The sequence below is a fragment of the Streptomyces sp. NPDC029041 genome, from assembly GCF_040637515.1.
In the GTDB taxonomy this organism is placed as follows: domain Bacteria; phylum Actinomycetota; class Actinomycetes; order Streptomycetales; family Streptomycetaceae; genus Streptomyces.
The window spans coordinates 730,375-823,218 of the sequence record NZ_JBEZWO010000001.1 but is presented as its reverse complement, the minus strand read 5'-3'; the positions used below and the strand labels follow the sequence as shown (position 1 = coordinate 823,218).

77 protein-coding genes are annotated in these 92,844 nt (G+C 70.9%); 43 read left to right on the top strand and 34 right to left on the bottom strand.

Going from position 1 to position 92,844, the window contains the following annotated elements:
- The 16 genes from AB0F04_RS03565 to AB0F04_RS03490 form a co-directional block, all read left to right on the top strand.
- Window positions 1–290: hypothetical protein (locus AB0F04_RS03565; RefSeq protein WP_362037272.1), on the top strand; the 290-nt coding region annotated here is incomplete at its 5' end.
- Window positions 291–729: 439 nt separating this feature from the next.
- Window positions 730–1,884: an acyl-CoA dehydrogenase family protein gene (locus AB0F04_RS03560; protein WP_362037352.1), complete on the top strand. Its 1,155-nt coding sequence runs from the start codon at window positions 730–732 to the stop codon at window positions 1,882–1,884.
- A gap of 148 nt (window positions 1,885–2,032) precedes the next feature.
- Complete coding sequence (locus tag AB0F04_RS03555; protein ID WP_362037271.1) at window positions 2,033–4,654, top strand: bifunctional FO biosynthesis protein CofGH; 2,622 nt, start codon at window positions 2,033–2,035, stop codon at window positions 4,652–4,654.
- Window positions 4,655–4,659: 5 nt separating this feature from the next.
- A complete protein-coding gene (cofC, locus tag AB0F04_RS03550; RefSeq protein ID WP_362037270.1) occupies window positions 4,660–5,328 on the top strand; it encodes a 2-phospho-L-lactate guanylyltransferase in 669 nt (222 codons plus the stop codon).
- A gap of 17 nt (window positions 5,329–5,345) precedes the next feature.
- Window positions 5,346–6,029 (top strand): NADPH-dependent F420 reductase, encoded by a 684-nt coding sequence (gene npdG / locus AB0F04_RS03545; RefSeq protein ID WP_362037350.1) that lies wholly within the window; start codon window positions 5,346–5,348, stop codon window positions 6,027–6,029.
- A 224-nt stretch (window positions 6,030–6,253) separates the two neighbouring features.
- The gene (locus AB0F04_RS03540) at window positions 6,254–6,481 is read left to right on the top strand and encodes a hypothetical protein (protein ID WP_362037268.1); all 228 of its coding nucleotides are present in this window, start codon (window positions 6,254–6,256) and stop codon (window positions 6,479–6,481) included.
- Window positions 6,478–8,088 (top strand): cation acetate symporter, encoded by a 1,611-nt coding sequence (locus AB0F04_RS03535; protein WP_362037266.1) that lies wholly within the window; start codon window positions 6,478–6,480, stop codon window positions 8,086–8,088. The genes AB0F04_RS03540 and AB0F04_RS03535 overlap by 4 nt, the downstream gene beginning before the upstream one ends.
- A gap of 333 nt (window positions 8,089–8,421) precedes the next feature.
- Entirely contained in the window at window positions 8,422–8,598 is a 177-nt protein-coding gene (locus AB0F04_RS03530) for an isochorismatase family protein (RefSeq protein ID WP_362037264.1), read from the top strand.
- Window positions 8,599–9,415: 817 nt separating this feature from the next.
- On the top strand, window positions 9,416–10,615 hold the full coding sequence (locus tag AB0F04_RS03525; protein WP_362037348.1) for a glycosyltransferase: 1,200 nt from the start codon (window positions 9,416–9,418) through the stop codon (window positions 10,613–10,615).
- 38 nt (window positions 10,616–10,653) lie between these two features.
- Window positions 10,654–12,831 (top strand): glycosyltransferase family 39 protein, encoded by a 2,178-nt coding sequence (locus AB0F04_RS03520; protein ID WP_362037261.1) that lies wholly within the window; start codon window positions 10,654–10,656, stop codon window positions 12,829–12,831.
- 27 nt (window positions 12,832–12,858) lie between these two features.
- Window positions 12,859–13,608, top strand: a complete 750-nt coding sequence (locus AB0F04_RS03515) for a response regulator transcription factor (RefSeq protein WP_362037259.1) — start codon at window positions 12,859–12,861, stop codon at window positions 13,606–13,608.
- Window positions 13,605–15,149: a HAMP domain-containing sensor histidine kinase gene (locus AB0F04_RS03510; protein ID WP_362037257.1), complete on the top strand. Its 1,545-nt coding sequence runs from the start codon at window positions 13,605–13,607 to the stop codon at window positions 15,147–15,149. Before AB0F04_RS03515 ends, AB0F04_RS03510 begins: the two co-directional genes overlap by 4 nt.
- Before the next feature lie 215 nt (window positions 15,150–15,364).
- A complete protein-coding gene (locus tag AB0F04_RS03505; protein WP_362037254.1) occupies window positions 15,365–15,622 on the top strand; it encodes a transposase in 258 nt (85 codons plus the stop codon).
- A 20-nt stretch (window positions 15,623–15,642) separates the two neighbouring features.
- The gene (gene pcaC, locus AB0F04_RS03500) at window positions 15,643–16,950 is read left to right on the top strand and encodes a 4-carboxymuconolactone decarboxylase (protein ID WP_362037252.1); all 1,308 of its coding nucleotides are present in this window, start codon (window positions 15,643–15,645) and stop codon (window positions 16,948–16,950) included.
- Window positions 16,951–16,993: 43 nt separating this feature from the next.
- Window positions 16,994–17,629 carry an MBL fold metallo-hydrolase gene (locus AB0F04_RS03495; RefSeq protein ID WP_362037251.1) on the top strand — a complete coding sequence of 212 codons (636 nt, stop codon included), beginning with the start codon at window positions 16,994–16,996 and terminating at the stop codon, window positions 17,627–17,629.
- A 45-nt stretch (window positions 17,630–17,674) separates the two neighbouring features.
- Entirely contained in the window at window positions 17,675–18,454 is a 780-nt protein-coding gene (locus AB0F04_RS03490) for an exodeoxyribonuclease III (RefSeq protein ID WP_362037249.1), read from the top strand.
- Here AB0F04_RS03490 and AB0F04_RS03485 read toward each other — a convergent pair.
- Window positions 18,451–20,193, bottom strand: coding sequence for an SGNH/GDSL hydrolase family protein (locus AB0F04_RS03485; protein ID WP_362037347.1), 1,743 nt, complete (start codon window positions 20,191–20,193; stop codon window positions 18,451–18,453). The genes AB0F04_RS03490 and AB0F04_RS03485 overlap by 4 nt on opposite strands.
- 279 nt (window positions 20,194–20,472) lie before the next feature.
- Between AB0F04_RS03485 and AB0F04_RS03480 the strand changes: the two genes are divergently transcribed.
- Both AB0F04_RS03480 and AB0F04_RS03475 read left to right on the top strand, forming a co-directional pair.
- Window positions 20,473–20,880: a DUF6278 family protein gene (locus AB0F04_RS03480; protein WP_362037247.1), complete on the top strand. Its 408-nt coding sequence runs from the start codon at window positions 20,473–20,475 to the stop codon at window positions 20,878–20,880.
- A 140-nt stretch (window positions 20,881–21,020) separates the two neighbouring features.
- Complete coding sequence (locus AB0F04_RS03475; RefSeq protein WP_362037245.1) at window positions 21,021–21,764, top strand: amino acid ABC transporter ATP-binding protein; 744 nt, start codon at window positions 21,021–21,023, stop codon at window positions 21,762–21,764.
- 222 nt (window positions 21,765–21,986) lie between these two features.
- On the opposite strand, the gene AB0F04_RS03470 is transcribed toward AB0F04_RS03475, so the two are convergent.
- Together AB0F04_RS03470 and AB0F04_RS03465 are read right to left on the bottom strand one after the other, a co-directional pair.
- Window positions 21,987–23,555 (bottom strand): CocE/NonD family hydrolase, encoded by a 1,569-nt coding sequence (locus AB0F04_RS03470; RefSeq protein ID WP_362037243.1) that lies wholly within the window; start codon window positions 23,553–23,555, stop codon window positions 21,987–21,989.
- Between the two features lie 116 nt (window positions 23,556–23,671).
- On the bottom strand, window positions 23,672–24,430 hold the full coding sequence (locus AB0F04_RS03465) for a hypothetical protein (RefSeq protein WP_362037241.1): 759 nt from the start codon (window positions 24,428–24,430) through the stop codon (window positions 23,672–23,674).
- 104 nt (window positions 24,431–24,534) lie between these two features.
- Between AB0F04_RS03465 and ggt the strand changes: the two genes are divergently transcribed.
- A complete protein-coding gene (ggt, locus tag AB0F04_RS03460; RefSeq protein ID WP_362037239.1) occupies window positions 24,535–26,343 on the top strand; it encodes a gamma-glutamyltransferase in 1,809 nt (602 codons plus the stop codon).
- 225 nt (window positions 26,344–26,568) lie between these two features.
- On the opposite strand, the gene AB0F04_RS03455 is transcribed toward ggt, so the two are convergent.
- A complete protein-coding gene (locus AB0F04_RS03455) occupies window positions 26,569–29,106 on the bottom strand; it encodes an ATP-dependent Clp protease ATP-binding subunit (RefSeq protein ID WP_362037236.1) in 2,538 nt (845 codons plus the stop codon).
- A gap of 186 nt (window positions 29,107–29,292) precedes the next feature.
- On the bottom strand, window positions 29,293–30,060 hold the full coding sequence (map, locus tag AB0F04_RS03450; RefSeq protein WP_362037233.1) for a type I methionyl aminopeptidase: 768 nt from the start codon (window positions 30,058–30,060) through the stop codon (window positions 29,293–29,295).
- Window positions 30,061–30,093: 33 nt separating this feature from the next.
- On the opposite strand from map, the gene AB0F04_RS03445 reads away from it, so the two are divergent.
- The 9 genes from AB0F04_RS03445 (at window position 30,094) to AB0F04_RS03405 (ending at window position 41,082) form a co-directional block, all read left to right on the top strand.
- Complete coding sequence (locus tag AB0F04_RS03445) at window positions 30,094–30,345, top strand: helix-turn-helix transcriptional regulator (protein WP_362037230.1); 252 nt, start codon at window positions 30,094–30,096, stop codon at window positions 30,343–30,345.
- A gap of 98 nt (window positions 30,346–30,443) precedes the next feature.
- Window positions 30,444–32,009 carry a hypothetical protein gene (locus tag AB0F04_RS03440; protein WP_362037228.1) on the top strand — a complete coding sequence of 522 codons (1,566 nt, stop codon included), beginning with the start codon at window positions 30,444–30,446 and terminating at the stop codon, window positions 32,007–32,009.
- 170 nt (window positions 32,010–32,179) lie between these two features.
- The gene (locus AB0F04_RS03435) at window positions 32,180–33,022 is read left to right on the top strand and encodes a nitrilase-related carbon-nitrogen hydrolase (RefSeq protein WP_362037226.1); all 843 of its coding nucleotides are present in this window, start codon (window positions 32,180–32,182) and stop codon (window positions 33,020–33,022) included.
- Complete coding sequence (locus AB0F04_RS03430) at window positions 33,019–34,305, top strand: aspartate aminotransferase family protein (protein ID WP_362037224.1); 1,287 nt, start codon at window positions 33,019–33,021, stop codon at window positions 34,303–34,305. Before AB0F04_RS03435 ends, AB0F04_RS03430 begins: the two co-directional genes overlap by 4 nt.
- Before the next feature lie 25 nt (window positions 34,306–34,330).
- On the top strand, window positions 34,331–35,896 hold the full coding sequence (locus AB0F04_RS03425) for a PucR family transcriptional regulator (RefSeq protein WP_362037223.1): 1,566 nt from the start codon (window positions 34,331–34,333) through the stop codon (window positions 35,894–35,896).
- Window positions 35,897–36,051: 155 nt separating this feature from the next.
- The gene (locus AB0F04_RS03420) at window positions 36,052–36,894 is read left to right on the top strand and encodes a nitrilase-related carbon-nitrogen hydrolase (RefSeq protein ID WP_362037221.1); all 843 of its coding nucleotides are present in this window, start codon (window positions 36,052–36,054) and stop codon (window positions 36,892–36,894) included.
- A gap of 94 nt (window positions 36,895–36,988) precedes the next feature.
- The gene (gene hydA / locus AB0F04_RS03415; RefSeq protein ID WP_362037219.1) at window positions 36,989–38,392 is read left to right on the top strand and encodes a dihydropyrimidinase; all 1,404 of its coding nucleotides are present in this window, start codon (window positions 36,989–36,991) and stop codon (window positions 38,390–38,392) included.
- 11 nt (window positions 38,393–38,403) lie between these two features.
- Window positions 38,404–39,426, top strand: a complete 1,023-nt coding sequence (locus AB0F04_RS03410) for a TIGR03842 family LLM class F420-dependent oxidoreductase (RefSeq protein WP_362037217.1) — start codon at window positions 38,404–38,406, stop codon at window positions 39,424–39,426.
- A 135-nt stretch (window positions 39,427–39,561) separates the two neighbouring features.
- Window positions 39,562–41,082 carry an NCS1 family nucleobase:cation symporter-1 gene (locus AB0F04_RS03405; protein ID WP_362037215.1) on the top strand — a complete coding sequence of 507 codons (1,521 nt, stop codon included), beginning with the start codon at window positions 39,562–39,564 and terminating at the stop codon, window positions 41,080–41,082.
- A 25-nt stretch (window positions 41,083–41,107) separates the two neighbouring features.
- On the opposite strand, the gene AB0F04_RS03400 is transcribed toward AB0F04_RS03405, so the two are convergent.
- The 5 genes from AB0F04_RS03400 to AB0F04_RS03380 form a co-directional block, all read right to left on the bottom strand.
- Entirely contained in the window at window positions 41,108–41,776 is a 669-nt protein-coding gene (locus AB0F04_RS03400; protein WP_362037213.1) for a hypothetical protein, read from the bottom strand.
- 220 nt (window positions 41,777–41,996) lie between these two features.
- The gene (locus tag AB0F04_RS03395) at window positions 41,997–42,887 is read right to left on the bottom strand and encodes a LysR family transcriptional regulator (protein WP_362037211.1); all 891 of its coding nucleotides are present in this window, start codon (window positions 42,885–42,887) and stop codon (window positions 41,997–41,999) included.
- Window positions 42,888–43,038: 151 nt separating this feature from the next.
- Entirely contained in the window at window positions 43,039–44,775 is a 1,737-nt protein-coding gene (locus AB0F04_RS03390) for an FUSC family protein (protein ID WP_362037208.1), read from the bottom strand.
- 85 nt (window positions 44,776–44,860) lie between these two features.
- Complete coding sequence (locus AB0F04_RS03385) at window positions 44,861–45,919, bottom strand: AEC family transporter (RefSeq protein WP_362037206.1); 1,059 nt, start codon at window positions 45,917–45,919, stop codon at window positions 44,861–44,863.
- A 127-nt stretch (window positions 45,920–46,046) separates the two neighbouring features.
- Entirely contained in the window at window positions 46,047–47,750 is a 1,704-nt protein-coding gene (locus tag AB0F04_RS03380) for an NAD-dependent malic enzyme (protein WP_362037204.1), read from the bottom strand.
- Between the two features lie 260 nt (window positions 47,751–48,010).
- On the opposite strand from AB0F04_RS03380, the gene AB0F04_RS03375 reads away from it, so the two are divergent.
- The 4 genes from AB0F04_RS03375 (at window position 48,011) to AB0F04_RS03360 (ending at window position 52,912) form a co-directional block, all read left to right on the top strand.
- A complete protein-coding gene (locus tag AB0F04_RS03375; protein ID WP_362037202.1) occupies window positions 48,011–49,837 on the top strand; it encodes a gamma-glutamyltransferase in 1,827 nt (608 codons plus the stop codon).
- Window positions 49,838–49,969: 132 nt separating this feature from the next.
- The gene (locus tag AB0F04_RS03370) at window positions 49,970–50,815 is read left to right on the top strand and encodes an inositol monophosphatase family protein (protein WP_362037199.1); all 846 of its coding nucleotides are present in this window, start codon (window positions 49,970–49,972) and stop codon (window positions 50,813–50,815) included.
- Window positions 50,816–50,996: 181 nt separating this feature from the next.
- On the top strand, window positions 50,997–52,406 hold the full coding sequence (locus AB0F04_RS03365) for an NAD(P)/FAD-dependent oxidoreductase (RefSeq protein ID WP_362037196.1): 1,410 nt from the start codon (window positions 50,997–50,999) through the stop codon (window positions 52,404–52,406).
- Entirely contained in the window at window positions 52,403–52,912 is a 510-nt protein-coding gene (locus tag AB0F04_RS03360) for an O-acetyl-ADP-ribose deacetylase (protein ID WP_362037194.1), read from the top strand. The genes AB0F04_RS03365 and AB0F04_RS03360 overlap by 4 nt, the downstream gene beginning before the upstream one ends.
- 21 nt (window positions 52,913–52,933) lie before the next feature.
- On the opposite strand, the gene AB0F04_RS03355 is transcribed toward AB0F04_RS03360, so the two are convergent.
- The 3 genes from AB0F04_RS03355 to AB0F04_RS03345 all read right to left on the bottom strand — a co-directional run bounded on the left by AB0F04_RS03355 (window position 52,934) and on the right by AB0F04_RS03345 (window position 55,940).
- Window positions 52,934–53,767 (bottom strand): class II glutamine amidotransferase, encoded by an 834-nt coding sequence (locus AB0F04_RS03355; protein WP_053671149.1) that lies wholly within the window; start codon window positions 53,765–53,767, stop codon window positions 52,934–52,936.
- A 184-nt stretch (window positions 53,768–53,951) separates the two neighbouring features.
- Window positions 53,952–55,361, bottom strand: coding sequence for a DUF2252 domain-containing protein (locus tag AB0F04_RS03350; RefSeq protein WP_362037192.1), 1,410 nt, complete (start codon window positions 55,359–55,361; stop codon window positions 53,952–53,954).
- 3 nt (window positions 55,362–55,364) lie between these two features.
- The gene (locus AB0F04_RS03345; RefSeq protein ID WP_362037190.1) at window positions 55,365–55,940 is read right to left on the bottom strand and encodes a potassium channel family protein; all 576 of its coding nucleotides are present in this window, start codon (window positions 55,938–55,940) and stop codon (window positions 55,365–55,367) included.
- Between the two features lie 346 nt (window positions 55,941–56,286).
- On the opposite strand from AB0F04_RS03345, the gene AB0F04_RS03340 reads away from it, so the two are divergent.
- Window positions 56,287–56,703 carry a hypothetical protein gene (locus AB0F04_RS03340; RefSeq protein ID WP_362037188.1) on the top strand — a complete coding sequence of 139 codons (417 nt, stop codon included), beginning with the start codon at window positions 56,287–56,289 and terminating at the stop codon, window positions 56,701–56,703.
- Window positions 56,704–56,714: 11 nt separating this feature from the next.
- Here AB0F04_RS03340 and AB0F04_RS03335 read toward each other — a convergent pair whose 3' ends face one another.
- Entirely contained in the window at window positions 56,715–58,760 is a 2,046-nt protein-coding gene (locus tag AB0F04_RS03335; RefSeq protein ID WP_362037186.1) for a SpoIIE family protein phosphatase, read from the bottom strand.
- A 152-nt stretch (window positions 58,761–58,912) separates the two neighbouring features.
- On the opposite strand from AB0F04_RS03335, the gene AB0F04_RS03330 reads away from it, so the two are divergent.
- Entirely contained in the window at window positions 58,913–59,743 is an 831-nt protein-coding gene (locus AB0F04_RS03330; protein ID WP_362037183.1) for an alpha/beta hydrolase, read from the top strand.
- Window positions 59,744–59,951: 208 nt separating this feature from the next.
- The gene (locus AB0F04_RS03325) at window positions 59,952–63,845 is read left to right on the top strand and encodes a glycoside hydrolase family 2 TIM barrel-domain containing protein (RefSeq protein WP_362037181.1); all 3,894 of its coding nucleotides are present in this window, start codon (window positions 59,952–59,954) and stop codon (window positions 63,843–63,845) included.
- Window positions 63,846–63,917: 72 nt separating this feature from the next.
- On the opposite strand, the gene AB0F04_RS03320 is transcribed toward AB0F04_RS03325, so the two are convergent.
- Window positions 63,918–64,280: a metalloregulator ArsR/SmtB family transcription factor gene (locus AB0F04_RS03320; RefSeq protein ID WP_053671172.1), complete on the bottom strand. Its 363-nt coding sequence runs from the start codon at window positions 64,278–64,280 to the stop codon at window positions 63,918–63,920.
- 130 nt (window positions 64,281–64,410) lie between these two features.
- Between AB0F04_RS03320 and AB0F04_RS03315 the strand changes: the two genes are divergently transcribed.
- Window positions 64,411–65,892, top strand: coding sequence for an AlkA N-terminal domain-containing protein (locus tag AB0F04_RS03315; RefSeq protein WP_362037178.1), 1,482 nt, complete (start codon window positions 64,411–64,413; stop codon window positions 65,890–65,892).
- A 9-nt stretch (window positions 65,893–65,901) separates the two neighbouring features.
- The gene (locus AB0F04_RS03310; protein WP_362037176.1) at window positions 65,902–66,384 is read left to right on the top strand and encodes a methylated-DNA--[protein]-cysteine S-methyltransferase; all 483 of its coding nucleotides are present in this window, start codon (window positions 65,902–65,904) and stop codon (window positions 66,382–66,384) included.
- A gap of 47 nt (window positions 66,385–66,431) precedes the next feature.
- On the opposite strand, the gene AB0F04_RS03305 is transcribed toward AB0F04_RS03310, so the two are convergent.
- Window positions 66,432–67,121: a hypothetical protein gene (locus tag AB0F04_RS03305; RefSeq protein ID WP_362037173.1), complete on the bottom strand. Its 690-nt coding sequence runs from the start codon at window positions 67,119–67,121 to the stop codon at window positions 66,432–66,434.
- 294 nt (window positions 67,122–67,415) lie between these two features.
- On the opposite strand from AB0F04_RS03305, the gene AB0F04_RS03300 reads away from it, so the two are divergent.
- From AB0F04_RS03300 to AB0F04_RS03285, 4 genes are read left to right on the top strand one after another with little or no spacing between them, the layout of a single operon-like run.
- The gene (locus AB0F04_RS03300) at window positions 67,416–68,144 is read left to right on the top strand and encodes an SCO2525 family SAM-dependent methyltransferase (RefSeq protein WP_362037171.1); all 729 of its coding nucleotides are present in this window, start codon (window positions 67,416–67,418) and stop codon (window positions 68,142–68,144) included.
- Window positions 68,145–68,194: 50 nt separating this feature from the next.
- Entirely contained in the window at window positions 68,195–69,112 is a 918-nt protein-coding gene (locus AB0F04_RS03295; RefSeq protein WP_362037169.1) for an SCO2523 family variant P-loop protein, read from the top strand.
- Window positions 69,097–70,179, top strand: coding sequence for an SCO2522 family protein (locus AB0F04_RS03290; protein WP_362037167.1), 1,083 nt, complete (start codon window positions 69,097–69,099; stop codon window positions 70,177–70,179). Before AB0F04_RS03295 ends, AB0F04_RS03290 begins: the two co-directional genes overlap by 16 nt.
- Window positions 70,176–71,114 carry an SCO2521 family protein gene (locus AB0F04_RS03285; RefSeq protein WP_362037165.1) on the top strand — a complete coding sequence of 313 codons (939 nt, stop codon included), beginning with the start codon at window positions 70,176–70,178 and terminating at the stop codon, window positions 71,112–71,114. The genes AB0F04_RS03290 and AB0F04_RS03285 overlap by 4 nt, the downstream gene beginning before the upstream one ends.
- A gap of 49 nt (window positions 71,115–71,163) precedes the next feature.
- On the opposite strand, the gene AB0F04_RS03280 is transcribed toward AB0F04_RS03285, so the two are convergent.
- The 4 genes from AB0F04_RS03280 to AB0F04_RS03265 all read right to left on the bottom strand — a co-directional run bounded on the left by AB0F04_RS03280 (window position 71,164) and on the right by AB0F04_RS03265 (window position 74,318).
- Entirely contained in the window at window positions 71,164–71,901 is a 738-nt protein-coding gene (locus AB0F04_RS03280; RefSeq protein ID WP_362037163.1) for a Sir2 family NAD-dependent protein deacetylase, read from the bottom strand.
- A gap of 79 nt (window positions 71,902–71,980) precedes the next feature.
- Window positions 71,981–72,475 (bottom strand): NUDIX hydrolase, encoded by a 495-nt coding sequence (locus AB0F04_RS03275; protein ID WP_362037160.1) that lies wholly within the window; start codon window positions 72,473–72,475, stop codon window positions 71,981–71,983.
- Window positions 72,476–72,503: 28 nt separating this feature from the next.
- Window positions 72,504–72,920: a hypothetical protein gene (locus tag AB0F04_RS03270; protein ID WP_362037158.1), complete on the bottom strand. Its 417-nt coding sequence runs from the start codon at window positions 72,918–72,920 to the stop codon at window positions 72,504–72,506.
- Between the two features lie 324 nt (window positions 72,921–73,244).
- On the bottom strand, window positions 73,245–74,318 hold the full coding sequence (locus tag AB0F04_RS03265; RefSeq protein WP_362037156.1) for an ADP-ribosylglycohydrolase family protein: 1,074 nt from the start codon (window positions 74,316–74,318) through the stop codon (window positions 73,245–73,247).
- A gap of 249 nt (window positions 74,319–74,567) precedes the next feature.
- Here AB0F04_RS03265 and AB0F04_RS03260 point away from each other — a divergent pair, with 249 nt between their 5' ends.
- Window positions 74,568–75,686, top strand: coding sequence for a glycerate kinase (locus AB0F04_RS03260; protein WP_362037345.1), 1,119 nt, complete (start codon window positions 74,568–74,570; stop codon window positions 75,684–75,686).
- A 4-nt stretch (window positions 75,687–75,690) separates the two neighbouring features.
- Here the strand turns inward: AB0F04_RS03260 and AB0F04_RS03255 are convergent, their stop codons facing one another.
- From AB0F04_RS03255 to AB0F04_RS03210, 10 genes are all read right to left on the bottom strand, one after another.
- Window positions 75,691–76,911, bottom strand: coding sequence for an alpha/beta fold hydrolase (locus AB0F04_RS03255; RefSeq protein ID WP_362037154.1), 1,221 nt, complete (start codon window positions 76,909–76,911; stop codon window positions 75,691–75,693).
- Between the two features lie 200 nt (window positions 76,912–77,111).
- A complete protein-coding gene (pssA, locus tag AB0F04_RS03250) occupies window positions 77,112–77,894 on the bottom strand; it encodes a CDP-diacylglycerol--serine O-phosphatidyltransferase (protein WP_053671175.1) in 783 nt (260 codons plus the stop codon).
- Between the two features lie 58 nt (window positions 77,895–77,952).
- Window positions 77,953–78,609 carry a phosphatidylserine decarboxylase gene (locus tag AB0F04_RS03245; protein WP_053671161.1) on the bottom strand — a complete coding sequence of 219 codons (657 nt, stop codon included), beginning with the start codon at window positions 78,607–78,609 and terminating at the stop codon, window positions 77,953–77,955.
- A 170-nt stretch (window positions 78,610–78,779) separates the two neighbouring features.
- Complete coding sequence (locus tag AB0F04_RS03240) at window positions 78,780–79,985, bottom strand: acyl-CoA dehydrogenase family protein (protein WP_362037151.1); 1,206 nt, start codon at window positions 79,983–79,985, stop codon at window positions 78,780–78,782.
- Between the two features lie 2 nt (window positions 79,986–79,987).
- Window positions 79,988–80,500 (bottom strand): MaoC family dehydratase, encoded by a 513-nt coding sequence (locus tag AB0F04_RS03235; RefSeq protein ID WP_362037149.1) that lies wholly within the window; start codon window positions 80,498–80,500, stop codon window positions 79,988–79,990.
- A gap of 5 nt (window positions 80,501–80,505) precedes the next feature.
- A complete protein-coding gene (locus AB0F04_RS03230) occupies window positions 80,506–81,468 on the bottom strand; it encodes a CoA ester lyase (protein WP_362037147.1) in 963 nt (320 codons plus the stop codon).
- Window positions 81,465–83,513, bottom strand: a complete 2,049-nt coding sequence (locus AB0F04_RS03225) for a protein meaA (RefSeq protein ID WP_362037145.1) — start codon at window positions 83,511–83,513, stop codon at window positions 81,465–81,467. Before AB0F04_RS03225 ends, AB0F04_RS03230 begins: the two co-directional genes overlap by 4 nt.
- Before the next feature lie 17 nt (window positions 83,514–83,530).
- Window positions 83,531–84,874 (bottom strand): crotonyl-CoA carboxylase/reductase, encoded by a 1,344-nt coding sequence (gene ccrA / locus AB0F04_RS03220; protein ID WP_362037142.1) that lies wholly within the window; start codon window positions 84,872–84,874, stop codon window positions 83,531–83,533.
- 380 nt (window positions 84,875–85,254) lie between these two features.
- Complete coding sequence (locus tag AB0F04_RS03215) at window positions 85,255–86,082, bottom strand: TetR family transcriptional regulator (protein WP_362037140.1); 828 nt, start codon at window positions 86,080–86,082, stop codon at window positions 85,255–85,257.
- A gap of 142 nt (window positions 86,083–86,224) precedes the next feature.
- Window positions 86,225–88,030, bottom strand: a complete 1,806-nt coding sequence (locus AB0F04_RS03210) for a 3-hydroxyacyl-CoA dehydrogenase family protein (RefSeq protein ID WP_362037137.1) — start codon at window positions 88,028–88,030, stop codon at window positions 86,225–86,227.
- Between the two features lie 396 nt (window positions 88,031–88,426).
- On the opposite strand from AB0F04_RS03210, the gene AB0F04_RS03205 reads away from it, so the two are divergent.
- Window positions 88,427–89,002, top strand: coding sequence for an adenylosuccinate lyase (locus tag AB0F04_RS03205; protein WP_362037136.1), 576 nt, complete (start codon window positions 88,427–88,429; stop codon window positions 89,000–89,002).
- 2 nt (window positions 89,003–89,004) lie between these two features.
- On the opposite strand, the gene AB0F04_RS03200 is transcribed toward AB0F04_RS03205, so the two are convergent.
- The 4 genes from AB0F04_RS03200 to AB0F04_RS03185 form a co-directional block, all read right to left on the bottom strand.
- Window positions 89,005–89,532 (bottom strand): GNAT family N-acetyltransferase, encoded by a 528-nt coding sequence (locus tag AB0F04_RS03200; RefSeq protein ID WP_362037134.1) that lies wholly within the window; start codon window positions 89,530–89,532, stop codon window positions 89,005–89,007.
- Window positions 89,529–89,927 carry a RidA family protein gene (locus AB0F04_RS03195; RefSeq protein ID WP_362037132.1) on the bottom strand — a complete coding sequence of 133 codons (399 nt, stop codon included), beginning with the start codon at window positions 89,925–89,927 and terminating at the stop codon, window positions 89,529–89,531. The genes AB0F04_RS03200 and AB0F04_RS03195 overlap by 4 nt, the downstream gene beginning before the upstream one ends.
- A 57-nt stretch (window positions 89,928–89,984) precedes the next feature.
- On the bottom strand, window positions 89,985–91,574 hold the full coding sequence (locus AB0F04_RS03190; RefSeq protein WP_362037129.1) for an alpha/beta hydrolase: 1,590 nt from the start codon (window positions 91,572–91,574) through the stop codon (window positions 89,985–89,987).
- A gap of 136 nt (window positions 91,575–91,710) precedes the next feature.
- Window positions 91,711–92,763, bottom strand: a complete 1,053-nt coding sequence (locus AB0F04_RS03185) for an Rv2578c family radical SAM protein (protein WP_362037127.1) — start codon at window positions 92,761–92,763, stop codon at window positions 91,711–91,713.
- Between the last annotated feature and the right edge of the window lie 81 nt (window positions 92,764–92,844).

Sequence of the window (92,844 nt, the reverse complement as noted above, 5' to 3'; positions counted from 1 at the left end):
TGGCGCACACGTCTCCGATTCTGTCGGATGACCAGTTCGCGCGGCAGATCCGGGAGCTCAAGCAGCATGCGGCGGACCTGGGCCGTGATCCGGATACGATCGACATCGCCGCGCCGGGTACGGCGCGTCCGGAGGCGGATGCCTCGCTGGCGGAGCGGATCGATCACATTCACGCGCTCGCGGAGATCGGGGTGACCTGGACGTCGCTGGCCATCGATCCGACCTCGGCGGAGAAGGCACTCGACGACCTTGCCTACTACGGCGAGAACATCATCGCCGCGACCCGATGACACACCACCCACGCGTCAGTGGGTGACTGTGTGCGAAGCATCAACACACCACGGTCCAGGTGGCACAAGGCACCTGGACCTGACATCGGAGTCCACCCGGCGCCAGGCTTCAGCGCGCCCCCGTTCCTTCGGGGACGAGTTTCCTGATCGCTCACGGGGTGGACACCACAGGCGGCCCGAGTGCACCGGTCATCGTGTGTGCCGCCTCCCGCGCGAACGTGCATCCGCCGAAACGCAGCGACGGTCGTAGGGCCCCCAATCTTCAAAAGCCATGTCAGGGGGGACCACGCCGTCCTGGCGTGGGAAGCGCCTACCCATATGCACGATGCGAGGAGACACGATGCCTCATCGCTTGATCTGTCCGGCTGACAAGCCGCGGAAGGACCGGTGACCTCACGTGAACCGAGATCGCTCTCAGTCGAATTGCTCACCCGCTGGACTGAAGCGTGAGCTTTTCGACTCCTCTCACGATGAGTTCAGGGAAGTCGTCCGCCAGTTCGTGGCGGCCGAGGTGGTTCCCAACCTCGAACTGTGGGACGAGCAGGGCTTTGTCTCCCGCGAGTTCTATCTCAAAGCTGCAGAGGTCGGCCTGCTCGGTCTCGCGTTCGAGCCCGAGCACGGCGGTCTTGGCCTGGACGACTTCCGCTTCAGCGTTCTGATCAATGAGGAACTGGCGCGCGTCGGCGGTATCGGAGTGTCGATGGGGGTGTGCGGCCTCAACGATCTCGTCGGTCCGTACCTCACCTCGTTGGGCACCGCAGAGCAGAAACTGCGATGGTTGCCGGGTCTCGCGGACGGGTCGAGCACCATGGCGTTGGCGCTCTCGGAACCCGGCGCCGGCAGTGATCTCGGACAGGTGCAATGCCGAGCGGTGCCGGTCGATGGTGGCTACCTGCTCAGCGGCAGCAAGACGTTCATCAGCAATGGCATCACCGCGAACCGGTTCCTCGTCCTGACCCGCACGGACCCGGACGCAGGCCGTCGGGGCCTGAGCCTGCTGGTCGTCGACGCGAACAGTGCCGGGTTCGCTCGGGGCAACCCGATCAAGAAGATCGGCCTCTCCTCGCAGGACACAGCAGAACTGTTCTTCAATGACGTGTTCGTACCGGCCGACTGTGTGCTGGGCGAGCCGGGCACCGCTTGGACCGCGCTGATGGGCAATCTCGCGGTGGAACGGATGTCGGTCGCCGTGACGGCCCTGGCGGCTGCCGAGGGAGTGTTCACGGAGACCCTCGACTACGTTTCCGTGCGCCGCGCGTTCGGCCAGACCATCGGGTCCATGCAGTACAACATGTTCGGCCTGGCGTCTCTCGCCACGGAGCTGCGCACCAGCCGCGTTTTTCTCGACCACAGCATCATGCGAGTCGTGCAGGGCGAACTGTCCCCGGCGGAGGCGGCGATGGCCAAGTTCGCCGCCACCGAACTGCAGCAAAGGGTCGCGTACCGCTGCCAGCAGCTGTACGGCGGTTACGGCTACATGCGGGAGTACCCGGTCGCCCGCGCCTTCGTCGACGGCAGGGCATCGACGATCTACGCCGGCACAAGCGAGATCATGATGGAGATCGTCGGTCGTGACCTCGGACTCAAGTCATGACTCGCCCGGCGCCGTGCGGGACCACCGGACCTGCACGGCTGCAATCTTCGGCCGACCTCCTTGAAACGGCCATGGCCGACACCACGATCGGACCCCGATCACGCAGTTCGGTGCCAACTCCACCCGAGCCAGGACAGCTGTGAGCGACATGACCGGTTCCCATTCTGCAGACTCCGCCACCCGGCCGACCGAGAACTCGATGCGTCGCGCTCTGAAACGTGCCCGGGACGGTGTCGCTCTTGATGTGGGGGAGGCGGCGGTGTTGCTCCAGGCCCGTGGTGCGGCTCTGGAGGATCTGACCGGGTCCGCTGCCCGGGTGCGCGACGCGGGTCTTGTGCAGGCGGGCCGTCCCGGCGTCATCACGTACTCGAAGAGCGTCTTCATTCCGCTGACGCGGCTGTGCCGGGACAAGTGCCATTACTGCACCTTCGTGACGGTGCCCGGCAGGCTGCGCCGGGCCGGTCACGGCATGTTCATGTCTCTCGACGAGATCCTGGACATCGCCCGCAAGGGGGCCGCGCTGGGCTGCAAGGAAGCCCTGATCACCCTCGGCGACAAGCCCGAGCACCGCTGGCCGGAGGCGCGCGAGTGGCTCGACGCGCACGGCTACGACGACACCATCGCCTACGTCCGCGCCATCTCCATCCGCATCCTGGAGGAGACCGGCCTGCTGCCCCACCTGAACCCGGGCGTCCTGTCCTGGACCGACTTCCAGCGGCTCAAGCCGGTCGCGCCGAGCATGGGCATGATGCTGGAGACCACGGCGACCCGGCTCTGGTCGGAGCCCGGCGGCCCTCACTACGGCTCCCCGGACAAGGAGCCTGCCGTGCGGCTGCGGGTCCTGGAGGACGCCGGGCGCTGCTCCGTCCCCTTCACTTCGGGCATCCTCATCGGCATCGGCGAGACCTACGAGGAGCGTGCCGACTCCCTCTTCGCGCTCCGGCGCACGGAACGCTCGTACCACGCGATCCAGGAACTGATCATCCAGAACTTCCGCGCAAAGCCGGACACCGCGATGCGCGGCATGCCGGACGCCGAGCTGGACGAACTGGTGGCCGCCGTAGCAGTGGCCCGCCTGATCATGGGGCCGAGCGGCAGCATCCAGGCCCCGCCGAACCTCGTCGACAGTGAGTACGAGCGGCTCATAGCCGCCGGCATCGACGACTGGGGCGGCGTGAGCCCCCTCACCGTCGACCATGTCAACCCCGAGCGCCCCTGGCCGCAGATCGAGGAGCTGACCGAGCGCTCACGCAAGGCCGGGTTCGAGTTGCGTGAACGGCTGTGCGTGTACCCGGAGTTCGTAGGGCGCGGCGAGCCATGGCTGGACCCGCGGCTGCTGCCGCACGTGCGCGCGCTGGCCGATCCGGACACGGGCCTCGCCCGCCCGGACGCAGTGGTCGAGGGCCACCCGTGGCAGGAACCCGACGAGGGCTTCGTCGCGTCCGGCCGTACGGATCTGCACGCCACCATCGACACCGAGGGCCGTACGACCGACCGCCGCGACGACTTCGACGAGGTGTACGGCGACTGGGGCGCCCTGCGCGAGGCCGCCGCCCCCGGAATGGTGCCCGAGCGCATCGACACCGACGTACGGCAGGCGTTGCGGGTGGCGGCCGACGACCCCACGAAGCTGACCGACGCCGAGGCCCTGGCCCTGCTGCACACGGACGGCCCGGCGCTGGAGGCCCTGTGCAAGGTCGCCGACGACGTGCGGAAATCCGTGGTCGGTGACGAGGTGACCTACATCGTCACGCGGAACATCAACTTCACCAACGTGTGCTACACGGGCTGTCGTTTCTGCGCGTTCGCGCAGCGGCGGACGGATGCGGACGCCTACACGCTGTCCCTGGACCAGGTGGCCGACCGGGCCCAGCAGGCCTGGGAGGTGGGCGCGGTCGAGGTGTGCATGCAGGGTGGCATCCATCCGGACCTACCCGGCACCGCGTACTTCGACATCGCGAAAGCGGTCAAGGAGCGAGTGCCGGGGATGCATGTGCACGCATTCTCGCCGATGGAGGTCGTCAACGGGGCGACCCGCACCGGCCTGTCGATCCGGGAGTGGCTGACCGCGGCCAGGGAGGCCGGCCTGGACTCGATTCCCGGCACGGCCGCCGAAATCCTGGACGACGAGGTCCGCTGGGTGCTGACCAAGGGCAAACTGCCCACCGCGACCTGGATCGAGGTGATCGAGACCGCGCACGAGGTCGGCCTGCGCTCCTCGTCGACGATGATGTACGGCCATGTGGATCAGCCACGGCACTGGCTGGGCCACCTGCGCACACTGGCCGCCATCCAGCAACGCACCGGCGGCTTCACGGAGTTCGTGACGCTGCCGTTCATCCACGCCAACGCCCCCGTCTACCTGGCCGGTATCGCCCGCCCGGGGCCGTCGATGCGGGACAACCTGGCGGTCACCGCGATGGCCCGGCTGCTCCTGCACCCGTGGATACCCAACATCCAGACAAGCTGGGTCAAGCTCGGCACGCAGGGCGCGGCACGGATGCTGCGCTCGGGCGCCAACGACCTCGGCGGCACCCTGATGGAGGAGACGATCTCGCGGATGGCGGGCTCCTCCTACGGCTCGTACAAGTCGGTGAGGGACCTGACCGCGGTCGCACAGGCGGCGGGCCGTCCCGCCCGCCCGCGCACCACGCTCTACGGGCAGGTGCCCCGGGAACGGCAGCGGACGGCACAGGCATCCGACGGTCACCTGCCACAACTGCTGCCCGTACTGGACGTTGCGGTGGCGTCCGCGGCGCCGGGGGAGTGAGGGCCGTGGCGCCCGAGTGGACTGTCGTGCTGCCGGTGAAACCGTTGCACCGAGCCAAAAGCCGACTGGCCTTCTCGCGCCGGGAATTGGCTTGGGCTTTCTTCAAAGACACTCTTGTGGCAGTACTCGACACCGCCGCCGTCGCTCAGATTCTTGTCGTCACCTCTGACAGGAACGCAGCCGCCGAGGCGCGCTCCCGAGGCGCCACGCCCATCTCCGACCATCCTTCACGCGGACTCAACCGAGCTGTCCGCATCGCGGCCCTCTCCGCGGAGACCTTGGCACCGAAGCGTTCCATCGTCGTTCTGACAGCGGATCTGCCGGCACTTCGAAGCGCCGAACTGGATGAGGTCCTGGCGTCGGCCGCCGCCCACGATCGGACGTTCCTCGCGGACCACGGACGAGAGGGCACCACCCTGCTGGCGGCTGCTCACCCGCGACTGCTGAAACCAGCCTTCGAACACAACTCCCGCTTGCGTCACCTGCGCGGCGGCGCAGTCGAGATTACCGACGTGGAGGCGCCGAGCGTCCGTCTCGACGTGGACACCGTCGACGACCTCATGCTCGCCCTCCGACTCGGTGTCGGCGTCTACACCCGCGCCGCCATCGAGTCCACGATCCCCCTCACTCACGCTGTCCCACCAGCACATCCCAGAATGGATCACGAACCGTGAGCTTTCCTGACGCGCCCGTGCAGACGCCCGCGCCGGCACGAACAGCCTCCAGCGCCGTCGATGTCTCGCAGCTGACCGTCGGCATCCTGGGCGGAACCGGACCACAGGGCCGTGGCCTTGCCTACCGCCTTGCCCGAGCAGGACAAGCGGTCGTCATCGGCTCCCGAGCACCCGAGCGTGCTCAGGCCACGGCCGCCGAACTCGGCCTCACCGGATACTCCAACATCGAAGCGGCCCGGTACAGCGACATCGTGATCGTCACGGTGCCTTGGGAGGGACACGCGGCCACGCTCAAGGAAGTGCGCGAGGAACTGGCAGGCAAACTCGTCATCGACTCCGTCAACCCCCTGGGCTTCGACTCCATGGGGGCGTACGCCCTTCACCCCGAAGAAGGCAGTGCCGCCCAGCAGGCCGCCGCGCTTCTTCCGGAAGCCCGCGTCACGGCCGCCTTCCACCATCTGTCAGCAACTGTGCTGACGGACTCCGCCATCGACGCCATCGAGACCGATGTCCTGGTCCTCGGGGACAACCGCGCTGACACCGACACCGTCCAAGCCCTCGTCGACCGCATCCCCGGCATGCGCGGGATCTACGCCGGCCGCCTGCGCAACGCTCATCAGGTCGAGGCTTTGGTGGCCAACCTCATCTCGGTCAACCGCCGCTACAAGAGGCATGCCGGCCTCCGTATCACGGACGTGTGACTTCGTTCCGGTGCTTCCGTTGTGCCCTGCGATGACGGAAGTCCCTCAGATTCCGGAGCCCACGGCTCGGGTCCTTGTCTTTTCTCCCCGCTCAGGAGCAACACGTGTCATTCTTCGAAGCCCCGCCACACAGATCCGATGACTGTGGCTCCGGCCTGTCCGAGCACCCTTCACTGGCCCGGTTGCGCGTCGCGTCGGTGAGAGCACGTCGATGCTTGGTGGCGGTGAATGTCTCCGCTCTGCTCGCGCTCCTCCTGTTCGGCGACCAACTGGCCACTCATGTTGCCGGGCAGCTCCCGTGGGGCCTGGTGCTGGTCGCCTGCCAGGCGTTCACCGTGCTGGTATCCGTCGTCTGGTACGACCGGGCCTGTGCAGCCCTCGGCGATCGGTACGCAGATGAACTACGGGCCGTGGCCGGCACTTTCTCATCCGGTTCGGTGGTACGGCCGTGACCACGCACAGCGCTTCGATGCTCGCCTCCGGCGGCCTCGGGTCCCCTGTGAGCGCGTTCCTTCTCGTCACCTGCTGCGCCTTCTTCCTCTGCCTGGTGATCGGAGTCCGTGACGCCGACGACCGGACCGCCGACTTCTTCGCTGCCGACCGGTCATTGCCGATGGTGCAGAACGCCCTGGCCATGAGCGGTGACTACATCTTGGTGACATCATTGTCCGCACCGGTCGGCATGATCGCGTTGAATGGTTACGACGGTTTGGTCGCTGCGGCATGCGCCGTCACCGGCCTCGTGATGCTGGCACTGCTGGCCGAACCACTGCGCAACACCGGGCAGTTCACTTTGGGTGGCGTTCTGGAAAGGCGTACGCCGGGCTCCCGCGTGAGGATTGCGGGCGGAGTGGTCACGCTGGTGGTGTGCGTGCCTCTCACCGTCGTCCAACTCACGGTGGCCGGCCATGCCATCTCCTTTCTTCTCGGGCTCCACGGATCAGGATCCGCGCTGGCTTGCACGGTGATGATCGGTCTGCTGATGATCACTTTCGCGGCGTTCGGGGGGATGCGGGGGAGCAGCATGCTGGCGGCGGGCAAGGCCCTGCTTCTGTTCGCCGTGCTCGCAGCGGCGGCACTCGTTGTCGTCCGGCGCTTCGACTGGAGTCTCGGGGCTCTGCTGTCGGCGGCCGCTCAGGGCAGCGGCAGAGGCGATGCCTTCGGCACGTCCGGGTTGCTGTTCGGTGCGTCGTCGACCGGGAGACTGGAGTTCATCTCCGTGTGCCTCGCCGTCACGCTCGGCTCAAGTGTCCTTCCCATGATGCTGATGCGTGTGAGCGCCTCACGAAACGGGCGGTCCTCCCGTCGCTCGGTCCGGCACGCCACCCTCTATCAGGTGCTGTTCTGGGGGGTACTGGTGGTCCTCGGGCTGGGAGCCGCGGCTCTCGTGGGCGGCGCTGCCATCGGTGCGAGCGACGCCACAGGCAACACAGCGCTGCTGATGCTGTCCGCACAGATCTCCGGCGGCCGCGAAGGCCTCATGTTCACCTTTCTGTCCTGCGCGGTGTTCCTTGCCTCTCTGGGATCGGTGGCGGGGCTGACCCTGGCCGGCGCAGCCTCGCTGGTCCGTGACGTCATTGCGCGAGAGCGTCTGCGGGTCTGGGTGAGCGAGGGACGCGAAGTGGCCACAGCACGCTGGACGGTCGTCGGCCTCGGGGTGATGAGCGTGTTGCTCGCTGTCGTGCTGCACCAGTGGCGGCTGGTGTTCCTCGTCTCCTTCGCCGTCACGGTCGCGGCCTCGGTCATCCTTCCCACCTTGCTCAAGACCCTTTTCGGGAGAGGCGTCACCCGCACGGGGACGCTCTGGTCCCTGTACGGCGGACTGGCCTGTTGCATCGTGCTGCAGCTCGGAAGCCCGACAGTGTCGGGCACTCCGACGGCACTGTTTCCTGATCTCGATTTCCAGTGGTTCCCGCTGCAGAACATCGGGGTGGTCACCGTTCCCGTCGGGTTTCTGCTGGCGTGGGCGGGCAGCCGGTTCAGCCGTCGGGCGGCGACGGACGGAGCCGATCACGCTGCGAGCGAGGTGAGAACGCTCACCGGCATCGACATCACCTGATGGCGGGACTGGTGAAGGTACGGCCGGGCGCGGGGCCGGTCAGTCCCGCTCAAGCCAGGTGTTCGCAGGGCGTCACACGCGGATAGGTCGGCCGGGCCGCCGTGCCGGACACCGCGCTGCTCATCGTCGACCTGAAGGTGGCTCCTTGGGCAGAGGCCCACGACGCCGAGGCCTGCTTTGCACGCGTCGCCGAACTGACTGGACGCGCCCTCGCGGCCGGTGTACCGGTTGTCTATCTACGGCTGCGGGTCGACCTCCCCGATGCCGGCCGAACTGCTCGACATCCATCGGCGGTGGCTCCGGAACCGGACAACATCGTGGTCGACCAGGACAGTGCCGACTCCTTCCCAGGCCACACCGCTCGACGAGCTCCTGCGTGACCACGGAGTGCGGCGGGTGGTCGTGACCGGCTCCGCCACCGAGTACTGCGTCGACTCCACCAGCCGCAGCGCGCTCTCGTGCAGCTGCGACCTCGTCCTGGTCGCAGACGTCCGAGCGCGGGCCAGGTGATCGGCCACCGCAACGCGGTCTTCGCCACGATCGCCTACGCAGCCCGCATGATCCAGGTGCTTCCGGCCGTCAAGGTGGACCTCGCCGAGGAGTCGACGGCCGGACAGCACCGCCGGCTCGTGACCCTGTCCGTCAGGTCGTCGCTTCAGGGCTCTGGCTGGCGTCCGCGGAAGTCTCCGCCGAGTCGGGAGCGTAGAACACGGATGAGCCCTGCTGGTTGCGCTGGGCGTGGTTCTCGGCAACCAGTCCTTCAAGGGCCGTGCGTACGACGGTTGTCTTGAAGCCGCCTTCGGGGTGCTGCTGTGCCAGGGCCTCGGCGCTCTCGGCGGCGGAACGAGGTTCGCTCCGGACGGCCAGGACTGCGCGTGCCAGAAAGACCAGTGAGGGTTGCCGAGACGCGCGTCTGCTTCGCGCGCGTAAGGACGAGCCGGCCCGAGCGCGTCATCCCGCGGCGGCAGCGGTCGTGGACCGCGATCGCCGTACACGACCGTTTCCAGGGTGGTTGCACAGCGTTCTCTCGGCGGTTTCCCCGGGCGCTGACCTCGTCCTCCCAGCTTCCCTCGCAAGGATCGGCGCCGTACCCCGCCGTTGGGTGGCGGACGAACTGGCAGCCGACTCTCCGTCAGTTCACAGCTGTCTCCCCGGGTTTCCCCTGCCGTACCGGTCAGAGTCGACCGGCACGCCGCCAGAACGCGGGTGTGCACGGGAGCCGTACCCACCGACCCCCATCACTGAGGAACCCATGACGCAGACATTCCGTAGCTTGCGCACGCCTCGGAGTTTCCAGCCGCCAGCACCCGCCGACGGCGCGGATCCCATCGCGACGCGTACGCCGACCGTCGAAATCGTCATCCCGGTCCACAACGAGGAACGCGCGCTGCCCGGCTGCGTCCGGACCCTGCACGCGCGGCTGCGCGACGAGTTGCCCTACCCCTGGTTGATCACCGTGGCGGACAACGCCAGTGTCGACGGGACCCTCGCGGTGGCCCGGGAACTCTCCGGGGAACTGCCTGGTGTCGGGGTCGTGCACCTCGACCGCAAGGGACGCGGGCTCGCACTGCGCACTGTCTGGGGGTCCAGCGCCGCCGAGATCGTCGTCTACATGGACGTCGACCTGTCTACCGGCCTCGACGGGCTGCTGCCGCTGATCGCCCCGCTGGCCAGCGGCCATTCCGACCTCGCCATCGGCAGCCGGCTCGCCTCCGGTGCGCGCACCGTGCGTGGACCGCGCCGGGAGCTGATCTCCCGCTGCTACAACGCGCTGATCCGGCTCACCCACGGCGCAGGCTTCAGCGATGCCCAGTGCGGATTCAAGGCCGCCCGCACCGACGCGCTGCATCCCCTGTTGTCGAAGACCGAGGACGACGCCTGGTTCTTCGATACCGAACTGCTGCTGCTCGCCGAGCACAACGGACTGCGTATCCATGAGGTTCCCGTCGACTGGGTGGAGGACGTCGACACCCGGGTGGACGTCGTCAGCACCGCGACCGATGACCTCAAGGGCTTGTGGCGCATGGCCCGCCTCAAGGCGTCCGGTGCCGCCCGCGTCCCGGTCCCGGCCCGCCCGCGACCGGCCCCTGAGCACCCCGACGCGGTCCTGGCCGCCGACGCGGACCGTTCCGCGCTCGCCTGGCAGATCACCTGCTTCGTCGTCATCGGCATCGGCTCGACCGTCGGGCAGGCCCTGCTCTACTGGCTGTTGCGCGGCTGGTGGCAGCCGGCCGCGGCCAACTTCGTGTCGCTGCTGGTGCTCACGCTCCTCAACACCGAGGCGAACCGACGACTCACCTTCCGCTACTCCGCGGACGGTGTCGGCGCAGGTCGCGCTCATACGGGCGCGGGGGCCCTGTTCGTCGTCGGCTACCTGATCACCTCGGCGGCCTTGCTGGTCTTCCGGAACGCCGTGCCGGACGCGTCGGCCGCCGCCGAGACCCTCGTCCTGGCCGTCTCCTCGGTCCTGGTGACCGGCATCCGCTTTCTGGTGCTGAGGCTGGCCGTGTTCCACCGCCCGTCCTGACCCCTGCCCGAGACTCGAGACCTGAGAGCGATTTCCCCGTGACCCACACCACCGAGGCGACGACGGGTATCGTCACGCGCCTTCTCGTCATCGGCCGCGCTCTGCCGCGCCGGGCGGCCGCCCCCGTCGCGCTCGGCGCGATCCTGTTGCTGTCCGCGCTGCTGTACGGCTGGGCGCTCGGCTCCCTCGGCTGGGGCAACAGCTACTACTCGGCCGCCGTGAAGTCGATGGGCCGGAACTGGACGAACTTCCTGTTCGGCTCCTTCGACCCCGCCGGCGTCATCACCGTCGACAAACCCCCGGCCGCGCTCTGGCCACAGGTGATCAGCAGCAAGATCTTCGGCCTGCACGGCTGGGCACTGATCCTGCCCCAACTGCTGGAGGGGGTCGCCGCCGTCTTCGTCCTGCACCGCACAGTCCGCCGCTGGGCGGGGGAGGGCGCGGCGCTCCTCGCCGCCCTGGTGATGACCCTGACCCCGATCACCGTGGCGATCAACCGGGACAACAACCCCGACACGCTGCTGGTGCTCTTCCTGGTGACCGCTGCCTACGCGCTGACCCGCGCCCTCCAGTGCGAGTCGGTCCGGCACGGCACGTGGTGGCTGTGCGCGAGTGGATTCCTGATCGGTTGCGGCTTCCTCACGAAGATGATGGCGGCCTGGATGGTGCTGCCGGCGCTCGCCGCGGCCTGGATGGTCGGTGCGACCGGAACCTGGGTCGCACGGACCGGGCGTCTGCTGATCGCCGGTGCCGTGTGCGCCGTCTCCTCGCTCTGGTGGGTCGCGACGGTCGCCTGGTGGCCGGGGGAACGACCGTACATCGGCGGCAGCACCGACGGCGGCGCGTGGAACCTGGTGACCGGGTACAACGGGCTCGGCCGGATCTTCGGCGAGAGTGCGGGCAGCGGCGGCCTGGGCAACATCGGCGGGGCGTTCGGAGGTGAGGCGGGACTGCTGCGGTTGTTCGACGACCAGGTGGCAGGGCAGATCAGCTGGCTGTTGCCGGTGAGTGCCGTGGCGCTGATCGTCGCCGTGACCGGGGTGGTGCTGCGGCGACGGGGCAGCGGCTCGGCGGGCGAGGCGCTGGCGGGCTCCGGGTGGGTGCTGTGGGGGACCTGGCTACTGGTGTGTGGCCTGGTCTTCTCCACCCAGGAAGGCACGTTCCACCCGTACTACACGACCCAACTCACCCCTGCTGTCGCCGCGTTGACCGCCGGACTCGTCACCGCGCTGGCGCGGGCGCATCGGGCCGGGGCCCGCTGGGCGCTCCCGGTGGGTGCCGGGACCGTGCTGCTGACCGTGGGCTGGGCGGTGGTCGTCATCCGCCGGGTCCCGTCCTGGCACGGCTGGCTGGCGTGGCCGGTACTGGCACTGGGGCTGGTGGCGGCGACATTGCTCGCCGTCGCGACACTGAAGCCGAGGCTTACGGCGGCTGCCCTCGGCGGAGCGGTGCTGGCGATCCTGCTCGCCCCGGGCGCGTGGGCCGTGAGCGTGACGGCCGGATCCGGATTGGGCGGGGGCAACCCGACGGCCGGACCGGTGACGCTTTCCTTCGGCGGGGGTGGGACGTCCGGAGGTAGTCTGCCGGAAGGCTTCGAAGCACCTGGAGTCAAGGGCAGTGGCGATCTCCCGGAAGGCTTCCAGGCGCCGGAAGCCGGCGGGGGTTCCGGATCCGGCTCTCCGTCGTCCGGCACCGGCGGCACCCTCCCCTCCTTCCCGGGAATCGGCAGCGGCACAGGCGCAGGCGGCCTTCCGGGTGCGTTCGCCGGAATCGGCGCGACCTCTCTCACCTCCGGCCAGCGCAAGATCCTCGACTTCGCCGTCGAGCATTCGGAGGGCACGCGTATCACTCTCGCGGTCGAGGGCGGCGCCAACAGCGCGGCGACCTACATCCTGGACAGCGACGCCACCGTGATCGGCATGGGCGGTTTCGGCGGCAACGACAACGCCCCGTCCGTGCGGCAACTGGAGAAGTGGACCAGGAACGGCGAACTGCGCTACGTACTCGGCTCGTCCGGCGGTGGCACCGTCCTCGGGTTGGGCGGCGAGAACAACGCGGCCGGCGAGCGGTCCGCGTGGATCGGCCGGAACTGCACCAAGGTGCCCGCCAAGGAGTACGGCGGCACCGCCGATGGCAGCGGCTCCACGACGGGCGGCATCATAGGCGGAACGAGCACGACCTTGTACGACTGCTCCGCCAAGACCCGCGCCAAGTAGCGCCCGGAGAATGGATCACACAGGACCATGCCCGACCCGGCCGCCGCGCCCGCTCCGTGCCGTCTCCTGGTGGTCGAGGACGACCCCAGCATCCGGATGCTGCTGGAGTCGGCGCTGCGGCTGTCCGGCTACGAGGTCCTCGGCTCCGCCACAGCCCAGAACGCCCTGCGGGACGTGGAGGAATGGCGGCCCGACCTCGTGCTCCTCGACATCATGCTGCCCGACCTGAACGGCCTGGAAGTCACCCGTAGGCTGCGCGCGGGCGGAGTCCGGACGCCGGTGCTGTTCCTGACGGCCCGTGGTGAGCTCTCCGACCGCATCGCGGGGCTGAGTGCGGGCGGCGACGACTACGTGACCAAGCCGTTCAGCATCGAGGAGGTGCTGCTGCGCATCGGCGCCATTCTGCGCCGCACCCACCCGGACCGTGCGTTCGGGACCGAGGGTGCCGACCACGGAATCCTGCGCTTCGCCGACCTCGAACTGGACGAGTACGCCCACGAAGTGCACCGGGCCGGCGAGTACGTCCCGCTGTCCCCGACCGAGTTCAAGCTGCTCACCTACCTCATGGAGAACCCCCACCGGGTGCTGAGCAAGACCAAGATCCTCGATCAGGTCTGGGGATACGACTTCGCGGGCGACAGCCGTATCGTCGAGACGTACATCAAGTACCTGCGCCGCAAGATCGACCGCTTCGATCCGCCTCTGTTGCACACCGTGCGCGGAGTTGGCTACTGCCTGCGGCTTCCCCAGGGCCATCCAACAGGAGTTGACCGGTGAGCCGCCGCCGCTGGGCGCTGCGCCCCCGTTCGCTGCGCGGACGGCTCGTCTGGGGTGTGACCCTGCTGGCCGCGGCGGTGGTCCTGACCGCGCAGGCGATCGGGGTCACGGGAATGCACTCCTGGCTGCTGAACCGGGTCGATGAGCAGCTCAACGACTTCGTGCTCCCGGACCGCGCCTTCACCCAGCCCGTGGGGCCGGTCTTCGCGCCCCCACCGGACTCCGGCACCCTGCCTTCGGACTTCCGGGTCACCTCCTACACGGCCTCGGGCGATCAGCAGGGCACCCTCGGCGCCGGAAGCAAGCCGGGGCCGAAGCTCCCGCGGTCCAGCGACCAACTGCATCTGAAACGGGGACGGGCAACGACAGTCGCCGCCGAGTCCGGCGACGGCCAATGGAGGGTTCTGTGGAGGGAGGGGCCGGCGCGGGGTACCACCTACGTGGTCGCCCTGCCCCTCGACACAGTCCAGGGAGCCTTGTCCAAGCAGTTGGCCCTCAACGCGATCGCCCTGGGCGCAGCCGTGCTCGGTCTGATCGCAGTGGGCCGCACGGTGGTCCGCGTCGGCCTGCTGCCGCTGACCCGCATGGAGCAGACGGCCCAGGGCATCACCGCCGGGGTCCTCGACCTACGGCTGTCCGACACCGATCCGCGCACCGAGACCGGACGCCTGGGCGCCGTACTCAACGACATGCTCGACCGCCTCCAACACGCCCTGCGGCAGCGGGAGTTCTCGGAGGCCAGGCTGCGCCGCTTCGTCGCCGACGCCGGACACGAACTGCGCACGCCCCTCACCACGGTCCAGGGCTTCGCTCAACTGGCCCTTCGTCACCCGGACCGTCCCGCCGAGCAGCGTCGGGAGGCCGACGAACAAATCGCCCGCAACGCCGAGCGCATGAACCATTTGGTCGACGACCTGCTGCTTCTCGCCAAGCTCGACCAGCAGTCGGCCTCTCGCGCCGACCCCGTCGACCTGCTTTCGCTCGCGGCCGACGCGGTGAGCGCGGCGGCCGTCCGTGCCAACGGCGAACACCGGATCACGCTCAGCCCACTGGACACGAAGAACAAAGACAGCGACCTGGACCTGGTGGAGGCAGTCGGTGACCCCGACCGCCTGCTCCAGGTCGTCAACAACCTCCTGTCCAACGCCCTCGTTCACACACCCGCGGGCACCCCCGTCGACGTACGCGTGGGCACCGCCCGGGCGGGAGCAACCAGGGGCGGAACCGACCGGCCCGGCCGCACCAGCCCGAGCCCGCCCTTGGCCGAGTCCACGCCGACAGGCGTGATCGAGGTCGTCGACCGGGGGCCGGGACTCGCCCCGGAGGAGGCCGATCGGGTCTTCGAGCGCTTTTATCGGGTCGATCCCTCGCGTTCCCGCGACCGAGGCGGCAGCGGACTCGGCCTCGCCATCGCGTCGGCGATCGCCCAGGGCCACGGCGGACGAGTGGAACTGGACACGGCGCCCGGCGAGGGCTGCACCTTCCGGCTGGTCGTTCCGCTCGGCGACGGGAGCCGTGCGCCGGTACCGGAGAGTCTGTGAGTCTGTCGCAGGCGGCAGACTCTGATGTCGTGCAGCGGGGGCGCGCAGGCATCACCACGGGCACCGGCGGCGCGAGGACGGCCGACCGCCCTCGTGGTTCCGGCAGGGGCCGCCGTGGCCGCCACAGACGACGAGAGTCCTCGTGGCTGTTCGCACTCGTCGCGCAGTGAGGCGAGTGGTCCTGGTCTGGGACGGCCTGTCCGCCCACTGGAGCGATGCGGGCCTGGGTCGCCGAACAGGACCGGCTCACCCGGGAACGATCACCCGCCTACGCTCCCGAGCTGAACCCGGTGGAACTGCTGTGGTCCTCGCTCAAGAAGCGTGAACTCGCCAACCTCGCCGGCGACCACCTCGTCGATGTCGCCGACGCTACCGAGGCAGACTCGACCGACGAGGCCGTCGGCAGTGCCCGGCGAATCGAGCCACGGATGCGTCGAGCCGTGGGCTTCCCCCGGCTGTGTGAGATTTCGTGAGACGTGAGAGGGTCTGGGACGTGAGTGAGACACCACCGAGCACCCTGCAATACCGCTTTGACGGGCCAGAAGAGGCCCCGGTCCTGATCCTCGGTCCCTCACTGGGTACCACATGGCACATGTGGGACCGCCAGATCCCCGAGCTGACCAAGCAGTGGCGCGTCTTCCGGTTCGACCTGCCCGGCCACGGCGGAGCTCCCGCGTACCCGGCGGGATCCGTGGGGGACATCGCCACACGGCTGCTGGCCACCCTGGAGGTGCTCGGCGTGCAGCGCTTCGGCTACGCGGGCTGCGCGCTCGGCGGCGCCGTCGGCATCGAGCTGGCCCTGCGCCACCCGGAGCCGCTCGCCTCGCTCGCGCTGATCGCCGCCTCGCCCCGCTTCGGCACGGCCGACGAGTTCCGGCAGCGGGGCGTGATCGTCCGCACGAACGGCCTCGACCCGATCGCCCGCACCGCCCCGGAGCGCTGGTTCACCGGCGGGTTCGCCGCCGCGCAGCCCGCGATCACCGAGTGGGCCGTGCAGATGGTGCGCACCACCGACCCGGGCTGCTACATCGCCTCCTGCGAGGCGCTCGCCTCGTTCGACGTCCGCCCCGAACTCGGGCGGGTCGGTGTCCCGACCCTGGTCCTGGTCGGATCGGACGACCAGGTCACCGGCCCCGCCGAGGCCCGCACGCTGGTCGCCGGCATCCCGGACGCCCGTCTCGCCGTCGTCCCGGGCGCCTCCCACCTGGTCCCGGTGGAACAGCCCGCGGCCGTCACCGACCTGCTGGTACGGCACTTCTCCACCGCCTGGCAGCCCGCCTTCGAGATGTCCACCGGCCAGACCGCCCTGCCCCAGGCCGCCCTCAAGCCGGTCCTGTCCACCGCCCCGCCGCAGCCCCCGCAGTCGGGGCCCGTCGCCGAGATCGCCCCGGTCGCCGTACCGCCGCAGGCCCCGGGACGGCCCGACCCGTACGACGCCGGGATCAAGGTCCGCCGCGAGGTGCTGGGCGACGCGCACGTCGACCGGGCGCTCGCCCAGGCCGACGACTTCTCCGGCGACTTCCAGGAGCTCGTCACCCGGTACGCCTGGGGCGAGATCTGGGACCGCCCCGGCCTCGACCGGCGCACCCGCAGCTGCGTCACCCTCACCGCCCTGGTCGCGGGCGGCCACCTGGACGAGCTGGCCTTCCACACCAGAGCCGCCCTGCGCAACGGCCTCACCCCGGGTGAGATCAAGGAAGTGCTGCTCCAGGCGGCCGTGTACTGCGGCGTCCCGGCCGCCAACAGCGCGTTCAAGGTGGCCCAGCAGGTGATCCGCGAGGAGACCACACCGCAGGAGTGAGCCCGCGGGAAGTGCGGAGGCAGGACGGGGGCAGGATGGACGCATGAAGCTCACGAAGAAGTCGCACGCCTGCGTCCGGCTGGAGAAGGACGGCCGGACCCTCGTCCTCGATCCCGGCGGGTTCAGCGAGGAGGACGCCGCGCTCGGCGCGGACGCGATCCTCGTCACCCACGAGCATCCCGACCATTTCGACGAGTCGCGGCTGCGCGCCGCGCTGGAGCGCAACCCGGCGGCCGAGATCTGGACCCTGAAGGCCGTCGCGGAGAAGATCTCCGCCGCCTTCCCCGGCCGCGTCCACACCGTCGGCCACGGCGACACCTTCACCGCCGCGGGCTTCGACGTCCAGGTGCACGGCGAACTCCACGCGGTGATCCACCCGGACATCCCGCGCATCACCAACGTCGGCTACCTCGTCGACGACGGCACGGTCTTCCACCCCGGCGACGCCCTCACCGTCCCCGACCACCCGGTGGAGACGCTGATGCTCCCAGTCATGGCCCCCTGGAGCAAGATCTCCGAGGTCATCGACTACGTGCGCGAGGTGAAGCCGCAGCGCGCCTACGACATCCACGACGCCCTCCTCACCGACCTGGCCCGGCCGATCTACGACCGGCAGATCGGGCAGCTCGGCGGCGCCCAGCACCTGCGGCTGACCCCCGGGGAGTCCGCCGAGGTCTGACGGGGCCGGGCGGGGTTGTCAGACCCGCCGGGTAGGTTGTGGGGCATGCGCATCGCGACCTGGAACGTGAACTCGATCACCGCCCGCCTGCCGAGGCTCCTGGCCTGGCTGGAGAGCAGCGGCACGGACGTGCTGTGCCTCCAGGAGGCCAAGGTCACCGAGGAGCAGTTCCCGGCGGAGCAACTGCGTGAGCTGGGCTACGAGTCGGCGGTTCACGCGACCGGACGGTGGAACGGCGTGGCGGTGCTCTCCCGCGTCGGCATCGAGGACGTCGTCAAGGGCCTGCCCGGCGACCCCGGCTTCGACGGCTCGGTGGAGCCCCGCGCCATCTCGGCGACCTGCGGCCCGCTCCGCGTCTGGTCGGTCTACGTGCCGAACGGCCGTGAGGTGGACCACCCCCACTACGCCTACAAGCTCCAGTGGTTCGAGGCGCTCAAGGCGGCCGTCGCCGGTGACGCGGCCGGCAGCCGCCCGTTCGCGGTGATGGGCGACTACAACGTGGCGCCGACGGACGACGACGTCTTCGACCCCGCCTTCTTCGAGGGTTCCACCCACGTCACCGCCGCCGAGCGCGCCGCGCTGGCCTCCCTGCGCGAGGCCGGCCTGTCGGACGTGGTTCCGCGTCCCCTGAAGTACGAGCACCCGTTCACGTACTGGGACTACCGCCAGCTCTGCTTCCCGAAGAACCGCGGCATGCGCATCGACCTGGTGTACGGCAACGCACCCTTCGCGAAGGCGGTCGGCGACGCGTACGTGGACCGTGAGGAGCGCAAGGGCAAGGGCGCCTCCGACCACGCGCCCGTGGTCGTGGACCTGGACGTCTAGGGCCGCAGCAGCCCCAGGTCGACCGAGTCCGCCAGGGCCGCCAGCCCCGCGTCGCCCGGATGCAGATGGTCCCCGCTGTCGTAGGCGGGGAGCATCCTGGAGGGCCGCTGGGGGTCACGGACCACCGCGTCGAAGTCGAGCACACCGTCGAAGACCCCGCCCTCGCGGATCCACTCGTTCACCACGCCCCGCTCGGCGTCCACGGCGGCGGTGCACCGCGCCTCGCCCTCGCAGGGCAGGATCGTCGCCGCGAGCATCCGCAGTCCCCGGGCGTGCCCGCGCGCGGCGAGCTCACGCAGCCCCGTGATCAGCTGCTCCGCGGAGGTCCCCCACCGCAGGTCGTTCACCCCCTCGAAGACGACGGCCGTGCGCGCCGACGGCTGGGCGAGGACGTCCCGGTCGAAGCGGTGCAGGGCGCTCACCCCGGCCGTGTCCGTGGAGACCCCGTCGCCCGGGTAGCGGTCGGTGACCACGCGGTTGCCCGAAACGCCCAGGTTCAGCACGCCGTACCGCGGGACGGCGCTCTGCCGCAGGAGCCGGGCGGCCAGGACATCAGGCCAGCGCCGGTTGGCGTCGGGCGTGGACTTGTCGCCGTCGGTGATCGAGTCGCCGAGCAGCACCACGGAGCCGGGCCCGCCGCTCACGTCGACCCCGGTGAGCAGCGGCCACCGAGTGATCGTCGAGGTGTACGCCCCGGCGGCGCCGTCCGCCGTGTGATCGCCCGGCTCGCTGACGTAGGAGCGCTGCTGCGCGAGCCCGTGCACGGGCGCCGCGGCCACCGTGCCGGGCAGATGGAAGCTCACCAGCAGGTTGGCGTCCGCCGGGACCGGGAAACCGAGCGGATCGCCGTACGCCTGGCCCCCGGCCGGGATCGTCACGCCCGCCGCACCTCCGAAGGCCAGCGCCACGGGAGCGCCCCGCGACGCCGCCCCCGAGGCCTGCACAGCGACCGTCGCGCTCCCGATCCGTACCGGGGCCGACGCGAAGGTGTTGTCGAACCGCACCCGCACGCGGGGCCCGCCGGCCGAGGTGTGCACGACCAGCCGCAGCGTCCGGTCCGTCCAGGGGCCGATGGCCGCGTAACCGCCCGTGGCGGTGGTCCAGCTGCCCGTCCAGCCCCGCGTGGCGGTCCGCACCGACATCGCGAAGACATGCAGGCCGGGCGCGCTCGGCAGCCGGACCGAGGTCACCGCGCGCCCCGGGGCCAGCGGCACGGTCACGACGTACAGGCGGGCCCGCTGGGCGAGTTGGCCGCCGGGCGTGTTGATGTGCGGCAGGGACACGGCCTTGGTGGCGAGCGGCCCGGTGCGCCAGTCCGGCGCGGTCAGCCGGTAACCGGAGCGGGAGCCGTCCGCGTACGTGATCATCCCCGGGCCGCCCGCCTCCGTGCCGCCGGTGCCCGCCACCAGGAAGGCGAGGGCGTCACCCCTCCCGGTGACCCGGACGTCCTGCCCGGCGGCGCGCACGTTGTCCGGCTGACCCGGCTGCCGCTCGGGCCAGGTCAGCCGGGCGCCCTGCACCGTGAGAGCGCGGCCGGGCGTCCAGCCCGCGGCGGTGAGGTCCTGCGCGGACAGGGAGGCCCCGGCCCCGTCGAAGTCGGCCTCCGCGGGCCGGCTGTCGTCGCTGACGGCCGCGTTGTCGAACAGCCGCTCCAGCGGCACCGGCGCGGCCCGTCCCTCCTCGACAGCCCGGGCGGACACCGCTGGGACCAGCGACCCGCACAGGGCCAGGACGACCATGATCCCCCGGACACATCGGCGCACGGCCGACTCCTCCCACTCGGCGACACACGACGCGACAACGCGGAACACAAAAACCGGGACCGGGACCATCACCGGGACCGGGACCGGGACCGGGACGAAGAGACAACGACGGCCGAGACACACGACGCACGGTGAAATTAGGGAGACAGGAGTGACCCGTCAACGCGCGTCGCGTGAACTCGGCCTGAACTCGACCGGATCGGCGGGCCCGCGCGCCTGTGGTGCGTACGCCGGTACGAATGACAGGCTGGGAGTATGAACATCCCTTTCCTGGGCCACCGGCGCCAGAAGGTCGGGTTCCCCGATCCGGCGGGCATCGCGGAACTCCTCGCCGAGTGCGAGCTGCTGCGCTCCCAGGCGTCCCGGGCGGGTGTCCGGCTGGACGACACGGTGGCCTCGCTGGAGGCGCTGGACCAGCTCCTGCCGCGCTGGCGGGACGACGAGGAGACGCTGACCTGGCTCGGCAACGACGCCGGTCTCTACCTGGGCAGCGTCATCGTGCGCACCGTACCGGGCGCCGTCTGGGAGATCCGTACCGACGGTCAGCCCGTCGTCCGGCTGGACTCCGGCCGCGAGTTCGACGTCGTGGACTCGGGCCACGAGTGGGCCGCGTACGGGGTGCCCGAGCTGTCGCAGCTGTACGCGGAAGTCGCCGAGTCATGACCCCCCTGGCCAGAACCTTTGGCCCAAAGTCCGGCGTAAATACGGCTAATGATCGAAAAGTGCGTGTCGCCCGCCACGTTCGATCTTGCCTGGATACGTTGCGGCAACCACCACACAGCTGAGAGTGAGTAGGGCCGAGTATGTCCGCCGAGCCGCTGATCGAGCTGCGTGACGTCAACAAGCACTTCGGGGAGCTGCATGTCCTGCAGGACATCAACCTCACGGTCGGCCGGGGGGAGGTGGTCGTGGTCATCGGCCCGTCGGGGTCGGGGAAGTCGACCCTCTGCCGGGCGATCAACCGGCTGGAGACCATCGAGTCGGGGCAGATCGTCCTCGACGGGCAGCCGCTGCCGGAGGAGGGCAAGCCCCTGGCCCGGCTGCGCGCCGACGTCGGGATGGTCTTCCAGTCGTTCAACCTCTTCGCCCACAAGACCGTGCTGCAGAACGTCTCGCTGGGGCAGATCAAGGTCCGCGGCCGCCGCAAGGAGGACGCCGACCAGCGCTCCCGGGAGCTGCTCGACCGGGTCGGCGTCGCCAACCAGGCGGACAAGTACCCGGCGCAGCTCTCCGGCGGTCAGCAGCAGCGCGTGGCCATCGCCCGCGCCCTGGCCATGGAGCCCAAGGCGATGCTCTTCGACGAGCCGACCTCGGCCCTCGACCCGGAGATGATCAACGAGGTGCTGGAGGTCATGAAGCAGCTCGCCCGCGAAGGCATGACCATGATCGTCGTCACGCACGAGATGGGCTTCGCCCGCTCGGCCGCCAACCGCGTGGTCTTCATGTCCGACGGCAGGATCGTCGAGGACCGCACCCCGGACGAGTTCTTCACCAACCCGAACAGCGACCGCGCCAAGGACTTCCTCTCCAAGATCCTCAAGCACTGAACGGGCGGGCACCGGACGGCTCATCGGATCGGCCCTCGACTACGATGTGCCCTTCATCCCTGTCGAAGAGGGGGACTTCGCCGAAGGCCGCCGATCCCGCCAGGGGGAGCAGACCGCCCGCCCGGTCCGCGGGGCATGCCCACCGGGTTCGGCCCCCACGGCCCGAAGGCCACGGGGGCAGGCGGTTCACATCGGCCAGGCCCGTCCGGCGGCAGCCGGAGATCACTGCTCGCGCAGCGGAACCGACACGTACGACGGGTCGTCCGCCGGTGAGGAGAAGGTCAGCTGCGCGCCGGACGGGTTGTGCTCGATGTAGAGCGGGTCGACCGTGTCGACGACCAGGGCGAGGCGATGCCCGGCCGGGACGTCGTAGGCCGTGGAGTACAGCTCCAGGTCGACGCCGAACGGCTTTCCGGGGGTGCGCCCGTGGAAGGTGTACGGCGCGTGGGTGACCAGCTTGCCGAGGCCGAGCGGCCCCACGTCGTACAGGTAGGCGACGAGGGTGCCGCTCTCCTTGGTCGGGGTGAGTGTCGTGTGCAACTTCGGCGTTCCGCGCACCTGTTGGGCTGTGGCGGGCTTCTCCGTCTGCCAGACGGCGGCCCAGCGGCGGGGGAGCAGCGGGATCGAGGCCATCGGCGGCAGCTGGGTCACCTGGTCGAGGATGCTGGACAGGAAGACGACACCGCCGTCCGCCCCGGAGTTCACGTTCGCGCGGATCGTCTTCGAGTCGTCGAGCGCGATCTTCCGGTCGGTCGCGGCGGCCGACTTCCAGTCCGGGTAGCCCTCGTAGCCGCCGGTGGAACGGGACTTGAGCTGGACGGGCTGCTCACGGTCGATGCCGTTGTCCTCGCCCCTCAGGTAGTGGTCGAACCAGCGCCCGGTGTCCTTCCACACGTCGTTGGGCAGCCCGAACAGGCCGGTCAGCTCGGCGGTGGCGTGGTCGCCGGGCCGCATCTCCAGCCGTTTGGGGCCGGTCAGCTTCTCGTAGAAGTCGGCGTACTGGTTGGGCGGGAAGACGGTGTCGCCCCAGGCGTTGGCGAGCATGACGGCCGCGCCGTTGTCGTTGATCCGGTCGACGTACGTCGCAGCGGAACGTTTCTTCCCCCAGGCGATGAGCTCCGGCTCCTTCGCCAGGTTGGAGCCGTAGAAGTCGTCGAAGGTCTGCCGGAGTTCCGCGCTCTGGCGGCCCGTCACCACGCTCGCGCCGTCCAGCAGGGCGGCGGCCTGGAGGTGCTGGGTGCGCCCGGCGTAGATCGAACCGATCAGGTCGGCCCAGCCGCTGAGCGAGGCGACCGCCCTGACCCGCTTGTCGTGCGCGGCGGTCAGCAGGCTGATGCCCGCGCCGTAGGAGACGCCCGCCATGCCGATGTGCCCGGCGTCCGCGGGAGTGTGGGCCAGCGCCCAGTCGATGACCTTCGACGCGTCGGCGACATCGGGTGGGCCCGCCACTTCTATCTCGCCGCCGGACTGCCAGAATCCGCGCACGTTGTAGGTGACGACGACGTACCCGGAGTCGGCCAGTTTCTGCGCCTGGGCCAGGTACTCGACCTGGGGCAGACCCCAGCTCGTGGGCATGACGAGCAGCGGGTAGCGGTCGGTGCCGCGGGCGCCGGCCGGTGTGACGACGTTGGCCTTGAGGGCGGTGCCGCCGTCACCGGCGATGTCGACGAAGCGGACGGGGTGCGGCGCCGCCTGGGCGGTGGGGGCGAGACCCAGGGCGGTTCCGGCGACCAGGGTTGCCGAGACGGCGCCTACGGCGGTGGTGCGCAGGGCCTTGCGGTGATGTCCCACGGGTCACTCCTCACTCGTGTCAGTGCAAAGTGACCGAACGGTAACCGCGACCTCTTACCAGAGGTAACCCGTCGGTAAGTTACGTGCCAGTAACGATTGTTGAGCGGTGGAGGAGTCTAGGAGGCACGGTGTGTATTACGTGGAACAGGGGCCTCTGGCAGGGGTGCCTGTGCCGCCCGGGTCACGTCCCCCACCAGTTCGACGACGTCCGGGCCGTACGCCTGTGAGTTGATCACCTTGAGCAGCAGGACGAACGAGCCGGTGCCGTACTTGCGGGTCAGACGCTCGTGGTTGCGGGCGAGGTAGCGGGTGGCTGCCTGATTGGTGATGGCCCGCTGGCCGCAGAACAGGAACACGGGACGCGTCTCGCGGCGGTCACCGACGGTGAGCCGGGCCAGTATCACGTACTCCGTGACGCCGGGGTTCATGCGATAGCGCTCGCTTCCTACCTGGAAGGCGCCTCGGTCCGGCCCCGGTTCGGGGTCGACGTTGACGCGCACGCCGGGGAGCATGGCCGCCATGTGCGCCACCATGCGCCGGTTCGAACCCGGGCCGCCCACGCAGAACTCGGTGCGCTCCCCGAAGCCCTGATGGGCGGCGTCATGCGTGACCACATGGAGATTCGCTCCACAGTCCTTGATCAGCGCGGAGAGTTCCAGGAGCGCGTACACGTCGAAGCGGTGGACCGCCGGCTCGGAGGCGGCCGGGTCGCGGTTGACGACGAGCAGCGACTCGGAGTTGTCGGGCAGGCCGAAGAAGGCCTGCTTGCGCCTGAGTTTCCGCTTCCACAGAAACGTACGGGCGAGCCAGCCCAGCGTCGCACTGATGCCCGCCGCGACCACACCCAGAACGATGTTGCGCACGTCGTCATTCATGGGCGCGCATGCTAGCGGGCCCGACGCACCGGTGTTCGACGCCTTCCTGACGCGACCATGGTGATGAATTAAGCTGCGCGGACGGCCTTTGACTGGAGGTGCGGATGCGTCGCCCTGTCGCACGGAATCTGACGGTCCTGGCGGTTTCGGCCGCCGTGGTGGTGTCGGTGGGAGCGGCGGCGCCGCCATCCGCCGCGCCGGGCACCGGCGGTGGGAAATCCCCGCTGGCCGTCGGCTACGGCGGTGCCGTCTCGAGTGTCGACCCGGACGCCTCCGCAGCCGGGATCGAGGTTCTGCGGAAGGGCGGCAACGCCGTCGACGCCGCCGTCGCAACGGCCGCCGCGCTCGGCGTCACCGAGCCCTACTCCGCCGGCATCGGCGGGGGCGGCTACTTCGTGTACTACGACGCCAAGTCCCGCACGGTGCGCACCATCGACGGCCGTGAGACCGCGCCCCTGAGCGCCGGCAAGAACCTGTTCGTCGAGAACGGCAAGCCCCTCGCCTTCGCCGAGGCCGTCAGCAGCGGCCTGAGCGTCGGCACCCCCGGAACGCCCGCCACCTGGCAGACCGCACTCGACCAGTGGGGCAGCGAGCGCCTGGCGAGTGTCCTCAAGCCGGCCGAGCGGCTGGCGCGCGACGGCTTCACCGTCGACGAGACGTTCCGCTCGCAGACGGCGTCCAACGAGACCCGCTTCCGCTACTTCCCGGACACCGCCGAGCTGTTCCTGCCGGGCGGGCAGCTCCCCGTCGTCGGATCCACCTTCAAGAACCCCGATCTCGCCCGCACCTACGCGGAGCTGGGGCGCAAGGGCGTCGACACCATCTACCGCGGCCGCCTCGGCCGGGACATCGTCGACACGGTCAACAAACCGCCGGTGGATCCCGGATCGGGCTGGAACGCCCGGCCCGGCGACCTGACCGCGAAGGACCTGGCCGCCTACCGCGCCAAGCTCCAGGCACCCACCAGGACCTCCTACCGGGGTCTCGGCGTCTACTCCATGGCGCCGTCCTCCTCCGGAGGCACGACGGTCGGTGAGGCGCTCAACATCCTGGAGCGGACCGACCTGTCCAAGGCGAGCAGGGCCCGCTACCTGCACCGCTTCATCGAGGCCAGCCGGATCGCGTTCGCCGACCGGGGCCGCTGGGTGGGCGACCCCGCCTTCGAGGACGTGCCGACGAAGGAACTGCTGTCGCAGCGGTTCGCCGACTCGCGCGAGTGCCTCATCAAGGACGACGCGGTGCTCACGAGTCCCGTGCCGCCGGGGGACCCGCGCAACCCCGCGCGCTGCGGCTCGGGGGGCAAGGCGGCTCCCACGACGTACGAGGGTGACAGCACCACACATCTGACGGTGGCCGACAAGTGGGGCAACGTCGTCGCCTACACCCTCACCATCGAGCAGACCGGCGGCAGCGGGATCACCGTCCCCGGACGGGGGTTCATCCTCAACAACGAGCTGACGGACTTCTCGTTCACCCCGGCGAACCCGGCCGTGCACGACCCGAACCTGCCGGGGCCCGGCAAGCGGCCGCGGTCGTCCATCTCGCCGACGATCGTGCTGGACCGGCACCACAAGCCGGTGGTGGCGCTGGGGTCGCCGGGTGGCGCGACGATCATCACGACCGTTCTGCAGACCCTCACCGGGTTCGTCGACCGGGGACTGCCGCTGGTCGACGCGATCGCGGCGCCCCGGGCCAGTCAGCGCAACGCCGCGCAGACCGAGCTGGAGCCGGGGCTGTACGACGACACCGAGCTGAGGAAACAGCTCGAGGCGATCGGGCACTCCTTCAAGGTGAACCCGGAGATCGGTGCGGCCACCGGTGTGCAGCGGCTGCCGGGTGGGAAATGGCTGGCAGCCGCCGAGACCGTGCGGCGGGGTGGGGGGTCGGCGATGGTGGTGCGGCCTGTGCGGTGAGTTGCCGGGTGCGGGTGCGTGGGGGCTTGTCGCGCAGTTCCCGCGCCCCTAGGTCGTGTCCGCAAAGTCCCGTCGTCCGCCCGGAGGGCGGGCCCCGCGGCGTCTGGTGCGTGCTCTCGGCGTGCCGGGCGGAGTCCCTCGTACTGGATGTACTTGGGTCTTCGTCCGGTGCGGCGAGAGTGCGTGCCAGGCGTCGTGGGGCAGGCGGGACTTTGCGGACACGACCTAGGGCGAGGGTGCAGCTGCCTCTCCGGTCTCGAACGCCAAGTGGCCGTCCTGCACATCCACCGTCACCCCGCCGCCCTGCTCCACCCTGCCGTCCAGCAACAGGCGTGACAGTTCGTTGTCCACCTCGCGCTGGATCGTGCGGCGCAGCGGGCGGGCGCCGTACTCCGGCTGGTAGCCGCGCTCGGCCAGCCACTCCACCGCCCGGTCGGTGAAGGTCACCGTGATGCCCTTGTCCTGGACCAGGGACCTGGTGCGGTCCAGCAGGAGGTTGGTGATCCGGCGCAGCTGCTCGGTGGTCAGCTGGCGGAAGACGACGATCTCGTCGATGCGGTTGAGGAACTCGGGGCGGAAGTGCTCGCGCAGCGGGCGCAGGATCTGCTCGCGGCGGGCCTCCTCGTCCGCGTCGGCGCCGCCCGCCGCGAAGCCCGTCGTGGCACCGCGGCGGGTGATCGCCTCGGACCCGAGGTTGCTCGTCATCACGATGACGGTGTTGCTGAAGTCCACCGTGCGGCCCTGGGAGTCGGTCAGCCGTCCGTCGTCGAGGACCTGGAGCAGGATGTTGAAGACGTCCGGGTGGGCCTTCTCCACCTCGTCCAGCAGGAGCAGCGAGTACGGGTGGCGGCGCACGACCTCGGTGAGCTGGCCCGCCTCCTCGTGGCCGACGTAGCCGGGCGGGGCGCCGACCAGCCGGCTGACGGTGTGGCGCTCCTGGTACTCGCTCATGTCGAGCCGGACCATGCGGTCCTCGCTGCCGAACAGCGCCTCGGCGAGCGCCCGGGCCAGTTCGGTCTTGCCCACACCCGTCGGGCCGAGGAAGAGGAAGCTGCCGATGGGGCGGTCGGGGGCCGCGAGCCCGGCGCGGGAGCGCAGCACGGCGTCCGAGACGACCCGCACGGCCTCGTCCTGGCCGACCACCCGCTGGTGCAGATGCTCCTCCAGGCCCAGCAGGCGGTCCTTCTCCTCCTGCGTGAGGCTGCTGACCGGGATGCCGGTCTGCCGGGACACCACCTCGGCGATCGACTCGGCCGCGACCACCAGGTCCTGGCCCTCGTCGACCTCGCCGTCCCCGCCGGCGTCGGTGATCCGCTGCTTCAGCTCCACGATCCGGTCGCGCAACTGGGTGGCCTGCTCGTACTGTTCGTCGGCGACGGCCTGGTCCTTGTCCCGGGTCAGCTGCTCGAGCTCCCGCTCCATGGACCGTACGTCCGTGCCCTTGGTCCGGGCCCGCAGCCGCACCCGGGCGCCGGCCTGGTCGATGAGGTCGATCGCCTTGTCGGGCAGGCGGCGGTCGGTGAGGTAGCGGTCGGACAGCTCCACGGCCGCGACCAGGGCCTCGTCGGTGTAACGGACCTGGTGGTGGGCCTCGTAGCGGTCCTGGAGACCGCGCAGGATCTCGATCGCGTCCGCTGCCGTGGGCTCGGGCACCATGATCGGCTGGAAGCGGCGGGCCAGCGCCGCGTCCTTCTCGATGCGGCGGTACTCCTCCAGAGTGGTGGCTCCGACGATGTGCAGCTCGCCCCGGGCGAGGGCCGGTTTGAGGATGTTGCCGGCGTCCATCGAGCTGCCGTCGCCGCCACCGGAACCGGCGCCCACGACGGTGTGCAGCTCGTCGATGAAGATGATCAGCTGGTCGGAGTGGGCGCGGATCTCGCCCACGATGTTGTTCATCCGCTCCTCGAAGTCGCCCCGGTAGCGGGTGCCCGCGACCACGCCCGTGAGGTCCAGGGCGACCACGCGGCGCCCGATGAGGACATCGGGCACGTCCGCCTCGGAGATGCGCTGCGCCAGCCCTTCCACGATGGCCGTCTTGCCGACTCCCGCGTCACCGATCAGCACGGGGTTGTTCTTGCCGCGCCGCGAGAGGACCTCGACGGTCTGCTCGATCTCCTGGTCCCGGCCGATCACCGGGTCGATACGGCCCTGGCGGGCCAGTTCGGTGAGGTCGCGGCCGTACTTGTCGAGGGTCGGCGTGTTCGTCGGGCGCGGGCGCTCGGCCTGCGGGGCCTCGGGCGCCTCGGGCGGCTCCGAGGGGGCGAAGCGGGCCGCGTTCAGGATGTGCCCGGCAGCCGAGTCGGGGTTGGAGGCCAGGGCGCTGAGCACGTGCTCCGGGCCGATGTAGCCGTAGCCGCGGGCCCGCGCCATGTCGTGCGCGTCCAGCAGGGCCCGCTTGGCGGCGGGGGTGAGGGACAGCGCGGTCGGGGGCGGGGCGTCGTCCGGGGTGTGCTGGACCGGTCCCGACCGGTCGTCGATCTGCGACGCCAGCGAGTCGGGATTCGCACCGGCCTTGCTGAGCAGGGTGCGGGTGGGCTCCGTGGCGAGCGCCGCCCGCAGCAGATGCTGGGTGTCGAGGTCCCGGCTGCCGTGCTCGGCGGCGTACTGGGCGGCGCCGCGGACGAGCTCCCGGGCCGGCTGGCTGAGCAGCCGCCCGAGATCGATCTGCCGGGGACCGGGGCGGGGTCCGCCGAAGAAGCGTGCGAGGAATTCTCCGAAGGGATCCGAGCCGTAGCCCTCCGGGCTGGTGAAGCCGCTGCTCATGGGCCTTCCGTTCCCGGCGTCCCCGGCGCGCGGGCGGGGGACGCCCTCGCTTGTCGACGTGCCGCGGTCGGGTAACCCGGGTGGCAGCCGGTTACACCTGGGGCGCGCTCGTAGAACACCTTCGCACGATCGCCGACGAGAGGCACCTTCGGGGCATACCAGGAGGAAGCGGGCTACGGGAGGTGCTCAGCGGGCGGTGAGGATCCGCGGCCCGGATTCCCTGATCGCCACGGTGTGCTCCGCGTGGGCCGCACGGGAGCCGTCGTTCGTCCGCAGGGTCCAGCCGTCGGGCGCCGCGTGGAAGGCGTCCGTGCCGCCCGCGATCACCATGGGCTCGATCGCCAGCACCATGCCGTGCCGCAGCCGCATGCCGCGCCCCGGGCGGCCCTCGTTCGGCACGCCGGGATCCTCGTGCATCCGGCGGCCGATGCCGTGGCCGCCGAAGCCGTCGGGGATGCCGTAGCCGGCGCTCCGGCACACGGTCCCGATCGCATGGGCGATGTCGCCGATGCGGTTGCCCACGACGGCCGCCTCGATCCCGGCCGCGAGGGCCCGCTCGGCGGTCTCGATCAGGCGGAGGTCCGCCGCGCGCGGGGTGCCGACGACGAAGCTGAGCGCCGAGTCGCCCACCCAGCCGCCCAGTTCGGCGCCGAAGTCGATGGAGACGAGGTCGCCGTCGCGCAGGCGGTAGCGGCCCGGGACGCCGTGCACGATCGCGTCGTTGACCGAGACGCAGAGAACCGCGGGGAAGGGGGTCGGTGCGAAGGGCGGGCGGTATCCGAGGAAGGGCGAGGTCGCGCCCGCCGCACGCAGGACGTCATGCGCCACCTCGTCCAGCTCCAGCGGGGAGACGCCCACACCGGCGGCCTTCCGCACGGCCGTCAGGGCACGGGCGACGACCTGGCCCGCCTCGTACATCGCGTCGATCGAAGGGTCTGTCTTCAGCTCCACCATGCCAATTACTATACCGGTATTAGAATGGGTTCCATGGTGCGCACCCCTCTCACCCCCGAAGAGCGCGAACGCGGCGAGCGGCTCGGCCGGCTGCTGCGTGAGGCGCGCGGCGGCCGGAGCATGACGGAGATCGCGGCGGGCGCGGGCATCTCCGCTGAGACCCTGCGGAAGATCGAGACCGGGCGGGCCCCGACCCCGGCCTTCTTCACCGTGGCCGCGCTGGCCGGGGTCCTCGGGCTGTCCATGGACGACCTGGCCGGGCAGTGCACGCCGGTGCCCCTCTGAGGCTCTTGCGCCGCACGTGAAAACTCCCCGTAGCGCTCCCGTAACACACATCGTGTTCCCTACGGGACGGAGTGCTCCGGTCTCACGGGAGTTGAGCGATGGCGGCGGATCAACTCCCGGCTGACATCGGGGAGTTCGTGACCTACCTGAACGGCCTGCTGGCACGCCTCGACCCGTCCGGCGGCTGGTGCGCCGTGTTCTGGCGGCGCGACCCGGACGGCATGCGGGCGTGCCTCGACGGGCGCGAGATGCCGCCCTGGGACGTGGTCGAGGCATTGCTTCAGGACCTCGCCGCCCAGTACGGGCCGGGGAGAGCCGGCCCGGAGACGGACCGCGCCCACGCCCTGCACACCACCGCGCTCGCCGCGTACGACGCCCGGCCCGGCGGCCGTGACGCCCTCGGCGACCGCCTCGACGTCATGCTCCGCGAACAGAGGTACGCCGCCGAACGCCAGGCCGCCCTCGCCCGCCGCCTGGCCACGGCCACGACCCGCGAACAGGCGGACGGCCTGCGTCTGGACCTGGCCTGGGCCCGGGACGACCACGAACGGGCCGGCGCGCGGTGCGCGGAACTCCGGGCACGGATGGCCCGCGTGGACCGGCGTGAACGGAAGGTGCCGCCGGCAGCGTGGAGTGCTGCCGAGGGCGCGCTCGGCGGCGGGGCGGCATCGTCGGTCGGTGATCCGCCCGGCCCCGGGGGGCCGTCGGTGGTCCACGGTGCCGCCGGTGGGCACGACCCCTGGGGCGGCGGGGCCGCCGCGGAAGTCGGCCGTCACATCCCGCAGTGGCCGGCCGATCCCCGGGAGTCCGCCGCGAGCGGCACGCCCGCCGCGTTCACCACCCCGGCTTCGGCACCCGCCCCCGCCTCCACGCCGGCCTCCGGCCCGCCCGCTCCCGAGCCCCCGGCCCCTCACCCCGCCACGGTCCCCAAGCAGCGCAATCGCCGCCGGGGCGGTGCGCGTTTCGCGGGGATGGCGGATGAGGAAGCCGCCGTCGCCGTGCCGCCCCCTGTCGTGCCCACCCTGCCCGCGCCCGCCCCCACGACCACCGGCCGCACCCTGCGCGGCGCGCGCTTCGCCGGGGCCGCCGAGGAGGCGGTGGAGCGCCCGGCGCGGGAGGCCGGCGCGGCCGGGGCCGACGACCGGGCCGAGGTCGGCAGGACCGTGGAGGTGCTGGCCCGGTTGCGCAGCGAGGGGCGCAGCGGGGAGGCCCACGCGCTGCTGGCCGAAGTCGCCGCATGGGAACCCGCCAGGTTCCCGCTGCTCGCCGAACGGCTGCAGCTGGCCGGGCTGGACGCCGACTGGCAGACCCTGCTGTGGGAGGCCGCCGCACTGCCCGCCGGACGGCTGGTCGCCGCCGCCGACGCACTGGTCGAGGCCGGGCGGCCGGGCGACGGCCGGCAGATGCTGCGACAGGGGATCGCACGGCCGCCGGGCGAGATCGGCCGCGCGATCCTCGGCCTGGTCGCCGAGGGACGTCACCGCGAGGTGCGCGTGCTGCTCGACGCGTACGTCAGGGCCCGCACCCCCGAGGAGGCCGCGCGCAGCGCCGAACCCGAGCCCGGGCGCCTCGTGCCGCTCCTGCTGGAGGCGGCCCGGGGTGTCTCGGAGGAGCGCCGCTGGGACCTCGTGCACGCCCTGCGGGTCGCCGGATTCGCCGCCTGACCGGTGACGTCGCGCCCCGTGCGGCTCACCCACAGGAGTGCGAATCGCGCAATGCCCCGCGGGTTGGCGACGATGGTCTTGGCAACCCCGTGCCAGAGGCTTACGTTCGTGGCTCTACGGCCCGCTTCTACGGGCGTAGAGGCGCAGACGTCGCGTCGAAGGAGCAGCTCATGGCCAACGTCGTACGTGCCGCCCTGGTCCAGGCCACCTGGACCGGCGACACCGAGTCCATGGTGGCGAAACACGAGGAGCACGCCCGCGAGGCGGCCCGCCGGGGCGCGAAGATCATCGGTTTCCAGGAAGTCTTCAACAGCCCCTACTTCTGTCAGGTCGAGGAGCCGGAGCACTACCGCTGGGCGGAGCCCGTCCCCGACGGGCCGACCGTGCGGCGGATGCGGGCGCTCGCGCGCGAGACCGGCATGGTGATCGTCGCGCCGGTGTTCGAGGCCGAGCAGCCCGGCTTCTACTACAACACCGCGGCCGTCATCGATGCCGACGGCACCTACCTCGGCAAGTACCGCAAGCACCACATCCCGCAGCTCAAGGGCTTCCGTGAGAAGTTCTACTTCAAGCCCGGGAACCTCGGCTGGCCCGTCTTCGACACGGAGGCCGGCCGGGTCGGCGTGTACATCTGCTACGACCGCCACTTCCCGGAGGGCTGGCGGCAGCTCGGCCTCGCCGGAGCCCAGCTGGTCTACAACCCCTCCGCGACCCACCGCAGCCTCTCCTCCCACCTGTGGCGGCTGGAGCAGCCCGCGGCGGCCGTCGCCAACGGGTACTACATCGCCGCGATCAACCGCGTCGGCCAGGAGGAGTACGGCGACAACGACTTCTACGGCACGAGCTACTTCGTCGACCCACGCGGGCAGTTCGTCGGGGACGTCGCCAGCGACAGCAAGGAGGAACTCGTGGTCCGGGACATCGACCTCGACCTCATCGAAGAGGTGCGGCAGACGTGGGCCTTCTACCGCGACCGCCGCCCCGACGCCTACGAAGGGCTGGTGCAGCCGTGACCAACGACCTCCTGGGCCGCCACCGGGCCGTGCTCCCCGACTGGCTCGCCCTCTACTACGAGGAGCCCCTCGAGATCACCCACGGCGAGGGCCGCCACGTCTGGGACGCCCGGGGCAACCGGTACCTCGACTTCTTCGGCGGCATCCTCACCACCATGACGGCGCACGCGCTGCCCGAGGTCACCAAGGCGGTGAGCGAGCAGGCCGGGCGGATCATCCACTCCTCGACCCTCTATCTCAACCGCCCGATGGTCGAACTCGCCGAGCGCATCGCCCAGCTGAGCGGCATCCCGGACGCCCGCGTCTTCTTCACCACGTCCGGCACCGAGGCCAACGACACCGCCCTGCTGCTGGCGACCGCCTACCGGCGCAGCAACACCATCCTGGCCATGCGCAACAGCTACCACGGCCGCTCCTTCAGCGCCGTCGGCATCACCGGCAACAGCGGCTGGTCCCCGACGTCGCTCTCCCCGCTCCAGACGCTGTACGTGCATGGCGGCGTACGCACCCGCGGCCCGTTCGCCTCCCTCAGCGACGAGGCCTACATCGCCGCCTGCGTCGAGGACCTGAAGGACCTGCTCGGCCACACCCGCGCCCCGGCCGCGCTGATCGCCGAACCCGTGCAGGGCGTCGGCGGTTTCACGGCCCCGCCGGACGGGCTGTACGCCGCCTTCCGCGAGGTGCTGCACGAGCGCGGCATCCTGTGGATCGCCGACGAGGTGCAGACCGGCTGGGGCCGCACCGGCGAGCACTTCTGGGGCTGGCAGGCCCACGGCCGCAACGGACCGCCCGACATCATGACCTTCGCCAAGGGCATCGGCAACGGCATGTCCATCGGCGGGGTCGTCGCCCGCTCCGAGATCATGAACTGCCTGGACTCCAACAGCATCTCCACCTTCGGCGGAACCCAGATCACCATGGCCGCGGGCCTCGCCAACCTCAACTACCTCCTGGAACACGACCTCCAGGGCAACGCCCGACGCGTGGGCGGCCTGCTCATCGAGCGGCTGCGGGCCGTCGCAGCGCAGGTGCCGGCCGTGCGGGAGGTGCGCGGTCGCGGCCTGATGATCGGCATCGAGATCACGAAACCGGAAACCGACGAGGCCGATCCGCAGACCGCCGCGGCCGTCCTGGAGGCCGCCCGCGAGGGCGGCCTGCTGATCGGCAAGGGCGGCGGGCACAACACCAGTGCGCTGCGCGTCGCCCCACCGCTGTCCCTCAACGTCGCGGAGGCCGAGGAGGGCGCCGCGATCCTCGAGAACGCTCTGCGGAGCATCACGTAGCAATGCACTGAGCAAGGGGCCCGCCATGACCATCACCCTGGATTCCCTGGAGCCCGCGCTGTCGGTGCGGCGGGTCCTCACCCTGGAGCGGGTACTCGCCGGGGAGCCCGAGGTGGTGGCCGGGGCGGGCCATCTCGACCGGCTCGTGCGCTGGGTGCACGTCGCCGAGGCGGCCGACGTCGGTGTGATGCTCAGCGGCGGCGAGATGGTCCTCACCACCGGTGTGCTGCTCGCCGGCGACGAGGACAAGCAGGCCGAGTACGTCCGGTCGCTGCACCGCGCCGAGGCCGCCGCCGTCGTCCTCGGACTCGGCCGCGCCTTCCCCACCGCCCCGGAGGTGATGCGCCGGGCCGCCGAGCGGTGCGGACTGCCGATGGTCGTCCTGCACCGGCCCTTCCCCTTCGCCGACCTGACCGAGGAGGTCCAGTCCCGCCTGGTGCGGCGCAAGTTCGCCGCCGTCAGCCTCTCCGAAGCCGTCCGCACCGAACTCACCGCTCTCATCACCGCGGGCGCCCCGCTGCAACGCCTGCTCGACGAGATCGCCCGGCACAGCGCCTGCCCGGTCGTCGTCACCAACCTGGCCCACCGCGTCCTCGGCACGGCGGGGGAGCGGCCCGCGGTCGACGACGTGCTGCGCGACTGGGAGCGCATAGCGCGGCAGGCCGGAGGCACCGAGGGCGACGGCTGGATCCGGGCCGAACTGGGCGGACGCGGGGAGCGCTGGGGCCGGATCGTGCTGTGCGGCTACCGAGGCGACACCGCCACCGGACGGCTGCTGGCCGACCGTGCCGCGGAGGCCCTCGTCCTGCACCGCATGCTCGGCGGCGGCACCGCCTGCTCCTGGGAGGAACAGTCCGCGCAGAGCCTGCTGACCGACCTCGTCAGCGGCGTCGTACCGGCACGGCAACTGCTGCCCCGGGCGCGTGCTGCCGGGCTGCCCGTCAACCGGCGCACCTTCGTGCCGCTGGTCGTCCGCGACGGCGAACCCGCCCGGCTCGAACGCCTCCTGCGGCTGCTGGGCCTGCCCGGACTGGTCGCCGAACTCGCCGACGGGGCCACCGCGGTGCTGCTGAGCCTCCCCCGGGACCAGGACGCGGGCGCCCTCGCCGAGCACTTCGCCACCCGGCTGCGCACCGAGTCACGCCCGGACCACACGGTCGTCGCCGCGGCCGAACCCCGCGCCGCCTGGGACGACGTGCCCACCGGACTGCGCGAGGCCCGGCACGTCTCGGATGCCGTGGCCGACTCATCCGCCGTCCTCGACCTCCCACCGGTGGTGCGCCTGAAGGACGTCCACCTGCGGGGCCTGATCCGGCTGCTGCGCGACGACCCGCACGTGCAGTCCTTCGCCGAGCGGGAGCTGGACGGGCTGCTGCGCGAGAGCGACGAGGACCTGCTGTCCGTCCTGCGGACCTATCTGGCCACCGGCCGCAACAAGTCCCGCACGGCCCAGCTCCACCACGTCTCCCGGCCCGCCCTCTACCGCCGCCTGGAGGCCATACAGGCCCGGCTCGGGGTGGAGCTCGACGACTTCGAGCAGGCCGCATCGGTGCACATCGCACTCCTCGCGCACGACGCGCAACAGCAGTGAAACAAGCGACCACCTGGGAAAACGGCGGTGAAACATGGGTCCACGAAAGAGTGACACGGTGGCACGCGGCACGCCCCCAGACGTGACACGGTGCAACTCAAAGACGACCACGCGGCTTCCTAGGCTCACGGCACACCGAGCGACCGGAGGTCCCGATGAGCCAAGTGATCCGTGCCGCCGTCTTCCAGACCGCCTGGACGGGCGACAAGGAATCGATGATCCAGGTCCACGAGCAGGCGGTCCGCGACGCGGCCGCACAGGGTGCTCAGGTCCTGTGCTTCCAGGAGCTGTTCTACGGGCCGTACTTCTGCCAGGTCCAGGACCCGGCCTTCTACGAGTACGCCGAGCAGATCCCCGAAGGCCCCATCGTCCGGCGCTTCCAGGCCCTCGCGAAGGAACACGGCATCGTCCTGGTGCTGCCGATGTACGAGGAGGAGCAGCCCGGCGTCCTGTACAACACCGCCGCGGTGATCGACGCGGACGGTTCCTACCTCGGCAAGTACCGCAAGACACACATCCCCCAGGTCAGGGGCTTCTGGGAGAAGTTCTACTTCCGCCCGGGCAACTCCGGCTGGCCCGTCTTCGACACCAAGGCCGGCCGTATCGGCGTCTACATCTGCTACGACCGCCACTTCCCCGAGGGCTGGCGCGCCCTCGGCCTCGCGGGCGCCCAGATCGTCTTCAACCCCTCGGCCACCTCCCGCGGTCTGTCCGGCTACCTCTGGCAGCTGGAGCAGCCGGCGGCGGCCGTCGCCAACGAGTACTTCGTCGGCGCGATCAACCGGGTAGGGGTCGAGGAGTACGGCGACAACGACTTCTACGGGACGTCGTACTTCGTGGACCCGGAGGCCCAGTTCGTCGGCGAGGTGGCGAGCGACAAGGAGCCCGAACTGGTCGTCCGCGACCTGGACATGGCCAAACTCCGCGAGGTCCGCGACCGCTGGCAGTTCTACCGGGACCGGGCACCGGGGGCGTACGGGCCACTGACGGCACCCTGAGACGCCCGTGGGGGACGTGCCCTCAGGGGCGCGGGGAACTGCGCGATCAGCCACTGACGACCCGCACCGACCCACAGCGAGGAGCGATCACGACATGAGCAGCCGTACAGTCATCCGCGGCGGCCTCGTCATCACCGCATCCGACGAGATCCACGCCGACGTCCTGATCGAGGACGGCCGAATCGCCGCCCTCGCGACCTCCCACACCCCCGCCGCGGAGGCCTTCACGGCCGACCGGACCATCGACGCCACCGGAAAGTACGTCATCCCCGGCGGTGTGGACGCCCACACCCACATGGAGCTGCCCTTCGGCGGCACCTTCGCCTCCGACACCTTCGAGACCGGCACCCGCGCAGCCGCCTGGGGCGGCACCACGACGATCATCGACTTCGCCGTGCAGAGCGTCGGCCACAGCCTGCGTGAGGGCCTCGACACCTGGCACGCCAAGGCCGACGGCAACTGCGCCGTCGACTACGGCTTCCACATGATCGTCTCGGACGTCAACGAGCACACCCTCAAGGAGATGGACCACCTGGTCGAGGAGGGCGTCACCTCCTTCAAGCAGTTCATGGCCTACCCGGGCGTCTTCTACAGCGACGACGGCCAGATCCTGCGCGCCATGCAGCGCTCCGCCGACAACGGCGGCCTGATCATGATGCATGCCGAGAACGGCATCGCGATCGACGTCCTGGTTGAGCAGGCGCTGGCGCGCGGGGAGACCGACCCCCGCTACCACGGCGAGGTCCGCAAGGCGCTGCTGGAGGCCGAGGCCACCCACCGCGCCATCAAGCTCGCCCAGGTGGCCGGCGCACCCCTCTACGTCGTACACGTCTCCGCGACGGAGGCGGTCGCCGAGCTGGCCCGGGCCCGTGACGAGGGCCTGCCCGTCTTCGGCGAGACCTGCCCGCAGTACCTGTTCCTGTCCACCGACAACCTCGCCGAGCCGGACTTCGAGGGCGCCAAGTACGTCTGCAGCACCCCGCTGAGGCCGAAGGAGCACCAGGCCGCCCTGTGGCGGGGGCTGCGCACGAACGACCTCCAGGTCGTCTCCACCGACCACTGCCCCTTCTGTTTCGTCGGCCAGAAGGAACTCGGCCGCGGCGACTTCTCCAAGATCCCCAACGGCCTGCCGGGCGTGGAGAACCGTATGGACCTTCTCCACCAGGCGGTCCTCGACGGCCACATCTCGCGCCGCCGCTGGATCGAGATCGCCTGCGCGACCCCGGCCCGGATGTTCGGCCTCTACCCGAAGAAGGGCACCATCGCGCCGGGCGCCGACGCCGACGTCGTCATCTACGACCCGCACGCCGAGCAGGTCATGTCCGCCGAGACGCACCACATGAACGTCGACTACTCGGCCTACGAGGGCAAACGCACCACCGGCCGGGTCGAGACGGTCCTCTCGCGCGGCGAACCCGTCATCACCGAGCGGGAGTACACCGGGCGCGCCGGGCACGGCGTGTTCACCCCGCGATCCACCTGTCAGTACCTCAACTAGGAGCGGCGCAGATGGACTTCGGACTCGTCCTGCAGACCGACCCGCCCGCCTCGCGGGTGATCAGCCTGATGAAACGCGCGGAACGGAACGGCTTCACGTACGGCTGGACCTTCGACTCCGCCGTGCTGTGGCAGGAACCGTTCGTGATCTACAGCCAGATCCTGGCCAACACCACGACCCTGAAGGTCGGGCCCATGGTGACCAACCCGGGCACCCGCACCTGGGAGGTCACCGCCTCCACCTTCGCCACCCTCAACGACATGTTCGGCAACCGCACGGTCTGCGGCATCGGCCGCGGCGACTCCGCGATGCGGGTGGCCGGCCGCAAACCCAACACCCTGGCCCGGATCAGCGAGGCCATGAAGGTCATCCGGGACCTCGCCGGCGGGCGGGAGGCCGACCTCGGCGGCGGCACCGTCGTCCGGTTCCCCTGGATCAAAGAGGGCGCCGAACTGCCCGTGTGGATGGCGGCGTACGGCCCCAAGGCCCTGAAGATGACAGGCGAGGAAGCGGACGGCTTCATCCTCCAGCTGGCCGACCTCTATCTCACCGAGTACATGGTCAAGGCCGTGAAGGACGCGGCCGTGGCGGCCGGCCGGGACCCCGCCGAGGTGACCGTCTGCGTGGCCGCCCCGGCCTACGTCACCGAGGACGACTCGCCCGAGGCGCTCGCCCACGCACGCGAGCAGTGCCGCTGGTTCGGCGGCATGGTCGGCAACCACGTCGCCGACCTCGTCTCCAAGTACGGCGAGCACTCCGCCGCCGTCCCCGACGAACTCACCGACTACATCAAGGCCCGCGAGGGCTACGACTACTCCCACCACGGACGCGCCGACAACCCGGACACCCGGTTCGTGCCCGACGAGATCGTCGACCGCTTCTGCCTCATCGGCCCGGTCGAGAAGCACATCGAGAAGCTGGAGGCGCTGCGCGCGCTCGGCGTGGACCAGTTCGCCGTCTACGACATGCACGACGCGCAGGAGGCCGTGATCGAGGCCTACGGATCGCGGGTGATCCCGGCCGTCAACGGCTGACCTCCGCCGCCCCACCCCCTGTGAACTCCCCCTTCCCAGCGGCACGGGAAGGGGGCCCAGGACGCTCCCGAGCGCACCCCCCATCGGCTCACCGCACGGCCTTTCCCGTCCCGCCTCCCCTGATTGGCCCGGCCCATGACCGATACCGCTCCCACGGCCCCACCGCCGACCACCCACGTCACCCTCGCCGACGGCCGGGTGGAGATCGCCCCGGGCGCCCCCGCACCGACCGGCCCCTACGCCAACGAGGACCTGCTGCCGGTCCCGGTCGAGAAGCGCACCTGGACCACGTACAACTTCTCAGCGCTGTGGGTCGGCATGGCCCACAACACGGCCTCCTGGACCCTCGCCTCCGGGCTCATCGCCGTCGGCATGGACTGGAAGCAGGCGGTGCTCACCATCGCCCTGGCCAACGTCATCGTGCTGATACCGATGCTGCTCACCGGGCACGCAGGGCCCAAGTACGGCATACCCTTCCCCGTCTTCGCGCGGGCCTCCTTCGGCATCCGCGGGGCCAACCTGCCCGCTGTCGTCAGGGCGTTGGTGGCCTGCGGCTGGTTCGGGATCCAGACCTGGATCGGCGGCGAGGCGATCTACTTCCTGGCCGGCAAGCTCATCGGCACCGGCTGGACCGACGCGGCGAAGGTCGGCGGCTACGCCTGGACCATGTGGCTGTCGTTCGCGCTCTTCTGGGCGCTCCAGGTCGTCATCATCTACCGGGGCATGGAGACCATCCGCCGCTTCGAGAACTGGGCGGCGCCCTTCGTGCTCGTCGGCGCGTTCGTGATGCTGTGGTGGATGAGCGACAAGGCGGGCGGCTTCGGCCCGCTGCTCGACCAGCCCTCCAAGCTCGGCTGGGGCGCCGACTTCTGGAAGCTGTTCGCCCCCGCCCTCATGGGCATGATCGGCTTCTGGTCCACGCTGTCGCTGAACATCCCCGACTTCACCCGCTACGGCAGGAGCCAGAAGGCGCAGACCCGGGGTCAGGCCCTCGGCCTGCCGACCACCATGACCCTCTTCGCGTTCCTGTCGGTGATGGTCACCTCCGGCTCCCAGGCCGTCTACGGCGAGGCCATCTGGGACCCGGTCCAGCTCGCCGCCAAGACCGACAACACGGTGGGCCTGCTCTTCGCACTGGTCACCGTGCTGGTGGCGACGCTCTCCGTCAACGTCGCGGCCAACCTGGTCTCCCCGGCGTTCGACTTCTCCAACATCGCGCCCCGGCGCATCAGTTTCCGGGCCGGTGCCCTCGCCACCTGCGTCCTCGGTGTGCTGATCTTCCCGTGGAAGCTGTACTCCGACCCGCAGGGCTACATCTTCACCTGGCTCGGCCTGGTCGGCGGCCTGCTCGGCACCGTCGCGGGCATCCTCATCGCCGACTACTGGATCCTGCGCCGCGCCCGGCTCGACCTCGCCGACCTGTACCGGCCCGGCGGCCGCTACTGGTACGAGGGCGGCTGGAACTGGCGGGCCGTCGTCGCCTTCGCGGTCGGCGGTGTCCTCGCCGTGGGCGGCGCGAACTTCAAGCCGCTGATAGACGGCCGCCCCCTCCCCGCCCTGGCCGATCTGGCCGACTACGGCTGGGCCGTGGGACTGGGCACCTCGATGCTCCTGTATCTGGCGCTGATGGCCACCCGGAGCCGCAGCACCCGCTGAGGAAGCCCGGCGTGCTGGAGAGCGCTCAGTCCTTGTCGCTCTCCAGCGCGGCCACCGCTTCCTTCGCGGCCTTGATGGCGCCCTTGTTGATGGTGTCCGTACTGGGCGCCTTCTTCGACTCGAAGTCACTGCCGTTGTAGGTGATCGTCACCAGCGCGTTGGAGGCGCGGGCGAACACGACGCCCTCGCGGGTCTCCTGCTTGTCCTCCGTCGTCAGGTTCACGACGGAGTACGCGCTGTCCCCCAGACCGGGGACCGCTCCGCCGCCGCTCTGTTTCTCGGTGTGCGCCTGGTACGACTTCCGCGCGGCCTCGTCCGACTCCATCAGCTCGTAGGACACGTCGAGCCAGCGGTAGTCGTACCCCTTGAGCGCGTTCCAGGAGCAGGTGCGGCGCAGCTCCGCGTCCGTGGACGGGATCTCCTTGCCGGCCGTCCTGGCGCCCGGCACGAGCGCCTCGACGGTCTTCTTGGCGACGCTCTCGCACGGGGCGGGCGCGACCGAGTACGCCTTCGACACCGTCGACGTCGACGGGGCCGACTCCGATCGGGTCCCGGTCTTCTCCGCGGCCGGTTTGTGCTCGGCGGCCTGCGGCGCGGCGGGCTGACCGGACGACAGCGCCCAGCCCACCGCGGCGAGCACCACCACCGGGGACAGGCGGGCGGTCAGGGCCAGGGGCAGAGGTAGGGAACGCACGGCGCCCTTCAGGTGGGGACGGACGGTGCGGAACGGGTCCGCACGGCGGACGGGACGACAGTTTCACATGCGTGCCCGTGCGGCGGAAGTGCGGCCTCCCCACGCGTTCCGATGAACCACCGTGCGTGTCGGCGCGGTCGCGCTGCGCCCGTCCCGGCCTGCCGATGCCGCCCGGGACAAGGCCGGACATGCCCCAACTTCCAGCGACAGGAGGGGACATTCACTCCCCGGTCGACGTCCGCAGCGCGTGGTCGAGGAAGCGCCGGGTGACCGGCGGCACGGCGCGGGAGCTCAGCCAGGCGATGCCGATGTCCCGGGCGCCCCGTACGTCGGTGATCTCCAGGTAGCGGATCGGGGACTCGGGGGCCGCCGTGACGTCCGGAGACGACGGGATCAGGGACACCCCGAGGCCCGCGGCGACCAGACCGCGCAGGGTCTCCACCTCTTCGCCCTCGAAGGCGATGACCGGCGCGAAGCCGGCCTCGCGGCACAGTCCCGCGGTGATGTCCCGCAGCCCGTATCCCGGTTTGAGCAGAATGAACCGTTCCTCGGCCACCTCGGCCAGGCGGATCCGGCGGCGCTTGGCCAGCCGGTGCCGGGACGGGACGGCCAGCCGCAGCGGCTCCACCAGAAGGCGGCGCCACGTGATGAGGGGGTGGCCGGGGTCGCTGCTGGTGATGACCAGATCCGCCGTCGTGTCCAGGAGGTGCCGCGTCAGGCCCATCTCGCCGTCCTGGTGCAGCTCGAACTGCGCCTGCGGGAAGGTCCGCCGGAAGTCGGTGACGAGCCGGGGGACCAGCCAGGTGCCCAGGGTGTGCAGGAAGGCGAGTGAGACCACGCCCGAGTCGGGGTGGACCATCTCGGCCACCGCTCGCCGGCCCCGGTCGTAGGTGTCGAGCACCCCGTCGACGTACTCCTTGAAGACCCGGCCCGCCGGGGTGAGGCGCAGTACGCGCCCGACGCGCTGCAGGAGTTCGGCGCCGACCTCGTCCTCCAGCCGGGCCAGGGCGCGGGACAGCGCGGGCTGGGTGATGCCGGCGTCCGTCGCGGCGTCGGTCACCGTCGTCCCCTCCGCGACGGACCGGAAGGAACGCAGCACCTGGAGATCCATGGCGCCATTCTGCCCCGTCATGGGTCGCCGATGACCTAGGCGGTGACAGCATGGATCGCACCAGGGGCAGGACCGGACCGGGACCGGGGCCGGTGCCGAGCCGATGTCCGAAGCCCGGCACCGGGCCGCTGCCGAGCCGATGCCGGGGCCGTTACCGGACCGGGTCCGCCGCGCCCGCGACCACGTGTGCCGTCACCTGGTCGCAGAGCTGTTCGGCCGCGGTGATCGCGCCCTCCCAGTCGGGCAGCGGCCGCCCACGGCGGGCCGGTTCCCGCCGGGCGTGAGCGACCGTGCGGCGCGCCTCGGCCAGCTGGTGGTAGGCGGCACGGCGCAGCGACTGCCGCTGGACCGGGCCCGCTTCGAGCGCGGCGTCGCGGTAGCGCCGTGCGGCGGCGACGGCGGCCTCGGTCTGTGCCTCGGCGCGGTGGGCGGCGGAGTCCGGCCACACCGCGAAGTGCGCGACGAGCACCAGCGCGGACGCCAGCGCCGTGTCCACCACCCGCGTGCCGTACAACGGACGGTGGTCGCCCAGCAGGTCGAGCAGCACGAACACGACGGCGGTCAGGCCCAGCGTGGCGAGCGCGTAGTGGTGCCGCACGCCGATGGCCATGAGCGCGCCGAACACGGCCACCACGCCCACCACGGCGTACGTACCGGTGGCCGCCGCGGACACCGCCCCGATGGCGGCCACCCCGACGATCGTGCCGACGCACCGGTGCAGTGCGCGCGGGAACAGCGGCCCGAAGTCGGGCTTGTAGACGAAGGCCACCGTCATGGGCAGCCAGTAACCGCGAGGCCGGTGCAGCACCTCCGCGAGCACATGGGCGGCGAGCACGCACCCGGCCAGCAGCAGCGCGTAGCGCACCCGCGCCGCCCGTCCGGGCCCGTCGTGCGCCGGCAGACGCAACTCCAGGTCGGTTCCGTCCGGTTCGGCGTCCACGGAGGCGACCAGGCCGGCCAGGGCGCGCCTGCCCGGCGAGCCGCCCACCGGTGCCGGCTGCGCCGCACCGTCCTCCGGGGCCGCGAGGCGGCCCGGCAGCAGACGTCCGGCCAGCAGCCGCGGTACGCGGGTCAGGGCGGGCGGCAGCGCACGGCCCTCCCACACCACCGCCGTCACGGCCTCGCCCAGCCGCACGGCGTAGTGGAACGCCCGGACGAGCTCCCCGGTCTCGTCCCGCCGCCGCCCGCGCGGGGCGAGATGGGGGGCCATGACCTCGTGGGCGTGGTTCAGGGCCAGCGTCATCCGCAGGCGCGCCTCCTCGGCGGCCTCGGTGCCCGCGGCGGTCAGCGCCTCGCCCGCGCTCCGGTACACGGCGAGCACGGCGGCCCGCTCGACGTGGTACCGGCGCCACAGCCACGGCGCCGCGGACAGCACGAGGACGAGTGCGACACCGGCGAGCAGCGCCAGCGGCGGCTGCCACCACGGCCCCGGCACGGGGATGCCACTGCCGATCGTGACGCCGAGCAGCAGGTGCATGCCCGACACGGACGCGATCCGCCCGCGCAGACCGACACCGCCCGCAACGAGCGCGGCCGTCACCAGACACCCCGCCACCGCCGCCGGCTCCCCGCTGCGCAGGGCGACTTCACCGGCGAGCAGACCGAGCGCGCTGGACACCCCGGTCCAGCCCAGCCGCCGTACCCGGACCCGGTACGGATCGGAACCGTCCTGGCTCACCCCCCACAGGGCGCCGATGGCGGCGATCGCCGAGAGAACGACCCACCCTGTGGCGAGCCCGACGAGCAGGGGCAGCGCCAGCGCGACCGCCCCCCGCGCCGCCGCGGCGAACGGCAGGGATCCGGGCAGGCGGCCGACAACGGAGCGCGGCCACGACCGCCGCGGCGGGCGGCTCGGGCGGCCCGGTCGCGAGTCTGCGGCTGATGTCATGAGGCCGTGTCCTTTCGGGTGGTCGGGCGGAGGCCGGGTGCGGAGCGCGAAGGGCGCGGCCCGGGACGCACCGCCCCGGCCGGGGTCAGCCGACCAGCTCGATGAGCAGGGGCAGGGTGACGAAGGAGAGGAGCAGGCTCAGCACGACGGCGGAGCCGACGGTCCGCACGTCCTCGGCCGAGCCGTGCCGGGCGGCGAACATCAGGGGGACGGGAGAGACGGGGAACGCGAGAATCAGCGCGGCCTGGGTGGCGACCGCCCCGGAGGTCAGCAGCAGCCCCGTCCCGTAGACGAGCAGGGGCAGGACGACCACGCTGGTGAGCGAGACCGCCCACACGGCGGGGGACAGCGCGGGCCGGCCGATCCGGGCGACGGAGACGCCGACGTACAGCAGTGCCGTCGCCGAGGCGGCTCCCGCCAGCAGACTCAGCGCTGAGTCGGCGATCTCCGGCACACCGACCCCGGCGATTGACAGCACCAGGCCCAGGACGGGTCCCCAGCAGAACGGCTCGCGCAGCGCGTGCCCGACCGTGTCCAGCACGGAGGGACGCGGGCCGGGCGCCCCGGCCTCGGCGGGGGCCGGCCGGGCGGCCGCTTCGGGCGCACCCCCGCCGACGGTGGCCGGGACGGGCCGCCGTGCGCGGGCCGCCGCCCCGGCGGTGACCTCCCGGTGCTCCGGGTGTTCCGGCATGCCGAGGAGGATCAGGACGACCGGGTCGAGAACGACGTTGACGATGATGCCCGCGACGGCGATCGGCACGGCGGCCTCGGCGGTCCCGAACAGGCCCCCCAGGATGGACGTGCCCATGAAGGCGTACTGCGGCTGGACACAGGCCAGAGCGAACAGCGCCGCCCGCCTCAGCGGCCGGCGGGCCGCGAGGCGCAGCACGCCCAGCAGGACGGCGTACACGGCGAGAAACCCGAACGCCAGCAGGCCCACCAGGGGCAGTTGCTCGACCAGCACGTGCCGTGGCGTCTGCCAGATGCTCAGCAACAGGGCGGCCGGAAGCGCCAGTTGCATGGTCAGCTCGCGCAGTGCCTGGGCGCCGCCCGCGTCGAAGAGCGCCCGGCGGCCGGTGCCGTAACCGACCAGGATGAGGAGGAAGACCGGCACCACGACGGTGAAGATCCCGGCGAAAGACATGACTGCGTCAATCCTTTGAAGCAAGGCGGGGGCGCGACCGTGCGGTTGGGTGACGGCATGTCAGAGAGCCGAGCACCTGCGGTCGGCGCCCCCTCGGGGGTGTGGAGCGATATCCGGGCGGAGCCGGTCAGACGGCCTCGATCGGCGGGTACACCGGATGCCACATGGCCGCGCGGACCCGGTCCTCGACCGCGTCGTCGGCGCTCGCCCGGGCGACGCCGTCGGCGACCGCCGCGCGGGCCACGGCCACGGCCACCGCCACGGAGGTGTCGCGCAGCCGGTCGATCGGGGGCAGGATCGGCGCGCCCGGCGCCGTGGGGTCGGTCTGGTCCGCGATGGCGCGGGCCGCGGCCACCAGCATGCCGTCGGTGATCCGCCCGGCCCGCGCGACGGCCGTGCCGAGACCCAGGCCGGGGAAGACCAGCGCGTTGTTGGCCTGTCCGATGTGGTGGGTGACGCCGTCCGTCTCCACCGGCTCGAAGGGGCTGCCGGTGGCGATCAGGGCCCGGCCGCCGGTCCAGGCGAGCAGGTCGGCGGGGACGGCCTCGGCCAGCCGCGTGGGGTTGGACAGGGGAAGGATGACCGGACGGCCGGTGTGCGCGGCCATGGACCGGACGATGTCCTCGGTGAAGGCGCCGCCCTGCCCCGAGGTGCCGATCAGGACGCTCGGGCGCACCCGGTCGACGACCTCGGCCAGCGGCACACCACCGAGGTTGTCGTCGTGCCGCCAGCCGGTGACCTCGGCGCGGCCGCGGGCGAAGGGCGTCTGGAAGTCCCGCAGCCCCTGCTGGCCCTCGGTCAGCAGGCCGTGGCGGTCCACGGCCCAGATGCGCTCCGCGGCCTCCCGCGGCGTCAGCCCGTCGGCGATCATCGCGTCGCGGAGCTGCTCGGCGATCCCGATGCCGGCGGTTCCGGCGCCGAAGAGCACCACCCGGTGGTCGCACAGGGCGGCCCCGCCGGCGCGCACGCCGGAGAGCACGGCGGCCAGATTGACCGCGCCGGTGCCCTGGATGTCGTCGTTGAACGTGAGCGTCTTCTCGCGGTAGCGGTCCAGGATGTGCCGGGCGTTGGACGAGCCGAAGTCCTCCCAGTGCAGCAGGGCGTCGGGGAACAGCTTCGTGGCCGCGGTGACGTAGGCGTCGACGAAGGCGTCGTAGCGGTCCCGGTCGGCGCGCGGGTGCCGGTTGCCCAGGTACAGCGGGTCCTCCAGCAGCTCCTGCCGGTCGGTGCCGACGTCCAGCATCACCGCCAGGGTGCGGGCCGGGTCCACTCCGGCGGCGGCCGTGTAGACGGCGAGCTTGCCGACCGCGATGTCGATGCCGCCCACACCCCAGTCACCGATGCCGAGGATCGCCTCGCCGTCCGTCGCCACGATCAGGTCGACGTCGTCGGCGCCCAGTCCGGAGGCGCGCAGGGAGCTCTCGATGGACTCGGGGTCGTCGACCGAGAGGTACACCCCGCGCGGGCGGCGGTACTCGTAGCTGTAGCGTTCGATCGCCGTGCCCACGGTCGGGGTGTACACGATCGGCAGCATCTCGGCGAGATGGTCACCGAGGAGCCGGTGGAAGAGCACCTCGTTGCGGTCGCGCAGCGCGGTCAGATAGACGTTCTTGGCGAGGTCGTCGGGCTGGGACCGGAACTGCGTGTAGGCGCGGGCCGCCTGCTGGTCCTGCGTCAGGACCTGCGGCGGCACCAGACCGGTCAGCCCGAGCTCCTGCCGCTGCCGCCGGGTGAAGGCCGTACCCCGGTTCAGCCGCGGACTGTTCAGGACGGCGTGACCGCGCGCGCTCGTCCGGATGACACCGTCGACGGTGCTCCTCTCTGTGCCCATGATGACTCCTCACAAGGTCGGGACCGGGGACTCGTTCCAGACTGTGACCCTGCGTGTCATGCGTCCAATGCCTGACATGGCGGAGATCCATAACTCCAGGACATTCGAGCGCTGACCTGCGGCTTCTCGGGTGCGGGAAGCCGACCGGGCCGCCGACTGTGATTGACGTCGCCCCGGCGGGGGCAGCGAAGGGAGGGGGGTTCCGGACCCGAGGGCTCCGGCCCCCGGTCCGCGTTCCGAGGCCCCCGGTGAGAGGTCAGATGTTCACCACCCGCCCCACCCTCCAGGGCACCTTCGGCATGGTGTCCTCCACCCACTGGCTCGCCTCGCAGTCGGCGATGGCCGTCCTGGAGAGCGGCGGCAACGCCTACGACGCGGCGGTGGCGGGAGCGTTCGTGCTGCACGTCGTCGAGCCGCACCTCAACGGCCCGGCCGGCGAGGTGCCGATCCTGCTCGCCCCGGCCGGTGGCGAGGTGCGGGTGCTGTGCGGGCAGGGCGTCGCACCGGCGGGCGCGACCGTAGCGCACTACCAGGGCCTCGGACTGGATCTCGTCCCCGGCACCGGGCCGCTCGCCGCCGCCGTGCCCGGTGCGTTCGACGCCTGGATGCTGCTGTTGCGCGACCACGGCACCAAGTCCCTCGACGACGTCCTGGCGTACGCCATCGGCTACGCCGAGCACGGGCACGCACCCGTGGAGCGGGTCGGCGAGACCGTCGAGACCGTGCGCGAGCTGTTCGAGACGGAGTGGACCTCCTCGGCGGACGTCTACCTCCCCGGCGGCAAGGCACCCCGCCCCGGCGAACTCTTCGCCAACCCCGCGCTCGCCGCCACCTGGAAGCGCCTCCTCGCCGAGACCGCCGGCGCGGGTGACCGGGAGGCCCGCATCGACGCGGCCCGGCAGGTGTGGCGCTCCGGCTTCATCGCCGACGCGCTCGTCCGCCAGGCCGGGCGCCCCACGAGGGACACCAGCGGCGAACGCCACACCGGCACCCTCACGGCCGCCGACCTCGCCGGCTGGTCCGCGACCTACGAGGTACCGGCGACGTACGACTGGAACGGCTGGACCGTGTGCAAGCCGGGCCCCTGGAGCCAGGGCCCTGTCCTCCTCCAGCAACTCGCCCTGCTCCCGCCCGAACTGCCCCCGTACGGCTCGGCCGACTACGTCCATCTCCTGGTGGAGAACTGCAAGCTCGCCATGGCCGACCGGGAGGCCTGGTACGGGGACGCCGCCGATGTGCCCCTCGAGGACCTGCTGTCCGACGCGTACAACACGCTCCGCCGCGCCCTCGTCGGCGAGCGGGCCGGGAACGACCTGCGGCCCGGCAGCCCCGGCGGACGCACCCCGCGGCTGTGCGCGCACGCGCGCGTGGCGGCCGCCGCACAGGAGGGCTTCGACGCCCTGGGCGTCGGCGAACCGACCGTCGCCCAGAGCCCGGCATCCCCCGTGCCGGGCGAGCCGGAGATCCTTGCCGACGGGACCACCCGCGGCGACACCTGCCACCTCGACGTCGTCGACCGCTGGGGAAACATGGTCTCGGCCACGCCCAGCGGCGGCTGGCTCCAGTCCAACCCCGTCGTACCCGAACTCGGCTTCCCGCTCGGCACCCGGCTCCAGATGGCCTGGCTGGAGGAGGGCCTGCCGAATTCCCTCACTCCCGGTCGCCGCCCCCGCACCACGCTGACGCCCTCGATCGCGCTGCGCGACGGCGTGCCCGTCCTGGCGTTCGGCACGCCCGGCGGGGACCAGCAGGACCAGTGGCAGCTGCACTTCTTCCTCGCGGCCGCCCTGCGCGGCCCCGTGCGCGGCGGCCCCGACCTCCAGGGCGCGATCGACGCCCCGAACTGGCACAACGACAGCTTCCCCGGCTCCTTCTACCCGCGCGGCATGCGCCCGGGCAGCGTGACCGTGGAGTCCCGCACCGATCCCGCCGTCGTCGAGGAGCTGCGGCGCCGGGGCCACGACGTGACCGTGGGCGGCCCCTGGTCGGAGGGCCGGCTGTGCGCGGTCGCACGGGACCCGGAGACGGGCGTGCTGTCGGCGGCGGCGAACCCGCGCGGGATGCAGGGGTACGCGGTGGGCCGGTGATCCGGCGGGGGTCCGCCGACGCACGAGCAGGCGGCACCACCGTCGTCCGGCCGCCCCCGCTGTTCATCGCGATGCCACCCGGAGTGCACCCGGTGGGCGGGGCTTGTCAGTGGCTCGTGTTGTCATGGAGGGGTGATCGACAGCAACGAAACCACCGAAGAGTTTCTCGCAGAGCACGCCTCCGACGTCGAAGAGGCGATCCGCAAGGCAGCCGCCGCCGAGATCCTGCCGCGCTGGCGCCGGCTCGCCGCGCACGAGGTCGACCAGAAGAGCGGCCCGCACGACCTGGTGACCGACGCCGACCGCAAGGCCGAGCTGTACCTGACCGAGGCCCTGGCCGACCTGCTGCCCGGCTCGGTCGTGGTCGGCGAGGAGGCGGTGCACGCCAACCCGGCGGCATACGAGGCGATACGCGGCGACGCCCCGGTCTGGATCGTCGACCCGGTCGACGGGACACGCCAGTTCGTGCGCGGCGAGGCCGGGTTCTGCACCCTGGTCGCGCTGGCCCATCGCGGCACCGTGCTCGCGTCCTGGACGTACGCGCCCGCCCGCGACCGGCTCGCCTTCGCCCAGCGGGGCAAGGGTGCCCACCTCGACGGGGAGCGGCTGTTCGCCGGAGTGCCGGAGCCCGGCCGCGATCTGCGCGTGGCCACTTCCCACCCCGACTACACGACGGACGAGCAGAAGGAGGCCCTGCTCGGCCTGCGCGCCGACGGTGTGGCACCGCGCCCGTGCGGCTCCGCGGGACTGGAGTATCTCGCCATCGCCCGTGGCGAGTCGGACGCGGTGGCCTTCTCGTGGGAGGCGGCATGGGACCACGCGGCCGGTCTGCTCCTGGTCGAGGAGGCGGGTGGCGCTCACCTCACCCTCGCGGGCGACCCGTTCCGCATCCAGGGCGACAACGTCCTGCCCTTCACCGCCGCCCGCGACGCGGCCACGGCCCGCAGGGTGCTGGGTCTGCTGTCGGGCGGGGCCTGAACACCGAGACCGGTTGCGTGTCGCACACATGTGGTGACACAGAGTGCGCACGCGGGCGTTCCGGTCGCCGTGAAGTGCCCTTCCGCAGCGGAAATCAGCTGCGGCCGGTGACTGTCAGTCTCCGGGCATATCCTGAGGCCCAGTGGCCGTCGGCTGACGAAGGGGTCCGAAGGTGCCGTCGATGCTCGATGTCGTCGTAGTGGGTGCGGGGCCGAACGGACTGACCGCGGCCGTGGAACTGGCCCGCCGCGGTTTCTCCGTCGCCGTCTTCGAGGCCCGGAGCACCGTGGGCGGCGGGGCCCGCACCGAGGAGCTGACCCTCCCCGGCTTCCGTCACGACCCGTGCTCGGCGGCCCACCCGCTCGCCATCAACTCACCGGCGTTCCGCGCCCTGCCGCTCGAGCGGTACGGCCTGGAATGGCTGCACGCCGAGCTGCCCATGGCGCATCCCTTCCCGGACGGCTCGGCGGCCGTCCTGGCCCGGACCGTCGGCGAGACGGCCGCCTCCTTCGGCCCGCGCGACGCCGGCGCGTACCGCAGGCTCGTCGAGCCGTTCCTGCCCAAGTGGGACACCCTGGCGCGGGACTTCATGTCACTGCCGCTGACCGCCCTGCCCCGCGACCCGGTGACCCTCGCCCGTTTCGGCCTGACCGGGCTGCCCCCCTCGACGCTGCTGATGCGCCGCTTCCGGGACGAGCCGGCCAAGGCCCTGTTCTCGGGGCTCGTCGCCCATGTCATGGCACCGCTCGGCGGCTTCGCCACCGGAGCCATCGGCCTGGTCTTCGCCCTCGCGGCGCACGCCCGCGGCTGGCCCCTCGCCCGCGGCGGCTCCCAGTCCCTCTCCGACGCCCTCGCCGCCTACCTGCGCGACCTCGGCGGCAGCGTCCACACCGACTACGAGGTCAAGCGCCTCGACGACCTGCCGCCCGCCCGGGCGTACGTCTTCGACACCTCACCCACCGCCCTGGCCCGCATCGCCGGCTTCGGCAACCACTACGGCGGATACCGCTACGGGCCGGGCGTCTTCAAGATCGACTACGCGCTGGACGGTCCCGTGCCCTGGACCGCGAAGGAAGCCCGCGCCGCCGGTACCGTGCAGGTCGGCGCGAGCAGCGCGGAGATCGGCACCGCGCTGCGGGCAGCCTCCCGGGAGGGCCGGGCCCCCGACCGGCCGTTCCTGATCACGGTCCAGCCGAGCGTCGTCGACCCCACCCGGGCCCCGGCGGGCCAACACGTCTTCTGGGTCTACGGCCACGTCCCGCACGGCTGGACCGGCGACCTCACCGACGCCATCGAGCGTCAACTGGAGCGCTTCGCGCCGGGTTTCCGCGACCGCGTCCTCGCACGTGCCACGGCGGGGCCGCCCGAGCTCGCCGCCCGCAACGCCAACTACATCGGCGGCGACATCGCCTCCGGCGCGGTCTCCGGCCTGCAGCTCCTGCTGCGCCCGAGGCCCACGCTGTTCCCGTACCGCACCCCGCACCCGGCCGTCTTCATCTGCTCGTCGGCGACCCCGCCCGGCCCCGGCGTGCACGGCATGTCGGGGCACAACGCGGCGAAGGCCGTATGGAAGCGACTGAGGCAGATATGACGGCCATCGAACTGGTCCGGGGCGACATCACCCGCGAGAGCGTCGACGCGATCGTCAACGCCGCCAACTCCTCGCTGCTGGGCGGGGGAGGGGTCGACGGGGCGATCCACCGCCGTGGCGGGCCCGCGATCCTTGAGGACTGCCGCAGGCTCCGCGCGGCGCACCTCGGCAAGGGCCTGCCCACCGGTCAGGCGGTCGCCACCACCGCGGGCGACCTGGACGCCCGCTGGGTCGTCCACACCGTCGGCCCGGTGTACAGCACGACCGAGGACCGCTCCGGCCTGCTCGCCTCCTGCTATCGCGAGTCGCTCCGCGTCGCCGGTGAACTCGGCGCCCGTACCGTGGCGTTCCCCGCGATCTCAACCGGTGTCTACGGCTGGCCGATGGACGACGGCGCCCGCATCGCGGTCGAGACGGTGCAGACAGCGGACACCACCGTCGAGGAGGTCAGGTTCGTCCTCTTCGACGAGCGGGCGTACGAGGCGTTCGCCGCGCGGCTGCGCTGAGCCCGGCGACCGCAGGGGGGCTCAGACGGGCTCCGGTTCGAAGTGCTGCAGCAGGTCCCGCCCGGGCTGCACGACACCGTAGGTGCTCTCCGGTACGGCGTTCCACACGCCGGGGAGATCGCCCAGCGGCTCCGACACGACCAGCCGGGTCTCGTCCGAGACGTGGTTGAGGAACCCGAGGTCGGGGTGGAGCGCACGCACGTCCTCCACCCGGCTGCTGTAGTACAGCGACCGTGACTTCCCCGCGCTGGAGTAGCGGAAGAACCACACCCGCTCGCCGTCGGTCACCGCGACCGTCATCTGCAGCGGCTGCGGCACACCGTGCTCGCGGCCCAGCCGCTCGATCAGACCCGTCATCCGGGCCACCGCTCCCGGCGGGTCGCCGTCCAGCCCGAGGGTGAGCGCCACGTGGAACATCACCTCGGAGTCCGTCGTGCCCTCCATCGACGAAAACAGCCCCGGGTCCACCGCCAGCGTGAGATCCCGGCGCAGTTCGCGGAACCCGTCGATCGCCCCGTTGTGCATCCACATCCACCGCCCGTGGCGGAACGGATGGCAGTTCGTCTGCTGCACGGCCGAACCGGTGGAGGCGCGCACATGCGCGAAGAACAGCGGCGAGCGGACGTGGTCGGCGATCTCCCGCAGGTTGCGGTTGCTCCAAGCCGGGCCGGTGTCACGGATGACGGCGGGGGTGCGCAGATGCCACGCGTACCAGCCGACGCCGAACCCGTCGCCGTTGGTGGTCTCGACCCCCATCCGCGCGTGCAGGCTCTGGTCGATCAGCGAGTGCTGAGGGCGGTAGAGGACGTCGTCGAGCAGCACGGGAGTGCCCGAGTAGGCGAGCCAGCGGCACATGGCCGTACCCCTGTTCCGAGCGGCCCGGGCCGGACCCGGGGGTGCTCCGTAGGTGGTGTCCGTGGACCCAGGGAACCCCGTGTCGCGCTCGGGACGCATCGCCCGCGACGGGTGAGAGCACGACGCGCCGCCGGAGCGGACCCCGGCAGGGCGGGGGCGCCCAGGGCCGCCCGGGGACTGGGCGTCACTGCGCCGCCGCGCGGACCCGGCCCGAGCGGACCGCCGCGCGCAGGGCGTCGAAGTCCCGCTCGTTCTGGTCCGCGTACGCCTGGCCGAACACCGTGAGGGCACGGTCGAAACGGTCGCCACCGCCCAGATAGGCCGCGATGGCAATGGGGTCGCCGGAGCGGGCGTGGGCCCGTGCCAGGCTCGCTCCGCACAGCCGCCCGAACAACCGCAGCAGGCCGGGGTCCATGGTCTCCGGCCGGGCGATGCCCTTCCAGTCGCGCAGCTGCCGCACGTAGAAGTCCCGCTCCTGCCCGTCGAGGCCCACAGCGTGCGTCCAGCCCAGCAGGATGTCGCTGGTCGTCTGGATCAGCCGCTGTCCCGCCACCACACGGCGGCCCTGGTTGTCGTAGCGCTCGCCGCCGCTGTGCGCCGCGAGCACCGACTCCTGTGCCTCCTTGGCCTGGAGCAGCAGCGGATCGTCGTCGTCGCGTCCGAGCAGCAGCACGATCCAGCAGCGGGTGCCGACGCTTCCGACCCCGACGACCTTGCGGGCGATGTCCACCAGGCGGTACCGGCGCAGCAGATGCCGGCGCTCGGACGACAGACTGCGGGCGTACCCCTCCAGGACGGTGCGCAGCTCCCTTTCCCGTCCGTGCTCCGAGGTGTCGCCCACCAGGTCCCGCAGCGGGGTGATCAACGGCGGGTCCGGTGTGATCCGCCGCCCTACGGCCGTGTCCCTGGTCAGCTTGGCGTAGGCCTGCATGTGGGTGCGGGTCCGGGCGCTCGCCGTGGCCTTGGCGGTGCGGCGCCGTGCCTCCTTGGACAAAGACGCGGCCATCAGCTCCCGCAAGTGGTCGGCGTCGTCCTGGGCGTACCAGATGTCCAGGTTCCGCATCCCGGCGAAGTCCCGCATCCGCCTCCGGTAGGCCCGGACGCAGGTCTCGATCGCACTGTTCTGCTCAGCGGTCCTGAAACCGTTGGCGCGGCCTGCGATGGCGAAGCTGGCCGCGAGCCGTTTGACGTCCCATTCGAACGGTCCGGCCAGCGTCTCGTCGAAGTCGTTGATGTCGAAGACCAGATGGCGCTCCGGCGAGGCGAGCAGCCGGAAGTTCAGCAGATGGGCGTCCCCGCACAGCTGCACCCGCAGCCCGGTGTCCGTGGCGGCCCCCAGGTCCGCCGCCATGATCGCCGCCGCGCCGCGGTAGAAGCGGAACGGGGACTCCAGCATGCGGGCGTAGCGCAGCGGCACCAACTCCGGTTCGCGGGTCGCCGACTGGCGCTCCAGCACCTCGACCGGGTCGAACCGGTCCGGTCCCGCCTCGAACCCGGCGTGGAACGACCGCGGCACCCGCCGCCGCGCCGCCCGGCCGGCGGCGGCCCGCTCGGCCGGTGACATGAAGGCCGTGAAGGTGCTCGGTGCGGTCATGGCTCAGTCCTTCCGCCGCGTGGGGAAGCCGTCCGAGGGCTCCCGGCCCTGCCGGCGCAATCCGGCCTGCACGGCGCCGGCGAGGATGCGCGCCGCCACGCCCACCAGCAGCAGGCCGCCCGCCATCTGAATCATCGCCAGCACCCGCCCGGTCTGTGAGCGGGCCACGATGTCGCCGTATCCGACGGTGGTGAACGTCGTGAGCGTGAAGTACAGGGAGTCCGTCTTGGTCAGCGGCTCGCTGAAGGAGCCGGGGGTGGTGTGCTCCAGCAGGAAGTAGGCGCCCGCGAAGAGCAGCAGGAAGAGCGCGGCCGTCGTGGCCAGGGCCTCGACGGCCTTCAGCCGGGGGTGGGGCGAGGTGACGATGGCCCGCACCTGCCACCAGAAGACCACGACCACCAGCAGCAGACCGCAGGCCAGCAGGACCGACTCGCCTCTCGTGCCGCGTCCGTCCAGGGGCAGCACGTAGTAGACGGTGACGAGCCCGGCCGCCACGAGCGCGGCACGCAGGAGGGTCGAGACCGCCGCACGCCGTGGCTGTCCCGGCCGCCGCCGGTAGGGCTGCTCCGGATCGTCCATCGTGCGTCTCTCCATCGCGGTCCCGCCTCCGGCACCTGGGCGCCCCACAAGGCCTGTCCCACCACCTCAGCGCCCCGGCGTCGCATACGGATCACCCGCCACGGGTGAGGCAGCCCGGCCCGTGCCCCGGCACGCTGAGGTGGACGGGGACCGCTGCCGGGCGGGCCACCGGGACACGAGGACCGCACGGAGCGGTTCCCGGGGCGGCGAGGACCGGCCCAGAGGTGCCGGGAAGCTCGCCGGGCCGTCCGGCGGACATGGCGCGCGGCGGCTTCGCCGCACAGGGCGTCCCGGTCCCCGCTTCCTGTCGCTGACCGATCCGGACCCAGCAGAATCGAGGAGCAGGATGGCTGCCACACACCCCACGCACGGGCGCTCGACGGCGAAGCAGGGCTGGGCCACCGGCATGACGGCCTTCGCTGCGATCATGCTGATGATCGCCGGAATCCTGGCCGTCATGCGCGGCATCTCGGCCATAGCCGAGGACGAAGTCTTCGTCTCGACCCCCAACTACATCTTCCAGTTCGATCTCACCGGCTGGGGCTGGACCCACCTCGCCCTGGGCGTGGTCGCCGTGCTGGTCAGCCTGGGCCTGTTCCAGGGGTCGGGCTGGGCGCGCGTCGTCGGCGTGGGCATCGCCGCCCTCGTGATCATCGCGAACTTCCTCTCCCTGCCGACCTACCCGGTCTGGTCGGTCATCATGATCGCGATGTCGGGGTTCGTCATCTGGGCCCTGTGCACGCCACGCAGGGGTGACGCCTAGCCCGTCATGGCTCAGGCCCTCGTGCGGACCAGCAACAGGGCGACATCGTCGTCCGGCTCGGGACTCAGCGCGCTGAGCAGACTGTCGCTCGCGCGCTGAAGGCTGGGCCCCGCGTGCTGGAGCAGCCGGGTCAGCGTGCCGAGGCCGGTGTCGATGGGCTCCCCGCGGTTCTCGACCAGGCCGTCCGTGTACAGCGCGAGCAGGGAGCCCGGGGCGAGTTCCACCTCCACCGTGCCGAACTCCACGCCGCCGACCCCGAGCGGGACACCGCCCGGCACCTCGACGAGCCGCGCGCTGCCGTCCGCCCCGGCGAGCACCGGCGGCAGATGCCCGGCGCTGGACAGCTCGCAGGTGCCACGCCGCAGGTCGCACACCGCGTACACGCAGGTGGCGATCGCGTCGCCGAGCGAGCCGGCGATGTCGTCGAGGTGCCGCAGCAGCTCGGCGGGCGGCAGGTCCAGCCGGGCCAGCGCCCGCGTCGCCGTGCTCAGCTGCCCCATGATCGCCGCGGCTTGGACACCCTTGCCCATGACGTCCCCGACGACCAGCCCGGTGCGCCCCGGACCCAGCGGGAGGACGTCGTACCAGTCGCCGCCGACCTCGCTGAGGGCCGGGCGGTAGCGGGCGGCGATGTCCAGCCCTTCCCGCTCGGCGGGCGTGCTCGGGAGCAGACTGCGCTGCAGGGTCAGGGCGGTGCCGCGTTCGCGGCCGTAGAGGCGGGCGTTGTCTATGCAGATCGCGGCCCGTGCGGCGAGTTCCGAGGCGAGCACCCGGTCCTGGTCGTCGAAGGGGCGCTCGTTGACCGTGCGGTACAGCGAGAGCGTGCCGAGCACCTTGCCCCGGGCCACCAGCGGCAGCGCCAGGTAGGAGTGGGCGCCGGCCTCGTGCAGGGCCAGGGCGGCCCGTGAGTCCCGGGCCAGCCGCCGCAGCATCTTGGCGTCCACGCGCTCGACCAGGACCGGGCGGGCACTGCGGACGCACTGCGTGATGATCCGCGACGAGCCGTACACGGCGAGCTCGCCCACCGGGTCGGCGGCGTGGATGGCGTCGGTGGGGTACCCGGCCGCGACGGCCAGCGCCCGGAACTCGGCGGGGGAGCCGCCCGACACGGGTGTGATGGTGCCGCGGGCCACGACCGACTCCAGGACGTCCACGGCGGCCAGGTCCGCCAGATGCGGGACGACCACGTCGGCCAGTTCCCGGGCGGTCTGCTGGAGGTCCAGCGTGGTGCCGATCTTCACCCCCGCGTCGGCGATCACCGACAGATGCTGGCGCGCCTGTGCGACCTCGGCCGCGGCCTGCTGGCGCTCGGTGACGTCCAGCACGGCCATCGCGAGGCCCAGGACCCGGCCGTCGGTGTCCTCGATGCGGTGGTACGACTCCGAGTAGGCGCGCTCCTGCGCGTCCGCCGCCGTACGCCCCACGGTCTGCTGGTCGAGCAGCGGTCTGCCGGTCTCCAGGACGTGCCGCATCCGTGCCTCGATGGCCGTCACGTCCAGGTCCGGCAGCACTTCCCCGACCCGGCGCCCCAGCACGGCCTCCTCGGGCACGCCGTTGATCCGCTCCAGCGCGGGGTTCACGCCGACCCAGCGCAGGTCGTTGTCGAACACCGCGATGCCGAGCGGGGTCTGGTTGACGAGGCTGTGCGAGAGGGCGAGGTCGCGCTCCACCTTCCGTACGGTCGTCGCGTCCGTGGCGAGTCCCAGCAGGTGGGGCTGCCCTTCGGGGTCGAGGAGGCGCATCGTACGGAACTCCACGGCCCGTTCCGTGCCGTCGCGGTGCCGCAGCGGGAACACTCCGGCCCACCGCGCCCCCGTGCTGACCTGGGCGAACAGCTCCCTGCCCCGGGAGCGGTTCTCGGGGGTGACCAGGAGGGTGTCGGCCCGCTGGCGCAGGGCTTCCTCCGCGCTCCAGCCGAGCAGCTGCTCGATCTCGGGGCTCCACAGCACGATGTGGCCGCCCGCGTCGAGAACCACGGCCGCGACCTTGAGCAGATCCAGCAGTCCGCCGGGCGCGGCCGTGACGGCGTCGCGGTCCGAGGTCGCGTAGCCGTTCATGCGGGCCGCTCCTTCCGGCGCGGCAAAGGTACCGCCATGATCTGTTGTGCGGGCTGTCCGATGAGGTCACATTACGGTCGGAGCAGCGGCACTGTCGCGCCGAAATGACAAAAAAGCGCGGGTCACCACCCGCGAAGGGAGTGAGCGGCACCGTGCAGGACTGGACGCTGCGGGAGAGCCTGCGCACAGGGTCGGGGACGGTGCGCTGGGACCGGTGGGGCGATCCCGGCGGAGAGCCGGTCGTGCTGCTGCACGGGACGCCCTTCTCGTCGTACGTGTGGCACGAGATCGCACCCGCCCTCGCCGCCGTCGGGCACCACGTGTACGTCTGGGACATGGCCGGCTACGGCAGCTCCGGCAAGCACGCCGGCCAGGACGTCTCACTGGCCGCGCAGGGCCGGATCCTCACCGAGCTGCTGGCGCGCTGGGGCCTGCGGGAGCCGTCCGTGATCGCGCACGACTTCGGCGGGTGCGTGGCACTGCGCGCCCACCTGCTGCACGGGGCCCGCTACCGGCGGCTCGCCCTGGTCGACCCGGTGGCCCTGAAGCCCTGGGGCTCGCCCTTCTTCCGCCTGGTCGGGGAGCACAGTCAGGTCTTCGAGCAGCTCCCGGCGGCGCTGCACGAGGCCCTGGTGCGCGAGTACGTCACCTCCGCGAGCCACCCCGGCCTGCGCCCCGCCACGCTGGACGCCCTGGTCGGGCCCTGGACGGGGGAGGAGGGGCAGGCGGCCTTCTACCGGCAGATCGCGCAGGCCGACCAGCGCTACACCGACGAGATCCAGCCGCTCTACCCGACGATCGATCTGCCCGTCACCGTGTGCTGGGGCACCGAGGACACCTGGATCCCCTTCGCCAAGGGGCGGGAACTCGCCGATCTGATCCCGGGTGCGCGGCTGGTACCCGTTCCCGACGCCGGACATCTCGTCCCGCTGGACGCGCCCGCCCGCCTGACGAGCGAGCTGCTCGCCTTCCTCGCGGCCTGAGTCATCAGGACCGCACAAAGTCCGACGCGGTCATTGCTTCGAATGTGTGCGAGTCCTAGGGTGTGCCTGCTCAGCAGTTGCTCTGTCACCGTCAGTTGCCAAGCGAATCAACAGAAACACCCACCACGGGTGCGCAGTTGAGAGTCGCATCTGACGTGCCCTCAGTCCGTGCAGCACCGCACCTGTCGAACCGAGGAAGGCCACGTTCATGCCGCACCCCCCGCACCCGTCCCCCGCCGACCGGCCCGTCGTCAGCCGCCGTCGTCTGCTGGAGGGAGGAGCCGCCGTGCTCGGCGCCCTCGCCCTCTCGGCGTCGCCCACCGCCTCCTACGCGGCCGGCCGGCGCCCGGCGGCGGACGGCCCTCCGGAGTGGAACGACGGCCTGAGCGTGTACCGGGTGGGCACCGAGCCACCGCACACCACCCTCATGCCCTACGCGGACCTCGGGCAGGCCCTGAAGGGCGACCGCGAGCGCTCGCCGTACCGGCTGAGCCTCGACGGCACCTGGAAGTTCGCCTACGCGGACCGCCCCGACGACCGCGACCCGGACTTCTACGGCACCGATGTCGACGACTCCGGCTGGGACACCATCCCCGTGCCCTCGGCCTGGCAGCTGCACGGCTACGACTTCCCGATCTACGTCAACATCACCTACCCCTGGTGGGGCCCCAACGGCGGCGGCGAGAACGCCCAGCCGCCCGCCGCCCCGACCCGCTACAACCCCGTCGGCCAGTACCGCCGTACGTTCACCGTGCCCCGCACCTGGAAGGGCCGGCGCACCTTCCTGCACTTCGAGGGTGTCAAGTCCGCCCACTACGTGTGGATCAACGGCAAGCTGGCGGGCTACCACGAGGACTCCTACACCTCCGCCGAGTACGACATCACCCCTCATCTCAAGCCGGGCACCAACCAGATCGCCGTCGAGGTGTACCGCTACTCCGACGCGGAGTGGCTGGAGGACCAGGACATGATCCGGCTGAGCGGCATCTTCCGCTCGGTCCACCTGTTCTCCACGCCCAGCGTGCACGTGCGCGACTTCCGCCTGGACACCCCGCTGGGCGACGACTACACCTCCGCCGAGCTCAAGGTCACCGCGCAGGTCCGCGACTACGGCGGCGAGGGCGCGGGCCGCTACACCGTCGAGACCCAGCTCTACGACGCGCGCGGCCACGCCGTCTGGTCCCGTCCCCTGAACCGCACCGTCGACGTCCCCGACGGCGACGAGGCGACCGCCGAGGCGTCGAGGGCCGTCCCGTCGCCCAGGCTGTGGTCGGCCGAGCACCCGAACCTCTACACCGCCGTGCTCCGCCTGCGCGACCCGGCCGGCAAGGTGGTCGAGACCCTCTCGCACCGTGTCGGCTTCCGCGAGTTCGCGCTGAAGGACGGCCTGATGCGCATCAACGGCAAGCCGGTCTCCTTCCGCGGCACCAACCGGCACGAGATGCACCCCGTCACCGGCTCGGCGCTCACCCGCGCGCAGATGGTCGAGGACATCGGGATCATCAAGCGCCTCAACATCAACAGCGTCCGCACCTCGCACTACCCGAACAACCCCCTGTGGCTCGAACTCGCCGACGAGTACGGCCTGTACCTCGTCGACGAGACCAACCTGGAGACCCACGGCATCCGCGACAAGTTCCCCGGCAGCGGCCACCCGGAGTGGACCGAGGCGTGCGTGGTCCGCGCCCAGAACATGGTCCACCGCGACAAGAACCACGCCTCGGTGGTCATCTGGTCCCTCGGCAACGAGGCCGGCGGCGGCACGACCTTCAACGCCATGCACGACTGGATCCGCTCCTACGACCCCACCCGCGTCATCCAGTACGAGGGCGACGACCGCCCGGGCATCAGCGACATCCGCTCCGAGATGTACGACAGCCCGCAGCGGGTCGAGCAGCGCGCCAAGGACACGAGCGACACCCGGCCGTACGTGATGATCGAGTACTCCCACGGCATGGGCAACTCCAACGGCAACTTCAAGAAGTACTGGGACATCGTCCGCCGCTACGACGTCCTCCAGGGTGGCTGGATCTGGGACTTCGTCGACCAGGCCCTGCGCTGGCCCACCCCCACCCGCAAGCTGCTGACCGAGTCCGGCCCGGGCGCGCTGCGGGGCGAGGTCATGGCACCCGCCGGCACCTTCGACCGCGCCAAGGGCGTCTCCGGGGGCACCGTCTTCCCCCGCGACACCCGCCTCGACCTCACCGGCTCCCTGACCCTGGAGGCCTGGGTCACCCCGGACGTCACCGGCGGCCACCAGCCCGTCATCGCCAAGGGCGACACCCAGTACGCCCTCAAGCAGAGCGACAAGAACCTGGAGTTCTTCATCCACGGCGGCGGCCAGTGGGTCACCGCGAGCTGGCCGCTGCCCGAGGGCTGGACCGGCAGGGAACACCACATCGCCGGCGTCTTCGACGCGGACGCGGGCACGCTGACCCTGTACGTCGACGGCCAGGTGCGCGGCACCAGGACCACCGCCCGCCGCCCCGCCGACAACACCGCCCCCCTCTCGCTCGCCACCGACGTCGACAACCCGACCCGGGAGTTCAGCGGCACCATCCGCCGGGCCCGTGTGTACGCACGCGCCCTGAGCGCCGCGGAGCTCGCCTCGGACACCCGCAGGCCCGACGACGAGGGCGTGCGCTTCTGGTTCGACGCCGCCACCGCCGGGTTCACCGAGAAGCGCCCGCGCGACAAGACCTTCTACGCCTACGGCGGCGACTGGGGCGACAACCCCAACGACGGCGCCTTCGCCGGCGACGGCATCGTCCTGCCCGACCGCACCCTCACCGGCAAGTCCGCCGAGGTCAAGCAGATCTACCAGGCCGTCAACGCCACACCGGCCTCGGGCGGCCCCGGTGCCGTCACCCTCACCAACGAGTACCTGTTCACCAACCTCCGTGAGTTCGAGGGGCGTTGGTCCCTGGTCGCCGACGGCGAGGTCGTCCAGCGTGGCCGGCTGACCCGCGACCAGCTGGACGTGGCGCCGCTGAGCAGCAAGGACATCAAGGTCCCGGTGCGGATCCCGGCCGGGCCCGAGCCCGGCACCGAGTACTTCCTCCAGCTCTCCTTCACCACGAGGGAGGCCACCCCGTGGGCGAAGGCCGGCTTCGAGGTGGCCAAGCAGCAACTCGCCCTCGACACGGACAGCCCGGCCGTGCGGCCCGCGCCCCTGCGGAGCGTCCCCGCCCTGAGCCACACCGACGGGGACAAGGCCGTCACCGTCAAGGGCAAGGGTTTCTCCGTCACCGTCGACAAGGCCACCGGAACCATCACCTCCTACGAGGCGGGCGGCACCCGTCTCCTCACCTCCGGACCCGTTCCGAACTTCTGGCGCGCGCCCACCGACAACGACCGCGGCAACGGCCAGCACACCCGCAACCAGACCTGGCGCGACGCCGGAGCGAAGCGGAAGGTGTCCGACGTACGCGTGCGGCCCCTGGCCGACCGGGCCGTCGAGGTCACCGTCACCGGCACGCTGCCCACCGGGACGCAGTCCACGTACAGCACGACCTACACGGTCTTCGGCAACGGCGAGATCAAGGTCGACAACACCGTGCACCCGGGGGCGGCGAACCTGCCGTACATCCCGGAGGTCGGCACCCTGCTGTTCCTGCCGCGGAGCCTGGACCGGCTGCACTACTACGGCCGGGGTCCCGAGGAGAACATGTGGGACCGCAACAACGCCACCGACGTCGGCGTGTACTCCGGCACCGTCTCCGGGCAGTGGACCCCTTACCTGCGCCCCCAGGAGAACGGCAACAAGACCGACGTCCGCTGGGCCGCGCTGACCGACGGCCGAGGACGCGGACTGCTCGTGAGCGGTGAGCCGCTGGTGGAGGTCAACGCCTCGCACTTCACGCCCGAGGACCTGTCCGTCGGAGCGCGCCACGACTACCAGCTCACCCCGCGGGACGCCGTGATCCTGCGGGTGAACCACCGCCAGATGGGCGTGGGCGGCGACGACAGCTGGGGCGCGCACACGCACGCCGAGTTCAAGCTGCTCGCCGACCGCGACTACGCGTACACCTACCGGCTGCGTCCGCTGACGCGGGTGAGCGAGGCGATGGAGGCCTCGCGACGGCGGACCGCCACCGACTAGGGCCGGACGCCGCGACGGGACGCATGCTGCCGGTCGCGGCACCGGAACCGACGCCGGGCCGGCGGCGCCGCCTCAGTCGGCGGCGTCGCTGATGCCGAGCCGCAGATGCTCCACGTGGTAGACGGCCTGGTCGAGCAGCTCGGCGACATGGTGGTCGTGCAGCGCGTAGACCACCGAACGGCCCTGCCGCTCGCCCACGACCAGGCCCAGATTGCGCAGCAGCCGCAGCTGGTGGGAGCAGGCCGACTGTTCCATGCCCACCTCGGCGGCCAACTCCGTGGCCGGCAGCGGGCCTTCGCGCAGCCGCGCGAGGATGAGCAGCCGGGAGGGCGTGGACAGGGCCTGGAGCGTGGTGGCGACCTTCGCGACGTTGTCCGCGTCCAGGCGTACGCGCTCGGCGGCGTCCTGCGCGGGAGTGACGGCTCCATGACCCATGCCGTCATCGTACCGGCCCCGCACGAACACATGAATGAATCTTCATCTGTCCCCGTCCGGCGGCCGGGCCCGGCACCACGATGTCGGATTCTCGCCAGCCCCGCGCCACCCGGTGCCGGATGCTGGACCCATGCAGAAGGGGATGCACACCGACACCGAGCGCTGCGTGCGCGCCGTCCGGTCCAAGGACGCGCGCTTCGACGGCTGGTTCTTCACGGCCGTCCTGACCACCGGCATCTACTGCCGTCCCAGCTGCCCGGTGGTTCCGCCCAAACCGGAGAACATGGTCTTCCACCCCAGTGCGGCGGCCTGTCAGCAGGCCGGGTTCCGGGCCTGCAAGCGCTGCCGGCCCGACACCAGCCCCGGCTCCCCGGAGTGGAACCAGCGAGCCGACCTCGTGGCCCGCGCCATGCGGCTGATCGCCGACGGCGTCGTGGACCGCGACGGCGTGCCCGGCCTCGCCGGCCGCCTCGGCTACAGCACCCGCCAGGTCGAACGCCAGCTCCTCGCCGAGCTGGGCGCGGGCCCCCTCGCGCTCGCCCGCGCCCAGCGCGCCCAGACGGCCCGGCTGCTCGTCGAGACGACCACCCTGCCCATGGCGCAGGTCGCCTTCGCCGCCGGCTTCGCCTCGATCCGGACCTTCAACGACACGGTCCGCGAGGTCTTCGCCCTGTCCCCGAGCGAGCTGCGCACCCGCGCCCCCAAACGGCAGGGCGCGAGCACCCCCGGCGCCCTGTCGCTGCGGCTGCCGTTCCGCGCACCGCTGAACCCCGACAACCTCTTCGGCCACCTCGCCGCGACGGCCGTACCCGGCGTGGAGGAGTGGCGCGACGGTTCCTATCGCCGCACCCTGCGCCTGCCGTACGGCCACGGCATCGTGGCCCTCACCCCGAACCCCGACCACATCGCCTGCCGCCTGACCCTCAGCGACCTGCGCGATCTGACCGTCGCCATCAGCCGCTGCCGCCGTCTGCTCGACCTGGACGCCGACCCCGTCGCGATCGACGACCAGCTCCGCACGGACCCGGTCCTCGCGCCCCTGGTGGACAAGGCGCCCGGACGCCGGGTGCCGCGCACGGTCGACGAGGCCGAGTTCGCCGTCCGGGCCGTGCTCGGGCAGCAGGTCTCCACCGCCGCCGCCCGCACCCACGCGGCCCGCCTGGTCACCGCGTACGGCGAACCGGTCGAGGACCCCGAGGGCGGCCTCACCCACCTCTTCCCGTCCCCCGAGTCCCTCGCGGTGCTGGACCCCGGGACGCTGGCGATGCCGCGCACCCGCCGCACCACCTTCACCACCCTGGTCGGCCGGCTCGCCGACGGCGACCTCCACCTGGGCGTCGAGAGCGACTGGCCGCGCACCCGCGCCGAACTCCTCGCCCTGCCCGGATTCGGGCCCTGGACGGCGGACGTCATCGCCATGCGCGCCCTCGGTGACCCCGACGCATTCCTGCCCACCGACCTCGGCATCCGCCGCGCCGCCCGCGACCTGGGTCTGCCGTCCACCCCGGCCGCCCTCACCGCCCGCGCGGCGGCCTGGCGCCCCTGGCGGGCCTACGCGGTCCAGTACCTCTGGGCGACCGACAGCCACCCGATCAACTTCCTTCCGGTATAGGGACGTTCGATGAAGCAGCACACCGTGACCGACAGCCCGTACGGCCCCCTCACCCTCGTCGCCGACGACGGTGTCCTGTGCGGCCTGTACATGACCGGCCAACGCCACCGCCCGGCGGAGGAGACCTTCGGCACCCGCGACGACACCCTCTTCGCGGAGGCGGAGGAGCAGCTGAAGGCCTATTTCGCGGGCGACCTCGAGGCGTTCACCGTCCCCCTGCGCATGAACGGCACCGCGTTCCAGCGCACCGTGTGGGACGAGCTGTGCCGCATCCCCTACGGCGAGACCCGCACCTACGGTCAGCTCGCCGACGCCCTCGGAGCCCCCGCCGCCTCCCGCGCGGTCGGCCTCGCCAACGGCCGCAACCCGATCGGCATCATCGTTCCCTGCCACCGCGTGATCGGCGCGAACGGCAGCCTGACCGGGTACGGCGGCGGCCTGGAGCGCAAGCAGCGCCTGCTGGACTTCGAACGCGGGGCGGCGCTTTTCTAGGCAGGGGGCTCGGTTCGAAGGCGCAGACCGACCACCCGGGAGAAGGCTCACGTACAGTTCGGCAGCACCTCGTTCTGGCGCCCGAAGCCCAGCTCCCAGATCCGCTCCAACTCCGCGCAGTCGGAATCGCTGAGTGTCCCAATCGAGCTGGACACGAGGGGCAGGCGACTGAGGACGACCTTGGTGACGATGTTGGTGGAGTCCCACGTCCTCACGAAGCCGATGCCGAAATACTCGGAGAGCTCTCCGCCGAACTGCGGGTACACCTCGACGAAGACATTGGATTCGTCGCGCGCCTTGTGGCTGATGATGGTCAGCCGCTCATGCCGTACGAATGCCTCCACCAAGTACTTGTTGACGAGCCCCATGTCCGATTCCACGTCGATCTCCACGGCTAGGGAACCGACGTTGGCACTGAGGTCGAAAGGGTACTGCTCATAGCGCCAGACGTTCTTGCCTCGCACGGTGGTGATGAAGTAGTGGTGCCACAGGTGCCGTACCGGAGTCAGTCGCGCATTGTCCGACCGCAGACTGCTGGTGAGTGAGTGCTCCAGTACGTGCGTCATGCGCTGCAGCGTCTCCTGGTTCGAGGCCCTTGTGACAAGGATGCTGATCACCGCGCCCACGATCCCGCCGCCGACGGCGGTGAGGACACCGGAGATCTCCTGGTTGAGCAGGGAGATCTTCCCGTCCTGCTCGGTGGCCGCGGCGAAGGAGACACCGAAGCCGGTGGTCACGATCCCCAGTACCAGAATTAGCCAGGCGCGCGCCGCTCCGGCCGCGTCGCTTCCCGCTCCTCCTCTGCTGCTCCTGCTGGACATCCCTCATCCCCCATGCCATCCGATTCGGTGTGGTGCCGCGTGGTACATGACGGTGTTGTGCAAAGAGCTCGGGTATGCAGAATTGTGCTGGATGAGGCGACAGCCTGATCCTCGCTCGCGAGTATGGCGCAGATCTCCGTAAAGTAGCACCAGTGCAGGTGAGTTGGCAGTACTTCGGTCATTTCGGGCACCCCTGCCCCAGGGAGACGCATGGCTGGGAACCTCGCGTACGACTGGGACGCGTTCGACGCGCAGGATTACCTGGCACACAACTACGCCGATCTGCACGACGAGGACCGGCGAATCCTGGAGATCGTCCGCGAGTTCCTGTGCGCTCAGGCCTTCGACGCGGATGCCTGGGGTGTGGACGTGGGCACCGGGACCAACCTGTATCCAGCGCTTTCCATGCTTCCGTTCTGCGGCCGGATCAGCCTGCTCGAGATCTCGAAGGCAAACAGAAGGTGGTTGACGGGTCAGCTGCGCGGCTACTCCGGCAACTGGGACGGTTTCTGGCAGGTCCTGGCCGAGCACGAGGCCTACCGTGTGATCGACCGGCCCCGCGACCGGCTGTCTCAGGCCGCGTCTGTGCAGAGGTGGGACATCTTCGGCTCCGTACCGGACAGGAGGTGGGATCTGGGGACCATGTTCTTCGTCGCAGAGTCGATCACGACATTCCGGAATGAATTCACCACGGCTCTGGCGAAGTTCTGTTCCCTGCTGAAGCCGGGAGCTCCGTTCGTGATGACATTCATGGAGAACTCCAAGGGCTACGAGGTCGGAGGTCGCCGTTTTCCGGCATTCGGTATCGATCTGGTGAACCTCCGGGAGGAAATGTGGGGGCTGGGGAACGGAATGGAGTTCTACCGGTTCGGTGTGGGACCCGAACCACTCAGGGACGGGTATAGCGGCATGATCCTTGTGCACGGGTACGTCAAGTAGTTGATCCGGCTTCCGAAACGGCCACGGGACGACGGGGAGACCGAGAGCCGGTGATCGTTTTTGCTACCTCCGACCAAGGCGGCACCGGTCGCTCGGTCACGTGCGCCAACATCGCCTATCGCCTGGCCCTGGGAGGAGATGACGTCGCGTACGTGGACTTCGACTTCGGATCCCCGACGGCCGCCGCCGTCTTCGCTTCCGGTGCGGCCGCACGTGGTGTGCGGGCCGGCGGCCTGCACTCGTTTCTTCAGGGGCGTATCGCCGAGCCGACTCGCCTCGATGTGTGGTCACTCTCGCAACGCGCTGCCCTGCGTGAGGGTCACGTGCACCGTGGTCGGCTCTGTCTTGTGCCGGGGGACCGGGGAGGCGGAGATTTCCCGGTCGGCGGCACCGAGACGAAACGCTGTGCAGAACTGCTGCTCACCTTGGAGGAGGAGTTCGATGTGACCATCGTCGATCTGCGAGCCGGCCGGTCCTACGCCCTGGACGTCAGCCTGCGGGCCACGGCGCGACAGGAACTACGGCACGTCCCGACACGATGGCTCGTCTTCCATCGCTGGACCAGGCAGCACGTCGAGGGTGCGGTGGACCTTGTGCACGGTGACTGCGGCATCCTGCGGACCGGTGTCCAGTACGGGCACGACGAGACAGGGTTCTCGGGGCGACTCCGGTACGTGCCGACCGCTGTTCCCCCTCTCGACGCCGCGAAGAGCGGCTCGCGGGACTCCGAGTACGGGGCCTGGCGAAAGGCCAGGGATGCCGAGCTGAAGGCAATGACGGCACCACTGCATCCGGATCACGAGGTCCTGATCGGGCCGGTGCCGCTGGATCCCGTGCTGCTGTGGCAGGAACGGGTGATCACCGACGAGGACACCGCTGTTTCGCCAGGGGCCGCCGAGGAGACCGTGCGAGCCTTCACGAATCTCGCCCATGCTCTTAAGGACAGCCGGACATGGGCGTTCGGATGACCGGCCGGGGAGGAGACGCAGACCCCGTCGGGCAGGAAGCGGACTGGTCCTACGGTGAAGGGCCGGCCAAGTCACCGACGCAGGCCGTCCCCTACTCACACCTTTCCCTGGAACTCGGCCACTTGTACCTGGAAGACCTCGCCGCCGGGCCGGAAAAGCTGCGTGCCCACTTCACCCAGGTGGCGCCATGGGCCGAGACCGCGACCCGCGCTCTCGCCGGGCGCATTGACCCTGCGAAGCTGCGTGTCAGCACATGCCTGCTGATCGACGACTACTTCTCGCGCTCCTCCTCACCCGCCGAGGTCATCCCTCGGGTGACCGGAGCAGCGGCCCGGGCCGGACTGCGTGTCGACTACATCGCGCGGGAGTCCGGATGCGCCACCGCCGAGGGGGTCGACGTCGCCGCGCTGCTCCTTGCCCGACTGGTCGCCCCGCCATCCATGGACACCGAGGGCGGACGGCCGCCCGTCACCCAGTCCGGCTGGCTGCCGAACGGCACACGTTCCCCGTATCGGGGCACGTCCCAAGCGATGTCCCCCGTCCCCGCGTGGCAACCGCCGCTCGAGTTCGGGGCCGCCCGGCGCCACTCGGTCTTCCTCGACGCGGAGCTCTGGACCGACGGTCCTGGGGGCACTCGCCGGTGGTCGTGCCCCTTCTTGGGAGCCGTGTGGCAAATGCTCAGACTCGGCCTGCTCAGGCACCACGGTGCGGCAGTCGTCCCGGCCCGCACCTGGCCCGACGGGACCATTCCTGACGAGTGGGACTCCATGCCGCCACTGGTGAAACTCGATCAGAACGCGGCTCCGTTCTGCGCCTACCGCACGTTCTCGGTGCTGGGCAGCCGCTTCCTCCCGGTCGAGCATGCCGTGAGAGTGATCCTCGATCACACGGTTGCGGACCCTGATGCGTTGGCCCAGGCTGCCGAGCGTGGTGAACGGGAGAGCGTGTTCGTGCCCCCGGGCCTTGCCGAACGTGTCATGTATGCCTTCATCCCTTCGGACGGGGCCTCACACGGAGACATGGACTACGCCGGCGGAGTACCGGACGGGCAGGTCGGCGAGACATGACCCGACCGACCAGCAGCAGGCCGCACCCGTCCCTGTTCATGGTGGGAGAGGTCTGCACGGGACTGCTGATGAACCGTGCGGCTCTCCCTGCGTCAGTGGCAGCCGAGCTGCTGAACGTCGCAGCGGGCGAGCGCGTGCGCTCCCACGAGCGCCCCGTGCGCCGCTCGGTGTCCCCTGATCTCCTGCACGGCCTGGACCGCTCCCTTGAACCCGGTGCGGGCGGTCCCCTGCGCGGAACCGGCACACTGCGAGTGCGAGGTCGTGTGGTGGGTGGCCGTGTCGTCCAGTCCTCGACACGAGCCGTCGTCCGTGCGGGGAACGGCCGCCGCATGCACTGGGGCCACCATCTGACACAGCCCGGCGTGGTCGAGGTGAACGGCCGCGGAGATCGCGCGGACCTGGCGAGGAGCTTCGCGGAGTCAGACGCCTTCGGCACCCTGGACATGAACGCGGCCAATACCTCGCTGCTCGTCCGGCTCCAGGCGTCCCGGCTGCTGAACCAGCGTCCGCCTCTGCGCACCCGGCGCACCCGGCTGCGCTGGTCGGCTATCGTGGATCACGGCTCGCCGGGCTTCCAGGGGGCATTCGCACTCATCGACGACAGGGTGCGCGCCTTCCGGCTCGTGATTCCCCCGTCGGCCGACGCGTCACCGGAGCGACTGAGTACCTTGTGCGAGGACTTGGCCTTCCACGACTGGTTGCTCACCACGGTGACGTCGGCTGCCGAGCGAACCGGCACAGATCGTGGCGAAACATCGGCGGCGGAGAAGCTGGCACCGCTGATTCTCGAACTGGCCCACCTGTGGATGCCCGGTGCAGTGGTCACGGCCGGGCTCCAGGAGGTCTGGGACCGGTTGGAGGCGCACGCGGGATTCACACGCCAATGGAGTGTCTGCGTGGGCCGGATACGTGACCATCTGGCGCTGCATCCATGAGGCTCAGTCACCGTAGCCGGAGTGGGGTGGGGCCACGCAGACCGGAGCATCAGGATCCGTCGTGTTCCGCGAACTGCTTCAGCAGTCTCGGCAATGCCGTGCCGATGGGGTCGCGGACGATCTCGTCGGCACGGTCGTCGTACGGGGTCGGTTCGGCGTTGACGATGAGCAGACGGGCTCCGTGGTCGGCGGCGACACCGGCGAGTCCGGCCGCGGGCTGCACCTGGAGGCTCGAGCCGACGGCGACGAAGACGTCACAGGCCTTGCTGACGGCGGCCGCCTCGCCGAGGACGACCGGGTCGAGCCGTTCGCCGAACATCACCGTGTCGGGCTTGAGGATCCCGCCGCACTGCCGGCAGGGCGGATCGTCCTCGCCTGCCTCCACGCGGGCGAGCGCGTCCGCCATCGGGCCGCGCGCGTGGCAGCCGGTGCAGACGACACTGCGTGCCGTGCCATGCAGTTCGAGCACCTTGCGGGCGGGCATCCCGGCGAGCTGGTGCAGCCCGTCCACGTTCTGCGTGATGACGCGCACCGGCGCCCCGGACCGTTCCAGCTCCGCCACCGCCCGGTGCGCGGCGTTGGGCTCGGCCCGCAGCGCCCCGGTCTCGCGCCGCATCAGCCAGGAGCGGCGGCGGATCTCGGCATCGGCCATGTAGTACTCGTACGTGACGAGCTTCTCGGCCTCGGGATCGCGCCGCCACAGCCCGTTCGGCCCGCGGTAGTCCGGGATCCCCGAATCCGTGCTGATGCCGGCACCGGTGAGCAGGGCGACGAGGGGTTTGGCCATGCCGCCGAGGGTAGGCCGGTCCACGGGGCGGCGGCGAGCGGATATCGAACGGGACGCCGAGGGGTGAGCGGCCGTCCTGTCAGTACACCCGCCTGCCGTTCTCCAGCTCCGCCGTCCCCGACCCCTCCGCCAGGACGTCGAGGGCGGCCAGGACGCGACCGCTGTGGCCCACTGACAGGTACTCGGTCAGCTCCTCACGCGCCACCAGCCGCCAGGACAGCAGCTCCTCCTCCTGCAGGCGGATCGCTTTGAACTCGTCCTCGCTCAGCACCCCACCGTCGTACACGTACGCCACCAGCGGCGGACGGCCCGCGCCCTGCACCCAGTCCACCGTCAGCAGCCGGCCGAGCTCACGGTCGAGACCGATCTCCTCGGCCGTCTCGCGCCGCGCACCCTGCCGCGGGGTCTCGCCGTCGTCGGACTCGACGGTGCCGCCGGGCAGCGTCCAGCCCTCCCGGTAGTTGGGCTCGACGAGCAGCACACGGCCCTCGTCGTCCCGGAACAGCACGGCGGCGCCGGCCAGGACGCGGGGCAGGGACGCGATGTAGGCGGCGTAATCAGGAGAACTGGTCATCGGTGCAGGGTAACCACCGGGCGCCGGATCAGCCGCAGGGGAAGACGTAGTCGGACTTGTAGTTGATGTAGAGGCTGCTGGACGAAGTACCCATCTTGGCGGTCACCGGGGCGCAGGCGAAGCCGGAGACGTACACCGGTCCGGCGTACTCGCTGAAGTTGCCCGAGTCCTTGTCGCAGGAGGTGCCGCCGACCTTGCAGACCTGCACGAACATGTACCGGGCCTGGCCGACGTTGTTGTCGAGGATGACGCAGCCCTTGCCGCCGTTCTCGTAGGCGAAGAGGGTGGCCAGACGCTCGCTGGGGTCGGTACCGAGGGGCAGTGGGATCGCCTTGCGCAGGGTGTAACCGGTACCGCACACGTTGGCCGCCGCGGCGGCGGGCGCGGACTGCTCGGCGGCGACGGCCTGGGGGGCGGTGAGGACGGCGGCGGTCAGAACGGACACGGAGGCGGCGGCGCGGACAGCGGTTCTAAAACGAGACATGACAAGCAGACGCTTTCTGTCAGGCGCGAGGGCGCGGAGGCGCGGGCCGAATGACTGGAAACGATCGGAAGGTCCGATGGTCAGATCACTTTACGATCGGGTTTGATCGGTCTCGGCGGCTCGCGACCGAGTGGCCGGAATCAGCCGGAGGGGAGCTTTTCCAAGCGGAACGGCCTGCCGATCTCCGAGATGGTTTCCGATACTGAGCGGTCATGACGCCCGGGCCTCGAAGTGGAAGGCCGGGCCGACCGCCGTACGTGCCCGGGATTGGCCGGTTCGGTCCGGTCAGGCCTCCGGGTCCGCCAGCCGCAGCGTCCGCTGCGCCAGCTCGCTGATCCGTACCCCGTCGAAGCCGAACACCGCGCTGCGGACCGTGTCCTCCAGCGGCGCCTTCCACTGGTCCGGGATGGCCGCGGCCCCGCCGAACACGCCGGCCACCGAACCCGCGGTCGCGCCGTTGGAGTCGGTGTCCAGACCGCCGCGGACCGTGAGCGTGATGGTCCGGGTGAAGTCACCGTCGCCGTAGAGCAGGCCGGCGGTGAGGACGGCCGCGTTCGGCACGGAGTGGATCCAGCCCATCCCGGCGGTCTCCTCGGCGAGCGTGCTGAGCGTGTCCTCCCAGGACATCCGGGTGTCGTGCAGAGCGACCACCCGGCGTACCGCGCGGGCGAGCCGGCTGCTGGCCGGGATCACGGCCAGGGCCTCCTCGACGGCGTGCCGCACGGTGGGCGCCGTGAACGCCGCCGCGATCAGCGCCGCCGCCCACATGGCGCCGTACACCCCGTTGCCGGTGTGCGACAGCACCGCGTCCCGCCGGGCGAGCAGCGCGGCGCGGCGCGGGACGCCCGGGCAGGTCCAGCCGAAGACATCGGCCCGGATGAGGGCGCCGATCCACTCCTGGTAGGGGTTGTCGTAGGTCGCCGTCAGCGGCGGCTTGAGCCCGCTCGCGAGGTTGCGGTACGCGGCCCGCTCGGCGGTGAACGTCTGCAGGTACGGCAGCCGCAGCAGCCACAGCTCGCCGACCTGCTCGGTGGTGAAGCCGAAGCCGTGGGTCTCCAGCAGGTCGAGGCCGAGGATCGCGTAGTCGACGTCGTCGTCCCGGCAGCTGCCGTGGATGCGGCCGCGGACGCAGCTGCGCCACTCGGGGCGGAGCGCGAAGCCGTCGTGTTCGCTGATCGGCTCGGGCAGGTAGTCGGTCAGCGGCAGGGCCGCGGCCTGTCCGAGGTAGCGGTCGATGCGGTCGCGGGTCCACACCTCGCCCTGTTCGACCGGCTTGCCGAGCATGTTTCCCGCGATGCGGCCGGTCCAGCCGCCGAGGATGCGGTCGGAGAGCGCCGTTCCGGTGTCAACGAGGGTCATGGTTGTGGTCTACCCGTTTCGGGAGGGGGCTTGCGGCGCGTTGGGGCCTGCCGGTCCTCGGTGGCTGTTCGCGCAGTTCCCCGCGCCCCTGACGCGTCGGTCCATGGGTTGGGCAAAGGCTGACGGGCGAGGGTTCCTCCGGCTAAGGTCACAGCGGCGCGACTGGCCCTGACGTGCGTGAGGGCCCGGAGAGCAAGGGGAGTGCAAGTGGCGGACGCTGCAGTGAGCGGCACCCGGAAGGCACAGCGGGTGCTCGTCGCCGCGGACAAGTTCAAGGGGTCGCTGACGGCCGTGGAGGTCGCCGAGCGGGTGACGGCCGGGTTGCGCCGTGTCCTGCCGGACCTCGAGGTCGAGGCGCTGCCCGTGGCCGACGGCGGCGACGGGACCGTGGCCGCGGCCGTCGCGGCCGGATTCGAGCGCCGGGAGGTACGGGTCGCCGGGCCCCTCGGCGACGAGGTGACGGCGGCCTTCGCGCTGCGGGAGGGCACCGCGGTCGTGGAGATGGCCGAGGCGAGCGGGCTGCAACGGTTGCCCGCGGGCGTCTTCGCCCCGCTCGCGGCGTCCACCTACGGCTCCGGCGAGCTGCTGCGGGCCGCGCTGGACGAGGGTGCCCGCACGATCGTCTTCGGGGTCGGCGGCAGCGCCACCACCGACGGCGGCGCCGGGATGCTGTCGGCGCTGGGCGCCCGGTTCCTGGACGCCGACGGGGAGCCGGTGCCCCCGGGCGGCGGCGGACTCGCCGGGCTGGCCACCGCCGATCTGTCGCGACTCGACCCGCGCCTCGCCGAGATCGAGCTGGTCCTCGCGAGCGACGTCGACAACCCGCTGACCGGCCCGAAGGGCGCCCCCGCGGTCTACGGCCCGCAGAAGGGCGCCTCGCCCGACGACGTGGCGGCACTGGACGCCGCCCTCGCGCACTTCGCGCAGGTGCTCCAGGGGCCGGCCGGTTCCAAGGCCGCCGAGTACGCGGCATCGCCGGGTGCGGGCGCGGCGGGCGGCATCGGCTACGGCGCCCTGCTGCTGGGCGCCCGGTTCCGTCCCGGGATCGAGGTCATGCTCGACGTCCTGGGCTTCGCCTCCGCTCTGGAGCGTGCCGACCTGGTCATCACCGGTGAGGGTTCCCTCGACGAGCAGACCCTGCACGGCAAGGCCCCGGCGGGTGTGGCCGCGGCGGCCCGGGCCGCGGACAAGGACGTGGTGGCGGTCTGCGGCCGCCTGGCCCTGCCGCCCCAGACCCTGGGCCACGCCGGTATCCGCCGGGCCTACCCCCTGACGGACGCGGAACCGGACGTCGACAAGTGCATCGCGGAAGCGGGCCCGATCCTGGAGCGGGTGGCGGAGCGGATCGCGCGGGACTTCCTGACCTGAACCGTCACGGCAGGGGGATCAGCACGCCGTTGGAGTCCCGGAAGAAGCTGCCGGAGCTCTGGCCCTCCACCTTGCCGTTCTTGAACCACTGCTTCGACATGTGGTGCACCGTCTTGGCGGTGATCTCCCACACCAGCGAGTGGCCCGCACCCTCGAGGCAGAACATCAGCTTGCGGGGTCCCTTGACGGCCTTGTACAGGTCCGGCACGGAGAAACGGATGGGGTCGGGGAAGGTGGCCGGGCTGTTGGCGGCCCGGTCCAGTTCCCCGTAGACGATGAGGACGGGAATCCGTTCCCCGAGCACGGGCGTGCCGGCCGGGTTCTCGTGCGGCACCGTCTGGTTGTTCCAGCCCCACCAGTACGTGTTCCGGTACCGGAGGATGCCCTCGTACTCGCCCGGGGCGACCTCGGGGCCCCATTTGCTGCCGACGGGGTCGCTGTGCATGCAGGCCTCCCAGGCGAGGTCCACGACGCCGGGCTCGCGCAGGTCCGGGTTGCCGTCCAGCCCGGTCCTGAAGCCCGTCCTGGTGCCGACGAACATCGGGAAGCCCCAGGTGACGGCCGGTTTCGACATCGGCAGCGTCTGGGCCTCGGCCGGGCGGCCGAACGGGTCGTCGGGCTTGTCCGACCACCGTCCCCTGGGCGGGAAGACCGGGGCGAGCAGCAGCAGGCTTTCGACGTTGCCGGGGTGCTGGAGGGTGTAGGCGCCCATGATGGCCGCGCCCAGGGACCAGGCGATGAAGCGGATCGGCTTCTTCCGGTCAGGCAGGCCTCTGATGTACGCGACCACGGCGTCCAGCTCCGCCCACTCGCTCTCCGAGTTGCCCAGCTGGCGCGGGTACGGCGGAGGGGGAGGGCAGGGCGCCTGGAGGGGATTGGGGACGAGGACCGGCTGCTGGGCCGGGTTGGCGTTGCACGGGTCGTCCATTCTCGGGCGCGGCGACCGGCCCGAGCCCTGCAGGTCCATGATGAAGACGTCGTAGCCGTCGTCCGCGAGTTCCTGTGCCCAGCTGTACCGGGTGGCGGGCCCGCCGGGCACCGGCGCGAGGTCGAACCCCGCCAGCGCCGGCACGCTCCTGCCGTGCAGCATCAGTACCGGCTGGTGCGGTTGGTTCGGCTTGGTGCCGTCGTACTCCCGTACAGGCAGGGTCACCGTGTCGCCGGCGTTCGCGGGGATCTTGGACTCAAGTGTGACTTTGTGCTCTTTGAGGATGGGTGCGGGCATGGCCGCCTCCCGTGGCGAAAGTGGGAGCAAGTGGATTCAATCCCCTCTTCCCACCCTCCTCTTCCCGGATTTTCTGCGCAAATCGACCTCGAGCAACGGTAGTTGACCAGTCAAGGGCAAGAAGGGCATCCCTTGAACGAGAAACGGGTGTGGCCCGGGCCTCGAAGGCCCGGGCCACACCCGTCAGTGCGGAGACGAGATCAGGGCAGCTGCGCCGCCCGCGCCTCGCGGCGGTTGTCGCGGAAGTTGTTCACCCGACGGGCCGTCGCGAACAGCGGGATCACCGCCCCCATGACCAGCTGGAGCGCACAGCCCGTCTGGAGCAGCAGCTGGCCGCTCGGCGCGTCGAACGCCCAGGCGGCCATCATGCCCATGCCCAGCACGATCCACGACAGCATCGCCACGGCGAGCCGGCCCCGCGGCTTCGGGTACTCCACGCGGCTCACCATCAGCCACGCCGTCCCCAGGATCGCCAGCAGGGTCGCCACGAAGGGCAGCTCCAGCAACACGATGGACACGACGGTCAGCGCGCCGAACGGTGACGGCATGCCCTGGAAGGTGCCGTCCTTGACCGTGACGCACGAGAACCGGGCAAGCCGCAGCACCACCGCCAGCAGCACCACGATCGCCCCGACCGCCGCGACCCGCTGGTACGCGCCCTCGGCCACCATGCCGTAGACGAGGACGAAGTACGCCGGCGCCAGGCCGAAGCTGATCAGGTCGGACAGGTTGTCCAGCTCGGCGCCCATGGGGGAGGAGCGCAGCTTGCGCGCCACCAGGCCGTCGAACAGGTCGAAGACCGCCGCGCACAGCATCAGGATGACCGCCGTGGCCGCGCTGTTGCGCGCCATGCCGGACTCCTGGCTGCCCATGAGGTCCGGGATCAGGATGCCGGTGGTGGTGAAGTACACCGCCATGAAGCCGCACGTGGCGTTGCCGAGCGTCAGGGTGTCCGCTATCGACAGGCGAAGAGAGAGGGGCATCTCCTCTTCCTCGTCGACCCCGTCGGACTCCGGGACCCAGCCGGCCTTGGTGTCAGGATCAATCACGGTCAATGCGAGTCACCCCCGCCACGGTCTTCTGGCCGACCTCGACCGCGACCTCCACGCCCTCGGGCAGGTAGAGGTCGACCCGCGAACCGAAGCGGATCAGGCCGATCCGCTCACCCTGCTCGACCTTCGTGCCCTCGGGCAGGTAGGGGACGATGCGACGGGCGACCGCGCCGGCGATCTGGATCATCTCGATGTCGCCGAGCTCGGTGTCGAAGTGCCAGACGACACGCTCGTTGTTCTCGCTCTCCTTGTTGAAGGCGGGAACGAAGCCACCGGGGATGTGCTCGACCGACGTCACCGTGCCGGCCAGCGGCGCGCGGTTGACGTGCACGTTGAGCGGGCTCATGAAGATCGCGACGCGGGTGCGGCCGTCCTTCCACGGCATGATGCTCTGCACCACACCGTCGGCGGGCGAGATGACCCGGCCCTGGGTGATCTCGCGCTCGGGGTCGCGGAAGAACCACAGCATCCCCGCCGCGAGCGCGGTGGCGGGAACGGCGACGGCCTTGGCGGCGCCGGAGCGCCGGGCCCGTGCCAGGCTGAGGGCTGCGGTGGCGACGGTCGGAAGGAGCCACGGCGATGCTCCGCGCGCGAGGCGTACGCCGGCCCGGCTGTCGCGAGGTGCAGAGGTTTGGCTGTGGGGCATGGATGACCTTCGTAGCGGATGATGCCGCACACTGACGGGGGACGGCGGCTTTCCGGCGATCGTAGCGGCTCGGGGCCCTAACTGGGTAAGCCAGGCAGCCGAGTCGGCGGCAGAAGAGTGCTGACGGGGTGTGATCTTCTTCTCCAAGAAAACACCCCGTATCCGGACATCTAGCCCTGGAACCGATACTCTTCGAGCAGCCGCCTGCCGATGATCATTTTCTGGATCTCGGCGGTACCTTCACCGATGAGCAGCATCGGAGCCTCACGGTAGAGGCGCTCGATCTCGTACTCCTTGGAGAAGCCGTAGCCGCCGTGGATCCGGAAGGCGTCTTCGACGACCTCCTTGCAGTACTCGGAGGCGAGGTACTTCGCCATCCCTGCTTCCAGGTCGTTTCGCTCCCCGGAGTCCTTTTTGCGTGCTGCGTTCACCATCATCGCATGGGCGGCCTCGACCTTGGTAGCCATCTCGGCCAGCTTGAACTGGATCGCCTGGTGCTGGGCGATCGGCTTGCCGAAGGTGTGGCGCTGCTGCGCGTACTGGACGCCCAGCTCGAACGCACGCTGAGCGACGCCGCAGCCACGCGCCGCCACGTTCACGCGGCCGACCTCGACCCCGTCCATCATCTGGTAGAAACCACGGCCGGTGACCCCGCCGAGCACACGATCCGCAGGAATCCGCAGGCCATCCATGATGAGTTCGGTGGTGTCGACGCCCTTGTAACCCATCTTGTCGATCTTGCCGGGAATGGTGAGGCCGGGACGCACCTCGCCGAAGCCGGGCTCCTTCTCGACCAGGAAGGTGGTCATCGACTTGTGGGGCGCCGTACCCTCGGGGTGACCTTCGTCACTTTTGACCAGAACGGCCACCAGCGACGACGTTCCGCCGTTCGTCAGCCACATCTTCTGGCCGTTGAGGACGTACTCCTCGCCGTCCTTCACCGCCTTCGACGTGATCGCCGACACGTCCGAGCCGAGGCCCGGCTCCGACATCGAGAAGGCGCCCCGGATGTCACCGGCGGCCATCCTCGGCAGGAAGTGGTCCTTCTGCTCCTGCGTGCCGTGCTGCTTGAGCATGTACGCCACGATGAAGTGGGTGTTGATGATGCCGGACACCGACATCCAGCCGCGGGCGATCTCCTCGACGCAGAGGGCGTAGGTGAGGAGCGATTCGCCCAGGCCCCCGTACTCCTCCGGGATCATCAGGCCGAACAGGCCCAACTCCTTCAGCCCGTCGACGATCGCTTGCGGGTACTCGTCGCGGTGCTCCAGCTCCGTGGCGACCGGAATGATCTCCTTGTCCACGAAGTCCCGGACGGTGGACAGGATCTCCTGCTGGACGTCCGTCAGACCGGCGGTCTGGGCGAGTCGCGCCATGGCTACTTCTCCTGCTCCCTGAGCTCGGGGCGGCCGGGCTGCTCGCCGCCGCGCTCCTTGATGTACGTCTCGGTCGGCACCATCACCTTGCGGCGGAACACGCAGACCAGCGTGCCGTCCTGCTTGTAGCCCTTGGTCTCGACGTAGACGATGCCGCGGTCGTTCTTCGACTTCGACGGCCACTTGTTGAGCACGGTCGTCTGGCCGTAGATCGTGTCACCGTGGAAGGTCGGCGCCACGTGCTTGAGCGACTCGATCTCCAGGTTGGCGATGGCCTTGCCGGAGATGTCCGGCACGGACATGCCGAGCAGCAGCGAGTAGATGTAGTTCCCGACGACGACGTTCTTGCCGAAGTCCGTCGTCTTCTCCGCATAGTTCGTGTCCATGTGGAGCGGGTGGTGGTTCATGGTGAGAAGACAGAACAGGTGGTCGTCGTACTCCGTGACCGTCTTGCCCGGCCAGTGCTTGTACGTCGCCCCGACCTCGAACTCCTCGTAGGTGCGCCCGAACTGCATCGCGCTCAGCCCTCCGGAATCTCGAACTTGCTGGTGCGCTGCATGCCGGCGGCGCGGCCCTTGCCGGAGATGACCAGGGCCATCTTGCGGCTGGCCTCGTCGATCATCTCGTCGCCGAGCATCGCCGAGCCCTTCTTGCCGCCCGCCTCGGACGTGTAGTAGTCGTACGCGTCCAGGATCAGCTCGGCGTGGTCGTAGTCCTCCTGCGACGGCGAGAAGATCTCGTTGGACGCCTCGACCTGGCCCGGGTGCAGCACCCACTTGCCGTCGAAGCCGAGCGCGGCGGCGCGCTGGGCGACCTCGCGGTAGCCGTCGATGTTGCGGATCTGCAGGTAGGGACCGTCGATCGCCTGGAGGTTGTTGGCGCGGGCGGCCATCAGGATCTTCATCAGGATGTAGTGGTAGGCGTCCGCCGGGTAGCCGGGCGGCTGCTCGCCCACGACCAGGGACTTCATGTTGATCGACGCCATGAAGTCGGCCGGGCCGAAGATGATCGTCTCGACGCGCTGGGAGGCCGTCGCGATCTCGTTGACGTTGTTCAGGCCCTGCGCGTTCTCGATCTGCGCCTCGATGCCGATCTTGCCGACCTCGAACCCCATCGTCTTCTCGATCTGCGTCAGCAGCAGGTCCAGGGCGACGATCTGCTGGGCCGTCTGCACCTTCGGCAGCATGATGCAGTCGAGGTTCTGGCCGGCGCCCTCCACGACCGTGACGACGTCGCGGTACGTCCACTCGGTCGTCCAGTCGTTGACGCGCACGACCCGCGTCTTGCCCGTCCAGTCGCCCTCGTTCAGGAACTTCACGATGGTGTGCCGCGCCTCGGGCTTGGCGAGCGGGGCGCACGCGTCCTCCAGGTCGAGGAAGACCTGGTCGGCCGGGAGGCCCTGGGCCTTCTCCAGGAAGCGCGGGTTCGAGCCCGGTACCGCCAGGCAGGAACGCCGGGGGCGAAGGCGGTTGACCGTGGTCATGCGGGGACCTCCAGGGGGTCGAGCTTGTTCGCTTTCCGGATCTCGTCGACGATGCGGCCGATGATTCCGGTGATGTCGAAGTCCTTCGGGGTGAAGACCGCGGCCACTCCGGCTTGCCTGAGCTGCTCGGCGTCACCATTCGGGATGATGCCACCGGCGATCACGGGTATATCTGTGGCACCGGCCACACGCAGCCGTTCGAGGACGTCCGGGACCAGCTGGGCGTGGGAGCCGGACAGGATCGACAGGCCCACCGCGTGCACGTCCTCGGCCAGGGCCGCGTCCACGATCTGCTCCGGTGTCAGCCGGATGCCCTGGTAGACCACCTCGAAGCCGGCGTCGCGCGCACGGACCGCGATCTGCTCGGCACCGTTGGAGTGACCGTCCAGGCCCGGCTTGCCGACCAGGAAGCGCAGCTTGCCGACGCCCAGGTCCTTGGCCGTGAGGTCCACCTTGCGGCGGACCAGGTCGAGCGCGCTGCCCTCCTCGACGGGCACGGCCACCGGCGCCGAGGAGACGCCCGTGGGTGCCCGGAACTCGCCGAAGACCTCGCGCAGGGCGCTGGCCCACTCGCCGGTCGTCGCCCCGGCGCGGGCGCACTCCAACGTGGCCTCCATGAGGTTCTCGCTGCCGCGCGCGGCCTCCTTCAGCCGCTCCAGGGCCTTGCAGGGCCGCGGGTGGTTGAAGGGCGGCTGGTAGCGGCTGTCGCGCCATTGCTGGAGCGCGGCGATGACCCGGGCCTCGACCGCCGGGTCCACCGTCTGGATCGCGGTGTCCAGATCGGCGGTCAGCGGGTTCGGCTCGGTGCCCTCGAAGGCGTTGACGCCGATGATCTTCTCCTGGCCGGACTCGATCCGGCCCCGGCGCTCGGCGTGCGAGGCGACGAGCTGCGACTTGAGGTAGCCGGACTCGACGGCCGCCATCGCGCCGCCCATCTCCTGGATGCGCTCGATCTCGGCGAACGCCTCCTCGACCAGTTGCTCCACCTTCGCCTCGATCACCTTCGAGCCCTCGAAGATGTCCTCGTACTCCAGCAGGTCGCTCTCGTACGCCAGCACCTGCTGGATGCGCAGCGACCACTGCTGGTCCCAGGGGCGGGGCAGGCCCAGGGCCTCGTTCCAGGCGGGCAGCTGCACCGCACGGGCGCGGGCGTCCTTGGAGAGGGTGACGGCCAGCATCTCCAGGACGATCCGCTGGACGTTGTTCTCCGGCTGCGCCTCCGTCAGGCCCAGGGAGTTGACCTGGACGCCGTAGCGGAAGCGGCGTTGCTTGGGGTTCTCGATGCCGTAGCGCTCGCGGGTGATGCGGTCCCAGATGCGGCCGAACGCCCGCATCTTGCACATCTCCTCGATGAAGCGGACGCCCGCGTTCACGAAGAACGAGATGCGCGCCACGACATCGCCCATGCGCTCCTGCGGCACCTGGCCGGAGTCGCGCACGGCGTCGAGGACGGCGATCGCGGTGGACATCGCGTACGCGATCTCCTGGACCGGTGTGGCGCCCGCCTCCTGCAGGTGGTAGCTGCAGATGTTGATCGGGTTCCACTTCGGGATGTGGGAGACCGTGTACGCGATCATGTCCGTCGTCAGTCGGAGGCTCGGCCCCGGCGGGAAGACGTGCGTCCCGCGGGACAGGTACTCCTTGACGATGTCGTTCTGGGTCGTGCCCTGGAGCTTGGTGATGTCGGCGCCCTGCTCCTCGGCGACGACCTGGTAGAGCGCCAGCAGCCACATGGCGGTGGCGTTGATCGTCATCGAGGTGTTCATCTGCTCCAGGGGGATGTCCTGGAACAGCCGGCGCATGTCACCGACGTGCGCGATCGGCACGCCGACCCGGCCGACCTCGCCGCGGGCGAGGATGTGGTCGGAGTCGTAGCCGGTCTGCGTCGGCAGGTCGAACGCCACCGACAGACCTGTCTGGCCCTTGGCGAGGTTGCGCCGGTACAGCTCGTTGGACGCCTCGGCCGTGGAGTGACCGGCGTAGGTGCGCATGAGCCACGGCCGGTCCTTCTCCCGCCTCACGTCGGCGGTCTGACGCTCATTCATCTGTGCCCCCGGATGTCTCAGATGTTGCGGAAGCGGTTGATGGCGTCGATGTGCTGGGCTCGCTTCTCCTGGTCGCGCACGCCCAGGCCCTCCTCGGGGGACATGCACAGCACGCCGACCTTGCCCTGGTGCAGGTTGCGGTGCACGTCGTAGGCGGCCTGGCCGGTGTCCTGGAGGGAGTACACCTTCGACAGGGTGGGGTGGATCTTGCCCTTCGCGATGAGCCGGTTGGCCTCCCAGGCCTCGCGGTAGTTGGCGAAGTGCGAGCCGATGATCCGCTTCAGCGACATCCACAGGTAGCGGTTGTCGTACTCGTGCATGTAGCCCGAGGTCGACGCGCAGGTGGTGATGGTGCCGCCCTTGCGCGTGACGAAGACGCTCGCGCCGAAGGTCTCGCGGCCGGGGTGCTCGAAGACGATGTCGATGTCCTCGCCGCCGGTGAGTTCGCGGATGCGCTTGCCGAAGCGCTTCCACTCCTTGGGGTCCTGGGTGTTCTCGTCCTTCCAGAACCTGTAGCCCTCGGCGTTGCGGTCGATGATCGCCTCGGCGCCCATCGAGCGGCAGATGTCCGCCTTCTGGTCGCTGGAGACGACGCAGATCGGGTTGGCGCCGCCGGCCAGCGCGAACTGCGTGGCGTAGGAGCCCAGTCCGCCGCTCGCGCCCCAGATGAGGACGTTGTCGCCCTGCTTCATGCCGGCACCGTTGCGCGAGACCAGCTGCCGGTAGGCGGTGGAGTTGACCAGACCGGGGGCCGCGGCCTCCTCCCACGACAGGTGGTCGGGCTTCGGCATCAGCTGGTTGGACTTGACCAGCGCGATCTCGGCGAGGCCGCCGAAGTTGGTCTCGAAGCCCCAGATGCGCTGCTCGGGGTCGAGCATCGTGTCGTTGTGGCCGTCGCTGGACTCCAGCTCGACCGAGAGGCAGTGCGCGACGACCTCGTCACCGGGCCGCCAGGCGTTGACGCCCGGGCCGGTGCGCAGGACGACGCCCGCGAGGTCGGAGCCGATGATGTGGTACGGCAGGTCGTGGCGCTTGGCCAGCTCGTTGGTGCGGCCGTAGCGCTCCAGGAAGCCGAAGGTCGACAGCGGCTCGAAGATCGAGGTCCACACCGAGTTGTAGTTCACCGACGAGGCCATGACGGCCACCAGGGCCTCGCCCGGGCCGAGCTCGGGCAGCGGCACCTCGTCCAGGTGGATCGACTTGCGGGGGTCCTTGTCGCGGGTCTCGAGGCCCGCGAACATCTCCGTCTCGTCCTTGTGCACGGTGATCGCGCGGTACGACTCGGGGAGCGGGAGGGCGGCGAAGTCCTCCGACGTGGAGTCGGGCGACTGGATCGCGGCCAGGATGTCCTTAACGGTCACGGTGTTGCCTCCGGCGGTGAGCGCCCTGAGGGAGGGGCGCCGATGGGTTCGTCGGTGCTGCTGAGGGTTGAGGGTGTTGCCGTCGGTTCGGCGGTGGTGCTGATCGGCAGCGCTGGGTGGCGCGGGAGGTTGCCTGTGACGCAGGCGCCGGGCGGACGAGCGGGTGAGCTCGCTGGGACGTCGCCCGGACTCCTTCAACGTATGACACCGCGTGTCACCCCGCAAGGCACTGAGTGCCAGAACTTCGCCTCAGATGAAATCTTTGCGTAACAAATGAGCGATGATCGATCGAACGGCCTCCTCAAGGCCCTGCAAAACGGCCTCTGACATGCCAAAACGGCCACCCCGAAGGGTGGCCGTCATCACAGGGCTGGGGAGGCTCAGCGCTCCTTGAGTGCCTGCTCGATGGTCCGCATGACCTCGTCCAGCGGGGCGTCGGTGCGGGCGACCGTCACCAGCACCTCGCCCTGTGCCGAGGCGGTGGCCACGGCCGGCTGCGGTTCCGAGGAACGCCCGGCCCCGATGCCCGTGCCGAACGTCTTGCGCACGATGGCGAAGGCGTGGTCCAGCTGCGCCTCCACGTCGCCCTGGCCGCCCGCGCGCAGCCAGCGCCGCAGCACGTGGTTGTGGGCCGTGACGACCGCGGACGCGGCGACCTCCGCCAGCAGCGGATCGTCGTTGGCGTCGTCGGCGTGCGCCCGCTCGTCGAAGTGGCCGAGGAGGTAGCGGGTGAAAAGGCGCTCGTAGCGGGCCACCGACGCGATCTCCGCCTCGCGCAGGGTGGGCACCTCACGCGTCAGCTTGTAGCGGGCGACCGAGATCTCCGGCCGCGCCGCGTACATCCGCATGACCTCCTTGATGCCACGGCACACCGTGTCGAGCGGATGCTCGTGCGCCGGCGCGGCGTTGAGCACCGCCTCGGCCCGGATCAGGGTGTCGTCGTGGTCGGGGAAGATCGCCTCTTCCTTGGAGCGGAAGTGGCGGAAGAAGGTGCGGCGGGCGACGCCGGCCTGAGCCGCGATCTCGTCGACGGTGGTCGCCTCGTACCCCTTGGTCGCGAACAGCTCCATCGCGGCGGCCGCCAGTTCCCGGCGCATCTTGAGCCGCTGGGCGGCGGCGCGGGACCCGGCTGCGCTCTCCGGCGCGTCGGCCGCAGCTGGTGTACGTGAGGACTTGGCGGGCTGGGGCATGCCCTGAACGTACTGCATGTGCGCAGCTCGCCGCGCATGGCCCGGTTCTTCCCCGGTGTCCGGGGACGGGGCGGCGACGGGCCGCCCGGCCGGGTGGAACCGGTCCGGGCCGAGCAGGCCACCCCACTCCGCGCCGGACCGGAACCAGTCGCCGGGACGCTCAGCGCTTGGCATATTCGCGGAAGCCACGGCCGGTCTTGCGGCCGAGGCAGCCCGCGGCCACCAGGTGCTCCAGCAGCGGCGCCGGAGCGAGCCCCGGGTCGCGGAACTCGCGGTGCAGGACCTTCTCGATGGCGAGCGAGACGTCCAACCCGACCACGTCCAGCAGCTCGAACGGGCCCATCGGGTAACCGCCGCCGAGCTTCATCGCCGCGTCGATGTCGTCGAGCGAGGCGTAGTGCTCCTCGACCATCTTGATCGCGTTGTTCAGGTACGGGAAGAGCAGCGCGTTCACGATGAAGCCGGCGCGGTCACCGCAGTCCACCGGGTGCTTCCTGATCCGGGCGCACACCTCGCGGACCGTGGCGTGCACGTCGTCGGCGGTCAGCACCGTGCGGACCACCTCGACCAGCTTCATGGCCGGCGCCGGATTGAAGAAGTGCATGCCGATCACGTCCTGCGGGCGCGAGGTGGCCCGGGCGCAGGCGACGACCGGCAGCGAGGAGGTCGTGGTGGCCAGGATCGCGCCCGGCTTGCAGACCTTGTCCAGGGCCGCGAACAGCTGCCGCTTGACCTCCAGGTCCTCGGCGACCGCCTCCACGGCCAGGTCGACACCGGCGAAGTCCTCGTAGGTGCCCGTGGCCGTGATGCGGTCCAGGGTCTCGGCGGCGGCCTCCGCGGTCATCCGCCCCTTGTCGACCGAGCGGCTCAGGGACTTGCCGATCCGGGCCTTCGCGGTCTGCGCCTTCTCCGCGCTGCGGGCGGCCAGGACCACCTCGTACCCGGCCTTGGCGAAGACCTCGGCGATCCCGGAGGCCATGGTGCCCGAACCCGCGACACCCACCGAGCGGATCTCCCGGCCGGGGACCGGGTCGCCGCCCTCCAGCGGGGTCAGCGCGTCCCGCACGACGGTCGCGCTGCCCGGCGCCTCGTAGGTGTAGAAGCCGCGCCCCGCCTTGCGGCCGGTCAGACCCGCCTCGCTGAGCTGCTTGAGGATGGGTGCCGGAGCGTGCAGCCGGTCGCGGGAGGCGGCGTACATGGCCTCCAGGACCGTGCGCGCGGTGTCGACGCCGATCAGGTCGAGCAGCGCCAGCGGCCCCATCGGCAGTCCGCAGCCCAGCCGCATCGCGGCGTCGATGTCCTCGCGGGAGGCGTACTTCGCCTCGTACATCGCGGCCGCCTGGTTGAGGTAGCCGAACAGCAGGCCGTCCGCGACGAAACCGGGGCGGTCGCCCACGGCGACGGGCTCCTTGCCCAGGTCGAGCGCGAGGTCGGTGACCGCCGTGACCGCGGCCGGCGCGGTCAGGACCGAGGAGACGACCTCGACCAGCTTCATGGCCGGGGCGGGGTTGAAGAAGTGCAGCCCCAGCACGCGCTCGGGGCGGGAGGAGTCGGCGGCCAGCCGGGTCACGGACAGGGCGTTGGTGCCGGTCGCCAGGATCGTCTCCGGGCGCACGATCCCGTCCAGCTCCCGGAAGATCTGCTGCTTGATCTCGTACGACTCCGGGGCCACCTCGATGACCAGGTCGGCGTCGGCGGCGGTGCGCAGGTCGCCGGAGGTGCGGACACGGCCGAGGATCTCGGCGCGCTCCTGCTCGGTCAGCCGCCCGCGCTCGACGCCGCGGGCGGTGGAGGCCTCCAGCGCGGCGACGCACTTCGCGGCCTGGGCCTCGCTGATGTCGATGCCGACGACCGTGCGGCCGGCCTTGGCGAGGACCTCGGCGATGCCGGTGCCCATCGTGCCGAGGCCGACGACGGCGACGGTCTGCAGCGTGGACTGGGACGGGTCGGAAAGGGGAGAGGCCATCGCGGGACTCCAGGATGAGGGTGACGACGGGGAACGCGCTCCGGGTGCGCCGAAGGGGGCCCGGCGGGAGCCGGACCACGGGCGCACCGGGTGCGTGATGAGTGCGGGTGCTGGCCGGGCTGCGAAGCGCACACGCCCGGTGCCGCCTCCACGGGCGTGCACACGCCCGGGATGAACGGTGATTCCGACCGGCCCTGTCCCGGGGCCGAGCCGTACTGCGGTACCTGAGGCACCGAACCGACTGCTCCCGCGACAGCCGCGTCACCAGACCGCCGCGAGGAAAATGCGAGTGGGTAACCCGCTCGTCTGAGCTTAACCGGCGGGTAACGAGCACGCCAGCCCCCGGGTTTGTGATGTACGTCCCGCCCGGCTCGCGACGCCCCTAACCTCTGAGTCATGGACGAAGAGTTGCGATCACTCACGGAGCGCTTACGGAAGGAGTCGGGGGCGTCGCCGGCGTTCGAGCGGCTCGTGGCGACCGACGACCTCGACGCCCTGGCCGCGATGCTGACCGAGCCCGGGCAGCACCTGTGGGCGAGGGAGCTGGCGGCGTTCCGGCTGGGGCTCGCGCGGGACCGGCGGGCCTTCGAGGCCCTGGTGCTGCTGCTCAACCACCGCGACCCCCCGCGCTGCGCCTCCGCCGCCCACGCCCTCGCCCGGCTGGGCGACCCGCGCACCGCCCGCGCGGCCGCAGCCCTCGCCACCAACGAACTGCGGGTCGCCTACGCCCTGCACCCGGTACGGCTCCTGGTCGAGCTGCGCGCCCCCGAGGCGGTGCCCGCGCTGATCACCACGCTCCGGCGGCGGCTGCGCCCGCACGACCCGTACCGCCGCGTGGCCCTCGCCTGCGTGGACGGGCTCGGTGCGCTGGGTGACGTCCGGGCCGCACCCGTGCTGAACGAGGCCCTCGCGCATCCGGCGCTGGCCGAGGCGGCGGTGCGGGCGCTGGGGCGGATCCCGAGGCAGAGGTGAGGTCAGCGGTCCAGGGGTTTGGCGTACCGCACCTCGGGAACCGTGACCCCGTCCACCTCGAAGGGCTCCTCGGCGCCGTCCGCGCCGAAGCCCGCCCGTTCGTAGAACCGGCGGGCCCGGTCGTTCTCCTTGAGCACCCACAGCAGGAGACGGCCGTGGCCCGCGGCGGAGCAGCGCGCGACGGACTCCGCGAGCAGCGCCCGTCCGGCGCCCCGCCCCACGTGGTCCGGGTGAACGTAGAGCGCGTACAACTCGGCTTCCTCGGTGAGGACTTCGCCTTCCCGATACGGCCCGTGGCAGGCCCAGCCGACGAGTTCGCCGCCGCTGCCCTCGGCGACCAGGTTCACCACGCGGCCGTCACCGCGCGAGAGGTGCGCACGACGCCGCTCGGCATCCTCCTCGACGCTGAGCCCGTCCAGGTACGACTGGGGGATCAGGCCCCGGTAGGCGCTGCGCCAGCCGCCGGTGCGGATCTCCGCGACGCGGTCGCAGTCGGCGAGCGTCATCTCCCGTATCTGCGGGCTCCTCATGGCGCCACCACCGCGAACGCCTCGACCTCGAGCAGAAACTCCGGCCGGACCAGGGCTGCGACCTGCACCGCCGAAGCGGCCGGCAGCCGGTCGTCGGGTATGTGCGCGGCGCGGGCCGCGCGGACGGCCGGCATATGAACCATGTCCGTGACGAAGTAGGTGAGTTTGACGACGTCGTCGAAGGTCGCGCCGGCGGCCGCCAGGCAGTGCCGGAGGTTCTCGAAGACCTGGTGTGCCTGCGCCGCCGCGTCGCCGTCGCCGACCGGCCGGCCCTGGTCGTCGAGCGGGACTTGACCGGCGATCGCCACGAAGCGGCCGGTACCTACGACGACATGGGTGTACTGGGTCGCGGCGGCGACTCCATCGGGGGCGGGGATCCTCGTCAGCTCACTCATGCGCCCATGGTGGACCATGGCACCGACGACGAGTGCCCCCGACGGGTCGTCAGCCGCTCAGCGACGGAAGCCGAGCAGGGCGTGCAGTACCGCGCCGTTCGAGGAGGCCGACGCCGCCTTGTCCGACGCCGCCGTGGGGGGCTTCGGTTCGGGCAGCGCGTCGCACACCGCGTCCGCCTCGCCGAGGCCACGCGGCACCGTGCCGTCGGTCAGGTAGGCCGCCAGGTGCTTGTCCAGGCAGGCGTTGCCGCTCAGTGTGATGCCGTGGTTGCCGCCGCCCTGCTCGACCACCAGGCTGGAACCGGCCAGCAGACGGTGCATGGTGACACCGCCCTCGTACGGCGTGGCCGCGTCGGCGGTCGCCTGGAACAGCAGCACCGGCGGCAGCTTGCCGTTCGCCACGTTCACCGGGCGCAGCGACTCCGTCGGCCAGAACGCGCACGGCGCGTTGTACCAGGCGTTGTTCCAGGTCATGAACGGCGCCTTCTCGTACGCCCCCCAGTTGTCCTTGCGCCACTGGTGCCAGTCACGCGGCCAGAAGGCGTCCCGGCACTGCACCGCCGTGTAGACGCTGTAGCTGTTGTCGTCGGCGGCGTCGATCGCGCCGAAGTCCTTGTAGGCCTCGACCAGCGGTTCGGCGTTCTTGCGGTTCACGTACGCCGCGAACGCCTCCGCCAGAGGGGGCCAGTACCCGTTGAAGTACGCTCCCGGGAGGTAGGTGTCCTCGAGCTCCGCGGCGCCCACCCGGCCGCCCGCGGGTTTCCTGGCCAGAGCCGCCCGCATGGCGTACCAGGTGGCCTCGACCCGTTCCGGGTCGGTGCCGAGCCGGTACCGCGCGTCGTGCCGGGCGACCCAGGCCAGGAAGGCGCGGTGACGGTCGTTGAAGGCGTGGTCCTGGTTGAGGTTGGCGGTGTACCACACGTCGGTGGGGTCGGCGACCGAGTCCAGGACCAGACGCCTCACCCGCTGCGGGTACAGGCCGGCGTAGACCGCGCCCAGGTAGGTGCCGTACGAGTAGCCGAAGTAGTTGATCTTCTGTGCGCCCAGGGCCTGCCGGATCGCCTCGATGTCGTGGGCGGCGCTGATCGTGTCGATGTACGGCAGCAGGTGCCCGTGTTTCCTGCTGCAGGCGGCCGCGAAGGATTTGGCGCGCGCGAGGTTGGCCCGCTCGGCCTCGGGTGTGCTCGGCACGGAGTCCGGCCGCACGGGGCCGAAGTAGCCGGGCTCGCAGTCCAGTGCCGGTCTGCTGGCGCCCACTCCGCGCGGGTCGAAGCCGATGACGTCGTACTGTGCCGCGACCTCCTTGGGCAGCGTGGCCGCGACGAAACCGGCGAGGGTGAGGCCGTCGCCGCCGGGGCCGCCGGGGTTGACCAGGAGCGGGCCCTGGAACCTCTCGGCGGTGTGCGGGACGCGGGACAGCGCGAGGGTGACCTGCCGGCCGTCCGGGTGCGCGTGGTCGAGCGGCACCTTGAGGGACGCGCACTGGAGCGACGGATACGCGCTGGTGCCGCACTTCCTCCAGCTGGGTTTCGCCGGGCGGGAAGCACCTGCGGAGGGCGGTGCGCTCGCCTCGGCGGGCACGGCCGTGAGGCTCCCGGCCAGCGCGACGGCGACGGCGCCGCACAGCACGGCTGCGCGTGTTCTCATGGCGGCCTTCCAGGACAAGGGGGCGTCGGACCGCGGGGCTCACAGTCCTCGCCGATTCGTCCCGGCACACGACGCTGGAGGAACGTGTTCCGTCCAGACTTGACCCGAATGGGCCGCGGGATGCGCTCGGACGCTCCTAAAGGAGCGACAGTTGGGTCGGCTCGGCCGGGGGGAGCTCGGACGAGGGGGGTCCGGCCGGTCCGGGCGGCCCGGTCCGGCGCGGTATGTCCGCGCGCGTGGGACCGATGCCGTACTCCTCGGCGAGTTCGTGCACCTGGCGCGTGATCCGCCGCTGGTACCACTTCGGGGCGTAGGAGCCCTCCGCGTACATCCGCTCGTAACGGGCCACCAGGTGCGGATGGTGCTGCCCGAGCCAGGCCATGAACCACTCACGGGCGCCGGGCCGCAGATGCAGCACCAGCGGCGTCACGGACGTGGCACCGCAGGCGGCGATCGCCCGTACGGTGGCGCGCAGTTGCGCGGGGCTGTCGCTCAGGAACGGGATCACCGGCGCCATCAGCACCGCGCAGCCGATGCCGTGATCGCCGAAGGTGCGCACGACCTCCAGGCGCCGCTCGGGCGCCGGTGTGCCCGGCTCGACGGTGCGCCACAGCTCCTGGTCGGTGAAGCCGACGGAGACGGAGATGCCCACGTCGGTCACCCGGGCCGCCTGCCTGATCAGCTCCAGGTCGCGCAGGATGAGCGTGCCCTTGGTCAGGATGGAGAAGGGATTCGCGTGGTCGCGCAGCGCCGCGATGATGCCCGGCATCAGGCGGTAGCGGCCCTCGGCGCGCTGGTAGCAGTCGACGTTGGTGCCCATCGCGATGTGCTCGCCCTGCCACCGGCGCGAACCGAGCTGCCGGTGCAGCAGCTGCGGAGCGTTGACCTTGACCACGATCTGGCTGTCGAAGCCGAGGCCCGTGTCGAGGTCGAGATAGCTGTGCGTCTTGCGTGCGAAGCAGTACACGCACGCGTGCGAGCAGCCCCGATAGGGATTGACCGTCCACTGGAACGACATCCGCGAGACCGCCGGCACCCTGTTGATGATCGAGCGGGCCCGGATCTCGTGGAAGGTGATCCCGCGGAACTCCGGCGTGTCGAAGGTACGCGTGACCACCGCGTCCGCGCCGAACAGCGCGGCATCGGCCCGGCTGTGTTCGGAGTCCACGGTGAGGTTCTCCCAGCGCATGACGCCTCCTCGGTAGCACTGCCCACAGAATAGAACACATGTTCCCTTGATCGTGCGAGGGTGTTTTCCGAACGCGTTCGA

Excerpts from the sequence above, each read along its gene's own strand:
- AB0F04_RS03555 (WP_362037271.1), top strand. The coding sequence starts at position 2,033 with ATGACCGGTTCCCATTCTGCAGACTCCGCCACCCGGCCGACCGAGAAC.
- AB0F04_RS03515 (WP_362037259.1), top strand. The coding sequence starts at position 12,859 with ATGCCCGACCCGGCCGCCGCGCCCGCTCCGTGCCGTCTCCTGGTGGTC.
- AB0F04_RS03505 (WP_362037254.1), top strand. The coding sequence starts at position 15,365 with ATGCGGGCCTGGGTCGCCGAACAGGACCGGCTCACCCGGGAACGATCA.
- AB0F04_RS03495 (WP_362037251.1), top strand. The coding sequence starts at position 16,994 with ATGAAGCTCACGAAGAAGTCGCACGCCTGCGTCCGGCTGGAGAAGGAC.
- AB0F04_RS03490 (WP_362037249.1), top strand. The coding sequence starts at position 17,675 with ATGCGCATCGCGACCTGGAACGTGAACTCGATCACCGCCCGCCTGCCG.
- AB0F04_RS03485 (WP_362037347.1), bottom strand. The coding sequence starts at position 20,193 with ATGGTCGTCCTGGCCCTGTGCGGGTCGCTGGTCCCAGCGGTGTCCGCC.
- AB0F04_RS03480 (WP_362037247.1), top strand. The coding sequence starts at position 20,473 with ATGAACATCCCTTTCCTGGGCCACCGGCGCCAGAAGGTCGGGTTCCCC.
- AB0F04_RS03475 (WP_362037245.1), top strand. The coding sequence starts at position 21,021 with ATGTCCGCCGAGCCGCTGATCGAGCTGCGTGACGTCAACAAGCACTTC.
- AB0F04_RS03465 (WP_362037241.1), bottom strand. The coding sequence starts at position 24,430 with ATGAATGACGACGTGCGCAACATCGTTCTGGGTGTGGTCGCGGCGGGC.
- ggt (WP_362037239.1), top strand. The coding sequence starts at position 24,535 with ATGCGTCGCCCTGTCGCACGGAATCTGACGGTCCTGGCGGTTTCGGCC.
- AB0F04_RS03455 (WP_362037236.1), bottom strand. The coding sequence starts at position 29,106 with ATGAGCAGCGGCTTCACCAGCCCGGAGGGCTACGGCTCGGATCCCTTC.
- map (WP_362037233.1), bottom strand. The coding sequence starts at position 30,060 with ATGGTGGAGCTGAAGACAGACCCTTCGATCGACGCGATGTACGAGGCG.
- AB0F04_RS03445 (WP_362037230.1), top strand. The coding sequence starts at position 30,094 with ATGGTGCGCACCCCTCTCACCCCCGAAGAGCGCGAACGCGGCGAGCGG.
- AB0F04_RS03440 (WP_362037228.1), top strand. The coding sequence starts at position 30,444 with ATGGCGGCGGATCAACTCCCGGCTGACATCGGGGAGTTCGTGACCTAC.
- AB0F04_RS03435 (WP_362037226.1), top strand. The coding sequence starts at position 32,180 with ATGGCCAACGTCGTACGTGCCGCCCTGGTCCAGGCCACCTGGACCGGC.
- AB0F04_RS03425 (WP_362037223.1), top strand. The coding sequence starts at position 34,331 with ATGACCATCACCCTGGATTCCCTGGAGCCCGCGCTGTCGGTGCGGCGG.
- AB0F04_RS03420 (WP_362037221.1), top strand. The coding sequence starts at position 36,052 with ATGAGCCAAGTGATCCGTGCCGCCGTCTTCCAGACCGCCTGGACGGGC.
- hydA (WP_362037219.1), top strand. The coding sequence starts at position 36,989 with ATGAGCAGCCGTACAGTCATCCGCGGCGGCCTCGTCATCACCGCATCC.
- AB0F04_RS03410 (WP_362037217.1), top strand. The coding sequence starts at position 38,404 with ATGGACTTCGGACTCGTCCTGCAGACCGACCCGCCCGCCTCGCGGGTG.
- AB0F04_RS03405 (WP_362037215.1), top strand. The coding sequence starts at position 39,562 with ATGACCGATACCGCTCCCACGGCCCCACCGCCGACCACCCACGTCACC.
- AB0F04_RS03395 (WP_362037211.1), bottom strand. The coding sequence starts at position 42,887 with ATGGATCTCCAGGTGCTGCGTTCCTTCCGGTCCGTCGCGGAGGGGACG.
- AB0F04_RS03390 (WP_362037208.1), bottom strand. The coding sequence starts at position 44,775 with ATGACATCAGCCGCAGACTCGCGACCGGGCCGCCCGAGCCGCCCGCCG.
- AB0F04_RS03385 (WP_362037206.1), bottom strand. The coding sequence starts at position 45,919 with ATGTCTTTCGCCGGGATCTTCACCGTCGTGGTGCCGGTCTTCCTCCTC.
- AB0F04_RS03380 (WP_362037204.1), bottom strand. The coding sequence starts at position 47,750 with ATGGGCACAGAGAGGAGCACCGTCGACGGTGTCATCCGGACGAGCGCG.
- AB0F04_RS03375 (WP_362037202.1), top strand. The coding sequence starts at position 48,011 with ATGTTCACCACCCGCCCCACCCTCCAGGGCACCTTCGGCATGGTGTCC.
- AB0F04_RS03365 (WP_362037196.1), top strand. The coding sequence starts at position 50,997 with ATGCTCGATGTCGTCGTAGTGGGTGCGGGGCCGAACGGACTGACCGCG.
- AB0F04_RS03360 (WP_362037194.1), top strand. The coding sequence starts at position 52,403 with ATGACGGCCATCGAACTGGTCCGGGGCGACATCACCCGCGAGAGCGTC.
- AB0F04_RS03355 (WP_053671149.1), bottom strand. The coding sequence starts at position 53,767 with ATGTGCCGCTGGCTCGCCTACTCGGGCACTCCCGTGCTGCTCGACGAC.
- AB0F04_RS03350 (WP_362037192.1), bottom strand. The coding sequence starts at position 55,361 with ATGACCGCACCGAGCACCTTCACGGCCTTCATGTCACCGGCCGAGCGG.
- AB0F04_RS03345 (WP_362037190.1), bottom strand. The coding sequence starts at position 55,940 with ATGGACGATCCGGAGCAGCCCTACCGGCGGCGGCCGGGACAGCCACGG.
- AB0F04_RS03340 (WP_362037188.1), top strand. The coding sequence starts at position 56,287 with ATGGCTGCCACACACCCCACGCACGGGCGCTCGACGGCGAAGCAGGGC.
- AB0F04_RS03335 (WP_362037186.1), bottom strand. The coding sequence starts at position 58,760 with ATGAACGGCTACGCGACCTCGGACCGCGACGCCGTCACGGCCGCGCCC.
- AB0F04_RS03325 (WP_362037181.1), top strand. The coding sequence starts at position 59,952 with ATGCCGCACCCCCCGCACCCGTCCCCCGCCGACCGGCCCGTCGTCAGC.
- AB0F04_RS03320 (WP_053671172.1), bottom strand. The coding sequence starts at position 64,280 with ATGGGTCATGGAGCCGTCACTCCCGCGCAGGACGCCGCCGAGCGCGTA.
- AB0F04_RS03315 (WP_362037178.1), top strand. The coding sequence starts at position 64,411 with ATGCAGAAGGGGATGCACACCGACACCGAGCGCTGCGTGCGCGCCGTC.
- AB0F04_RS03310 (WP_362037176.1), top strand. The coding sequence starts at position 65,902 with ATGAAGCAGCACACCGTGACCGACAGCCCGTACGGCCCCCTCACCCTC.
- AB0F04_RS03300 (WP_362037171.1), top strand. The coding sequence starts at position 67,416 with ATGGCTGGGAACCTCGCGTACGACTGGGACGCGTTCGACGCGCAGGAT.
- AB0F04_RS03290 (WP_362037167.1), top strand. The coding sequence starts at position 69,097 with ATGGGCGTTCGGATGACCGGCCGGGGAGGAGACGCAGACCCCGTCGGG.
- AB0F04_RS03285 (WP_362037165.1), top strand. The coding sequence starts at position 70,176 with ATGACCCGACCGACCAGCAGCAGGCCGCACCCGTCCCTGTTCATGGTG.
- AB0F04_RS03280 (WP_362037163.1), bottom strand. The coding sequence starts at position 71,901 with ATGGCCAAACCCCTCGTCGCCCTGCTCACCGGTGCCGGCATCAGCACG.
- AB0F04_RS03275 (WP_362037160.1), bottom strand. The coding sequence starts at position 72,475 with ATGACCAGTTCTCCTGATTACGCCGCCTACATCGCGTCCCTGCCCCGC.
- AB0F04_RS03265 (WP_362037156.1), bottom strand. The coding sequence starts at position 74,318 with ATGACCCTCGTTGACACCGGAACGGCGCTCTCCGACCGCATCCTCGGC.
- AB0F04_RS03255 (WP_362037154.1), bottom strand. The coding sequence starts at position 76,911 with ATGCCCGCACCCATCCTCAAAGAGCACAAAGTCACACTTGAGTCCAAG.
- pssA (WP_053671175.1), bottom strand. The coding sequence starts at position 77,894 with ATGCCCCTCTCTCTTCGCCTGTCGATAGCGGACACCCTGACGCTCGGC.
- AB0F04_RS03245 (WP_053671161.1), bottom strand. The coding sequence starts at position 78,609 with ATGCCCCACAGCCAAACCTCTGCACCTCGCGACAGCCGGGCCGGCGTA.
- AB0F04_RS03240 (WP_362037151.1), bottom strand. The coding sequence starts at position 79,985 with ATGGCGCGACTCGCCCAGACCGCCGGTCTGACGGACGTCCAGCAGGAG.
- AB0F04_RS03235 (WP_362037149.1), bottom strand. The coding sequence starts at position 80,500 with ATGCAGTTCGGGCGCACCTACGAGGAGTTCGAGGTCGGGGCGACGTAC.
- AB0F04_RS03230 (WP_362037147.1), bottom strand. The coding sequence starts at position 81,468 with ATGACCACGGTCAACCGCCTTCGCCCCCGGCGTTCCTGCCTGGCGGTA.
- AB0F04_RS03225 (WP_362037145.1), bottom strand. The coding sequence starts at position 83,513 with ATGAATGAGCGTCAGACCGCCGACGTGAGGCGGGAGAAGGACCGGCCG.
- AB0F04_RS03215 (WP_362037140.1), bottom strand. The coding sequence starts at position 86,082 with ATGCAGTACGTTCAGGGCATGCCCCAGCCCGCCAAGTCCTCACGTACA.
- AB0F04_RS03210 (WP_362037137.1), bottom strand. The coding sequence starts at position 88,030 with ATGGCCTCTCCCCTTTCCGACCCGTCCCAGTCCACGCTGCAGACCGTC.
- AB0F04_RS03205 (WP_362037136.1), top strand. The coding sequence starts at position 88,427 with ATGGACGAAGAGTTGCGATCACTCACGGAGCGCTTACGGAAGGAGTCG.
- AB0F04_RS03200 (WP_362037134.1), bottom strand. The coding sequence starts at position 89,532 with ATGAGGAGCCCGCAGATACGGGAGATGACGCTCGCCGACTGCGACCGC.
- AB0F04_RS03195 (WP_362037132.1), bottom strand. The coding sequence starts at position 89,927 with ATGAGTGAGCTGACGAGGATCCCCGCCCCCGATGGAGTCGCCGCCGCG.
- AB0F04_RS03190 (WP_362037129.1), bottom strand. The coding sequence starts at position 91,574 with ATGAGAACACGCGCAGCCGTGCTGTGCGGCGCCGTCGCCGTCGCGCTG.
- AB0F04_RS03185 (WP_362037127.1), bottom strand. The coding sequence starts at position 92,763 with ATGCGCTGGGAGAACCTCACCGTGGACTCCGAACACAGCCGGGCCGAT.